Source organism: Halomonas shengliensis, from assembly GCF_900104135.1.
In the GTDB taxonomy this organism is placed as follows: domain Bacteria; phylum Pseudomonadota; class Gammaproteobacteria; order Pseudomonadales; family Halomonadaceae; genus Halomonas; species Halomonas shengliensis.
In genome coordinates, this window is record NZ_FNIV01000002.1 from 226,869 (window position 1) to 340,013 (window position 113,145).

At 67.5% G+C, this 113,145-nt stretch carries 103 protein-coding genes and 1 pseudogene (2 of these 104 running past the window's edge); 66 read left to right on the top strand and 38 right to left on the bottom strand.

What is annotated here, in order from left to right; translation table 11 throughout:
• The 5 genes and pseudogenes from BLP95_RS03640 to BLP95_RS03655 all read left to right on the top strand — a co-directional run.
• Positions 1 to 2,035, top strand: the 3' portion of a protein-coding gene (locus tag BLP95_RS03640) for a putative bifunctional diguanylate cyclase/phosphodiesterase (protein ID WP_089677068.1). 1,109 nt of this gene lie to the left of the window's left edge; the window shows 2,035 of its 3,144 coding nt (coding positions 1,110-3,144); its start codon lies off the left edge, out of view; it ends in the stop codon at positions 2,033 to 2,035.
• Positions 2,032 to 2,286 carry a chemotaxis protein CheB gene (locus BLP95_RS03645; protein WP_089677069.1) on the top strand — a complete coding sequence of 85 codons (255 nt, stop codon included), beginning with the start codon at positions 2,032 to 2,034 and terminating at the stop codon, positions 2,284 to 2,286. Before BLP95_RS03640 ends, BLP95_RS03645 begins: the two co-directional genes overlap by 4 nt.
• A gap of 194 nt (positions 2,287 to 2,480) precedes the next feature.
• A pseudogene (locus tag BLP95_RS16955) lies at positions 2,481 to 3,101 on the top strand (cache domain-containing protein); the annotation flags it as partial.
• 199 nt (positions 3,102 to 3,300) lie between these two features.
• Positions 3,301 to 4,284, top strand: coding sequence for a sensor domain-containing diguanylate cyclase (locus BLP95_RS16960; RefSeq protein ID WP_245678671.1), 984 nt, complete (start codon positions 3,301 to 3,303; stop codon positions 4,282 to 4,284).
• Between the two features lie 194 nt (positions 4,285 to 4,478).
• Positions 4,479 to 6,215 carry a PilZ domain-containing protein gene (locus BLP95_RS03655; protein WP_089677070.1) on the top strand — a complete coding sequence of 579 codons (1,737 nt, stop codon included), beginning with the start codon at positions 4,479 to 4,481 and terminating at the stop codon, positions 6,213 to 6,215.
• A gap of 144 nt (positions 6,216 to 6,359) precedes the next feature.
• Here BLP95_RS03655 and BLP95_RS03660 read toward each other — a convergent pair whose 3' ends face one another.
• Complete coding sequence (locus BLP95_RS03660; RefSeq protein WP_089677071.1) at positions 6,360 to 8,120, bottom strand: methyl-accepting chemotaxis protein; 1,761 nt, start codon at positions 8,118 to 8,120, stop codon at positions 6,360 to 6,362.
• Between the two features lie 262 nt (positions 8,121 to 8,382).
• Here BLP95_RS03660 and BLP95_RS03665 point away from each other — a divergent pair, with 262 nt between their 5' ends.
• Positions 8,383 to 10,119 (top strand): methyl-accepting chemotaxis protein, encoded by a 1,737-nt coding sequence (locus BLP95_RS03665; RefSeq protein WP_089677072.1) that lies wholly within the window; start codon positions 8,383 to 8,385, stop codon positions 10,117 to 10,119.
• A gap of 17 nt (positions 10,120 to 10,136) precedes the next feature.
• Here the strand turns inward: BLP95_RS03665 and BLP95_RS03670 are convergent, their stop codons facing one another.
• Positions 10,137 to 10,817, bottom strand: a complete 681-nt coding sequence (locus BLP95_RS03670; protein ID WP_245678672.1) for a transglycosylase SLT domain-containing protein — start codon at positions 10,815 to 10,817, stop codon at positions 10,137 to 10,139.
• A 201-nt stretch (positions 10,818 to 11,018) separates the two neighbouring features.
• On the opposite strand from BLP95_RS03670, the gene BLP95_RS03675 reads away from it, so the two are divergent.
• The gene (locus tag BLP95_RS03675) at positions 11,019 to 11,993 is read left to right on the top strand and encodes a sensor domain-containing diguanylate cyclase (RefSeq protein ID WP_218118517.1); all 975 of its coding nucleotides are present in this window, start codon (positions 11,019 to 11,021) and stop codon (positions 11,991 to 11,993) included.
• A 6-nt stretch (positions 11,994 to 11,999) separates the two neighbouring features.
• Here BLP95_RS03675 and BLP95_RS03680 read toward each other — a convergent pair whose 3' ends face one another.
• From BLP95_RS03680 to fliD (BLP95_RS03710), 7 genes are all read right to left on the bottom strand, one after another.
• Complete coding sequence (locus BLP95_RS03680) at positions 12,000 to 13,856, bottom strand: Lnb N-terminal periplasmic domain-containing protein (protein WP_089677074.1); 1,857 nt, start codon at positions 13,854 to 13,856, stop codon at positions 12,000 to 12,002.
• Positions 13,857 to 13,956: 100 nt separating this feature from the next.
• Positions 13,957 to 14,454: a DUF3015 family protein gene (locus BLP95_RS03685; RefSeq protein ID WP_089677075.1), complete on the bottom strand. Its 498-nt coding sequence runs from the start codon at positions 14,452 to 14,454 to the stop codon at positions 13,957 to 13,959.
• A gap of 377 nt (positions 14,455 to 14,831) precedes the next feature.
• On the bottom strand, positions 14,832 to 15,446 hold the full coding sequence (locus BLP95_RS03690; protein WP_089677076.1) for a hypothetical protein: 615 nt from the start codon (positions 15,444 to 15,446) through the stop codon (positions 14,832 to 14,834).
• A 125-nt stretch (positions 15,447 to 15,571) separates the two neighbouring features.
• Positions 15,572 to 15,781: a hypothetical protein gene (locus BLP95_RS03695; protein ID WP_089677077.1), complete on the bottom strand. Its 210-nt coding sequence runs from the start codon at positions 15,779 to 15,781 to the stop codon at positions 15,572 to 15,574.
• Between the two features lie 101 nt (positions 15,782 to 15,882).
• Positions 15,883 to 17,406 carry a flagellin N-terminal helical domain-containing protein gene (locus tag BLP95_RS17170; protein WP_089677078.1) on the bottom strand — a complete coding sequence of 508 codons (1,524 nt, stop codon included), beginning with the start codon at positions 17,404 to 17,406 and terminating at the stop codon, positions 15,883 to 15,885.
• Positions 17,407 to 17,679: 273 nt separating this feature from the next.
• Complete coding sequence (gene fliD, locus BLP95_RS03705) at positions 17,680 to 19,077, bottom strand: flagellar filament capping protein FliD (protein ID WP_089677079.1); 1,398 nt, start codon at positions 19,075 to 19,077, stop codon at positions 17,680 to 17,682.
• 90 nt (positions 19,078 to 19,167) lie between these two features.
• Positions 19,168 to 20,571: a flagellar filament capping protein FliD gene (fliD, locus tag BLP95_RS03710; RefSeq protein ID WP_089677080.1), complete on the bottom strand. Its 1,404-nt coding sequence runs from the start codon at positions 20,569 to 20,571 to the stop codon at positions 19,168 to 19,170.
• A 157-nt stretch (positions 20,572 to 20,728) separates the two neighbouring features.
• Between fliD (BLP95_RS03710) and BLP95_RS03715 the strand changes: the two genes are divergently transcribed.
• The 5 genes from BLP95_RS03715 to BLP95_RS03730 all read left to right on the top strand — a co-directional run bounded on the left by BLP95_RS03715 (position 20,729) and on the right by BLP95_RS03730 (position 23,375).
• The gene (locus tag BLP95_RS03715) at positions 20,729 to 21,079 is read left to right on the top strand and encodes a hypothetical protein (protein WP_089677081.1); all 351 of its coding nucleotides are present in this window, start codon (positions 20,729 to 20,731) and stop codon (positions 21,077 to 21,079) included.
• Positions 21,080 to 21,141: 62 nt separating this feature from the next.
• Positions 21,142 to 21,444, top strand: coding sequence for a nucleotidyltransferase domain-containing protein (locus tag BLP95_RS03720; RefSeq protein WP_089677082.1), 303 nt, complete (start codon positions 21,142 to 21,144; stop codon positions 21,442 to 21,444).
• Positions 21,441 to 21,905 carry a hypothetical protein gene (locus BLP95_RS03725; protein WP_089677083.1) on the top strand — a complete coding sequence of 155 codons (465 nt, stop codon included), beginning with the start codon at positions 21,441 to 21,443 and terminating at the stop codon, positions 21,903 to 21,905. Before BLP95_RS03720 ends, BLP95_RS03725 begins: the two co-directional genes overlap by 4 nt.
• Positions 21,906 to 22,046: 141 nt before the next feature.
• Positions 22,047 to 22,235: a hypothetical protein gene (locus BLP95_RS17065; protein ID WP_245678673.1), complete on the top strand. Its 189-nt coding sequence runs from the start codon at positions 22,047 to 22,049 to the stop codon at positions 22,233 to 22,235.
• Positions 22,236 to 23,375, top strand: a complete 1,140-nt coding sequence (locus BLP95_RS03730) for a methyl-accepting chemotaxis protein (RefSeq protein WP_245678674.1) — start codon at positions 22,236 to 22,238, stop codon at positions 23,373 to 23,375.
• Between the two features lie 12 nt (positions 23,376 to 23,387).
• Here the strand turns inward: BLP95_RS03730 and BLP95_RS03735 are convergent, their stop codons facing one another.
• On the bottom strand, positions 23,388 to 25,268 hold the full coding sequence (locus tag BLP95_RS03735; RefSeq protein WP_089677084.1) for a methyl-accepting chemotaxis protein: 1,881 nt from the start codon (positions 25,266 to 25,268) through the stop codon (positions 23,388 to 23,390).
• A gap of 175 nt (positions 25,269 to 25,443) precedes the next feature.
• On the opposite strand from BLP95_RS03735, the gene ftsZ reads away from it, so the two are divergent.
• Both ftsZ and BLP95_RS03745 read left to right on the top strand, forming a co-directional pair.
• The gene (gene ftsZ, locus BLP95_RS03740) at positions 25,444 to 26,556 is read left to right on the top strand and encodes a cell division protein FtsZ (RefSeq protein ID WP_089677085.1); all 1,113 of its coding nucleotides are present in this window, start codon (positions 25,444 to 25,446) and stop codon (positions 26,554 to 26,556) included.
• A 64-nt stretch (positions 26,557 to 26,620) separates the two neighbouring features.
• Complete coding sequence (locus BLP95_RS03745; RefSeq protein ID WP_089677086.1) at positions 26,621 to 28,627, top strand: sensor domain-containing diguanylate cyclase; 2,007 nt, start codon at positions 26,621 to 26,623, stop codon at positions 28,625 to 28,627.
• A 64-nt stretch (positions 28,628 to 28,691) separates the two neighbouring features.
• Here the strand turns inward: BLP95_RS03745 and BLP95_RS03750 are convergent, their stop codons facing one another.
• From BLP95_RS03750 to BLP95_RS03770, 5 genes are all read right to left on the bottom strand, one after another.
• On the bottom strand, positions 28,692 to 31,196 hold the full coding sequence (locus tag BLP95_RS03750; protein WP_089677087.1) for an EAL domain-containing protein: 2,505 nt from the start codon (positions 31,194 to 31,196) through the stop codon (positions 28,692 to 28,694).
• A gap of 99 nt (positions 31,197 to 31,295) precedes the next feature.
• Positions 31,296 to 33,095 carry a bifunctional diguanylate cyclase/phosphodiesterase gene (locus tag BLP95_RS03755; protein ID WP_245678675.1) on the bottom strand — a complete coding sequence of 600 codons (1,800 nt, stop codon included), beginning with the start codon at positions 33,093 to 33,095 and terminating at the stop codon, positions 31,296 to 31,298.
• Positions 33,092 to 34,798, bottom strand: coding sequence for a methyl-accepting chemotaxis protein (locus BLP95_RS03760; protein ID WP_176760220.1), 1,707 nt, complete (start codon positions 34,796 to 34,798; stop codon positions 33,092 to 33,094). Before BLP95_RS03760 ends, BLP95_RS03755 begins: the two co-directional genes overlap by 4 nt.
• 68 nt (positions 34,799 to 34,866) lie before the next feature.
• On the bottom strand, positions 34,867 to 36,594 hold the full coding sequence (locus BLP95_RS03765; RefSeq protein ID WP_089677089.1) for a putative bifunctional diguanylate cyclase/phosphodiesterase: 1,728 nt from the start codon (positions 36,592 to 36,594) through the stop codon (positions 34,867 to 34,869).
• Complete coding sequence (locus BLP95_RS03770; protein WP_089677328.1) at positions 36,579 to 37,886, bottom strand: sensor domain-containing diguanylate cyclase; 1,308 nt, start codon at positions 37,884 to 37,886, stop codon at positions 36,579 to 36,581. Before BLP95_RS03770 ends, BLP95_RS03765 begins: the two co-directional genes overlap by 16 nt.
• A 462-nt stretch (positions 37,887 to 38,348) precedes the next feature.
• On the opposite strand from BLP95_RS03770, the gene BLP95_RS03775 reads away from it, so the two are divergent.
• Complete coding sequence (locus tag BLP95_RS03775) at positions 38,349 to 40,316, top strand: methyl-accepting chemotaxis protein (RefSeq protein WP_245678676.1); 1,968 nt, start codon at positions 38,349 to 38,351, stop codon at positions 40,314 to 40,316.
• Positions 40,317 to 40,383: 67 nt separating this feature from the next.
• Here the strand turns inward: BLP95_RS03775 and BLP95_RS03780 are convergent, their stop codons facing one another.
• On the bottom strand, positions 40,384 to 42,087 hold the full coding sequence (locus tag BLP95_RS03780; RefSeq protein WP_089677091.1) for a methyl-accepting chemotaxis protein: 1,704 nt from the start codon (positions 42,085 to 42,087) through the stop codon (positions 40,384 to 40,386).
• A gap of 397 nt (positions 42,088 to 42,484) precedes the next feature.
• On the opposite strand from BLP95_RS03780, the gene BLP95_RS03785 reads away from it, so the two are divergent.
• A complete protein-coding gene (locus tag BLP95_RS03785; RefSeq protein WP_089677092.1) occupies positions 42,485 to 42,853 on the top strand; it encodes a flagellar protein FlaG in 369 nt (122 codons plus the stop codon).
• Here BLP95_RS03785 and fliE read toward each other — a convergent pair whose 3' ends face one another.
• A complete protein-coding gene (gene fliE, locus BLP95_RS03790) occupies positions 42,854 to 43,183 on the bottom strand; it encodes a flagellar hook-basal body complex protein FliE (protein ID WP_089677093.1) in 330 nt (109 codons plus the stop codon).
• Positions 43,184 to 43,447: 264 nt separating this feature from the next.
• Between fliE and fliF the strand changes: the two genes are divergently transcribed.
• The 13 genes from fliF to fliR all read left to right on the top strand — a co-directional run bounded on the left by fliF (position 43,448) and on the right by fliR (position 54,632).
• Positions 43,448 to 45,178, top strand: coding sequence for a flagellar basal-body MS-ring/collar protein FliF (gene fliF, locus BLP95_RS03795; protein WP_089677094.1), 1,731 nt, complete (start codon positions 43,448 to 43,450; stop codon positions 45,176 to 45,178).
• Positions 45,171 to 46,175 (top strand): flagellar motor switch protein FliG, encoded by a 1,005-nt coding sequence (gene fliG, locus BLP95_RS03800; protein ID WP_089677095.1) that lies wholly within the window; start codon positions 45,171 to 45,173, stop codon positions 46,173 to 46,175. Before fliF ends, fliG begins: the two co-directional genes overlap by 8 nt.
• A complete protein-coding gene (gene fliH / locus BLP95_RS03805; RefSeq protein ID WP_089677096.1) occupies positions 46,168 to 46,959 on the top strand; it encodes a flagellar assembly protein FliH in 792 nt (263 codons plus the stop codon). The genes fliG and fliH overlap by 8 nt, the downstream gene beginning before the upstream one ends.
• Positions 46,956 to 48,347: a flagellar protein export ATPase FliI gene (gene fliI / locus BLP95_RS03810; protein ID WP_089677097.1), complete on the top strand. Its 1,392-nt coding sequence runs from the start codon at positions 46,956 to 46,958 to the stop codon at positions 48,345 to 48,347. Before fliH ends, fliI begins: the two co-directional genes overlap by 4 nt.
• Entirely contained in the window at positions 48,344 to 48,802 is a 459-nt protein-coding gene (gene fliJ, locus BLP95_RS03815) for a flagellar export protein FliJ (RefSeq protein WP_089677098.1), read from the top strand. Before fliI ends, fliJ begins: the two co-directional genes overlap by 4 nt.
• Before the next feature lie 19 nt (positions 48,803 to 48,821).
• Positions 48,822 to 50,156 carry a flagellar hook-length control protein FliK gene (locus BLP95_RS03820; protein ID WP_089677099.1) on the top strand — a complete coding sequence of 445 codons (1,335 nt, stop codon included), beginning with the start codon at positions 48,822 to 48,824 and terminating at the stop codon, positions 50,154 to 50,156.
• Between the two features lie 119 nt (positions 50,157 to 50,275).
• Positions 50,276 to 50,746, top strand: coding sequence for a flagellar basal body-associated protein FliL (fliL, locus tag BLP95_RS03825; RefSeq protein WP_089677100.1), 471 nt, complete (start codon positions 50,276 to 50,278; stop codon positions 50,744 to 50,746).
• 25 nt (positions 50,747 to 50,771) lie between these two features.
• Complete coding sequence (gene fliM / locus BLP95_RS03830; protein WP_089677101.1) at positions 50,772 to 51,830, top strand: flagellar motor switch protein FliM; 1,059 nt, start codon at positions 50,772 to 50,774, stop codon at positions 51,828 to 51,830.
• Complete coding sequence (gene fliN, locus BLP95_RS03835) at positions 51,823 to 52,332, top strand: flagellar motor switch protein FliN (RefSeq protein WP_089677102.1); 510 nt, start codon at positions 51,823 to 51,825, stop codon at positions 52,330 to 52,332. The genes fliM and fliN overlap by 8 nt, the downstream gene beginning before the upstream one ends.
• A complete protein-coding gene (gene fliO / locus BLP95_RS03840; protein ID WP_089677103.1) occupies positions 52,329 to 52,766 on the top strand; it encodes a flagellar biosynthetic protein FliO in 438 nt (145 codons plus the stop codon). The genes fliN and fliO overlap by 4 nt, the downstream gene beginning before the upstream one ends.
• A 41-nt stretch (positions 52,767 to 52,807) precedes the next feature.
• A complete protein-coding gene (gene fliP, locus BLP95_RS03845) occupies positions 52,808 to 53,524 on the top strand; it encodes a flagellar type III secretion system pore protein FliP (RefSeq protein ID WP_281187371.1) in 717 nt (238 codons plus the stop codon).
• 36 nt (positions 53,525 to 53,560) lie between these two features.
• Positions 53,561 to 53,830, top strand: a complete 270-nt coding sequence (gene fliQ, locus BLP95_RS03850) for a flagellar biosynthesis protein FliQ (RefSeq protein ID WP_089677104.1) — start codon at positions 53,561 to 53,563, stop codon at positions 53,828 to 53,830.
• A gap of 4 nt (positions 53,831 to 53,834) precedes the next feature.
• On the top strand, positions 53,835 to 54,632 hold the full coding sequence (gene fliR, locus BLP95_RS03855; protein WP_089677105.1) for a flagellar biosynthetic protein FliR: 798 nt from the start codon (positions 53,835 to 53,837) through the stop codon (positions 54,630 to 54,632).
• A 118-nt stretch (positions 54,633 to 54,750) separates the two neighbouring features.
• On the opposite strand, the gene flgL is transcribed toward fliR, so the two are convergent.
• The 11 genes from flgL to flgB all read right to left on the bottom strand — a co-directional run bounded on the left by flgL (position 54,751) and on the right by flgB (position 65,364).
• Positions 54,751 to 56,031, bottom strand: a complete 1,281-nt coding sequence (gene flgL, locus BLP95_RS03860; RefSeq protein ID WP_089677106.1) for a flagellar hook-associated protein FlgL — start codon at positions 56,029 to 56,031, stop codon at positions 54,751 to 54,753.
• 14 nt (positions 56,032 to 56,045) lie between these two features.
• Positions 56,046 to 57,971 (bottom strand): flagellar hook-associated protein FlgK, encoded by a 1,926-nt coding sequence (gene flgK, locus BLP95_RS03865; RefSeq protein ID WP_089677107.1) that lies wholly within the window; start codon positions 57,969 to 57,971, stop codon positions 56,046 to 56,048.
• Between the two features lie 63 nt (positions 57,972 to 58,034).
• The gene (gene flgJ, locus BLP95_RS03870; RefSeq protein ID WP_089677108.1) at positions 58,035 to 59,135 is read right to left on the bottom strand and encodes a flagellar assembly peptidoglycan hydrolase FlgJ; all 1,101 of its coding nucleotides are present in this window, start codon (positions 59,133 to 59,135) and stop codon (positions 58,035 to 58,037) included.
• A 1-nt stretch (position 59,136) separates the two neighbouring features.
• The gene (locus tag BLP95_RS03875) at positions 59,137 to 60,201 is read right to left on the bottom strand and encodes a flagellar basal body P-ring protein FlgI (protein WP_089677330.1); all 1,065 of its coding nucleotides are present in this window, start codon (positions 60,199 to 60,201) and stop codon (positions 59,137 to 59,139) included.
• A 78-nt stretch (positions 60,202 to 60,279) separates the two neighbouring features.
• Positions 60,280 to 60,960, bottom strand: coding sequence for a flagellar basal body L-ring protein FlgH (locus BLP95_RS03880; protein WP_089677331.1), 681 nt, complete (start codon positions 60,958 to 60,960; stop codon positions 60,280 to 60,282).
• A 26-nt stretch (positions 60,961 to 60,986) separates the two neighbouring features.
• Positions 60,987 to 61,769: a flagellar basal-body rod protein FlgG gene (flgG, locus tag BLP95_RS03885; protein WP_089677109.1), complete on the bottom strand. Its 783-nt coding sequence runs from the start codon at positions 61,767 to 61,769 to the stop codon at positions 60,987 to 60,989.
• 32 nt (positions 61,770 to 61,801) lie between these two features.
• Positions 61,802 to 62,563: a flagellar basal-body rod protein FlgF gene (gene flgF, locus BLP95_RS03890; RefSeq protein ID WP_089677110.1), complete on the bottom strand. Its 762-nt coding sequence runs from the start codon at positions 62,561 to 62,563 to the stop codon at positions 61,802 to 61,804.
• A 16-nt stretch (positions 62,564 to 62,579) separates the two neighbouring features.
• Positions 62,580 to 63,785, bottom strand: a complete 1,206-nt coding sequence (gene flgE / locus BLP95_RS03895; protein ID WP_089677111.1) for a flagellar hook protein FlgE — start codon at positions 63,783 to 63,785, stop codon at positions 62,580 to 62,582.
• A gap of 41 nt (positions 63,786 to 63,826) precedes the next feature.
• Positions 63,827 to 64,531 (bottom strand): flagellar hook assembly protein FlgD, encoded by a 705-nt coding sequence (locus BLP95_RS03900; protein ID WP_089677112.1) that lies wholly within the window; start codon positions 64,529 to 64,531, stop codon positions 63,827 to 63,829.
• A gap of 3 nt (positions 64,532 to 64,534) precedes the next feature.
• On the bottom strand, positions 64,535 to 64,942 hold the full coding sequence (gene flgC, locus BLP95_RS03905) for a flagellar basal body rod protein FlgC (RefSeq protein WP_089677113.1): 408 nt from the start codon (positions 64,940 to 64,942) through the stop codon (positions 64,535 to 64,537).
• Between the two features lie 14 nt (positions 64,943 to 64,956).
• The gene (flgB, locus tag BLP95_RS03910) at positions 64,957 to 65,364 is read right to left on the bottom strand and encodes a flagellar basal body rod protein FlgB (protein WP_089677114.1); all 408 of its coding nucleotides are present in this window, start codon (positions 65,362 to 65,364) and stop codon (positions 64,957 to 64,959) included.
• Positions 65,365 to 65,541: 177 nt separating this feature from the next.
• Here flgB and flgA point away from each other — a divergent pair, with 177 nt between their 5' ends.
• From flgA to BLP95_RS03925, 3 genes are all read left to right on the top strand, one after another.
• Complete coding sequence (gene flgA, locus BLP95_RS03915) at positions 65,542 to 66,231, top strand: flagellar basal body P-ring formation chaperone FlgA (protein ID WP_089677115.1); 690 nt, start codon at positions 65,542 to 65,544, stop codon at positions 66,229 to 66,231.
• 104 nt (positions 66,232 to 66,335) lie between these two features.
• The gene (gene flgM / locus BLP95_RS03920; RefSeq protein ID WP_089677116.1) at positions 66,336 to 66,629 is read left to right on the top strand and encodes a flagellar biosynthesis anti-sigma factor FlgM; all 294 of its coding nucleotides are present in this window, start codon (positions 66,336 to 66,338) and stop codon (positions 66,627 to 66,629) included.
• A 1-nt stretch (position 66,630) separates the two neighbouring features.
• Entirely contained in the window at positions 66,631 to 67,080 is a 450-nt protein-coding gene (locus tag BLP95_RS03925) for a flagella synthesis protein FlgN (protein WP_089677117.1), read from the top strand.
• Here the strand turns inward: BLP95_RS03925 and BLP95_RS03930 are convergent.
• Positions 67,072 to 68,778, bottom strand: a complete 1,707-nt coding sequence (locus tag BLP95_RS03930) for a bifunctional diguanylate cyclase/phosphodiesterase (RefSeq protein ID WP_143004398.1) — start codon at positions 68,776 to 68,778, stop codon at positions 67,072 to 67,074. The genes BLP95_RS03925 and BLP95_RS03930 overlap by 9 nt on opposite strands.
• A gap of 212 nt (positions 68,779 to 68,990) precedes the next feature.
• Here BLP95_RS03930 and BLP95_RS03935 point away from each other — a divergent pair, with 212 nt between their 5' ends.
• The 25 genes from BLP95_RS03935 to BLP95_RS04055 all read left to right on the top strand — a co-directional run bounded on the left by BLP95_RS03935 (position 68,991) and on the right by BLP95_RS04055 (position 96,777).
• Positions 68,991 to 70,673 carry an HD domain-containing phosphohydrolase gene (locus BLP95_RS03935; protein ID WP_089677119.1) on the top strand — a complete coding sequence of 561 codons (1,683 nt, stop codon included), beginning with the start codon at positions 68,991 to 68,993 and terminating at the stop codon, positions 70,671 to 70,673.
• Positions 70,674 to 70,867: 194 nt separating this feature from the next.
• Positions 70,868 to 71,290, top strand: coding sequence for a flagellar export chaperone FliS (gene fliS, locus BLP95_RS03940; protein ID WP_089677120.1), 423 nt, complete (start codon positions 70,868 to 70,870; stop codon positions 71,288 to 71,290).
• 5 nt (positions 71,291 to 71,295) lie between these two features.
• Positions 71,296 to 71,691, top strand: coding sequence for a flagellar protein FliT (locus BLP95_RS03945; RefSeq protein WP_089677121.1), 396 nt, complete (start codon positions 71,296 to 71,298; stop codon positions 71,689 to 71,691).
• The gene (gene fliK, locus BLP95_RS03950) at positions 71,688 to 72,917 is read left to right on the top strand and encodes a flagellar hook-length control protein FliK (RefSeq protein WP_089677122.1); all 1,230 of its coding nucleotides are present in this window, start codon (positions 71,688 to 71,690) and stop codon (positions 72,915 to 72,917) included. The genes BLP95_RS03945 and fliK overlap by 4 nt, the downstream gene beginning before the upstream one ends.
• Positions 72,904 to 73,206 (top strand): EscU/YscU/HrcU family type III secretion system export apparatus switch protein, encoded by a 303-nt coding sequence (locus BLP95_RS03955; RefSeq protein WP_089677123.1) that lies wholly within the window; start codon positions 72,904 to 72,906, stop codon positions 73,204 to 73,206. Before fliK ends, BLP95_RS03955 begins: the two co-directional genes overlap by 14 nt.
• Before the next feature lie 248 nt (positions 73,207 to 73,454).
• Positions 73,455 to 73,787, top strand: coding sequence for a flagellar transcriptional regulator FlhD (gene flhD, locus BLP95_RS03960; RefSeq protein WP_089677124.1), 333 nt, complete (start codon positions 73,455 to 73,457; stop codon positions 73,785 to 73,787).
• On the top strand, positions 73,780 to 74,364 hold the full coding sequence (gene flhC / locus BLP95_RS03965; RefSeq protein ID WP_089677125.1) for a flagellar transcriptional regulator FlhC: 585 nt from the start codon (positions 73,780 to 73,782) through the stop codon (positions 74,362 to 74,364). Before flhD ends, flhC begins: the two co-directional genes overlap by 8 nt.
• 116 nt (positions 74,365 to 74,480) lie before the next feature.
• Positions 74,481 to 75,353 (top strand): flagellar motor stator protein MotA, encoded by an 873-nt coding sequence (motA, locus tag BLP95_RS03970; protein ID WP_089677126.1) that lies wholly within the window; start codon positions 74,481 to 74,483, stop codon positions 75,351 to 75,353.
• Entirely contained in the window at positions 75,350 to 76,291 is a 942-nt protein-coding gene (motB, locus tag BLP95_RS03975; RefSeq protein WP_089677127.1) for a flagellar motor protein MotB, read from the top strand. Before motA ends, motB begins: the two co-directional genes overlap by 4 nt.
• A gap of 42 nt (positions 76,292 to 76,333) precedes the next feature.
• A complete protein-coding gene (gene cheA, locus BLP95_RS03980) occupies positions 76,334 to 78,490 on the top strand; it encodes a chemotaxis protein CheA (RefSeq protein ID WP_089677128.1) in 2,157 nt (718 codons plus the stop codon).
• Positions 78,487 to 78,987, top strand: a complete 501-nt coding sequence (locus BLP95_RS03985; protein WP_089677129.1) for a chemotaxis protein CheW — start codon at positions 78,487 to 78,489, stop codon at positions 78,985 to 78,987. Before cheA ends, BLP95_RS03985 begins: the two co-directional genes overlap by 4 nt.
• Before the next feature lie 16 nt (positions 78,988 to 79,003).
• The gene (locus BLP95_RS03990) at positions 79,004 to 80,656 is read left to right on the top strand and encodes a methyl-accepting chemotaxis protein (RefSeq protein WP_089677130.1); all 1,653 of its coding nucleotides are present in this window, start codon (positions 79,004 to 79,006) and stop codon (positions 80,654 to 80,656) included.
• 17 nt (positions 80,657 to 80,673) lie between these two features.
• The gene (locus tag BLP95_RS03995; RefSeq protein WP_245678677.1) at positions 80,674 to 82,395 is read left to right on the top strand and encodes a methyl-accepting chemotaxis protein; all 1,722 of its coding nucleotides are present in this window, start codon (positions 80,674 to 80,676) and stop codon (positions 82,393 to 82,395) included.
• A 63-nt stretch (positions 82,396 to 82,458) separates the two neighbouring features.
• On the top strand, positions 82,459 to 84,630 hold the full coding sequence (locus tag BLP95_RS04000; protein ID WP_089677132.1) for a methyl-accepting chemotaxis protein: 2,172 nt from the start codon (positions 82,459 to 82,461) through the stop codon (positions 84,628 to 84,630).
• Between the two features lie 23 nt (positions 84,631 to 84,653).
• On the top strand, positions 84,654 to 85,505 hold the full coding sequence (locus BLP95_RS04005) for a CheR family methyltransferase (RefSeq protein WP_089677133.1): 852 nt from the start codon (positions 84,654 to 84,656) through the stop codon (positions 85,503 to 85,505).
• A 95-nt stretch (positions 85,506 to 85,600) separates the two neighbouring features.
• Complete coding sequence (locus BLP95_RS04010) at positions 85,601 to 86,662, top strand: protein-glutamate methylesterase/protein-glutamine glutaminase (RefSeq protein ID WP_089677134.1); 1,062 nt, start codon at positions 85,601 to 85,603, stop codon at positions 86,660 to 86,662.
• A gap of 57 nt (positions 86,663 to 86,719) precedes the next feature.
• On the top strand, positions 86,720 to 88,432 hold the full coding sequence (locus BLP95_RS04015; RefSeq protein WP_089677135.1) for a methyl-accepting chemotaxis protein: 1,713 nt from the start codon (positions 86,720 to 86,722) through the stop codon (positions 88,430 to 88,432).
• 54 nt (positions 88,433 to 88,486) lie between these two features.
• Complete coding sequence (cheY, locus tag BLP95_RS04020; protein WP_089677136.1) at positions 88,487 to 88,876, top strand: chemotaxis response regulator CheY; 390 nt, start codon at positions 88,487 to 88,489, stop codon at positions 88,874 to 88,876.
• 40 nt (positions 88,877 to 88,916) lie between these two features.
• The gene (cheZ, locus tag BLP95_RS04025) at positions 88,917 to 89,603 is read left to right on the top strand and encodes a protein phosphatase CheZ (protein WP_089677137.1); all 687 of its coding nucleotides are present in this window, start codon (positions 88,917 to 88,919) and stop codon (positions 89,601 to 89,603) included.
• Between the two features lie 130 nt (positions 89,604 to 89,733).
• The gene (gene flhB, locus BLP95_RS04030) at positions 89,734 to 90,891 is read left to right on the top strand and encodes a flagellar biosynthesis protein FlhB (RefSeq protein ID WP_089677138.1); all 1,158 of its coding nucleotides are present in this window, start codon (positions 89,734 to 89,736) and stop codon (positions 90,889 to 90,891) included.
• On the top strand, positions 90,888 to 92,969 hold the full coding sequence (gene flhA, locus BLP95_RS04035; RefSeq protein ID WP_089677139.1) for a flagellar biosynthesis protein FlhA: 2,082 nt from the start codon (positions 90,888 to 90,890) through the stop codon (positions 92,967 to 92,969). The genes flhB and flhA overlap by 4 nt, the downstream gene beginning before the upstream one ends.
• 3 nt (positions 92,970 to 92,972) lie before the next feature.
• Positions 92,973 to 95,210, top strand: a complete 2,238-nt coding sequence (gene flhF, locus BLP95_RS04040) for a flagellar biosynthesis GTPase FlhF (protein WP_089677140.1) — start codon at positions 92,973 to 92,975, stop codon at positions 95,208 to 95,210.
• Entirely contained in the window at positions 95,210 to 95,650 is a 441-nt protein-coding gene (locus tag BLP95_RS04045; RefSeq protein WP_089677141.1) for a hypothetical protein, read from the top strand. The genes flhF and BLP95_RS04045 overlap by 1 nt, the downstream gene beginning before the upstream one ends.
• Complete coding sequence (locus BLP95_RS04050; RefSeq protein ID WP_089677142.1) at positions 95,647 to 96,054, top strand: flagellar protein FlhE; 408 nt, start codon at positions 95,647 to 95,649, stop codon at positions 96,052 to 96,054. The genes BLP95_RS04045 and BLP95_RS04050 overlap by 4 nt, the downstream gene beginning before the upstream one ends.
• Positions 96,055 to 96,069: 15 nt before the next feature.
• Positions 96,070 to 96,777, top strand: a complete 708-nt coding sequence (locus tag BLP95_RS04055) for an RNA polymerase sigma factor FliA (RefSeq protein WP_089677143.1) — start codon at positions 96,070 to 96,072, stop codon at positions 96,775 to 96,777.
• 43 nt (positions 96,778 to 96,820) lie between these two features.
• Here the strand turns inward: BLP95_RS04055 and BLP95_RS04060 are convergent, their stop codons facing one another.
• From BLP95_RS04060 to BLP95_RS04070, 3 genes are all read right to left on the bottom strand, one after another.
• On the bottom strand, positions 96,821 to 97,939 hold the full coding sequence (locus BLP95_RS04060; RefSeq protein WP_089677144.1) for a GGDEF domain-containing protein: 1,119 nt from the start codon (positions 97,937 to 97,939) through the stop codon (positions 96,821 to 96,823).
• The gene (locus BLP95_RS04065) at positions 97,939 to 98,379 is read right to left on the bottom strand and encodes a molybdopterin-dependent oxidoreductase (RefSeq protein WP_176760221.1); all 441 of its coding nucleotides are present in this window, start codon (positions 98,377 to 98,379) and stop codon (positions 97,939 to 97,941) included. Before BLP95_RS04065 ends, BLP95_RS04060 begins: the two co-directional genes overlap by 1 nt.
• A gap of 62 nt (positions 98,380 to 98,441) precedes the next feature.
• On the bottom strand, positions 98,442 to 99,647 hold the full coding sequence (locus tag BLP95_RS04070) for an EAL and HDOD domain-containing protein (RefSeq protein ID WP_176760222.1): 1,206 nt from the start codon (positions 99,645 to 99,647) through the stop codon (positions 98,442 to 98,444).
• 223 nt (positions 99,648 to 99,870) lie between these two features.
• On the opposite strand from BLP95_RS04070, the gene BLP95_RS04075 reads away from it, so the two are divergent.
• A complete protein-coding gene (locus BLP95_RS04075; RefSeq protein WP_089677146.1) occupies positions 99,871 to 100,686 on the top strand; it encodes a motility protein A in 816 nt (271 codons plus the stop codon).
• A complete protein-coding gene (locus BLP95_RS04080; protein WP_089677147.1) occupies positions 100,679 to 101,356 on the top strand; it encodes an OmpA/MotB family protein in 678 nt (225 codons plus the stop codon). The genes BLP95_RS04075 and BLP95_RS04080 overlap by 8 nt, the downstream gene beginning before the upstream one ends.
• Here the strand turns inward: BLP95_RS04080 and BLP95_RS04085 are convergent.
• The 4 genes from BLP95_RS04085 to BLP95_RS04100 all read right to left on the bottom strand — a co-directional run bounded on the left by BLP95_RS04085 (position 101,353) and on the right by BLP95_RS04100 (position 107,470).
• Positions 101,353 to 103,104 (bottom strand): putative bifunctional diguanylate cyclase/phosphodiesterase, encoded by a 1,752-nt coding sequence (locus BLP95_RS04085; RefSeq protein ID WP_089677148.1) that lies wholly within the window; start codon positions 103,102 to 103,104, stop codon positions 101,353 to 101,355. The two genes, BLP95_RS04080 and BLP95_RS04085, sit on opposite strands and share 4 nt — an antisense overlap.
• A complete protein-coding gene (locus tag BLP95_RS04090; protein ID WP_089677149.1) occupies positions 103,101 to 105,734 on the bottom strand; it encodes a GAF domain-containing protein in 2,634 nt (877 codons plus the stop codon). The genes BLP95_RS04085 and BLP95_RS04090 overlap by 4 nt, the downstream gene beginning before the upstream one ends.
• Position 105,735: 1 nt before the next feature.
• Positions 105,736 to 106,530, bottom strand: a complete 795-nt coding sequence (locus BLP95_RS04095; RefSeq protein ID WP_089677150.1) for an EAL domain-containing protein — start codon at positions 106,528 to 106,530, stop codon at positions 105,736 to 105,738.
• A gap of 169 nt (positions 106,531 to 106,699) precedes the next feature.
• Entirely contained in the window at positions 106,700 to 107,470 is a 771-nt protein-coding gene (locus BLP95_RS04100) for a DUF3750 domain-containing protein (protein ID WP_089677151.1), read from the bottom strand.
• Between the two features lie 79 nt (positions 107,471 to 107,549).
• Between BLP95_RS04100 and BLP95_RS04105 the strand changes: the two genes are divergently transcribed.
• On the top strand, positions 107,550 to 108,491 hold the full coding sequence (locus BLP95_RS04105) for a tetratricopeptide repeat protein (protein ID WP_089677152.1): 942 nt from the start codon (positions 107,550 to 107,552) through the stop codon (positions 108,489 to 108,491).
• A gap of 58 nt (positions 108,492 to 108,549) precedes the next feature.
• Here BLP95_RS04105 and BLP95_RS04110 read toward each other — a convergent pair whose 3' ends face one another.
• On the bottom strand, positions 108,550 to 109,713 hold the full coding sequence (locus tag BLP95_RS04110; RefSeq protein ID WP_089677153.1) for a MalY/PatB family protein: 1,164 nt from the start codon (positions 109,711 to 109,713) through the stop codon (positions 108,550 to 108,552).
• A gap of 42 nt (positions 109,714 to 109,755) precedes the next feature.
• Between BLP95_RS04110 and BLP95_RS04115 the strand changes: the two genes are divergently transcribed.
• Positions 109,756 to 110,190: a hypothetical protein gene (locus BLP95_RS04115; protein WP_089677333.1), complete on the top strand. Its 435-nt coding sequence runs from the start codon at positions 109,756 to 109,758 to the stop codon at positions 110,188 to 110,190.
• A gap of 46 nt (positions 110,191 to 110,236) precedes the next feature.
• On the opposite strand, the gene BLP95_RS04120 is transcribed toward BLP95_RS04115, so the two are convergent.
• Positions 110,237 to 110,578 carry a hypothetical protein gene (locus tag BLP95_RS04120; protein WP_089677154.1) on the bottom strand — a complete coding sequence of 114 codons (342 nt, stop codon included), beginning with the start codon at positions 110,576 to 110,578 and terminating at the stop codon, positions 110,237 to 110,239.
• Positions 110,579 to 110,640: 62 nt separating this feature from the next.
• On the opposite strand from BLP95_RS04120, the gene BLP95_RS04125 reads away from it, so the two are divergent.
• From BLP95_RS04125 to BLP95_RS04145, 5 genes are all read left to right on the top strand, one after another.
• Positions 110,641 to 111,480: a hypothetical protein gene (locus tag BLP95_RS04125; RefSeq protein ID WP_089677155.1), complete on the top strand. Its 840-nt coding sequence runs from the start codon at positions 110,641 to 110,643 to the stop codon at positions 111,478 to 111,480.
• Positions 111,481 to 111,602: 122 nt separating this feature from the next.
• On the top strand, positions 111,603 to 112,010 hold the full coding sequence (locus tag BLP95_RS04130) for an acyl-CoA thioesterase (RefSeq protein WP_089677156.1): 408 nt from the start codon (positions 111,603 to 111,605) through the stop codon (positions 112,008 to 112,010).
• A complete protein-coding gene (gene ybaK, locus BLP95_RS04135) occupies positions 112,007 to 112,477 on the top strand; it encodes a Cys-tRNA(Pro) deacylase (RefSeq protein ID WP_089677157.1) in 471 nt (156 codons plus the stop codon). The genes BLP95_RS04130 and ybaK overlap by 4 nt, the downstream gene beginning before the upstream one ends.
• Positions 112,478 to 112,549: 72 nt before the next feature.
• Positions 112,550 to 112,867: a hypothetical protein gene (locus BLP95_RS04140; RefSeq protein WP_089677158.1), complete on the top strand. Its 318-nt coding sequence runs from the start codon at positions 112,550 to 112,552 to the stop codon at positions 112,865 to 112,867.
• Positions 112,848 to 113,145, top strand: partial view of a DUF501 domain-containing protein gene (locus BLP95_RS04145; RefSeq protein ID WP_089677159.1) — the 5' portion only. It continues 224 nt past the right edge of the window; only the first 298 of its 522 coding nucleotides appear in the window; it begins with the start codon at positions 112,848 to 112,850; the stop codon falls past the right edge of the window. Before BLP95_RS04140 ends, BLP95_RS04145 begins: the two co-directional genes overlap by 20 nt.

Sequence of the window (113,145 nt, forward strand, 5' to 3'; positions counted from 1 at the left end):
GCAGCTGGTCGCTCGGCTCGACCTCGCCCAGCTGCTGACCCAGGAGCTCGGCGTGCAGCTGCAACACTTCCGGGTCGAGGTGCGCACCTCCCGGCCACTGCTCGAGCTGCGCCAGCCTGGCCGCCTGCCGCCCCCCGAGACGGCACGCCCGCTGCCTCGCCTCGGTACGCGCCAGGTCGGGCTGCCGGGCGGCGCCCGGCTGACCCTCGAGGCCCATCTGGACTCGCTGCCCGCCATGCTGCGCGCCGGCCTGATGCCCGGCGGCTTCGCCATCTCCGGGCTGATCCTGAGCTACCTGCTGGCCCTCAGCCTGGGCCTGGTGCGCCTGGTGCTGGGGCGCTCCCGGGAGCTGCTCGCCGCGCGAAGGCGACTGGAGGCACAGTACGACCTGGAGCAACGCTTCCGCTCGCTCTACCTCTACCACCCGGACGGCGTCTTCTCCCTCGACCGTGAAGGGCGGGTGATCTCCGCCAACGCCGCCTGCCACGAAATCACCGGACGGCAGAACGCGGAGGTGCTGGGCGAACACTTCTCGGTACTGCTGTCGCCGAGGGACATCCCGCGCCTGCAGGCGCTGTTCGGGGCCACCCTGGCCGGCGAGCCGGGCCGGGTCGAGCTCACCCTCACCCATCGCGACGGCGAGCTGCGCGCCCTCGACCTCACTACCCTGCCGATCATCGTCGAGGGCGAGACCCAGGGGGTCTTTGGCATCGCCAAGGACATCACCCGCCAGCGCGAGCACGAGGCCCAGATCGCCTACCAGGCCACCCACGACCTGCTGACCGGCCTGCCCAACCGCTCTCTGCTCGACGAGCGCCTGGCGGCCGCCTTCCACGAGGCGAGGCAGACGTCACAGCCACTGCTGGTGATGCAGCTGGACCTGGACGGCTTCAAGGCGGTCAACGACGGCCTGGGTCACCGCGTGGGCAATGCCCTGCTGGTGGCCGTCGCTGAGCGGCTGCGCGGCCTGGTCGCCCCCGGCGATACCATCGCCCGCCTGGCCGGCGACGAGTTCTGCCTGCTGCTCCCCGGTCGCGGGCGCGAGGCCGGCGACCACCTGGCCGGTCGCCTGCTGGCCGCGCTCAGCCGCCCCTACTACCTGGAGGGGCATGCCGTGCACATCAGCGCCAGCATCGGCATCGGCGCCAGCGAGGGCGAGGCCGGCCATGCCCAGGAACTGCTACAGCAGGCCGATCTCGCCATGAGCGGCGCCAAGCGCCAGGGACGCAACACCTGGCAGTGGTTCCGGGGCGACGGCCAGCGAGTCACCGCCGAGGAGGTCCTGCTGCGTCACGACCTCTATACCGCCCTCAACGACGAGGAGTTCGCGCTCCACTACCAGCCCATCGTCGCCGCCGACGACGGCCGGGTATGCGGCTTCGAGGCACTGATCCGCTGGCATCACCCGGAGCGCGGGGTGATCTCCCCCGGGGTCTTCATCCCGCTCGCCGAACAGACCGGCCAGATCATCCCCCTGGGACGCTGGGTGCTGCGTCGCGCCTGCCGGGATGCCGCGCCGCTGCTGGCCATGGCCGATCCCGCGGCCACCCTGGCGGTCAACATATCCTCGCTGCAGTTCCGCCGCCCCGGCTTCCTGGAGGAGGTCGAACAGGCCCTGGCCGAGAGCGGCCTCGCCCCCGAACGGCTGGAGCTGGAGGTCACCGAGAGCATCCTGCTGGAGGGCGTCACCCACGCCAGCGAGCTGATCCAACGGCTCGGCGAGCTCGGGGTGCGGGTCGCCCTGGACGACTTCGGCACCGGCTTCTCGAGCCTCAGCTACCTGCGCGACCTGCCGATCCACAAGGTCAAGCTGGACCGCGGCTTCATCCATGACATCCTTACCAACGAGCGCAACGCCGCCATCGTCCAGGGGGTGATCACCATGGCGCACCACATGGCGATGGTGGTGGTGGCGGAGGGCATCGAGAGCGACGCCCAGCGCGAGGAGCTGCGCCGGCATGGCTGCGACCTGCTGCAGGGCTTCTACTTCGCGCGCCCGGCGCCGCTCGACGACATCACAGGACACACCCCATGATGACCCGCACCACCTCGCAGGATCATCCGGTGCCGGTGGCCGGCATCGTGCTCTCCAGGGCCGGCTCGGATGGCACCGCCGGGCTGCGCACCATCATGGCTGCCGGCGGTGTGACCCTGGTGCAGGAGCCCGGCTCGGCCAAGTACACCGGCATGCCACCGTCGGCCACCGAAGCCGGGGTGGCGGACGTGGTGCTCACCGCCTGGCGCGGGCGTCACGCCCCGGCTGCCCGTGCCTCGACGCGAGGCTGACCCGACTCGAGGCTCCGCCAGTGATCATCAACCCCCTCTGGGCCCGCCTGACGGTGGCCATCCTGCTGCCGATGGCGCTGGTCACCCTGACACTGACGCCGATCCTCGCCTCGCATCTCGAGGCGAGGATAGACAGTGCGCGCCGGTCGGCCGAGGCGCTGCTGGCCTCGGAGTACGAGATGCTGCTGCAGGGGATGAACGAAAGCTTCAACCAGGTGCTGGCTACCGCGGAGTTTCCCCTGCTGGGCCGCTTCCTGGCCAGGCAGACGGCCGGCCAGACGCCGACCTGGGGGCTGGCGGCACAACGCGATCGCGAGCAGCTGGAGGCGCTGTTCGACACCCTGCTCACCCACTTCGGCCGCTATACCCGCCTGGCGGTGATCGACACCGAGGGTCGCGAGTGGGTGAGCGCGACCACGACGCCCCTGCTGCCACGACCCCCGCTCGTCGATAATGGCGAGATCCCCGCCTTTCGCCAGGCCATGGGCCTCCAGGCCCGCGACCTCTATGTCTCGCCGCCGCGGCCCGGCGCCTCGGGTGATGACCAGGCTCCGGTGACGGCGGTCATCGACATCGCCACGCCGATCATCGGCGCGCGAGGCGAGCGCCTGGGCGTGCTGCTGTTCACCCTTGACTGGTCACGCATCGCCGACTCGCTGCCCCATACCCGCCAGGCCGCCGAGGGCCAGGCGCTGCTGGTGGATGCCCAGGGCCAGTGGCTGCTGCCCGTCGCCGACGGCCAGACAGAGCGCTTCGGTCGCCCGCTCGCGGAGCGCCGCCCCGCCGTCTGGGCGGCCATGTCGGCCCGTAACCAGGGCATCGCCGAACGGGACGACCGCCTGCTCGCCTTTCGCACCCATGACATCCGTACCCAGCACTATCGCAGCCAGGCCGGAAGCATCGTCAGCGACCCGGGCACCCAGCCCTGGCGACTCGGTATCCTGGTCTCGCGCCCCAGCCTGGCGGGACTGCTCGGCGAGAGCCCGGTGCAGCCGCTGGCCATTGCCCTGGTCTATGCGCTGTCGGTGGCCTTCGGGGTGTTGTGGGTGCTCAACGACCATCGCCTGCGCGGGCTACGCCAGCGGGCGCTGGTGTTCTCGCGCGAGGCCCGCCAGTACGCGGGGGGAGGTCCAGGACCTCTACGAGCATGCCCCCTGCGGCTACCACTCCCTGGATGGCGACGGCCGGGTGGTGAGTATGAACCGCACCGAGCTCGACTGGCTGGGCTATCGCGACGACGAGGTGATCGACAAGCGCTTCTACCGGGACTTCGTGACCCCGGAGACCCGCGCTGCCTTCGATGCCGCCTTCCGCCAGGTGCTCGGAGAGGGGCAGGAGGGCAGCGCCGAGTGCGAGCTGCTGTGTCGCGATGGCACTCGCCTGCCGGTGGCGATCCAGGCCACCGCCCAGGTCACCGAGGAGGGCTTCCAGTACTCACGGGCCATGGTGTTCGACCTCCGCGAGCGCAAGGCGCTGGAGGCACGCCTGGAGGAACAGGCGCTTACCGACCCGCTCACCGGCCTGGGCAACCGCCGCTATCTGGAGGATCAGGCGACCATGGAGATCGCCCGCGCCGAGCGCAGTGGGGCGCCGCTGGCACTGATCGCCATCGACCTCGATCACTTCAAGGGCATCAACGACCGCCACGGCCACGACGTGGGCGATGGGGTACTTCAGGCCTTCGCCGAGCTGGCCCGCCGGGTGCTGCGCGATGGGGATGTGCTGTGCCGCATGGGCGGCGAGGAGTTCGCGGTACTGCTACCCGCCACCAACCGCGAACAGGCGCTGCAGGTCGCAGAGCGCCTGCGCCAGGCCATCGAGACGACGCCGGCGCGCCTCGATGCCGCCGAGGACACCCTCGCCTACACCGCCTCGCTCGGCGTGACCCTGGTCGGCGGCGGTGAGGTCACCCTGAAGCCGGCGATCAAGCGCGCCGACCAGGGCCTCTACGCCGCCAAGGAGGCGGGACGCAACCGGATCGAATGGCAGCCTGGTTGAGCAGTCGACGCCGTGGGGAGATGTGTCGGGCGGCTTGGGTTGTCCCGGGGAAGCAGGTTTTCTCGGCGACGGGGTTTCCGTGCACCGATTGCTTTGCTACATAAGAGGTATAGTGTGTGTCTATATAGCAAAAATCGACCTATGCTCTTGATGTAGGTCAATAATTTTGACGCTCGCATGCGCAGGTGACCGACATGGCTCTCCCCACCCTGTACGCCAATCCCTCGGCGGCGGTGATCCGTTCACTGCTTCAGCACACCCACGATGTGTCGGTCTACGCCAAGGAGATGGCCTACCCGCTGCATGCCGAGGTGCATGAACTCGACCTGAGCAACGGCCGCCTGGTGCTGGAGGTAGAGTACGCCGGCAGCGACATCGAGCGCTATGTGGTCAACGGCGGCATCAGCTTCGACCTCGAGGCGGTGAAGGGCCCCCAGGCCCTGGAACGCGAGACCTACAGCCTGAGCAACGTCGCCGTCCGGCTGCACAAGACCGACAGCACCCTCTACCACATGGAGTGCCAGCTGCCGGAGTCGGTGTTCGTCGCCGAACAGCGCGGCGCGATCCGCATCCCCTTCATCCTCGGCATGCAGGCGCGGGTCAGCCTCGACGTCTACCTGCACGAGCTCAACGTACCGGGACGGCTGCGCAACCTCTCCGTGGGGGGCTGCATGGTGGACATCGACCTGTCGGAGAGCGTGGCGGTCAACGTCGACCAGGAGATCCCCGGCATCAGCATCGAGTTTCCCAACGGCGAGAGCTTCTTCGCCGAGGGCAAGATTCGCCATATCCGCCCCTTCGGCAACCACGGCTACGCGGTCGTCGGCGTGCAGTTCCTGCAGCTGACCACCCATCAGAGCGAGGCCCTTTTCCGCTACGTGACGGAATCGGAGCGTGAGGCGGCCTACCGCACGGGGGCCAACGACAAGCTCGACTATCACTCCCCGCTCTTCATCCCCGGGGCCAAGGAGAAGAAGATTCTGCAGCGTGAAGCCCAGGAGCACGACAAGCGCGCCCGCCAGTCGCCCATGGAACGCGGCGTGCTGGATCTCGCCCATCGTCTCCAGGTGGGGCTGATGTACATGAAGACCCGCGACCTCTTCCCCGAGGAGATCTTCTACGACTGCGTCGACACCCTGCGCTACCTGGTGGAACAGGACCGCAAGGCGTTCCTCTTCGCGCTCTCGCTGCTGCGTGACGAGCCGGAGTGGGTCCGCCATGCGGTGCAGGTGGCTGGCCAGCTGGCCGACATGCTGCTGACCCGCGACCCTCACGACCCCAGGGTGCGCGAGGCGGTGCTGGGCGCCCTGCTGCACACCCTGGGCAAGCCGCTGCTGATCGGCCCGCAGCTGCCCTCGCTCAAGGTCAACATGACCCCGCCGCAGAAGGAGCTGCTGCGCGGGCATGTGGCCGCGCTGCGCGACAAGCTGGCGGCGCTCGAGTGGACGCCCAGCCCAGCCTGCCGCGAAGTGATCGAAAACGCCAACGAGCGCCTCGACGGCACCGGCTACCCCGCCGGCCGGCGCGGCAACGAGCTATCTGAGCTGGTGCGTCTGGTGACGGTCATCAAGGCCATCAACAAGCTGATGCATGTGCGCAACGGCATCCCGCCCCGCGCCCCGCTGGATGCCTACCGCATGATCCATGAGGCGGCCACGGCCTACGACAAGACGGTGCTGGTGGAGTACATCCAGGTCTACGGGCTCTACCCGATCGGCAGCCTGGCCAAGTTCTCCGGCGGCTTCCTGGCCTGGGTGGTGGATATCGACGGCAAGGGGATGCCGACCCGGGTCAAGGTGGTCAAGAACCTGCGCTTCCCCGACACCAACATCAGCTGCGAGCTCGGCAGCGGCGACTTCTCCCAGATCGGCAAGCTGGAGGAGATCGTCAACCCCGCCGACTACGGCGTGAAGGTGCACAAGGTCCAGTAGTCGCCGGGACCGGTCACCGCCCGTGCCATCCAGAATCGCCGGTCTCGATCACCGCCGGGTCCCTCCAGACATGCAAAGCCCCGGGGGACCAGGCGGCCTCCCGGGGCGCGCCGGACCACTCGGGCCCGGCCACCAGCGCCTCGCTTAGAACTCCTCCCACTCCGGCTCGCTGGTGCGAACCGCAGGCCGCCTGGCAGCGCCCGCGGCTGTTGCAGCACCTGCGGCTGTTGCAGCGCCTGCGGCTGTTGTAGTGTCCTGCCCCACCGGCTCGCGGCGGGTAGAAGCCGCCGCCGATGGCGCGCGCGGCGCCTCCTCGACGGGCGCGAAGGGCGCACGCGCCTCCCCGGCGCCGTGTCGGGCGGCATCCACCTTGAAGGTGTCGATCAGCGCGGCCAGGCGCTTGGCCTCGTCCTCCAGGTTGGCGGAGGCCGTGGAGGTCTGTTCCACCAGCGAGGCGTTCTGCTGGGTCACGGCGTCCATCTGGGTGACCGCGGCGCCGACCTGGTCGACCCCCGACTGCTGCTCCTTGGCCGAAAGTGCCAACTCATCGACCAGGGTAGCGACCTGACGAATCGCCCCGACCACCTCCCGGATCTTCTCGCCGCTGCGCCCGGCCTGGGTGGAGCCCTCGCTGACTCGCTTGGTCACCTCCTCGATCATGGCGCGGATCTCGCGGGACGAGTCCGCCGTGCGGCTAGCCAGGGTGCGCACCTCGCTGGCCACCACGGCGAAGCCCTTGCCATGCTCGCCGGCACGGGCCGCCTCAACGGAGGCGTTGAGCGCCAGGATATTGGTCTGGAAGGCGATGGAGTCGATTACCTCGATGATCTCGCCGATGCGCCGTGAGCTCTCCTCCATGCCGCGCATCTGGGCCACGGTCTGCTCCACCTCCTGGGCGCCGGATTCGGCCTGCTCCGCCGCCTCACCGGAGAGCTGGTTAGCGCGGCCGGCGGTCTCGGTGTTGTGGCGCACGGTGGAGGCGATCTGCTCCATGCTGGAGGCGGTCTCCTGCAGCGCCGAGGCCTGCTCCTCGGTACGCGAGGCGAGGTCCTGGCTGCCCGCGGCGATATGCGCCGCACCGGTGGCCACGCTGTCGCTGCTCTGCTGCAGGGTGCCCACCAGATGACGCAGTCGGCCCTGCATGTCGCCCAGCGCCGCCAGCAGCTGGCCGATCTCGTTGCGCCCTTCGCTGGGGATCCGCGCGGTCAGGTCGCCCTTGGCGATCCGCCCGCAGTGGGCCACCGCCTCGCGCAGCGGCGCCACCACCCGACGAGTGATCAGCAGGAATACCCCCATGGCGACCAGCAGGGTGAGCACCACCGCCGCGATCTGTAGGCGCTCCAACCAGGTCGCCACCGTCTCCGCCTTGGCGTAGCGCATCTCGGCACGCGCCTCGGAGAAGTGGATGAAGTCACGCACCAGCTCGGCTAGCCGATTGCCGGACTCGGTCACCTGGCCGCGAAAGGCAAAGATCCCATCCATATCGCCGGCGAGCACCGCCTCCTTGAAGCCGGGGCTCATCAGCGCATCGTAGGTGCCGCTGATCTCCTCCACGAAGCGCTCCCGCTCGCTGGAGGCGCCAATGGTCACCGCGCGAAAGTCCTCGATGCGCTCCTCGGCCCGCTGCAGGGCCTCCCCCGCCAGGGCGATCTCGCCGGCGGCATCCGCCGCATTACCGGCACGGGTGTACTCGCCGAAGCGCACGATATGGTTGCGCATCTCGGCGACGTTGATCTCCATGCGGTTGGCCGCATTGGCCTGGGCGAGGTTGATGCGCGCCAGATCGTGCAGCGCCGCGCCGCTGACCCCTTGGGCGTGAAAGCCGAGCGCACTGATCCCCAGGATCAGCGCGATCAGGATACCGAAGGCCGTGAACAGGCCGGCACGAATGGACAGGTTGCGCATCGAGTTCTCCCTTCTGCGGATGCCGTGCGGCACATGCCGCGATCACCAATGCCCGGAATCATCGGCGGGTAATGGGAAAACTTGAGGGATCTCAACGCCCAACGGGCGACCTCGCTCGCCCGCCAGCCAGGGACCCCGGCCAACAACCGACTCAACCTTGACCGAGATCAATCTATTCATCTCAAGCTAATGCAGGATGGGTCGATAACCTGAAGTCATAAGCTGGTAACACCCAAGACGTCGACCACAAGGACCCCGCGCCATGACCTGGACCATCAAGTCGCGCCTGACCTTGCTGATCACCGTGATGCTTGCCCTGCTGGCCGGCACCGGCCTGCTGGGCCTGAACGGCATCACCACCGCCAGCCACAGCGCCGATGCCCTCTACAACGAGAACCTGCAGCGGGCGCAGCGGCTCGGCGAGCTCAACGAGCGGTTGCGCGAATCGATGATGGAGCTGTCGATCTCCGCTCAGCACGACCCGCGACTGCGCGTCAGCCAGCTGCATGACCATGAGGTGGACATGCACCTGGAGAACGTCGCGGGTAACCTGGCGGCGATCGAGGCCCTGTGGGCCGAGATCCGCGGCGCCGGGCTGGAGGGCGAGGCCGGCCGACTGGTCGAGGCGTTCGAGCAGCAGTTCGAGCGCCTGGTGGCCAGCGGCATCCGTCCTGCCATGCCGCTGTATGCCGAGGGCGACTTCAACCAGGCCAACGAGATCGTCTTCGTCGAGGCGATGCCGCCCTTCCGCGAACTGGTGGCCACCCTGCAGGCGCTGATCGAGGTGGAAGACGCCAGCGCCTCGGCCGCCTACCAGGCTGCCGTCACCCAGGCAGAGCAGCAGCGCTGGATCGTGATTGGCGTGTTGGCCTTCGGCCTGATCGCCGGCGTGGTGCTGGGCTGGCTGCTGATGCAGCGCATCCTGCAGCCGCTGGCCCGGGCGCGCCATCACCTGGAGCAGATGGCCGAGGGCAACCTCAGCGATGAGATCGACGCCGGCAGCCGTGATGAGGTCGGCCAGATGCTGCTGGTGCTGGCCGATACCCGCGACCGCATCCGCGACCTGATCATCGATATCCAGCGCTCCGCCGGCGCCATCTCCAGCGCCTCGACCCAGATCGCCGGCGGCAACACCGACCTCTCCCAGCGCACCGAGGAGCAGGCCGCAAGCCTACAGGAGACCGCCGCCAGCATGGACGAGGTGGCCGCCACGGTGAAGCACAACACCGAGCACACCGGCCAGGCCAACCGCCTGGCCCAGCAGGCCAGCCAGTCCGCCAGCCAGGGCGGCGAGCGCGCCCAGCAGGCCCGCGAGACGATGCACGAGATGGCGCGCAGCTCGGAGGAGATCAGCAGCATCATCACCCTGATCGACGGCATCGCCTTCCAGACCAACATCCTGGCCCTCAACGCCTCGGTGGAGGCGGCACGTGCCGGCGAACAGGGCCGAGGATTCGCGGTGGTAGCCGGCGAGGTGCGCAACCTCGCCCAGCGCTCTGCCGAGGCCGCCAAGCAGATCCAGAGCCTGATCGACCGTAACGGCGAGGTGGTGCACCAGGGCACCCAGCTGGTCGAGGGAGTCGGCGACGCCATGCAGGAGATCGTCGAGAACATCAAGCGCGTCTCGACCCTGATGCAGGAGGTAAGCCGCGCCTCGGACGAGCAGACCCAGGCCATCGACCAGGTCAGCATCGCCATCTCCCAGATGGACGAGGTCACCCAGCAGAACGCCGCCCTGGTGGAGCAGACCGCCACCGCCTCGGCCTCGCTGGAGGATCAGGCCCGCGACCTCGACCAGGCGGTACGCATCTTCCGCGTGGGACCGACCCAGGCGCTGGCAGCCAGCGCCGCTGACGACACCACGACCCAAGAGGCAGCCCAATCCCGCCACGAGACAGAGGCCGCCCCGCAGGCAGACAGCCACGGTGACAATCGCGCAATGACACGAAGGGACCGCCGCCAGATGTCGCACACCGAGGACGACTGGGAGAGCTTCTGAGCGGCGGATGCAGCCGCCTACCCGCGGCAGAAGGGCCAGATCTCCAGCAGGCCGTCGCAGCGGAACTCCGCCTCGCAGCTCGCCAGCTGGCCGCGATAGCGCGCCGCGGTGCGGGCCACGTCGCGGGCGGCGCGCCGCACCGCCGGCTTGCCTCGCCAGCTGCCGCGGCGATAGCCGCCCTGCCCCTCGTGGTAGGCCAGGTAGAGGTGCTCCGGGTTGTGCAGCGAGATGCCGGTCATGCGCCGGGTACGGGCGTTGTACCAACCGATGAAGTCGGTGGCGTGCTTCATGTGTGTGCGCCGCGCGAAGAGCCGCCCGGCATCGGCCTCGTACTCGCCCCAGACCGGATCCTGGGCCTGGGCATAGCCGTAGGCCGACGACGGCCGCCGCCAGGGAATGAAACCCAGCAGCTTCTCGCGCGGCGGCTTCACATGGCTGCGAAAGCTCGATTCGCGCTCGATGATCGCCATCTGGGTGGCGATCGGCGTGCCCCACCTCTCCTGGGAGTCGCGGGCGTAGTCGTACCAGTCCGGCTGCTCGCGGAAGATCTCGCAGATGTTCGTCTGGTTCGCCGGCGGCGCCGGCGCCAGCATGGCGCAGCCAGAGACCATCAGCGGCAGCAGCACCGCCACCAGCCCGCGCCACAGCGGCCCGTGGCGCCGCGTCCCGGTCTCGAGGATCGCTCTCTCACACATCATGATGAAGGGTTCCTGGTATCGGCGGTATCCCATTGATCGGCGGCACATGGCGATTCTGAAGCGGAGGGCAGATTTCACTGCCGTAGCGGGCGGCACGCCAGCAAGACCTGTCGCTTCCTCGCGGACCGTGCGTCGGCCTCTTGCGACACCCGCCCCGCCGCACTAGTCTGGCCGCAACGCCCCTCACCTGCGGCTTACCACATGCCTGCTCAGCCCCCGCCCTCGGCCTTTCACGCCATGCTCACCCAGCGTCAGGGGGGTGCCCTGCTCCAGGAGATCTGGGAGCACTTCCCCGAGCACATGTTCCTGATCCGTGTGGAGCCGCCGGAGCGTTTCGTGGTGGAGGCGGTGAATCCCGCCCAGCAGGCTACTATCGGCTATCCCTGCGTGGGGCTGACCATGGAGGAACTGCTCCCCGACCCCGAGCAGGCGCGCAGCGTCACCGGCCACTACCGCGACTGCCTGGCCTGCAACCACCCCATCCGCTACGAGGAGACCGGCCACTTCCACAAGGAGAACGACGTGCTCCTGCACTGGCTGACCCTGCTGGTGCCGCTGCACGACGAGGAGGGCAACATCACCCACCTGTTCGGCATCTCCCAGAACGTCACCGAGCTGCGCCTGGCACGCCAGGCCCTGGAGGAGCATAACGCCCGTCTCGAGGCGCTGGTGGAGGCGCGCACCGCGGAACTCAAAGCGACCAACGCCCGGCTCGAAGCCCTGGCCAGCCGCGACGAGCTCACCGGCATCGCCAACCGCCGCCAGCTGACCGCCCTGACCGAGCACGCCATGCAGCGCGCCCGCCGCCAGCACGCCCTGTTGGCGCTGCTGATCCTGGATATCGACGGCTTCAAGGGGATCAACGACACCCAGGGCCACCTGGCCGGCGATGCCATCCTGCGCGAGGTGGCCCAGACCCTGACCGAGACCCTGCGCGAGAGCGACCTGCTCGGCCGCTTCGGCGGCGACGAGTTCGTGGCCGTGCTGCCCGACACCCACGCCGAAGACGCCCAGCATCTCGCCGAGCGCCTGCGCGCGGCGGTGGCCCAGCGCTGCGGCTGCACCCTGGGCCTGGGTATCGCCGACTTCACGCCCCACGACGACTTCGCCTCGCTGGTGGAGCGCGCCGACCGCGCCCTGCTGCGCGGCAAGCGGGCCCGGGGCGTCAGGCGCTGATAGGTTTCAGAAGTACCACGACATCCCCAGGCTGAGCTCATGGGCGTCGTCATCGCCCTCCACCCCGGCGCGCAGATCGAGGGTCTTGCCAAGGCTGAAGCGGTGCTGGAGCCGCCAGCGGGTGCGGCGGCCCGATTCGCCCTTGAGGGCATCCACATGCGAGAGCTGCACCAGACTGCGCTGGCGGGTGCCCCAGTGGCTGAGCACGCCGAGTTGCGCCATCGGCGCGACGGGGCCGGCCTGGTGACGCTCGCTGCGCAGCCGGCCGCCGATCATCGCGAACGACAGGTGGCGGCCCAGGCGCTGCGACTTGCCGGCCAGCAGGGTGGCGTGGCCCTCCAGACAGCGCTCGCAATCCAGCCGACCACGCTCGATGCCGGCGGAGGCGTGCCAGGCCACGTCGGGCAGCGCCGGCAGCGGCACGCTGCGCGCGTGCAGGTTGGTGACATGGAAAAACGCGAGACGCCGCAGACGCGGGCCCTCGTCGGTGAGGTCGAGCTCGGTGCGCCCGATCTCCAGCGCGGCATTGGGCATGCGGGTGGCGTTGGCGTCGAGCAGATCGTACTGCAGCGGGCGCAGGGTCAGGCGGGCGGCGCCGCCAAACTCATGGTTATAGAGGCCGGCCACGCTGACCCGCGCCGGCGGCGTGGCCTCGTGCAGCGGCACCTGCTCGCCAGGCGCCAAGGGTTCGCTGCCCGGCGGCAGCGCCAGGCGGGCCTGCAGCAGGCGGCGCTCGATCTCCGCGAGGCCCGGCTCGTCGCCGGTCTGCTCGAGGAAGGCGGCATGGCCCAGCAGGGTATCCAGCACCGCGGCGCGGCGCTGAGGTCTAAGCGCCTGGAACACCGGCGCCTCGAGGTTTAGGCGCTCGACCTCCGGCCATACCGCACTTGCGGCGGCCTGCTCCTCGGGCGCGAGCGCCAGGTATCGCCACTCGGTCTGCAGCCGCCGCGAGGGTACGTGGCGGGTCTCCTCCAGCAGCGGGCGGCCGTCGACCTCGGCCTCGCCGATGGCGCGCACCAGGTCCTCCGGCGCCACCCAGGGGGCGTTGCCGGGGGTGAGGTCCGCCTCCACCACCAGCTCCAGGGTGCGGGCGATACGCGAGGCGCAGTTTTGGGTGAGGAAGAGGTAGTCGAAGTCCTGGCCGATCACCTCGTACAGGTGGGCCACCAGCAGCTCGCGGTCGGCCTCGGGCAGCGCCAGGCGGTAGTGCCACAGGTCGCGCATCTCGCGCTCGGAGTAGAGCGCGGTATTGCGATAGAAGGGGGCGCGGGAGTAGCGCGCCTCATAGCCGCCGAACACCCCCTTGGCCATGTAGGGGATCAGGCCGTCCTCCTCCGGCACATCGGCGCCGAAGTTGAGGCTGGTATCCAGCAGCCGCGTCAGCGACTCGCCCTCCCCGTCCGCGGACGGTTCCAGGTGCAGCATCAGGTGGCCGAAGAAGGAGGCGGGGTTGCCGAGATACCCGGAGGCGAACATCAGCCCCGCCTCGGCGCCGGCGTGTTGGTCGCGCCACGCATCCCACTCCGGGCACTCGGCCACGGGCCAGGTCTCGCCGGTCATGCGGGTCAGCCACAGCGCCCGGGCGGGGAAACGACAGCTGGCGTGGGGCTCGCCGTCACGGGGGGCCTGGCGCAGGGCGGCCAGGGTGGCCTCGAGCTCGACGGCGGGATCGAAGGCGCCGTTATCAGCCAGGAAGAAGGCCTCGCTCAGCACCGCGCTGCGCGGCTCGCGGAACATGCCGTCGCGGTCGAAGTGCAGCAGCGACTGCCACTGGGGATGGTCGTGAAGCGTGCGCTCGGCGGCCTGGGCGCCGGCAACAGGCAGGCACAGCAGGGCCATCAGCGTCACCAGGTGGCGTCGCATGGCGAGATCCTTGCGGGAAGTCGGGATGAGGCTTGTATCGATGCGGGGTCGGACGGTGCCCGACCCCGCGAAACGCTAAAGGCGTTGCCTGGGCAAGCGTTTAGCTGGCGCTGCAGTCCACGGCGGCCTGGTTCAGGCTGGTGTAGAAGCCGTAAGCCTTGTCGGCGTGCGCCTGGTCGGCATAGCCGGCGACGGCGCTGGCTTCCTGCAGATCGGCACGCAGCTGGCTAACCACGCCCTGGCGGGCCTCGGCGCCGCAGTTCATCAGGCCGAGTGCCGCGGTGAGGTGCTCGCCCTCGCCCATGGCGGTTTCCATGGCCAGCTGGTCGTAGGTCTGGTCGACGAATTGGGCGACTTCGACTTCCTTGCTGCTGCAGGTCTCGGGGGAGACGGTGGCGGAGGTCACGGCGGTGGTGCCCAGGTCCCAGATCACGTTGGAGATGGCGGCGGCGGTGCCGTTCTCGTCGAAGATGGCCGCGCCGATGCCGCAGTGCTGCCAGGGATTGATATCATCATTGGTGGCAGCAGATGCAGAGGTAGCGCCCAGCAGCATCAGGCTGCCGGCCAGTGCGGCGGCGGAGACGGTTGCGAATTTCATGCGTTTCAGTTCCCTTGTTTCCAGATGCCGGCCTCGTTCTTCTTGCTACCGGGAGGGGCCGACGACTCCCGATATTCGTTGCACTTTTCTGGAGGGCTCGCCATGGAATTGATGGCCACAGATGGTCCATGCGGCGAGTTCAAGCTCCCTTTGAACCGGCTACAATTTTACACATTCGGATACACGGAATAAAGCGGATTAAGCCATTGGGAAGGCGACAATGGTCGAAGGCTCAGGGAGAGGATCAGGCATCCAGCATGGTCAGTTTATGCGCCCGATTTTGGGGCACATCACCTAGTTGATAAAGCCACGCCTGACTGGGCATCAATATGGGGAGCATGGCGCGGAATGCGCGACGCCACCATCCCTCCCCCGGCTCAGAACTTCGCCTTGCCGTCGATGACGGCCTGAAACCCCGCTTCGGTAATCGGTTGGTTCTGTGCGTCGACCACGTTAGCCCCAAGGCGCGACAGATCCCTGGCCAGTGCCACCAGCCGCACGAGCTGCAGCTTGTTGGGTGAAGAGGAGCGACGATCCTTCAGGATACGAATGCTCAGGCCCTTGATCGGCCACTGGCTGCTATGGTCATTGAACGAAGGCAGGGACGCCGGGGGATAGGCATTGGCGACAAGAATCGGGTTTCGCGGTGAGACACCTGCGATGGTGAACGAGCGGGTCTCGCTCTCGAACACCGCACCCGCCGCCGCCAGCACGTTACCGATGTTCAGGTTCAAGCCTGCCGAGGGACTATCGAACACCACCAGCAGCCCCCAGGCTCCCGATTGTTCATCCACCAGCACCGGGGCCTGCGACGCTTCTCTCGCAACGGTGCCCGCGCCGGCGGGTACGCTCGCCCGGCGGCTTTTCCCCATACCGCCCGGCGGCCACAGGCTTTGTCCGCTCCATAAAAGGTAAACCAGCACCAGGCCGCAATTGAGGCTGATCCACATCGCGATGATGGCGACCAGCAGCAACGTCGTCGTTGTATCCATTGGGCTCTCGTCAACAGCTCCATGTCTTTTCGGAAGGCACCTTGGGCCTCGCAAGGCTCCAGGGCGAAACCAAGCAGGCTAAGTGATAAGCTAAACAAGACGAGAAAGCAATGGATTACATCGTTTTATAACGTATCCATCGATCTACCCAGCATGGCCAGAGTATGCGCCCGCTGCTGGTTCACGGCGTCATCGAGAATGGGCAACAGCCTGTCGTACTCCTTCGGCATCTCGGTCTCCATACCGGTGGCCGCGAAATGATCAATAGTTCGCTGGGTATCATCGATGACGGCTTGAAGCTTATCGATCACCCGCTGATGCTCATCCACGGTCATGTTATCTCCAGAAGCAAGAAACCGGCCCCACGATGGGAGCCGGTTCGTTGAAAACCAAGGGGAAGAGCGCCTTCCCCAAGGTCTGGCGCAAGGGCTTCAGATTAACCCAGCAGAGATAGCACGTTCTGCGGGATCTGGTTGGCCTGTGCCAGTACGGAAGTGCCAGCCTGCTGCAGAATCTGCGCACGAGTCATGTTCGCTACTTCTGTCGCATAATCTGCGTCTTCGATGCGCGAACGGGCGGCAGACAGGTTGGTTTCATTCGTTGCCAAGTTGGTAATAGCAGACTCGAAACGGTTCTGGATGGCACCAAGGTCGGAGCGAAGGCTGTCAACCTGATTCAAAGCAGAATCGATAGACTTTAGAGGGTCAACTACTGCTTGCTCGCCAAGTGTCACTACACCAGTTTCCATATCCACAGTGGCATTATGGTAAGTAGTCTCATCGCCATTTTCATTTTTTACGAAGTAAGTACCATCTTCACCTTTCATCAAGGTGTTTGTGCCCTCATCAAGCTCAGAATTAACTGATGAAAGATCGGTAGTCACTTCTGCAGTGCCAGCAACGGTTAACACATTACCGGATGTAGCTTCTGTATAACCAGTACCAACAGCTACTGCACTGCCGTCTTTTGACCCAAGTACCACTTCACCAGTATCATAATCAATCGTATTATTTGTGCCATCAATTGTCCAAGTGCTGGTTCCATCCGAAACTACAACACCTGCACCAGCATCTTGAGTGTAGACACTAAATGTTGGATTAGCACCATCAGAAGAAGAATAATTGTTGGCAATATCCGCTAATTCAATAACATTACCATCGCCATCTACAAAGCTATCAGATGCCGTTGCAGAAGCGCCTGATGCTGTAGCAGTAGTAGAATTATAGCTCACAGTCCCCGCATCAGTATCGAGCGTGGTGTCATATAAATCTGTGCCAATCTGAGCATACAACTCACCATCATCACCCACGACGAACGTGGCCGCGCCAGGTTCGGCACCACTGTAGGACAACTCCACAGTGGTTGCAGCAACTGCTTCTGTCAGCGTACTGCCATCGCTGCCTACCTCTGACAGAGAATCTGAGCTGACTTGGTTTTTAAGATCAAGATTTTTCAGACCTAGGGTGTTAGCATTAATCTCCTGAAGAGCAACTTCAATATCTTCACCGTCGTTGGCGCCAACTTGGATTTTAATATCTTGATCAGCCGCAAGAACTTTAACACCGTTAAAGTTGGTCTCTCCTGAGATACGGTCAATCTCTTCAAGGCGCTGGGCAACTTCGTCTTGGATAGACTGCAGGTCATCCTGAGAGTTGGTGCCGTTTGCAGCCTGAGTAGACAGTTCACGGATTCGCTGCAGGTTATCGTTTACCTGATTCAAGGCACCTTCAGCAGTCTGGGCGACAGAGATACCGTCATTGGCGTTACGCTGAGCCTGAGCCAGACCGGTGATCTGAGCGGTCATGCGGTTGGCGATGGCCTGACCGGCCGCATCATCCTTGGCGCTGTTGATGCGCAGGCCAGAGCTCAGACGCTCCATGGAGGTCTGCAGGCTGTTCTGGGACTTGGACAGGTTCTGCTGTCCGATCATGGAGGTGATGTTGGTATTGATCACTGACATGGTGTGATTCCTTCCAAGCTGTTGAGGGCTCCAATGGCGGGCCCGCTGCGTGTTTTACCCAAAGGCCCAGCGGGCCTGCCACAACGGCGCCGTTGGCCGTTACTCTCTATAACGGCGGCCGGGGGGAGGACTTTAGGGGAAGATCACCATTTTTTTGCCGCCGGGGGTCGAAAACCTTGACACGGCACAACGCCTGGCGGGGCCTAGCAAGTGGCTAGACGGCATCGCCCCGGCCGGGTGGCCGGGGCGATGGGGTGCGGCGGGAAGGAAGGCTTACTTCTTGCGACCGAGCTGGGCGTCCAGGGCGTCGAACTGCTGGGTGAGGTACTCGCTGGTCTGGTTCATCTGGGCGATCATGGCGTCGAGCTGGCCGAACTGCACGCGGTAGCGCTCGATGGTGCGCTCGATGCTCTGCTCCATGCGGCCATAACGCTCGTCCAGGCGCTCCAGGCGGCCCTCGGCGCCCTCGATGGAGCGATTGACCAGGCCGCTGTCGTCCAGCAGCTGAGAGAGGGTGCCGTTCACCTGCCCGGCCAGGCCGCCGGCCTCGTCGGCACCGGCGAAGAACTCGCCCAGAGCGGCCATGTTGCCGCTGACCAGCTCGTCCAGAGCCTCGTCATCGAGCTCCAGGGTGCCGTCGCGCTGCAGGCTGATGCCCACCTCACCGAGCATGCGTAGCTCGCCTTCCCCCACCCCGCCGGAGAGCGCGGCGCGCAGGCGGGATTCGATGGTGCGCACGGTGCGGTCACCGTTGAGCTCGCCGGCCTGTCCGCTCTCGCTGTCGTAACTGGTGAGGGTGCCGATGGTGTCCTTGAGCTCGTTGAATGCCTTGACGAACCCTGAGACCGCCTCGCGCACCTTGAGGGTGTCCTGCTCCACGCGCAGGGTATCGGGCTGGCCTTCGGCGGTGGTGGCGTTGAGCGTCAGCGTCACCCCCTGGATGGCGCCCTCCACGGTATTGGAGGCGCTGGTAATGTCGATGCCGTTGACCTTGAGGGCGGCATCCTGGCCGGTCTGAGTGACAATAGCACCCGGCTCTGTCGCCAGGTTGCCAACAACCAAATCCTCGAAGTTGGTGCTATCGATGGACGCCTCGGCTCCGGTCTCCTTAGAGTTCAGCGCCAGGCGATAACCGCTGCCATCGTGGACGATGGAGGCGGAGACACCGGCATCATCGCGGGCGTTGATGGCGTCGCGGATATCCTCGAGAGTGCTGTTAGCAGTGATATCCACCTTGACCACCGGCACATCACCCCCGACGAAGTTCAGCACCAGCTTGCCGGCGCTAGCGTCAAGCGCAGCCTGATCCACGATGGGCTGGTCAGCAGACGCGACGCGCTGAGTGGCCAGGGTGCCGGCGGTGGCCAGTTTCCCCACCTCCACGCTGAAGCTGCCCGGCTGGGCCTCGCTACCGGCCTTGGCGGTAAAGGCCTCGCCACGCACGTTGGCGGAGAGGCTCTGGTAGAGCGAGGCGTCGTTGAGCTTGTCCACGCTCTCCTGGAAGGTGGTGAGCGCGGACTGGAGCCGACCGAAGGCCGAGATGCGCGCTTCCTGCTGCGCCTGCTGCGCCTTGATCGGCTCGAGCTTGCCGCGCTCGGCATCACGCAGCTGATCCAGCAGCCCGTTCAGGTCCAAGCCGGAGCCGATGCCGAGGGAGGAGATGGTTGCCATGGGAATGTCATCCTGTGTCGAAACCCATCACGGGCCTGACAAGGAGTATCGACCAGGCGGAGGGAAACTTTAACCCCTGCCGCCAGCCGTTCAGTTCCCCTGGTTGAGCTGGGCGTCCAGGTTGGCGAACTGCTGGGTGAGGTAGGTACTGGTCTGGTTCATCTGGGCGATCATGCCGTCGAGCTGACCGAACTGGGTGCGGTAGCGGTCGATGGTGCGCTCCACGCCTTGCTCCATGCGGGCGTAGCGCTCGCCCAGGCGCTCCAGCCGACCCTCGGCGCCCTCGATGGAACGCGAGACCAGGCCACTGTCGTCGAGCATCTGGCCCAGGGCTTCTCCCACGCGCCCGGCCATGCCGGTGGTCGCCTCGCCCCCGGCGAAGAACTCGCCCAGGGCGGCCATGTTGCCGCTGACCTGCTCGGAGAGGGCGTCCTCATCCAGCTCGAGGGTACCGTCGCGCTGCAGGCTGATGCCCACCTCGCTGAGCATGCCGATCTCGCCGCCGGGCACGCCGCCCGAGAGCACGCTGCGCAGCCGTGACTCCACGGTGCGCACGGTGCGATCCCCGTTGAGCTCACCGGCCTGGCCGGTCTCTGCGTCGTAGGCGGTCAGCTCGCCGATGGTGCCCTTGAGCTCGTTGAAGGACGACACAAAGCCGGAAACCGCCTCGCGCACCTTAAGAGTGTCCTGCTCCACGCTCAGGGTGGCGCTGCCTTCGGCCTGCAGGTCCAGGGTGACGCCCTGGATCGCCTCCTCCACCTGGTTGGTGGCGCTGGTGATGGCGATGCCGTTGATGGAGAGCGCGGCATCCTGGCCGCCGTTGTCGATCACGCCTTCGACCGCGTCTGCCGGGTCGCTCACCGTGACGGCGGGATCGGTGACGAAGAAGTCGGTCTCGAAGGTCATGCCGGTGACGGAGGCGGCCTCGCCGGTCTCGCTGGACATCAGCGCCAGCCGCGAGCCCTCGCCGTCGTTGATCACGCTGGCGGTGACGCCGACACCCTCCTTGGCGTTGATGGCATCGCGGATATCGCCGAGGGTGCTGCCGCCGGCCACGGTCACGTCCACCGATGTGGGTTCGCCTTCGGGCGCGTTGGCGAACTCGAGGGTCAGGGTGCGTTCGGCGTCGGTGAGCGCCTGATCGGGCTCGGCGACGATGCGCTGGCTGGCCAGGGTGCCGGCGGTGGCAAGCCCGTTGACCTCGACGTTGTAATTCCCCGGCTGGGCACTGGCATCGACGCTGGTGGAGAGAGTCTCCCCACCGCCGCTGGCCGAGAGACTCTCGTAGAGGGAGGCGTTCTGCAGGTTGGCCACGCTGTCGTCGAACTGAGTCATGGCCGACTGCAGCGAGCCCAGGGCCGAGATGCGCGACTCCTGCTGCTGCTGCTGGGCGGCGATGGGCTCGAGCTTGCCGCGCTCGGCGTCGCGGAGCTGGTCGAGCAGGCCGTTGAGGTCGAGCCCGGAACCGATGCCGAGCGAGGAGATGCTAGCCATGACGCACTGCCTTTGGCGGGTGAATGTGTGTCTTGCCCATGGGCATCGGCTGCCCGAGGCCGAACTTTAACATCGATCGTCCCCGGCTCAAGGCGAGGGGCCGGAGGCCGATAGCCCATTCAGCCGATTTTCCACCGACCCACCGAGGAGCCCGACCTTGCCCAGCAACGAGACCATCACCGCCCATGAGCTGCTCTACGATCTGGTGCCCAAGCTCAAGGCCACCGAGGCCACGGTGAGCGATACCCTGACCGCCCGCCTAATGATGACCACCGACCCCGAGGTGCGCGAGCGCCTCAAGACCTTCAAGGCGGAGTTCGAGCTGGAGCGCACCATGATCCGCATGAACCTGGAGCACCTGCTGCGCCGCCACGCCGAGGCGGTGGAGGCGGAGCGCAGCGGCAACGCCGGCGAGAGCCGCCACACCCTGCCGCTGGATGAGCACGAGGCCACCGCCGTGGCCCGGGTGCGCCAGCTCTACCGCCGCGCCCAGGAGCTGAAGCGCTGAGGCTGGGGCCGGCGTAGTTGGCCCCATGCTAGACTGGCAAGACACACCAAGAGGCCCTTGCCATGCGACTGAGCGAACGGGAGCGAGCCATCATCGTGTCGGCACTGAAGCGCCACTTCGGCGATGACTCGCGGGTCTGGCTGTTCGGCTCCAGAGCGAACGACAGCGCGCGCGGCGGCGACATCGACCTTCTTGTCGAGACAAACCTGGCGCAGGGTGATGACATCGTCGCGGCGAAGCTGAATGCGCTCGCCGAGATCCATTGCCAGATAGGCGAGCAGAAGATCGACCTGGTGATCCAGCGGCCCGGCGGACCGCAACTCCCGATCCATCGTGTCGCGCGAGAAACAGGAGTCAGCCTGTGACGACCGATGCCTTCGACGGGGCACTGACGATCTGCGAGCGCCACGCGGAGCGGCTGCGCTGGGCCATGGCCACGCTCGAACCGCTTTTCCCAATCACCCCAGGGGGCCTGGCCGACCTATCCGATGTCCAACTCGCCGTGGTGGACCAGTTCATCATGCGGTTCTCCAAACTTCAGGATGCCATGGGGGCCAAGCTGCTACCCGGTATCCTGGAGCTGACCAAGGAGCCAGGCAGCTTCCCGACCTTTATCGACAAGCTGAACCGTCTCGAGAAGATCGGCGCGATCCCCTCAGCGTCCGAGTGGCTCCAATTTCGCGAGATGCGTAACCAGTTCTCGTATGACTACCCCGATGATCCTGAGATCCAGGCCAGCCTGCTCAACAAGGCCCTCGAACTCTCACACCACCTACTTGCCACGCTCGAGCATGCTCAGGCGTTTTCCGCCCGCTATCGCGACTGAGCCATGTATCGCATCTGGCCTCTGTGCCGTCTGGCGAAGGCGGGAACCCTATAACGATACAATTCTTGTACAACGCGTAAGCTGCGGCTAAACTTTCGCTCAGCACTGTACAAGAACATTACACTATAAGGGTCGCCGTCCATGCTTAGCTCGTTGGTCTCCCTACTCCCCTCGCCGCTACCCGCGTCACGTTCCGCGACTCAGCGGAACCGCCGCCCGCTGGAGGCGGCCCTGCACCAGCACTCCGCGACGGTCACCTTCACGCCCGAGGGGGTCATCACCGAGGCGAGTCCACTGTTCCTGGCGGCGGTGGGCTATCGGGAGAGCTAGGTGGTAGGGCAGCATCACCGCCTGTTCTGCTCGCCGGAGGAGGCGCAGAGCGAGGCGTACCGTGAATTCTGGGCGGCGCTGGCGCGCGGCGAACATCGCGCCGGCACCTTCCGGCGGCTCGGCAAGACGGGCCGGGAGGTGTGGATCGAGGCGACCTACCTGCCGGTGACCGACCGCGCCGGCAAGCGCGTCACCCATGTGGTCAAGATCGCCAACGACATCACCGAGAAGCACAGGGCGATGCGCTCCCAGGCGGCCATGGTGGAGGCACTGGGGCGCTCCATGGCGGTGATCGAGTTCACCCCGGAGGGCGAGATCCTGACGGCCAACGACAACTTCCTGGCCGCCACCGGCTACACCCTGGAGGAGGTGCAGGGGCGCCACCACCGCCTGTTCTGCCGCGAGGCCTTCTACCGCGATAACCCGGACTTCTGGCAGCGCCTGGCCCAGGGCGAGTTCAGGCGCGGCAAGTTCGAGCGGGTCACCGCCACGGGCGAGCCGCTATGGCTGGAGGCCACCTACAACCCGGTGATGGATGCCGGCGGGAGGGTGGTGAGCGTGGTGAAGTTCGCCGCCGACGTGACCCGCGACGTGCAGGCCGCGGAGGCGACCCGCGCCGCGGTGCTCTCGGCCCAGGAGACCTCCACCCAGACCGAGCAGATCGCCAGCAACGGCATGGCGCGCCTGGAAGACGTAGTGCAGGAGTGCGTGGCCTCGGTGGAGGAGATGGGCCAGGCCCGCGAGATCGTCCAGCGGCTGGTGGCGCAGGCCCAGCATATCAACGGCATCACCGAGGAGATCGCGCGCATCGCCGAGCAGACCAACCTCCTGTCGCTCAACGCCACCATCGAGGCGGCCCATGCCGGCGAGCATGGCCGCGGCTTCGCGGTGGTGGCCGGCGAGGTGCGCCAGCTCGCCCACCGCTCGGGCGAGGCGGTGCGCCAGATCGGCGGCCTGCTCGACACCAACGACACCATGGTGGCCCAGGCCAGCGAGCAGATGCGCTCGGCGGTGGCCAAGAGCGAGCAGATCCAGGGCTATGTGACTGAGATCGAGCACATCGTCAGCGAGATCCAGCTCGGCGCCCGCAACGTCACCGCCTCGGTGGATCGCCTCACCGCCGAGCAGGGCGCGGCGTAGGGCTCACGCCCCTCAGGCAGGCTCCGCCACCCAAGGCCGGTTCGCCGCATGGCTCACTCGCGGCGCCGGCTGGCCTGCCCCGTGATCCGCTGCGCCGATGGTAAAGCTGCCCACCGCCTCGGCCAGCCGGTCGGCCTGCTCCTTGAGCTGCTCGGCGGCGACGGTGGACTCCTCCACCAAGGCGGCGTTCTGCTGGGTCACCCGGTCGAGGTCGGCCACCGCCAGGTTGACCTGGCCGATGCCGTCGCTCTGCTCGCCGGTGGCGGCGCTGATCTCGCCGAGCACCTCGGCGACACGGGCCACCCGCTCCACCAGCGCCCGCAGGGTGTCGCCGGCCTGGCGCACCAGGGCGGTGCCACCCGCCACCTTCTGCTCGGAGCGGTCGATCAGCGCGCGGATCTCGCGGGAGGCGTCGGCGCTGCGGGTGGCCAGCTGGCGGACCTCGCCGGCCACCACCGCGAAGCCGCGGCCCGCCTCTCCGGCGCGGGCGGCCTCCACCGAGGCGTTGAGCGCCAGCAGGTTGGTCTGGAAGGCGATGCCGTCCATCACCTTGACGATGGCGGCGATCTGCCCGGAGGCGTCGCGGATCTCCTCCATGGTGTCGACCACCTGCCGCATCTCCTCGCCGCTTCTACCGGCCACCTCGGCGGCGGACTGGGAGAGGCCATTGGCCTCGCGGGCAGAATCGGCGGTGTGGCCCACGGTGCTGCTGATCTGCTCGATGGAGGCGGAGGACTCCTGCAGGCTGGCGGCGGCGCTCTCGGTGCGCCGCGAGAGGTCCTGGTTGCCGTGGGTGATCTCGCCGGCGGCCAGGCGCACCTGCTGGCTGCTGTCGCGGATGGTGCGCATCACCCCCTCCATGCGCGAGACGAAGCGGTTGAAGGCGGCGGCGATCTGCGCCACCTCGTCGCGCCCCGCCTCGGGCAGGCGACGGGTGAGGTCGGCGTGGCCGCTGGCGATGTCGGCCATGGCGTCGCGGGCGGCCAGCAGCCGACGGAAGGCAAGGCGCAGCAGCGCCCCCAGCAACAGCACTGCTCCCAATGCCACCACCAGCAGGGTGACCAGCGAGCTCGAGAGCACGCCGCGCAGGCCGGCGGTGGCCTCGTGGTCGTCCAGTGCTACCACCAGCTGCCAGTCGGTGCCGGGGATGCCCTCGGCGAAGAGCCGCACGGCCTGCTCGCCGAGGGTTGCTGCCAGGGGTGCCTCGCCAGCGGCGAGCGTGGCCAGGCGCTCGGCGTCGAGCGCCCCACCCAGGCGGGCCACCGGCGCAAGCGCCAGCGACGGATCGGGATGGGCGATCAGAGTGCCGTCGGCCGCGACCAGGAAGGCGAAGCTGGCCGGGGTGGGGGCGATGGCGCCCACCGTTTCGATAATGGTGCCGATGCCGACATCGCCGCCCACCACGCCCAGCAGCCGGCCGCCGCGTTCGACCGGGGCGGCCAGGGTGACCACCAGCTCATCGGTCGCCACATCCATGTACGGCTGGGTGACGATGGGGGCGCCGGCCTCCACGGCGGCGCGGTACCAGGGGCGCTCGCGAGGGTCGAAGTCGGCCGGCGCCTGGAAGCCGTTGGAGAAGGTGGTGTCGCCGTCGGCGGCACGCGCCAGGTAGCTCATCTGGAAGTCGCCGGAGGCGGCCAGCTGCTTGAGCGCAGACAGTGGGTCCTCGCCGGGGCCGGGGGCCGGCACCGCCTCGAGCATGGTGGTGCGGGCCTCGAGCCACTGGCCGATGGCCTGGGCGTTGCCACTGGCCACGGCGGCCAGGTTGCCGGCCACCTGGTCGTCGTTGTGCGACTTCACGGTGAGATAGCTGGCGGCGGTGTTGAGCACCAGGGCGAGGACGATCACCGCCACGCTGGCGATGAGCAGGCGGATTTTCAGGGATGTGAACATGGACGCACTCGTGGGTGGAGCGGAATGGGCCGAACGGCGCGCGGGTGCCACGCGCCAGCAGTCGTTGCTCTATCGACCAGGCGCGGCAAGACTTTAGTCTCACGCCCTTCAGCCCGCGGCGGGCGAGCCGATACATCCAGCAGGAGACACCCATGGTGAACCGACCAGGAGGCGCATGAACGACGTCATATCCCCCGAGGAGTACCCGGCCAGCCTCAAGGTCATGGGCGTGGGCGGCGGCGGCGGCAACGCCATCCGCTACCTGCTCGACAGCCATCTGCCGGGCGTGGACTTCATCGTCGCCAACACCGACCGTCAGGCCCTGGGCGCCCTGCCCCAGGAGGTGGCGCTGCCCATCGGGCGAAACACCACCCGCGGGCTCGGCGCCGGCAGCGACCCGGAGGTGGGCGCCCGGGCCGCCGAGGAGAGCCGCGAGGTGCTGCGCGCGCGCCTGGCCGGTGGCGATATGCTGTTCCTGATGGCCGGCATGGGCGGCGGCACCGGCAGCGGGGCGGCGCCGGTGATCGCCGAGCTGGCCCGCGAGATGGGGCTGCTCACCGTGGCGGTGGTGACCCGCCCCTTCACCTTCGAGGGCGCCCGGCGGCGCCAGGCCGCGGACCAGGCACTGGAGGCCCTGGCTCAGGCGGTGGACTCGCTGGTAGTGGTGCCCAACGACCGGCTGCTGCCGGCGCTGGGCCCCAGCGCCTCGATGATGCGCGCCTTCGCCGAGGTCAACGAGGTGCTGCGCCAGGCGGTCTCCGGCATCGCCGAGGTGATCACCCGGCCGGGGCTGATCAACGTCGACTTCGCCGACGTGGCGGCGGTGATGCGCCACCCCGGGCGGGCGCGCATCGGCACCGGTCACGGCCAGGGCGAGCAGCGCGCCCGCGACGCGGTGATGGCGGCCATCGAGCATCCGCTGCTGGAGGCCACCGACCTGGCCGAGGCCGCCGGGGTGCTGGTCAGCATTACCGCCGGCCCGGACCTGACGCTGGAGGAGTTCAACGAAATCGGCGCGCTGGTGGCGGGGTTCGCCGGCGAGGAGGCGATGGTGATGGCGGGCACCGCCATCGACATGGCGATGAGCGGCGAGCTGCGCCTGACCCTGGTGGCCACGGGGCTTGCGGTGGCACGCGCGGCACCGAGCGAGCCCGCGGCGGGTACCCCTGCCAAGGCCACCGCGCGCCATGGCGCCGACGAGCCCAGGCGCCCGGCATCCGCCTCTCGCGGGCCCGCCGAAGAGGACCTGCTGGATATCACTCGCTTCCTCGACGACCTCAAGCGCTGACGCGGCCTGTGCCTCAGCGCCCCGCCGCGTTGGCGGGGCGCCTGCGGGCTGGCACCATGATCATATGGTCAACTCTTCACAAAGTCGTCCGACCGACCGCCCTCGCCTCCCCCTTGCCCCCCTCTTCAAGACGCTGACCCGCCAGCTGCTCTCGCTGCGCGGACGGCTGCTGCTGGGTGCGGCGCTGCTTTGGACCCTGCTCTGCCTGACGCTGCTGGCCTTCGGCTGGCAGTCCGGCACCCTGCTGGTGGACGAGACCAACCGCATGCACCTGCGTTACGAGGCGGAGCTGATTCGCAACGACATCGCCCAGCAGGTGAACCAGCGGCTGACTGCGCTGGAGCGCCTGGCCGGGCGCATCCCCACCCCGGCAGAGGGCGCCCTGGCCCGCCAGGGCGCCGGGCATCTCGAGGGGCTGTTCGACGGCCTGATCCTGGTGGACACCGACAGCCGCATCCTCGATGACTGGCCAGCCGATGCCGGCCGCCTAGGCAAGAACGTCGGCGACCGCCCCTATGCCCGGTTCATGCACGAGGTGAAGCGCCCCCACGTCAGCGAGCCCTTCGTCGGCCGGGTCAGCGGCTCGCCACGGGTGATGATGCTGGTGCCGCTGCGCGATACCCGCGGACGCTACACCGGCTTCGTGGGCGGACTGGTGGACATCGCCGAAGGCCCCTTCTTCGACGGCTTCGACCATTTGCGCCTGGGTGACGATGGCGTCGTGACCATCACCACTGCCTCGGGGCTGCGCCTCTACCAGCCTCGCCAGCGCCGGTCCATCACCCCGGTGGATCGCCAGGGCAGACCCTGGCTCGACCAGGCGCTGGACGGCTGGGAGGGCGAGGCCCAAGGCGCGATGCCCACCGGCGGCGAGGCCCTCACCGCCTATCGTCAGGTCTGGCCGGCGCGCTGGGTGGTGGGGGTCTACCTGCCGATGGAGCAAGCCTACGGCCCGTTGGCGAGACTCATAGAGCGAGTCGGCGACCGTGCCTTCTTGGCCCTGGGCCTGCTGCTGCCACTGGTAGCCTTGCTGCTGTGGCTAACCCTAAGGTCGTTGACTCGCCTGGGGCATCAGATCGGCGAGCTCAAGCGCGGTCAACGCGAGCAGCTGACAATACCCACCCGCATGGGCGAACTGCGCCAGATCATCGACACCTTCAACGCCGTGGAGGGCGAGCGGCGCGACACCCTCCAGCATCTCCACGAGCAGGAGGCGGTGCTGCGCGGCATCCTGGCCGCCTCGCCCCAGGCAATGTTCGTCACCGACACCGCGGGGAGCATCACCTTCGTCAACCCGGCGCTGGAAGCCCTTCTACACCTGGCGCCGCCTGCCCCGGTGAGTCGCCTGGTCGGCCACCTGCACCCCGACGACCGCGAGCCGGTGATGGCGGCCTGGCGGGAGAGCCTCGCCCACCATCGCGACTTCGAGCGCCAGTTCCGCTACCTGGACGAGCAGGGTGCCGAGCGCTGGCTCGACGTGCACGCCAGCACCATCGAGGTGGCGGACGAAGTCATCGGCCTGGTGGGGGTGGTGCGCGACATCACCCAGCGCCGCCACGACGACGCCCTGCGCCGCTGGGAGGCAGAACACGACCCGCTGACCGGGCTGCTCAACCGTCGCGGCTTCGAGCGCCGGCTGGAGGACGCCTTCGCCGACTGGGAGAAGGCCGGCACCCCGGGGGCGCTGGTGCTGTTCGACCTGGACCGCTTCAAGCCGATCAACGACGAGGGCGGCCACGCCCTGGGCGATATCATGCTGCAACGCGTGGCCGAGGCGATCCGCGAGGTGACCCGCTCCAGCGACCACTCCGCACGCCAGGGCGGCGACGAGTTCGCCCTGCTGCTCAACGGCTGCGGGCTCGACCAGGCGATGACCATCGCCAACGCCCTGCGAGAGCGGATCGCTATCAGGGTAGTCGAGCAGGATGGGCGTGCCTGGCGAGTGACGGCGAGCCTGGGGGTGAGTCGCTTCGCGGCGGGGGATACCAGCGCCGCGGCGGCGATCGCCAGGGCCGACGCTGCCAGCTACCGGGCCAAGTCGGCGGGGCGCGATGGCGTGGCCTCGGGATAGGGATAGAGATAGGCAGAGGCCTGAGCGGGGCCGTGCCCCCTCCAGCAGGCATGGGCCCGAGCCGTCAGGCCCAGGCGCAGCGGGTAAGGTAGCGCTGGGCGAACTGCTCAGCGGGCACGGGGCGGCCGGTGAAGAAGCCCTGAATCAGGTTGACGTGGTAGCGCGACAGCGCATCAAGCTGCTCCTGGGTCTCGACCCCCTCGGCCACCACCCGCAGCCCTAGCTCCTTGGCCATGCCGGTCACCCCGGCGACGATGGCGGCGCTACCGCGGCTCTCCGCCAACCCCTGGATGAAAGAGCGGTCGATCTTGATGGTAGTGACGGGCAGCTCCTGCAGGTAGCTCAGCGAGGAGTAGCCGGTGCCGAAGTCATCGATGGCCAGGCGGCAGCCCAGCTCGCGCAGTCCCTCGAGGATCGCCACCGCCTTCTGCTGCTTGTCCAGCAGCACGCTCTCGGTGAGCTCGAAGCCGATCTGCCCGGCGGGAAGGTCATACTCGCGGTAGAGCCGGCGCACCCGGTTGACCAGGTCGGCCTGCCAGAACTCCCGCGCCGAGAGGTTCACCGCGATGCGCGGCGGCGCCAGGCCCTGGCCGAGCCAGCGACGCAGCTGACCGGCGACCAGATGCAGCAGCCGCTCGCCCAGGGGCAGGATCAGCCCGGAGCGCTCGGCGAGGGGGATGAACTCACCCGGCGACACCGGCCCCAGGCTGGGGTGGTGCCAGCGCAGCAGCGCCTCGGCCCCGTGCACCGCACCGCTGTCGCGGTGGATCAGCGGCTGGAAGTGGACCTCGAGTCCTTCACCGGTCTCGGCGGTGTCGCGCAGCGCGGTCTCCAGGCGCAGGCGGTCGGCGTCCTGCTGGTGCATCTCGGCGCGGAACAGACGGTAGGTGTTGCGCCCCTCCTGCTTGGCCTGATACATCGCCGAATCGGCGCAACGCACCAGGCCCGCCGGGCTGGCGGCGTCGTCCGGGTAGAGGCCGATGCCCAGGCTGCAGCCGACCCGGAATACCTGGCCCTCGATGTCGAAGGGCGCGCTCACCGAGTCGATCAGCCGGCGCGCCACCCGGGTCACCTCGTCGAGCTCCTCGACCTCGTTGAGCAGCACGATGAACTCGTCGCCGCTGAGCCGCGCCAGGGTGTCGTCCTCGCGCAGGTGCGAGCGCAGCCGGCGCGAGACCTTGAGCAGCAGCTCGTCGCCGGCGGCATGGCCCAGGGCGTCGTTGACCTGCTTGAAATGGTCGAGGTCGAGGAAGATCACCGCCAGGCGCTTCTCCTGGCGGTGGGCGTGGCGGATCGCCAGCTCCAGGCGGTCATCCAGCAGGCGCCGGTTGGGCAGGCCGGTGAGCGGGTCGTAGTAGGCCAGCCGCCGCACCCGCTCCTCGTTCTCGCGGATATGGGTGATGTCGTTGAACAGGGCGGCGTAGTTGCAGACCTCGCCGGCGTCGTCATGGATGGCGGTGATGGTGAGCAGCTCCAGGTAGAGCTCGCCGCTCTTGCGCCGGTTCCAGATCTCGCCGCGCCAGTAGCCGTGGGCGCGCAGGGTGTCCCACATCTCGCGGTAGAAGGCGGCGTCCTGGCGCCCGGAGGAGAGCATCGCCGGGGTGCGCCCGGCGGCCTCCTCCAGGGTGTAGCCGGTCATCTGGGTGAACGCCGGATTGACGAATTCGATGCACGCCTGCTCGTCGGTGATGATGATGCCTTCGAGTGAAGAGTCGATCACCCGCTCGGCCAGCTGCAGGTTGTGGCGCGACTGGGCCAGGGCCTGGTCGCGCTGCTCCAGGGCGTGGCGCAGGTCCTCGAGGTAGAGGTGCTCGGCGCCGGCCAGCATGTCGCGGAAACCCAGCAGTCCCACCACCTCGTCCTGCTCGTCGAGCACCCCGAGATGGCGCACGCGGTGATCGATCAACAGGTCACGGGCATGGATCAGCGCATCGCTTTCACGCACGGTCAAAAGCGGCCGACTGGCCAGCTCGCCGATCGGGGTGTCGCCGGGATGGCGGGCGACGAAGCGCACCATGTCGCGCTCGGTGAGGATGCCGAGCTCGCGCCCGCCGCAATCCACCACGGCGGCATCGCAGCCACCGCGCTTCATCTGGCGCACCGCCTGGCCCAGGCTCAGCTCGCAGGCCAGCACCAGCGGCCGCGCCCGCATCGCCCCGCTCACTTCGCGCAGGCGCAGGTAAGGCTCCAACCCCTGGTTCAGGGCCACGTCGGTCTGGGTGATGATGCCCTGGGGCCGGCCGTGGTCATCCACGATAAGGAAGTGGCGCCGCTGCTCGCTGGCGAAGCGCAGCGCCGCCTCGCCCATGGGGGTGCCCTGGCGCAGGCTGGCCACCGGCTGGCTCATCACCTCGCCGATCGGCACGTTCAGGGCGGCGGGGTCGTCGAAGTCGATGCTCAGGCAGTCGTGCTCGGTCCAAATGCCGACCGCCTGCCCCTCCTCCATCACCAGCATGGCGCTGCAGCGCCTATCGGCCATTCGCGCGGCGGCCTCACACAGCGGGGTGTGGCGCCGGCAGGTGAGCAGGCCGGTCTGCATGATGCGGTCTACGGGGAGCTCTTGCGTCATGGGGTCTCGTCTGGAATTGGCTTGAGTTAAATCAAGCTAATATGCATGACGGGCCACTCTAACCGATCCTTCTCCCGTTACAACGTCCTACATGACACTTCAATGACGCCGGTCAATGAACAGGGTACTGCCGGTTCGCTTCTTGGCCTGTGCCTTGAGCTCTGCCAGCACGTTGGAAATGTCCAGAGCACTCCGGTTCACCCCGGGGCTAACCGGGTGCAGCGCCATGGAGAGCGACATCAGCGGGAAAGTCACTCGCTGCCCTTGACGGTTATTGGCCTCGATGCCGCCGCGCCGACGATCCGCTTCAGTGTAAAACATGGGCACAAAGCGATCGAAGCGCTCAAGGATCGCCTCGCAGAGCGGCCGACAGCGACCCAGCTCGCCTTCCAACACCAGCATGAAGTCGTCACCTCCCAGGTGGCCAACGAAGTCACCCTCCCCGGCCTGCTCACTCAGCAAGCGCGCCAAGGCCAGGATCATCTGATCGCCCGCCGCATAGCCATAGGCATCGTTATAGGCCTTGAAGTTGTCCAGGTCGCAGTAGATGGCACAGAAAGGTCGCTGGTCAGCCAGACATTCCGCCAGCACCTGCTGGACCGCCTGGTTGCCAGGTAGGCCGCTTAGCGGGTTGGCCTGTCGTGCGCTACGCACCTGCAGCGCCGTGATCTCGCGAAGCAGATCGATGATATGCCCGATCCCTCGATAGCGGCCCAGGGAGTCGACGATGACAAAGTCCTCGGCCAGACCTTCAGGCGCCTCGGTGACACGAGCACTGAGAAGCTCGAGTGGAAGGCGTTCCTCGACCACCACCATCTGGGTGTCCATCACCTCCTCCAGAGTGCGCCGCGCGTAGAGCGAGTGGCTGAAGGGGTTGGCGAAGAGCCCCAACAGATGGGGCTGACGCAGCACGCCGACCGGCCGCCCCTCGTCATCCAGCACCGCGATACAGCGAAGTGCCGGTGTCTCTCGGAAGCGGCTCAGCGCATCCGGCACCCGAACCTTGCGATGTAGCGGGGCCTCATGGCGGCTCAGCATGCCTGCGGTAAGGTGCAACGTCCCCTGGGTCTGACGCGCAGACGGCTGCGTGTCGTGACTTGCTTGATCAGCGTCTGGCAGATCCAGACGCCGTGGTGGCTCCAAGGCCGGTCGAGCAAAGCGATATCCCTGCAACAGCTCACCTCCCAACTCATCGAGGCAGCGGTGCTCCCCGTGAGTCTCGATTCCCTCGGCGATGACCTGACAGCCCAAGCCCCGTGACACATCCAACAGAGAGGCAAGAAACTGCCGTTTGTTGGGATCCCGGTCGACATCCTGTACGAAGTGCCGATCGATCTTGACGAAGTCGGGGGTCAACTCGGACCAGTGCCGTAGACCGGCATATCCCGCTCCGAGATCGTCGATCGCCACCCGGAATCCCATGCTTCGATAGTGATCCACGGCCTGACGCATCACCTGATAGTCGTGGATCGGTGTGTGCTCTGTTAACTCAATCACCACCCGCTCGCAGGAAAGACCGGCAAGCGCGAGATAGCTGGCGGTGAGCCCCTCTCGAAAATCCTCCTGCACCAGCGACAATGGCATGACGTTGAGAAATAGCAGGCCGTCGAGACCAAGCGCCGAAAAGCGCTGGATGGCCAGGCGTCGGCACAAGAGATCCAGCTCCACCAATCGCCCTGCTCTCCCGGCCGTATCGAACAACGTCATGGGGGAATGCAGCGGGGAATCCGAGGGGCCTCGGATCAGCGCCTCGTAACCGAAGATCTCCATCCGCTGACCATCGACGATCGGCTGGAAGAGCGGCACCAGGCTTTCCGCAGCCAACACTTGCTCCAGCTCCTCGACAAGAGGGTCAACCGCAGCGACGCGCACCTCGCTGGACTCCCACATCACCGTCATGCCGCCAGCGACTCTTTGGGCTCGCGCTCCTCATCCTCAGCGCGGGTCAATTGTGAAGCGTCGGTAGCGACCGACTCAGCATCATCGGTCGTGTTGCGCGGGGTACAGGCAACATCCTCGCTGAGCACGAAGCGACCAGCGAACGCCTGCATGAGTCCGGCCTCCTCTTCCAGCAGCGCCGCTGTCACGGAAGCATGCTCCACCATGCTGGCGTTACGCTGAGTGACATCCTCCATCTGCCCTACTGCCTGATTGATCTGCTCGAGTCCCTGCTGTTGCTCATCAGCGGCCAGTGCGACGTCGCCACTCAGCTGACTGACGCCCTGGATCGCTTCGATGATCGCCGCCATGTCGGACAAGGCCTTGTCCGAGAGTCGGCCACTTCGATTCACGCTATCCTGAACAGACTCACTTAGCTGTCGAATCTCATGGGCAGCATCAGCAGAGCGCGATGCAAGCTCGCGCACCTCGCTGGCCACAACAGAGAACCCTCGTCCAGCTTCACCGGCCCTCGCCGCCTCCACCGAGGCGTTAAGCGCCAGGATGTTGGTCTGAAAGGCGATGCCATCCATCAACCCCAGAATCTCATCGATGCGCTGCGCGCGGCTTCGCACCTCATCAAGGGTGTCGGTGAGCTCCTGGACGCCCTGGCTACCGTGACGCGCCTTGTCGCTGGCAGCGACAGCCAGTGCATCCACCTGGCGAAGATGGTCAGTAGTAGTGCCCACCGTCGCCGTCAGTTGCTCGAGTCCCGTGGCGGTCTCGGAGAGCGATGCCGCCTGCTGCTGTGTTCGTGTGGCAAGCTCCTGGCTGGAACGCGCCATACCATGGGCACCCTCGGCCACCTGGTCACTGCTGGCCCGCAACCGCTCGACGGTGGCGGCCAACGCCCGACGCATGGCATCGAGCTCCGAGAAGAGTTGGCCGATCTCGTTGCGAGCACGAAACACAATCGGCCTGGCGAGGTCGCCCTCTGCCATGGCATGGAAGTGTCCGGCAAGACGGCGAAGTGGGCGCAGCACGTTGACCTGGACGCCCCAGATCACCACCAGCACGTTGGCGAGCGCCAGCAAGAGACCAATCACCAAGGCCCACGCTAACCATGAGGAGAGGGTAGCGAAGCCCTGAGCCTGGGCCTCTCCGGCGGCGGCGCTGCGCGCGAAATAGGCATCGGCCGCCTGCATGAAGTCATCGCGATAGTCAGCGACTCGAGACTGCCCGGAGCCATAGCCGGTGACATCGCCCTCTTCGAGCATCATCAGCTGCAACGCCAAGCCGGTATCCAGCAGGGTACGAAAATGCTGGCTCAGTACCGCCACATCCTCACTTTCTTGAGGCTTCGCTTCCTGTGGCTCACCCACTTGTTCAGGGACAGCCATGGCGCGAAAGGTCTCGAAGGCGGCCTGCGACTCCTCGAGGTGGATCGTGGCCTGCTCGAGCACCGGCCCAGGCCGGTCAAAGGAAGGACTGCGTAACAGCTGGGCGGCGCGGTCCATCGCCACCTGGGCGCGCAGACTCTCGAGGTAGGCGCGGTTCAACGCCTGGTTCTGGGTCACCTGGAAGCGACGCAGTTCATCGAACGCCTGCTGCCCCTGATGGTTGGCGAAAAGGCCCAATGCACCGATCCCCAGGATGAGCATGGCAAAGGCCGCCAACACCAGAAACCAACTGAGTCGCACCGTGAGTCGATCGAGAAGCCGCATGGCCCAATGTCCCTGTCGCAAGATGGTGGCCAGCCATAACCTGCTGGCCATTAGGCAAAAGGGTTATATCAGGCTTTTATGACATTCCCACGACGAGTCGATCTGGCTGGCTTATCCATCGCCAACCCCAACGCCGTCCAATCACGGCGTCGAGGCCAGTCGGAGAGCCAGGTGGGTAGCGACTCGGCAGGCATGGGCCGGGCAATGCCGTAGCCCTGGGCCCGGACACAGCCCAGCGCCAGCAGCGCGCGGGCATGCTCGAGGCTCTCCACCCCCTCGGCCAGCATCGGGCGACGGAAGCGGTTGGCCATGAAGATCACGCTCTCGACGATGGCCATGTCGTCGGGGTCGCTGAGCATGTCACGCACGAAGCTCTGGTCGATCTTGATCAGGTCGACAGGCAACTGGCGTAGGTGAGTCAATGATGAGTAGCCGGTACCGAAGTCGTCGATGGCGAAGTCGATCCCCAGGGTCTGGCAGTCGCGCATGGTGGCCAGCGCCGCCTGCAGGTCGCCCATGGCGGCACTCTCGAGCACCTCGAGCTTGAGCCGGGTGGCGGGCACCTCGGGGTAGCGGTCGAGCAGGCCGGTGAGGCGCTGGACGAAGTGCCCCGAGAGCAGGTGGGCAGGGCTGATGTTGACGTGCACCGGTAAGGTAACCCCGGTGCTCTGCCATACCGAGAGCTGCTTGAGGGCGGCCTCCAGCACCCACTCACCAAGCAAGGTATCGAGGCTCACGCCCTCCACCAGGGGCAGGAAGTGGCCCGGGGCGAGCAGTCCCTCCTCGGGGTGCTGCCAGCGAACCAATGCCTCGACGCCGATCACCCGGCCGTCGAACATGTCCACCTGGGGCTGGTAATACAGGCGTAGCTCGTCCTTCTCGATGGCCTGACGAAAGCGGCGCCGCTGCGCTTCACGCGCCTGGAGTTCGCGATCGAAACGTGGGTCGAAGACGTGGAAGGTGTTGCGGCCGCGCTGCTTGGCACGGTGCATGGCCTGGGTGGCATGGCGCAGCAGCACATCACCATCGGCATCGTCCTGGGGGAAAAAGGTGACCCCCAGACTCACGGTGATCTGCAGCGCCTCGCCGCGCAGGAAGAAGGGGGCCGCTAGCGCGTCGAGCAACCGGGAGAGCACCGCCTCGTCGGCCCCCTGCTGGAGGATCAGGGCAAACTCGTCTCCGGCGATACGCGCCAGGATATCGTCACCATGGACCAGGTGACTGATGCGCTGAGCCAGCAACGCGATCAGGCTGTCGCCCATGTCTTGGCCGTGACGGTCGTTGATCGACTTGAAGTGGTCGACGTCGAGCACACCGAGCGCCACTCGAGCGCCGCGCCGCTTGGCATGCTCCAGCGACTCGTTGAGCAGCTGACTGAGTAGCTCACGGTTGGGCAGCCCGGTGAGGGCATCGAAGTACACCTCACGGCCGGTCTTACGCCCCGAGGCGGCCAGCGCCGCCAGGTCGGAAAGCACCACCAGGTGGTGACTGGGCTGGCCACGGTCGTCACGCAGCCGCGACACAGAGAGGATCGCCGGGGCGCTGCGACCCATACGGTTGCGATAGGTGAACTCCGCCTTAACGTGGTCCCTGGAATGCAGCATCTCCCAGGGGTCCGTGGTCAGACGGCTCTGGTCGAGCAGCTCGCGCACACACCGCCCCTTCAGCCACGAGGGCTCAACGCCGGAGAGCTCGGCGAAGGCAGTGTTCGCAGCCAACACCTTGAGCTCGGCATCGGCGATCAACATTGCCTCCCCGGCCTGATGGAAAGCGGACTTGATCAGACTGGCTGGCATTCGCTGTCCACCACGATGCAGTTTCGACCCGCCTTCTTGGCGCGGTACAGGGCGGCATCGGCCCGCGCCAGCAGGGTGTCGGTACTATCCCCCGCCCGGTACTGAGCAATACCAGTGCTAATGGTCACTGCCAGACCATTCAGACGCGCCTCCTGGATCTGGTGTCGCAGGCGCTCGGCGAAGACGTTGGCCCCCTTGAGCCGGGTATCCGGCAGCAGGATGGTGAACTCCTCACCACCCCAGCGACACAGGATGTCGGTGGTACGCAGGGTATTCGCCACCCGCTCGGCGAGACGCTTGAGGATCGCGTCGCCGACGTCATGGCCGTGGCGGTCGTTGACCTGCTTGAAGTGGTCGATATCGAACAGCAGCAGAGTGAACGGCTCGTCGTCCAGTTCCGCCTGCTCGATGGCGTGACGCAGCGCGGCGTCGAAGGCGCGGCGGTTGAAGGCCCCGGTGAGGTGATCGCGGGTCGCCTGACGCTCCAGCTCGTCCTCCATACGCTTGCGCTCGGTGATGTTGTGGAACACCGCGACGAAGTTGCGGATCTCGCCGTGATCGTCACGCACCGCGGTGATCGACTGCCACAGCGGATAGATCTCGCCGAACTTGTTGCGATTCCAGATCTCGCCCTGCCAATGCCCACGGCTGAGCAGGGAATTCCAGAGCCGCTGGTAAAAGTCAGGACCGTGCCGGCCAGACTTGAAAATCTTCGGCGTTTCGCCCAGCACTTCCTCCTCACGATAACCGGTAATATCGGTGAAGGCCTGGTTAGCGCGCTCGATGCGCATTTCAGCGTCGGTGATCAGAGTCGCCTGGCCAGTCTCGAAAGCCGTGGCAAGCAATTTGAGCTCGCGCTCCTGCCGGCGGCGCTCGGTGATGTCCTCCTTGACCGCCACGAAGTTGACCACCTGCCCCCGATCGTCGCGCACTGGAGTGATTACCTCGGCCTCCCAGTAGCGCTCGCCGTTCTTGCGTCGGTTGAGGAGCTCACCGCGCCACACCTCTCCGGCGTTGAGGGTCTGCCACAGCTGACGATAGACCTCCGGTGCGGTCTCGCCCGACTGGATGATCGCCGGCGTCTTGCCGATAAGCTCTTCGCGGGCGTACCCGGTGACATCCAGGAAGCGCTGGTTCACGTACTCGATGCGTCCCCTGACATCGGTGATCGCGATGGCGACCGGGCTCTGCTCCACGGCGATGGAGAGCTGGTAGAAGCGCTGGCGCAGGGAGGTGATGTCGGTGCATCGGCAGGCGGCGCGGTCCTCCACCGCCTCCTCGACGGATGGCATCTCACTCACAGGGTTCTCCCTAACCACGGCTGATGCCCAGGGCGGTACCGCCAAGTGGTCTCATGAAACGGCATGCTCCCTCCCTCTTGTTGTTTTACCGGGCCTGGATGGCGAAACAGAGTAGCGCAGAGAGACACTTCGCCTCTGCGCTGACAGCCTTCAGTGACATTAACTTGATCTATATCAGGAAATAACGATATCAAGTGTATATCCATGTAGAAGTATTGTCTAGGTTTTAAAGTCGCCTCCTCTCCCTTCATGCACGCTGGTTTTGATGCAGATCAGATCTTGGTTCAGCTCTTCCTTGATTGACTAAAGGCGAAGCCAGCCTTGCCGATAGCCGGGGCAGGCAGGCATCACACGATCCCGACAACAGACGCTAACAACCGGTCGCCACCTCCCCTGCCCCAAACATCCAAACGCACTATCGGTCGGCCCCACACAGGGTCAGGAGATACCGGAATGTCAAAGCTGTTGAATCGAATCCCAATGGGCTGGAAGTTCGTCCTCGCCCTGGCCCTACCCCTGCTGGCGATGATCTGGTTCGCCGCCAATGGCATCCTCGAGCGTCAGCGTATCGCGACCGATATGGCTGAGCTGGAGCAGCTCACCCGTCTCTCCCAGAGTGCCGGCAACCTGGTCCACCAACTGCAGCGAGAGCGTGGCATGTCGGCGGGCTACATCGGCAGCAACGGCGAGACGTTTGGTAACCGCTTGAGCAGCCAACGACCGGCCACCGACCAAGCCCTCTCTGCGTATCAGGCTACCCTGTCCCAGCTCGATCTCGCCGCGCTTGGCCCCGAGCTGGCAGCCATGGTCGAAAATGTCGAAGTGCGCCTGTCAGAGACCCGCACACTACGTCGTCGCATTGATGCACTTGAGGTCGAGGCCCAGGAAGCGGTGACCCACTTCACCGGTCTCAACGACACATTGATCGGCATGGTCGGAAAGACAGCCCACTTCACCGATGACGCCGATATCTCACGTCGACTGGGAGCCTATTTCATGCTTTTGAAGGCCAAGGACCTGGCAGGCATTGAACGTGCCTTGCTCGCCAACGCTTTCAGCACCAACCTCATGCGCACCGCTACCCACCAGCAACTGCTGTCGATGCAAGCCAAGGAAGCGGCTCACCTAGACTCCTTTGAAGCGCTGGCCAATACCGAGATGGCCAAGAGTCTCACCACCATTCTGGAAAGCGAGGTCGTCCAGAGGGTCGCGCCACTGCGTGAAAAGGCCATTACCCTGGGCGTCGCAGGTGGCTACAACATCGACCCACAGCAGTGGTTCGATTGGCAAACAGCCAAGATCGACGCCCTCAAGGGGCTCGAGGACAACGTCTCGGCCGGGATCCTCGCCTCGGCCAGCGAGCTTCGCCGCTCCGCTAACCAGGCCCTGACCGCCTATCTGATCGTCGCCGGCCTGACCGCTGTGCTCGGCATCGCGCTGGCGCTGCTCACCGTGCGCAGCCTGCTGGGGCCGCTCTACCGCAACCTCAAGGATATCCAGACGCGTGGCGGCGACCTGACCCGGCGCCTCGAGGTCCCCGGCAGCGACGAGCTCTCACGCCTCTACGCCGCCTTCAACGATGCCTCCGAGGAAACCGAGTCGCTGGTCGGCAACATCCAGCGCAACGCCCTCTCCGTGGAGGTCGCCAGCGGCGAGATCGCCCAGGGCAACCAGGACCTGGCCCAGCGCACCGAGGAGCAGTCTGCCTCGCTGGTGGAAACCGCCTCCAGCATGGAGCAGATCACCGCCACCGTGCGCAACACCGCCGACAACGCCCGCCAGGCCGAGACGATGACCGCGGAGATGAGCGGCCAGGCCAGCGAGGCCAGCCAGGTCGCCGGCCGCGCCAGCGAGGCGATGCAGCAGATCCACGCCGCCAACCAGGAGGTGACTTCCATCGTCGAGGCGATCGACAACATCGCCTTCCAGACCAACCTGCTGGCACTGAACGCCTCGGTGGAGGCCGCCCGCGCCGGTGAGCATGGCCGCGGCTTCGCGGTCGTGGCTCAGGAGGTACGCAAGCTGGCAAGCCGTAGTGCCGAGGAGGCCGAGCAGATTCGCCGCCTGATCGACAACAACGTGGCGCGCATCAACGAGGGCGAGGCCCTGGTCCAGGGCACCAGCACTACCCTCGAGGCGATCACCCGCAAGGTGGAACAAGTCGCCGACCTGGTGCGCGACATGTCCGCGGCTACCGGCGAGCAGTCCGCCGGCATCGAACAGATCAACCAGGCGGTGGCACAGCTGGAGGAGGTCACCCAGCAGAACGCCGCCCTCGTCGAGCAGGTGGCGTCGGCAAGCCGCTCTCTGGACGACCAGGCCGGCGACATGGCCAAACTGGTCGGCCGCTTCACGGTCTCGGGTGGCGGCGAGATGGTCTGGCAGGCGCCGAGTCAACAGCGCCAGCACGAGCCTGCCTGATACCCGGAAGCATGGAAATGCCCTGCCCCAGGCACACCAGGGGCAGGGCATCGGCGTCAGCGACGGGTCAGAAGCTGGCCCACTCCAGTTCCTCGCGCTCACCGCCGGCAAGCGCCGGGCGAGATGGCCGGTGCGCCTGAGCGGCCGCGGGTTCCCGGGCATGGAGGGCACGGTTCAACATCTGCCCGCTATCCGATAGCTGGAAGGCCGCCATGGCGCTCATCAGCTGCTGGGCATGCTGGCGAAGATTCCCCGCGGAGATGGCACTCTCCTTGACTAGCCCTGCGTTCTGCTGGGTCACCTGATCCATCTCGGCCACCGCGCTTCCCGCCTCCTGGACGCCGGCGCGCTGCTCGGCGCTGGCGTTGCTGATCTCCTGCATGATCTGGCTGACGCGCCCGATCGCCGCCACGATCTCCTCGGTGGCCTGGCTGGCCTCGGCGGCGCGCTGGCTGCCCTGCTGGACCCGCTCGCCATTGCGTTGGATCAGCTCGCTTATCTCGCGGGCGGCGTCGGCGCTGCTCTGGGCCAGCTTGCGCACCTCGGAGGCCACCACCGCGAAGCCGCGGCCATGCTCACCGGCGCGGGCGGCCTCCACCGAGGCGTTCAGCGCCAGGATATTGGTCTGGAAGGCGATGCTGTCGATGGTGGAGATGATGCTGGCGATCTCGGTGGAGCCCTCGTCCAGCTCCCGCATGGTGCGGGTCATATCGTGCACCGCCTCGCCCCCCTGCCTGGCGGTGCCGCTGGCGCTGGCCGCCTCGCGGCTCGCCTGCTCGGCGTTGTCGGAGTTCTGATTGACGGTGCCGTTGAGCTCCTCCATCGCCGCGGCCGTCTGGGTCAGGGCGCTGGCCTGCTGCTCGGTGCGTGAGGCCAGGTCATTGTTGCCCGCGGCGATCTGTTCGCTGTTGCTGGCCACCGACTCCGCGGCGGCGCGAACCTGGGCCACGATGCCCTGCAGCTGGCGCGCCATGCCCACCTGGGCCGCCATGATGCTGCGGGTATCGCCCTTGCGCAGATGCCCCTCGGTGGCGAGCTCGCCACGGCCGATGGCCTCGGCGAAGGCCTTGACCTCATGGGGCTCGGCGCCCAGCTCGCGAAGCAACTGCCGGGACAGCAGATAGGCGATGAGCCCGCCGATCACCAGGGCGGCGAAACACAGGCCCAACATCAGCATCTGGAAGCCGGAGGCGGTATCCCGAGCGCTCGCGGTATCGCTGGCGGTCGCCGACTCCTGGTAATCGATGAAGGCATTGATGTCATCCAGCCACTGGAAGAAGGCCGGACCGGCGGCACTCAGCAGCACCTCTCGCGCCCCTGACACATCCCCCCGATCACGGGCGGCGATGATCTCGCCGGCCAGGGCATTGGTGCGCCCGGCCTGCGCATCGATGGTATCCAGCAGGCGTCGCTCGTCCTGGCTGGCGGCGTTTGCGGCCAGGGAATCGGCCATGCCCTGGCTGGCCGCGCGATAGTTGTCGGCAAGCGCTCGGTAGTCCGCCTGCAGCCGATCCAGCTCGGCTGCCTGGGTGACCAGCGTCATGTCACGCAGCAGGATGGCGCGATCGTGGACACTCCCCCGCCAGTCGATGGCATGGCGCAGCTTGACGCCGTTGACGTCATTGATGGTGGTGAGATTGCGGTCGATCCGGTTGACCTGATCGATGCCGACCACGGTCAGCAGCACCATCAGGGCGAGCACGGCGGAGAAGCCGGAGAGGAGTCGGGCGCGGATGCCCAGGCGAGCCAGGGAGGCGAAAAGCGTGCGCATGGTGGAATTGTCCTTGTTCGGTACGTCGGTGAGGGCTACCCGGGTGGCGGCACCTCCGCTGTCGAGGACAGCGTATGACTTATATAATAATTGTACAATAAATAAATTCTTGTACAGGTGTGCTCGATACCACACGGTCCCCCTTCGCTCGGCCCACACTCCTGGGGCAACACAAGCCCAGGATGGAGAACAAGGACGGAGAACGAGGGCAGGCACCACGCGACATCCCGCTACCACCATCTGGCAGCGGGACTGTAGGGGGAGCAAAGGGGAGGGAAAAAGGAGAGTCAGAGCGCCGGCTCAAGTTACGGCGGCAGCGGCCGATACAATAGACGCAATCCTTGTGCGACACCGCGCCGATCAGGCGTGAACAAGAGAAGAACAAGGGAGTACCACGATGACGTCACCGCTTGCCGATGCCACCGCCGCTGCGCCCTTCGGGGGCGTCCACGAATTGCCACCCCACCAGCGCCTCGACAGCGTGCTGGCGCAGCTACCCAACCCGGGCGGCGCCATCGCCCAGGGCAGTGCCGGCGGAGACGCCATCAGCCAGGAGGCACTGGTCGCCCCGATCGCACGCATCAACGAAGTCATGCGCGCCTTCGGGCTGGAGTTCGAGCTGTCGGAGGCCGCCAACCGGCCGATCACCCGAATCGTGGACCGCGACAGCGGCGAGGTGATCCGACAGATTCCCGCCGAGGAAGTGCTGCGGGTGGCGGAACGGCTGGAGGAGCTGACCGGGCGGTTGATCCACCAGCAGGCGTGATCACACCTGCATGTTCATGATGTCCTTGTAGGCGGTTACCAGGCGGTTGCGTACCTGGGTGCCCATCTCGCTGGCGATGCTCGACTTCTGCATATCGAGCATCACGTCGTTGAGCTCGACCCCGGGGGCACCGGCCTGGAAGGCCCGGGCGGTGTCATCCGCCTTGAGCTTGAGGTCGTTGATACGGTGGATGGCATCCTGAAGCTCGCCAGCGAAGCCACCGGCACCGACGCGGGTGTCCACCTGCTGGCCAGCGCCGGCCTGGCCCGAGGCCTGGACGGCCAGGGACTGCATCTGGGAAAGGGCCGATTCGATTGCGGGCGCGCTCATGGCAACACCTCCAAGCGGGATTCATGAAGTCGAGCGCCAGGCTACCAGCCCACTCCATTCGACCAAGCGGGCAAATGCCCGACAAAAGCGGGGCTTTTCTCCCCTTTGGGCTTGCCCGCCGCCCGGATAATGGCGTCCATCCACAGTACCGCCCGCAGCCCCGGGTGGTCCCATGCGATGAATGGACGCAGCAGATGCCCTCTCTTCCCATTTCATGGGTCGTGATGCGCACCACTTCTGGTGCCACCCCGACCGGAGGCGTGCATGAGTAACGGCGCCTCGGCCACAGACAGCCAGCCCCGCCAGGGCGCGGGAGGCGTCTCGCGCGCGCTGGAGCGGCTGCGCGGCAACCCCATGGTGGCCCTGCTGATCGCCGGGGCGGCCACGGTGGCCATCGTCGTGGCCCTGCTGATGTGGGCAAGCAGCCCCGACTACCGCGTGCTCTACAGCAACCTCAGCGAGGCCGACGGCGGCCGCATCATCAGCGAGCTCGACAGCCGCGGCGTGCCCTACCGTTTCAGCCAGGGTGGCCAGGCGCTACTGGTGCCCGGCCAGCAGGTGCACACCCTGCGCCTGCAGCTCGCCGAGCAGGGGCTGCCCCAGGGCGGCAACGTAGGGCTGGAACTTATGCAGGACCAGGCCTTCGGCATCAGCCAGTTCGCCGAGCAGATCAACTACCAGCGCGGCCTCGAGGGCGAGCTGGCGCGCTCCATGGAGTCGCTGGGCCCGGTGGAACGGGCCCGCGTGCACCTGGCACTGGCCAAGGACTCAGTGTTCGTGCGCGACCGCGAGCCGGCCAAGGCCTCGGTGGTGCTGACCCTGCAGCCCGGGCGCACCATCGGAGAAGGACAGGTCAGCTCCATCGTCCATATGGTATCGAGCAGCGTGCCGGACCTGGCCGCCGATGCCGTGACGGTGGTGGACCAGAACGGCAAGCTGCTGACCCGCAGCGAGGGCAACGGCCTGGGCCTCGACGGCACCCAGCTCGAGTACATCGCCGAGGTGGAGCGCTCCTACCAGCGGCGCATCGAGTCGATCCTGGCACCGATCCTGGGCATGCGTAACGTCAAGGCCCAGGTGACCGCCGACATCGACTTCGCCCAGCGCGAGGAGACCGCCGAGCGCTATGGCCCGAACCAGGCCCCCAACGAGGCGGCGGTGCGCAGCCACCAGTCACGCCTCACCTGGCGGGGCGATGAGGAGCTGGCGGGCGGCATTCCCGGCGCCCTCTCCAATACCCCGCCCGGTATCGCCGCCTCCCCGGTGGAGGCGCCCGCCGATGCCGAGGGCGAGGCGGCTGCCGACGCCGATGATGAGGCGAACGACAATGCCGGCACCGACGCAAGCCTCGACCGCGACCATGTGGTCAACTATGAGGTGGATCGCACCGTCTCCCATGTACAGTACCGCCGCGGTGAGGTGGAGCGCCTCTCGGCGGCCGTGGTGATCAACTACCGCGAGACCACCGACGAGAACGGTGAGTCCCAGGCGGTGCCGCTCAGCGACGAGGAGCTCTCCCAGCTCGAGCGCCTGGTGCGCCAGGCCATGGGCTTCTCCGAGGCACGCGGCGACGAGATCGCCCTGGTCAACAGTCCCTTCGCGGTTGACGAACGCGAGGCGGAGCCGCTGGAGTGGTGGCAGCGCCCCGAGATTCAGCAGCTGGCCTTGAGCGCCGGCCGCTACCTGCTGATCGGCCTGGCGATCCTGCTGCTCTACCTGCTGATCCTGCGGCCCTTCATCAAGCGGGCGACGGCGACGCCGGCCCCCGCGCCGCAGCAGCCGGCGCCCACGGTCAGCGCCCGCGTGGGAGACGACGAGGAACGCGAGGACGAGCGCGAGGAGGAGGACGATGCTGACTCCACCTACGCCAAGCCGCGCCGGCGCCGCAAGGCCACGGCGTATGAACAGAACCTCCACGAACTGCGTGAGATGGCCCAGGAGGACCCCCGCATGGTGGCCATGATCGTACGCGGCTGGATGAACAAGAATGAGTAGGCTCCAGGAAATGGGCGGCGTGCGCCGCAGTGCCATCCTGCTGCTGGCCCTGGACGAGGACAGCGCGGCGGAGGTGTTCAAGTTCCTATCGCCCCAGGAGATCCAGCAGATCAGCATGGAGATGGCCAACCTCGACCAGGTCTCCCATGACGAGATGCGCAAGGTGCTACAGGCCTTCAGCGACGAGACCGAGGAGTTCATCGCCCTGAACCTGAACTCCAGCGACCATATTCGCTCGGTGCTGACCAAGGCGCTGGGCAGCGATCGCGCTAGCAGCCTGATCGAGGACGTGCTGGAGACGCGTGGCAGCGGGTCGGGCATCGACGCCCTCAACCTGATGGAGCCGTCGATGGTCGCCGAGCTGATCCGCGACGAGCACCCCCAGATCATCGCCACGGTGCTGATCCACCTGGAGCGCCACCAGGCCGCCGACGTCATGGCGCTGCTGGACGAGAAGCTGCGCAACGACGTGGTGCTGCGCATCGCCACCTTCAGCGGCGTGCAGCCCGCCGCCCTGCAGGAGCTGACCGAGGTGCTGACCAACATGCTCGACGGCCAGAACCTCAAGCGCAGCAAGATGGGCGGCGCGCGCACCGCCGCCGAGATCCTCAACCTGATGAATACCAATCAGGAAGAGGCGGCCATCGAGACGGTGCGCTCCCACAGCGAGGACCTGGCCCAGAAGATCATCGACGAGATGTTCCTGTTCGAGAACCTCATCGACCTCGACGACCGCAGCATCCAGATCATCCTCAAGGAGATCGATACCAACTCTCTGGTGGTGGCGCTCAAGGGTGCCCCCGAGGCGCTCATGGACAAGTTCATGCGCAACATGTCCCAGCGCGCGGCGGACCTCATGCGCGAGGATATGGAGGCGCGCGGACCGATCCGCGTCTCCCAGGTGGAGGCCGAGCAGAAGACCATCCTGCAGGTGGTGCGACGCCTGGCCGACGCCGGCGAGATCGTGCTGAGCGGCGGAGACGAGACCTATGTCTGACGCCTCCCGTTTCGACCCGGGCGGCCAGCAGGGCCCCTGGCAGCGTTGGGAGATGGGCGAGCTGCGCAGCCCGCGCGCCGCCGCGCGCCATGCCGAGGCGGCAAGCGTCGACCCCGCTGCGGAGGCACAGCGCCGCGAGCAGTCGCGGCGTCAGGCGGAACTCAGGGCGCTGCGCGAGCGCGCCATGGAGGAGGGGCGCCAGGCTGGCTACCGGGAAGGGCTGGAGCAGGGCCACACCGAAGGGCTGGAAAAGGGCCTCGAGGAGGGCCGCCGCCAGGCCCAGGAGGAGCTCGAGGCACGCAAGCGCGAGGTACTGGCCCCGCTGGGCGAGCTGGCGCGTCAGTTCGGTGAAGCGCTGGACACTCTGGATGACACTATCGCCGAGGATCTCGTCGACCTGGCCCTCGAGACCGGCCGTCAGCTCGCGGGGGACGCCCTGAAAAGCCGTCCGCGCCAGGTGCTGGAGCTGGTGCGCACCCTGCTGCACACCGAGCCGCCCTTGTTGGGCCAGCAGCGCCTATGGTTGCACCCCCTCGACCACAAGCTGGTCGACAAGCACCTCGGCGAGGAGCTCGCCGCCGCCGGCTGGAAGCTGCAGCCCGATGACCAGCTCAGTCGCGGCGGCTGCCGGGTCACCAGCGCCAGCGGCGAGCTGGATGCCACCTGGGAGACACGCTGGCAGGCGGTCAAGGCCCAGGTGCGCCGTCGCCAGCCTGCCAACAGCAAGGACAAGACAGAAAGCAGCGAGAACACCGACAAGGATCAGGAGGAGAAGCGCCCGTGAGCGACGCCCTCGCCACCAACCCCCACCAGGCGCACTGGCAGCAGGCGCTGCGCGGCGTGCGCAAGCGTGTCGCCCCGCTGCCGCCCTGCCGCCCCAGCGGGCGGGTGGTACGGGCGACCGGCCTGGTGATCGAGGTGGTGGGGCTGCAGGTGGCGCTGGGCAACGCCTGTCGCATCGAGCTCCCCTCACTGCCCGGCGAGCCCGCCCGCTTCGCCGAGGCCGAGGTGGTGGGCTTCGCCGGCGATCGCCTCTACCTGATGCCGCTGGCGGAGATCAGCGGCCTCTCCCCCGGGGCCCGGGTGTTGCCGCTGGTCGAGGGCAGCCAGAACGCGGCGCGCCGCTTCCCCATCGGCGAGAGCCTGCTGGGCCGCGTGGTGGACGGCAATGGCAATCCGCTGGATGACCATGGACCTCTGCAGGAGGCGCGACGCGCACCACTGGCCACCCCGCCGCTGAATCCGCTCTCCCGCGCCCCCATCAGCGAGCAGATCGATGTCGGCATCCGCGCCATCAACGCCCTGCTCAGTGTCGGCCGCGGGCAGCGCATGGGCCTGTTCGCCGGCTCCGGCGTGGGCAAGTCGGTGCTGCTGGGCATGATGGCGCGCTATACCCGTGCCGACGTCATCGTGGTGGGGCTGATCGGCGAGCGGGGTCGCGAGGTGCAGGACTTCATCGACAACATCCTCGGCGAGGAGGGCCTGGCGCGCTCGGTGGTGGTCGCCGCCCCGGCCGATACCTCACCGCTGCAGCGCCTGCAGGGGGCCGCCTATGCCACCCGCCTGGCCGAGGGCTTCCGCGACCAGGGCAAGAACGTGCTGTTGATCATGGATTCGCTGACCCGTTTCGCCATGGCCCAGCGGGAGATCGCCCTGGCCATCGGCGAGCCCCCCGCCACCAAGGGCTACCCACCCTCGGTATTCGCCAAGCTGCCGAGCCTGGTGGAGCGCGCCGGCAACGCCGCCCCGGGCGGTGGCTCGATCACCGCCTTCTATACGGTGCTCACCGAGGGGGATGACCAGCAGGACCCCATCGCCGACTCGGCCCGGGCGATCCTCGACGGCCACATCGTGCTCTCGCGCACACTGGCGGAGGCGGGCCACTACCCGGCGATCGATATCGAGGCCTCCATCAGCCGCGCCATGACGGCGATCACCGACGGCGAGCAGCAGCGCCTGGCGCAGCGCTTCAAGGGCATGTTCTCGCGCTACCAGCGCAACCGTGACCTGATCAGCGTGGGCGCCTACCATCCCGGCAACGACCCCCAGCTCGACGAGGCCGTGCGCCGTTTTCCCCAGCTCGAGGCCTTCTTGCAGCAGCACATCGACGAGAATGCCGACATGGCGGCCTCCCGCCAGGCACTCACTAGTACGCTCGGAGGTCAGGCATGAGCCGATCCCACACGCCTCTCGACACCCTGCTCGACCTGGCGCGGGATTCCCGCGATCAGGCCGGCCAGGCGCTGGCCGGCGAGCAGCGTACCGCCCAGCAGGTCGCCGAACAGCTGACGGCGCTGAGCGGCTACCGACAGGAGTATGCCGAGAAGCTGAATGCCGCCATGCGTGACGGCATCGACCCGGCCACCATGCGCAACTATCAACAGTTCCTGGCCTCCCTGGACGAGGCCCTGGAGCGAGCGCGCCGTGCCGTGGCCGCCCAGGAGCAGCGGGTGGACCGCACCCGCCAGCAGTGGCAACAGGAACAGCGTCGCCTGAGCTCCTACGATACCCTGGCCGAACGACGCGCCCGAGAGCAGCAGCGCAAGGAGCAGCGCCGCGAACAGAACGTCAGCGACGACCTGGTGACCAGTCGTCTGGCCCGCCGCCCCCAGCAGGGCGAGCATTGAGCCCCGAGGAGAGATTCCGATGGATATCCAGCAGCTCATGACCCTCGCCGCCGCGCCGGCCAAGGCCTCTTCCCGCACTGGAGGAGAAGCCACCGGCGGCAGCGGCGCCTTCGCCAACCAGCTGACCCAGATGGCGCAGGTGGCCACGGCGGCCAAGAGCGCTCCGGGCGCTAACTCAGCTCAGGGCGCCCGTGCCGACGGCGCCGCGGCATTCGACGCTTCCACCCTGGAGTCGCTGCGCCAGGCGCTGGGCCACGGCGATATGCAGGCGCTCGCGCAGTGGCTCGACGACACGGGCATGGCCCAGGGCGACGCCGAGTCGGTATTGCAGGAGCTGCAGGCCCTGCTTCAGCCTGGCGGCCAGGGCCCCGCCTCGCTGCTGCCGACCGAGCTCCAGGCGCGGATCGGTGACAGCGAGACCGCCCCAGCGACCGCCGCTGAAGGCAACGAGGACGACGAGTGGTCTGCCCTGCGCGAGCGCCTCGCGCTGATCGATCAGGCCGGTCGGCTGACCGAGGGCGACCCGGCCGAGCTCGCACAGGCTGCCCTCACGCCCATGATGGCGACCCTCAGCCAGGGCGATGGCAGCCGACCGCTCGACTCCTTCAAGGGCGGCCCCGAGGCGACCTCGAGGGCGCCACTGCAGCACGCCATCCTGGAGGCGATGCAGCGCGCCGGCCAGGCGCAGACTCAGGCCGATGGCGCCGCGGCGCCTCGTCTGACGACTGCCGAGGCGCTGGGTAACGCCCTGGCCCGCCAGGCCGAGGTGCCCCCCGCCGTGACGCCGCCCTCCCAAGGCGAGGGTGGCCGGGCCAGCCTGCTGGAGGGGTTTTCTCCGCTGACCGCTAACCAGAGTGCGAAAGCCATGCCTGCCGCCGCCGGCCAGGCTGGCGCCCCCACGGCGACCGCCAGCCTGAGCGCACCGGTGGGCAGCCAGGCCTGGCCCCAGCAGCTCGGCCAGCAGCTGGTGCGCATGAGCCAGAGTGGCGGCGAGCAACGCCTCGAGCTGCAGCTGCACCCGGCCGAGCTGGGCCCCCTCTCGGTGAGCCTCAAGCTTGGTGAGCAGGGAGCCCAGGCGCAGTTCCTCTCGGCCCACGCCCAGGTCCGCCAGGTGCTCGAGCAGGCACTGCCGCAGTTGCGCGAGGCACTCGCCGAGCAGGGCATCGAGCTGGGTGAGGCCACGGTGGGCGAGCAACGCAGCGGCGGCGACGGTCGCGAGGCCGGCGAAGGTGACGCGCCGATGCTGGCGGGTGGCGCGGCCATCGAGGGCGGCGAGCCCGACCTTGAAGGACTCCCCGATACCGCCGCGGGGCGTGAGCTGCGCCTGGACGGCCGGGTGGACCTCTACGCCTGAGGTCGCGACGCCGCAAACCCTGAAGATGCGCCCGCAAGGCGGGCCTGTTCGATTCATCAGCATGCCGTGATCGGCCACATACTCCGGCCCAGGCATGACACGACACGATAGGTGCACGAATGGCGAAATCTGCCGGCGGATCCCGCAAGCTGTTGTGGGTGATGATCCTGCTGCTGGTCCTCTCCTCCTCGGCCGCCGCGGTGGCCCTGTTCATGGTGTTCGACCAGCGTGATGCCTCGGCACAGGAGACCTCGACCCCCGTGGAACGGGCGGCGCCGATCTTCCTCTCCATCGAGCCCTTCACCGTCAATCTCGCCGACGATGACTACGGCTCGCGACTGCTCTATACCGGCATCACGCTGAAGCTCGGCGACGAAGGGACCCGCGAGCTGCTCGAGGAGTACATGCCCCAGGTGCGTAGCCGTCTGCTCACGCTGTTCTCCGGCCAGCAGGCCAGCAACCTGACCTCCGCGGAGGACAAGCAGCGCCTGGCCGACGAGATCATCGCCGCGCTGGAGACCCCGCTGGAGCCTGAGCAGCCGGCGCTGGCCATCGAGGACGTGCTGTTCACCGAGTTCATCGTCCAGTAGTCGGGCAGGAGACCCCCGAGACGCCATGTCCCAAGACGACCTGCTGTCACAGGAAGAGATCGATGCCCTGCTCAAGGGCGTCAGCGGCGACGACGAGCCCGAGGCCAGTGGCGAGGGTAAGTCGCGCATCCGCCCCTATGATCCGGCCTCCCAGCACCGGATCATCCGCGAGCGCCTGCACGCCCTGGACATCATCAACGAGCGCTTCGCCCGCCACTTCCGCATGGCGCTGTTCAACCTGATCCGCCGCAGTGCGGACATCACCGTGGACGCGGTGCGCTACCAGAGCTACAGCGAGTTCTCGCGCAACGTGCCGGTACCCACCAACATCAACATCATCGCCATGAAGCCGCTGCGTGGCTCGGCGCTGATCGTGTTTCCCCCCAGCCTGGTGTTCATGGTGGTGGACAACCTGTTCGGCGGCGATGGTCGCTTCGTCACCAAGTCCGAGGGGCGCGAGTTCACCAACACCGAACAGCGCATCATCCAGCGCCTGCTACAGCTGGCCATCGACGCCTACAGCGAATCGTGGAAGTCAGTCTACCCGCTGGAGATCTCCTACCTGCGCAGCGAGATGCAGTCGAAGTTCGCCAATATCACCAACTCGCCCAACGAGATCGTGGTCAACACCAGCTTCAACCTCGAGGTGGGCAACCTGGCCAGCAACTTCCAGATCTGCATGCCCTACTCGATGATCGAGCCGCTGCGCGACCTGCTGACCAACCCCCTGAGCGACGGCAGCCATGACCAGGATGGCGCCTGGACCCGCCGCATCGCCGGGGAGATTCGCCACTCCGAGGTGGAGCTGGTGGCCAAGTTCGCCGAGATCCCCAGCCGCATCTCGCATGTGATGTCGATGAAGGCGGGCGACGTGCTGCCGCTGGAGCTCCCCGAGACGGTGACCGCCAGCGTCGACGGCGTGCCGGTGATGGAGTGCGAGTACGGCAGCCAGCATGAACAGCGCGCCCTGCGGGTGCAGCGGATCTTCGACCATGCCGCCGATCACGCACCGGCCGACGCCTTCATCAAGGGATCCTCACCGCGGGGCGCCGCACCGAAAGCCAAGGAACCGAACCATGACTGATCCCAACAAGCCCGATCAGAACATCAGCGACGACGACTGGGCCGCCGCCATGAACGAGCAGGAGGGCGACGCCCAGCCGAGCGAGGAGGATGACCCCTGGGCAGAGGCCCTGGCGGAGCAGCAGGCTGCCGAGGCCGCCGATCAGGAGCCCGAGCCAAGCCACGAACCCGCCCCCGAGGCCCGTGCGGCCAGCGGCAGCGTGTTCCGCCCCCTCGAGCAGGGCTCGGGCACGACCGAGGCCCGCGACCTCGAGATGATCATGGATATCCCGGTGAAGCTCACCGTGGAGCTGGGGCGAACCAAGCTGACCATCAAGCAGCTGCTGGAGCTGGCCCAAGGCTCGGTGATCGAACTCGATGGCCTGGCCGGCGAGCCCATGGACATCCTGATCAACGGCTACCTGATCGCCCAGGGCGAGGTGGTCGTGGTCGAGGACAAGTACGGCATCCGTATCACCGAGATCATCACCCCCTCCGAGCGGGTGCAGAAACTCAACCGATGAACGAGAACGCGGGCGACCAGGCACAGGCCGGCATCGAGGCCGCGGCCGCCGGCGGAGAATCGCTGCTGGGGCTGGCCATGCTGGGCAAGACCGCCGCCGCCCTGGGGCTGATCCTGGCGATCCTGTTCCTCGCCGCCGCGGCACTGCGCCGCTGGGGCCCCTACCAGCGTCGCCGTGGCGGGCAGCTCAGAGTCATCGACAGCACCATGGTCGGCCCCAAGGAGCGGGTCGCGATCGTCCAGGTCAAGGAGACCTGGCTGGTGCTCGGGGTCGGCAACGGGCGAGTAGAGATGCTGCACAGCCTGCCGGCCGACAGCGAGTCCCCCGCCGAGGGTGATCAGGCTCCCCTGTTCGCGGACGGCGACAGCTTCGGCACCCGCTTCGCCAAGGCACTTAAGCGCAATGCCGGGCTCGACCGCAGGAGAGGCTCGTGATCCGGCGCAACCCCATGAGATGGAAGCTGCTCCTGCTGTTGATGGTCGCTGGCCTGCTGCTGCCGACCCTCAGCATCGCCCAGGAGATCCCCGGCATCGTCAGCACCCCCACCGAGGACGGCGGCCAGCGCTGGTCGCTGTCGCTGCAGACGCTGCTGCTGCTCAGCTCGCTGGCCTTCCTGCCGGCCGCGTTGCTGATGATGACGAGCTTCACCCGGATCATCATCGTGCTCAGCCTGCTGCGCACCGCCATGGGCACCCAGGCCACGCCACCCAACCAGATCCTGCTGGGCCTGGCGCTGTTCCTGACCTTCTTCATCATGGCGCCGGTGTTCAACCAGGTCTACGAGATGGCCTGGGTGCCGCTGGCCAACGACGAGATCGGCTTCGACCGCTTCCTGCAGCTGGCCCAAGGCCCCTTCCGCGAGTTCATGCTGGCCCAGACCCGGGAGCCGGACCTGGCGATGTTCGCGCGCCTGGCCGATGTGGGTGAGCTGCAGGGCCCCGAGGATGTGCCGCTGCGCATCCTGGTGCCCTCCTTTGTCACCAGCGAGCTGAAGACCGCCTTCCAGATCGGCTTCACCATCTTCATTCCCTTCTTGATCATCGACCTGGTGGTGGCCAGCACCCTGATGTCGCTGGGCATGATGATGGTGCCGCCGATCACCATCTCGCTGCCGTTCAAGCTGATGCTGTTCGTGCTGGTGGACGGCTGGCAGCTGATCATCGGCTCGCTGGCCGAGAGCTTCTATCTCTAGCCACGCCGTCCTGGCACTGAAACACGGGAGCCGCCCATGACACCGGAAATGGTGATGAACATTGCCTACCAGGGAATGCGTGTGACACTGCTGCTGGCCGCGCCGCTGCTGCTGGCGGCGCTGGCCACCGGCCTGCTGGTCAGCCTCTTCCAGGCGGCGACCCAGATCAACGAGATGACCCTGTCGTTCATCCCCAAGATCCTCGCGGTATTCGCCGTCCTGGTACTGGCCGGCCCCTGGCTGCTCAAGCTGATCACCACCTTCACGCGGGAACTCTTCACCAACATCCCCGCGATGCTGATGTAGCGCCATGGTGGAGGTGACCTTCGACCAGCTCCATGGCTGGCTGGTGGCCTTCTTCTGGCCCTTCGCACGGATCACCGCGCTGATGCTGAGCGCCCCGCTCTGGGGGCACTCCAGCGTGCCTCGCCAGGCCAAGATCGCCGCCGCCGGAGCCATCGCCGTGGTGATCGCCCCGGTGCTGCCACCCATGCCGGAGGTGCCACTGTACTCCTGGGCGGGTCTGGGCATCCTGGTGGAGCAGACACTGATCGGCGCCGCCATCGGCCTCACGGTGCGCATCATCGTCTCGGTGGTACAAGCCTCGGGCGAGTTCATTGGCCTGCAGATGGGCCTGGCCTTCGCCACCTTCTTCGACCCCTCCAGCGGCACCAACATGATGGTGCTCTCCAGGGTGCTCTACATGATCACCCTGCTGATGTTCCTGGCCTTCAACGCCCACCTGGTGGTGCTGGAGATTCTGGTGGCCAGCTTCGAGACGCTGCCCGTGGGTATCGGGCGCTTCAATCCCGAGGCCTTCATCATGCTGGCCCGCTACGGCGGCACCATCTTCACCGCCGGCATGCTGCTGGCCCTGCCGCTGGTCGCCTCGCTGCTGATCATCAACCTGGCGCTGGGCATCCTCAACCGGTCGGCACCCCAACTGACGGTGTTCAACATCGGCTTCCCCGCCTCGCTCACCGTGGGGCTGGCGCTGCTGATGGTGCTGATGACCGACCTCGGCAGCTTCCTGGAGCGCCACTTCGCCAATGGCCTGGGCTTCCTCCAGGGCCTGCTGGAGACCCTGGCACCTCTCCCACCGCCCTGAACGCGAAGCCAAAAAAACCGCTTCGGCCGGGATGCAGCACCGAAGCGGGACAAGGACCATGACAGGGACAGGGGACTGCCATGGCCGGCAGGGAACAGGATCAGAGCGGGGACGGGCCTCAGAGGTAGTTGAACAGCGACATGCCCTTCATGTCGGCGAAGGCCTTCTGGGAGGCCTGCAGGCCAACCTGGCGCAGGCTGTAGTCGCCGATCGCCTCGGCGTAGTCCAGGTCGACGAGGTCGGAGAGGGTCTGCTCGTAGTTGAGCATGCGGTTGCCGCCCACGCTGTCGACCACATCCAGCTCGTTGAGGCGCGCGCCCATCGAAGCGCGCACTGTCAGGACGTTATCCAGGCTATTGTCGAGTTCTCGCATCGTGGACGAGAGGGTGTTGCGGACATGGGCACGGTTTTCGTCAAGGCCCTGCTGGTCCATCTCCAGGACGTCGATGGCGTCCTTCAGCGACTTGAAGAGGTCTTGGTTGGCATCGCTATGGTCCGCAGGTCGTAACTGGATCTGATCGCCATCTGCTGGCAACCCGGATAGCGTGAGGCTTACACCACCGAACTGCAGGGTAGTGGCTTCCCCATCAGTGCCGAGACTTCCCGACACAGGAATGGGGTTACCGTCCTCATCCTCTACAGCAACTGATGGAGTGCCACCAGTGATCGAAAAGGTAAGCGTCATACCCCTGCCATAATCAGGGTCATCCGGATCGACGCGACTGGGACCCTTGAAGGTGACCGAGCCCTGATTGCGGTCGAAACCCGCCTGGGTACCGATGCTGTCACCTCCAGTGCGCTCGGCACGGGCCACATAGCCGGCACCACTGGGCACGCTCTGGAAGATGGTCTCCCCGTTATCCGCCACCGGCATCAGCCGTGAGGCATCGATACGCTGGGCGCGAGTATTATCGTCACCCTTGTAGGTAACGCCAGAAACACCCTCACCGCTGGTACGGGCGAAGGGGGGGGAGTCGTCCTGGTAACCACCGAACAGATAGCGGCCATTGCCGTCGGTGGCATTGGCCTGGCCGACCAGCGTCTCGTAGATTCCACGCAATTCCGAGGCCACCGACTGGCGATCCACGTCGCTCAAGGTATCGCTGGAGGCCTGCACCAGCAGCGTCTTGGCGCTGGTGATGGCATCACCCACGCTGTTGAGAACGCTCTCGCCCTGAGCCAAGGAATTGCGCGCCGAGACCCGCGCATCGGCAAACTGCTGGGTCACCGCGCGAGCCTGGTCGACGCCCACCGCCCGCGAGGCGGCCTGGGGATCGTCGGAGGGATTGACTACCCGGCGCCCGCTGGCGATCTGCTGGCTGACCTTGAGAAAGTCGTTCTGCTGACGATTCATGGACGCAATACCCTGATCGTACATGGTAGCTGTACTGATGCGCATAGTACTCTCCCGAATCAGTTACGCAGGCCGAGGATGGTGTCGAGGACGGTGGTGCCGGTATCGATGACGCGGGCGTTGGCCTGGTAGAACTGCTGGTAGCGAATCAGGTTGGCCGCCTCCTCGTCCAGGTTGACGCCGGACTCCGACTGCTGCACCGCTTCCAGCTGCCTGGTCAGCCCCTGCTGGGCATCGAGGTTGGCCTGGACGATATTGGTGCGGTTGCCTACATCGCTGACCATGGCGCCATAGGCACCGCTGAAGGAGGCGCTCCCGCCCACCGTCAGCTTGTCCTGCAGAGCCTGCATTGCCAGGGCGTTCTCGTTATTGCCGGTGCCGAAATCTCCACGGCTCAAGGTCAGCGAGGCTTCGTTTCCGCTGGCCGGCAGCTCACCCAAGGTGAAACTGACACCGTCAATTGTCAGTCTATCACCTGCCGCAAGGGGATCACTGCCCGCAGTTAACTCTGCACCATCGCGAAATACTTTAGTTACGGAATCATCAGCGACGCTAAAGGTGCCATTGCTTTCAACAGACAGCGTGTGTCCGGCAACTCCAGCATTCGGAAGAGGGTTATTACCAGCCAAGACACTGCTGACTTCGAGATCCCCGTCCTGTTCTACCAAAGAGGACGCGGCCAGCTTGTCGAGGTCATCGATGGCGGTTTCCATATTGGCCGCCGCACGGCGCACGGGCTGGACTTCGAAGCGATCCCCCTCCTGCGCACTGGTCAGGTTATCGAACTCGAGGGTGATGCCACCGAAGCTCAAGGTGTTGGTATCGCTATCGAAGGTGGCATCCACGACCTCACCGCTACCCTTACTGACCACTTCGAAGTGATCGGCATCGGTGGGATCAGCGGTGTTTACCCTCACCTCATAATCGGTAGCCCTGACGTCATCCAAGCGGGTTTCATAGAAGCTGGCGGTCGCCGTGGCACCAGGGTCGGAGTTGCCGTCATCCGAATACACCTGTGGCTCGCCGATAAGGAAGAGGTCACCGCCCTGAGCGCCATCAAGATCGGCCCCCAGGGCATGCTGGGCATTGAGCCCGCTGGCAAGGGAAACCGCCAGTTGGCCGATCTGGTTCTGAGTCTTGTCCAGGGTCTCGCTGCGGAAGTCCATCAGGCCGCCCAGGGTGCCGCCGGTCACGGTATCCTCATCCAGCGCCACCAGGTCACCGTTGGAGCCACGATAGCCCAGCACGGTGCGCTGGGGATCATTCGGCGAGTCCATCGCCTCCAGGCGGTAGTGCTGGGTGCCGGCCACCAGCGGCTGACCATTGGGCAGGCTGATGTTGTAGGTCTTGCCGTCCTGGATATTCAGCCGCACGTCCATGCGCTCGCTGAGCTCATGCACCATCTGGTCACGCTGGTTGAGCAGGCTGTTGGGCGCCTCGCCGCTGCGCGCCCGGGCCAGGGCGATCTCGCGGTTGATATCGGCCAGCTGCTCGGTGGCGTTGTTGATCTGGGTGACCTCGTCGGCGATCTGGCCGTTGATCCCTTCCTGCATGTCCTGCAGGTAGCCGTCGAAGGAGCGGAACTGGGCGGTCAGGGTATCAGCGGCGCCCAGCACGCCCTGGCGGGCGGCGGGGTCGGAGGGGGCACTGGCCAGGTCCTCCATGGCGGAGAAGAAGTTCTGCATCAGCGGTGCCAGGCCGGCCTCACGGTCGGCCAGCAGGCTGTCGATCTGCTCGACCTGCTGGTTGTAGGCCTCCAGTGCGCTGGACTTGCTGGTGGCCGCGTTGAGCTGGGAGGCCACGTACTGGTTGAACTGGCGCTGGATGTCGTTGACCTGCACGCCGCCACCCGCACGGCTCTCGCCGAGCACGGTCACTTCGCGGTTGTACCCCGGTGTATAAACGTTGCTGATGTTGTTGCTGGTGCTGTTCAGGGCATTCTGGGCGGCGTTAAGGCCGCTCAGCCCTGTCGAGAAGATACTCATGAGGCGTTTCCCTTGGCCGTTACCCTAGTGATCGGCAGCGAGCCGAGAATCTTGAGGCCCAATTCAGCGCAGCGCACCGGTGCCGATGGAACCAGCGCTGGCTAGCTGCCGCCCCGTATCCAGCGGCCCCATGCCCTGCATGATCGCGATCAGCTTGTCGGCATAGGCCGGATCGGTGGCATAGCCGCCCTGCTGCAGGGCGCGGGCCGCCTCGGCCGGGCTTCCGGCCGTGGTCACTGCCTGGTAGCGGGGATTGTTGCCGATCAGGTTGGCGTAGTCGGTGAACGCCTCCTCGAAGGAGCCGTAGACCCGGAAGTCGTCGCGAATCCGCTGGCGCCTGCCGTCATAGACCTCGTGGGTCACGATCTCGGTGGTCTCGCCACGCCAGCTGCTGCCGGCCTTGATGCCGAAGAGATTGTGACTGTTGCCGCCGTCACGGGTGGATATCTCGTGGCGCCCCCAGCCGGTCTCGAGGGCCGCCTGGGCCAGGATCAGCTCGGCCGGCACCCCCGTGGCACGGCTGGCGGCCTGGGCGGGTACCGCGAGGCGGTCGAGGAAGGTCCGCACGTGTTCCGGCATATCGGCACGCTCCTGCGCCGATGTGGTGGAGGTGCTCTCGGCCTGCTGAGCGCTCATGCCAGGAGATGCGTCGGACGTCATGGCATCAACCCTGAGCTGAACATCTAGCTCCGCCATAAAGCCACTCATTCCAGAATCAGCGTCGTCCACTGAGGACACTGGTTCTGCATCAGCTGGCGTCTCAGGCTGGATGGCATCACGCAGCGGTTGTGGCGTCCCTCGCGGGATGCCGGCGATCAGCTCATGCTCGGCACGCGGTGCCGGCTGCCCCACCAGGCCACGGTTCTCGAGCTCCGCCACTAGCTTGTCGGCCAGGCCGATACCGCGACTCGCCATGGTCTGGGACCACTGCTGGTCGAGCAGGGTCTGGAAGAACTCGCTCTGCTTGTTGTCGAGCAGGCCGGTGGCCGGCACCGCGTCGCGCATGCTCTTTACCATCATCTGAACGAACAGCGCCTCGAACTGCTTCGCCGCCGTATCGGCGCCGCTGGACGGGTCCTGACGCGCGCTGTGCTTGAGCCGCTGCAGCCCCTTCAGCTCCAGGGCGAACTGCCCCTCCATGCCTCGGCCGGTGTCCAGCGCCATATCAGATGATCTCCAGTTCCGCGCGCAGCGAGCCCGAGGCCTTCAGTGCCTCGAGGATCGACATCAGGTCGGCCGGAGTGGCGCCCAGCGTATTCAGCGCGTCCACCAACTCGGTGAGGTCGGCACCTTCCACCACCTTCAGGGTGCCGGGCTGCTGCTCGATGCTGACTTCGGTGTCCTGAACCACCACGGTCTGGCCGCCACCGAAAGGGTTGGGCTGACTGACGCCGACATCGGTGTCGATAGTGATGGCGAGGTTGCCGTGGGCCACGGCGGCCTGGCGCAGGGTCACGCGACCGTTCATGGCGATGGCCCCGGTCCGTGAGTTGAGCACCACCCGCGCCGGTGCCTGGGTCGGCATGACATCGAGCTGTTCGATGCGCGCCATGAAGTTGACCCGCGCGTTGGCATCCTGAGGGCCATCGAGAGCGATCACCCGGCCGTTCTGGGCCGCGGCGACCGGCCGCCCGAACTCGCGGTTGATGACCGAGACGACCCGTTGCGCCGTGCCGAAGTCGGCACGGTTGAGCTCCAACTCCAGCAGCCCGCCGCGCGCGCCCAGGTCCAGCGGCACCTCCCGCTCGACCATGGCGCCGCCAGAAATGCGCCCGCCGGCCTGCTGGTTGATCTGCACGCTGCTGCCACCGCCCTGGGCGCTGGCCCCGCTGACCAGCAGGTTGCCCTGGGCGATGGCGTAGGTGGCGCCGTCGGCGCCCTTGAGCGGCGTCATCAGCAGGGTGCCGCCACGCAGGCTGCGGGCGTTGCCCACCGAGGAGACATTGACATCGAGGCGCTGGCCGGGGCGCGAAAACGGCGGCAGGTCCGCCGTGACCATCACCGCGGCCACGTTACGCAGCTGCATGTTGGTGCCTTCCGGCACCGTCACCCCGAGCTGGTTGAGCATGTTGGTCAGGCTCTGCCCGGTGAACGGGGCCTGGGTGGTCTGGTCGCCGGTGTTGTCGAGCCCCACCACCAGGCCGTAGCCAACCAGGGCGTTGTCGCGCACGCCGGCGAAGCGAGCCAGCTCGCGGATCTGCTCGGCCCGGGCCGGCACGGCGGCAAGCATCAGCACCAGCAAGGTAAGGAGAGCGAAAAAGCACCCGTTGAGGCGCGCTTGGGGGGAAGGCTTCACGATGACCTCCTGCTAGAAGGGCGAGACGTTGAGGAAGAATCGCTGCAGCCAGCCCATGTGCTGCGCCTCGCTGATGTAGCCGTCTCCCACGTACTCGATGCGAGCATCGGCCACCTGGGTCGACATCACGGCGCCCTGGCCGGTGATGGTGCGCGGGTCGACGACCCCAGAGAAACGGATGAACTCGGTGCCCTGGTTGATGGCGATCTGCTTCTCGCCACGCACGCGGAGATAGCCGTTGTTGAGCACCTCCAGCACGGAGACGGTGATGGTCCCGGTAAAGGAGTTGTTGGCCTCGGAGCCACCGCCGCCGCTGAAGTCGCTGTTGCCCTCGATGTCGAAGCCATACTCGGCGAGGGTTTCCAGGGCATCGGGCAGCTCGCCCAGCTCGAGGCTTGAGGAGCCGTTGCGATCGGCGCTGGACTGGCTGTTCTTGCTGGCGCTGACCTCCTCGTCGAGCACGATGGTCAGGATGTCGCCGACCATGGTGGGGCGGCGATCCTCGAACAGCGGGCGATAGCCACGCTCGGCCTGGTAGATGGAGCCGTTGGCCCGCGGCGGCTGTGGCTGCGGGATCTCGATGCGCTCCTGCTCGCCGACCACCGAAGCCCGCGGAATCTGGGCACAGCCGCCCATCACCAGCATCAGCGCTGCCACCAGCCACCGGCCCGGTATGCCCAGCCGCCCGATCATCATGCCGTCTCTCCTGACATCATCGCTTACAGCTGGCTGAGGCGCGCCAGCATCTCGTCGCTGGTCTGCACCGCCTTGCTGTTGATCTCGTAGGCACGCTGGGTCTGGATCATGCTCACCATCTCCTCCACCACGTTGACGTTGGAGGTCTCGACGTAGCCCTGGAAGAGGCGACCCGCGCCGTTCATGCCCGGCATGCTCTCGTTGCGTGGCCCGGAGGAGGCGGTCTCCATGTAGAGGTTACCGCCGACGCTCTCGAGCCCGGTGGGGTTGACGAAGGTGGAGAGGGTGATCTGTCCCACTTCGTTGGGCTGGCTGGTGCCCGGCTCGGTCACGCTGACCACGCCATCCTCGCCGATGGAGATCGACAGGGCGTTATCGGGGATGATGATCGCCGGCTCCAGGGGGTAGCCGTTAGCGGTGACCATCTGGCCGTTCTCGTTGAGCTGGAAGCTGCCGTCACGGGTATAGGCGGTGCTGCCATCGGGCATCAGCACCTGGAAGAACCCCTGGCCATTGATGGCAAGATCACGGGAGTTCTCGGTGTTCTCCAGCCCGCCCTGGGTGTGCAGGCGCTCGGTGGCCACGGGGCGCACTCCGGTACCCACCTGCATGCCGGAGGGGAGCCGATCCTGGATGTTGTTCTGGGCACCCGGCTGGCGCATGTTCTGGTAGAGCAGGTCCTCGAACACCGCACGGGAGCGCTTGAACCCATTGGTGCTGACGTTGGCCAGGTTGTTGGAGATGACGTCCAGGTTGACCTGCTGGGATTCCAGGCCGGTCTTGGCCGTCCAGAGAGACTTGATCATGTCGGGTTCCTCGCGAATAAGCGTGTGGCGGCCTAGCCCTGTATCGACAGCAGGCTGTTAGCGCGCTGGGCGTTCTCGTCGGCGGTGCTGATGCCCTTCATCTGCATCTCATAGCGGCGCGCCACGTCGATCATCGACACCATCGCCTCCACGGCGCTGACGTTGCTGCCCTCCAGGGCGCCGCTGACCAGGGAGACCTCCTCATCCAGCGGCAGTACCGCCGGGGCTTCGCCCTCGACTCCGGCGGCCGGTCGGAAGAGGCCGTCGTCGCCACGCAGTAGGCCCTGTTCCGGCGCCGAGACCAGCTTGAGCCGGTCCACCGGCACCAGGGCGTCGGGATCCTCGCCGGCACCGATGGTGCTGAGGGTGCCGTCCGCGCCGATGGAGACCTGGGCGCCCAGCGGGATCTGGATCGGGCCGCCCTCGCCCATCACCGGCCGGCCGTTGGCGGTCATCAGGAAACCGTCGCCGTCGACCTGCAGGTCACCACGGCGGGTGTAGGCCTCGCCGTCGGCCGTCTGCACGGTCAGCCAGCCGTTCCCTTCCACCGCGACGTCCAGCGCTCGGCCGGTGCGATTGATGGCGCCACTGGAGAAGTCCGACCCCGGCGTGGAGGCGGCCACCGAGACGCGGGTGTCCAGCGGGCCATCGCCCTGCACCGGCACGGCACGCATGGCATGAAGCTGGGCACGAAAGCCGGTGGTGCTGACGTTGGCCAAGTTGTTGCTGACCACCGCCTGCTGTTCCATGCTCTGCCGCGCGCCGCTCATAGCGGTATAGAGGATGCGATCCATGGCTCAGTCTCCGCTGTTACCGCAGGTTGATAGCGGTCTGCAGGACCTCGTCCTGGGTCTTGATGGTCTGGGAGTTGGCCTGGTAGGCGCGCTGGGTGACGATCATGTCCACCAGCTCCCGTGCCATATCCACGTTGGAGGTCTCGATGGCACCGGACTCGATGCTGCCCAGCAGGCCACTCCCCGGAGCACCGACCAGCTCCTGGCCGGAGGCCTGGGTCGCCGACCAGGCGTTATCCCCCTCCGGACTCAGCCCCTCGGGATTGCGGAAGCTGGCCATGGCGATCTGGCCGGCCGGTCGTGATTGCTCGTTGGAATAGTTGCGCACCACGGTGCCGTTATCCTCGATGCTGATGCCCACGAAAGCGCCGGAGGTGTAGCCGTTCTGGGACAGATCTGTGGTACGCGAAGTGTTGCCGAACTGCGTAAAGCCGGCGATATCGATATCGAATGTGAGGGGCTCTGCACCGTTACCCAGATCGAAATTCGCCACACTGATGTTTTCCGGTGTCGACAGTTGACCGTTGGTATCAAATTCAATGGAGGTACCGGCAGCAGGGTCAGCAAGCTCGCCGTCAATAGCCACCTTGGCCAGCCACTGGTTATCGGCGGCTTGTTTCTCATAGTAAACAGTGGTGTTCTGAGGATTGCCCAGCGAGTCGTAGACGGTGAAGTTGCTCGAGAAGTGGTAGTCGACTTCCGTGCCATCAACATCTGCCGTATTGAGCCCCTCGCCAGCAACCTGGCGTGCATCCAGGTTGGCTGTAGCACTGACCTGAGTCGTTGCACTTGCCGCCATCTCCTCGCTGCTGACCTGGATAACCTCCGGCTGGCCACCGGCCTGGACCTCGCCATTGGCGTTTGGCAAAAACCCCATGATCCGAGCGCCCTGGGCGTTCTGAAGATAGCCATCGGCGGTCATGGAGAGCTGGCCGTTGCGGGAGTAGACCACCTGGTCGTTCTGGCTGAAGCGGAAGAAGCCCTCGCCGCTGATGCCGAGATCCAGATTGCGGCCGGTGCTTTCCAGATTACCCTCGCCGAAGTCCTGCAGCACTGTCGACATACGCGTTCCCAGGCCAATCTTCGAGTTGGCGAAGACGTCGGCAAACTGAGCGCTGGAGCTCTTGAAGCCCACGGTCTGGGAGTTGGCGATGTTATTGCCCTGGACGTCCAGGCTGGAGGCGGCGGCATTCAGTCCGCTTAGCGCTTGTGAAAAACCCATGGTGATGTTCCCTCTGCGTATTCGTAACTGGTGGTTGTTCGTTAGAGAATCTGCTTGATGGCGGACAGGCCTACCTGTCCCTGCACGGCCCCCAGGTCCAGGGCGAAGCCGCCCTGCTCGCCGTTGGGCGTCACAGCGTTGACCATGGCGTAGTTCAGGGCATCGACGGAGAGTGACTCGCCACCCTGGGTCGCCTCGAGTCGGATGTTGTAGGCGCCGTCGGGAGCGAAGCTGCCCTGGTCGGTCTCGCCATCCCACTGAAAGGAGGAGACGCCGGCATCCACGGCGCCGATGTCATAGCGCCGCACCACTTGGCCTGCGCCGTCGGTGATGGTGACCTTGACGTTCTCCGCCGGCTCGCTGAGCTCCATGCCGAACGGCGTGGCGTTCACGTTACCCTCGCTGTCACGCCCCACCAGCACCCGGTCGCCCGGCACCAGCACGCCCTGGCCGATCAGGCCGGCGGCCTCCAGGGCACGCCCGGCATCGATCTGGCTGCCGATGCCCTGCAGGGTCTCGTTGAGGTCCTCGATGCCGTTGAGCGTGTTGATCTGGGCCAGCTGGGAGACCATCTCGCTGTTGTTCATCGGCTTCAGCGGGTCCTGGTTCTTCAGCTGGGCGACCATCATGGTCATGAAGTTGTCGTTCAGCGCCTGGGAATCGTTGGCGCGCGCGCTGGACGTCCCGCGGTTGGCGCCGACCCCGTTGATGCCGTTAAGCACGCTGTTATCGATGGTGGCCGCCATGGCTTAGCCCTCCCCCAGCGTCAGCGTCTTGAGCATCAGCTGCTTGTTGGTGTTCATCACCTCGACATTGGCCTGGTAGGAGCGCGAGGCGGAGATCATGTTGACCATCTCCCCTACCGGATCGACGTTGGGCATGGTGACGTACCCCTCCTCGTCGGCCAGGGGGTGCTCGGGGCGATACTCAAGGCGCATGGGCGAGGGATCCTCCACCACCTCACGCACGCCGACGCCACCGATGCCCTCCCGGGACTGGGCGCGTGTCTCGAACATCACCTGGCGGGCGCGGTAGGCCTCGCCGTCGGGACCGGCCACGCTGTCGGCATTGGCCAGGTTGCTGGCGGTCACGTTCATGCGCTGCGACTGGGCGCTCATGGCCGAGCCGGAAATCTCGAAGATGGAGAACATCGACATGCGCTCGCTCCTGGTTATTCGGGCTGCATGGCCTTCTTGAGGCCCTGAATGCGGCTGTTGAGGATGGTCAGCGCGGACTGATAGCGCACCGAGTTGTCGGCGAATTGAGCCCGCTCCACGTCCATGTCCACGGTGTTGCCATCGAGGCTCGGCTGCGCCGGGACGCGGTAGAGCAGATCGCGTGAGCCGAGCGCCGAGCCGCTGCCCTCGAGGTGGCGCGAGGAGGTTCGCGACAGCGACAGGCCGTCCCGGTCGGTGCGGGAGACGGCGTGCTCGAGGGCACTGGCGAAATCCATGTCCCGCGCCTTGTAGCCGGGGGTGTCGGCATTGGCGATGTTGCTGGACAGCACCTTCTGGCGCTCCTGACGGAGCCCCAGCGCCTGCTGATGGAAGTTCAATGAGGCTTCGAGCCGGTCGATCATCCCCGCACTCTCCGAAAAGGGGTTTTGTCGATGCTGAAGACTAGTGCGCCTGGGGTCATCACAAAGGCATGAACAGCCGTCTTCGGCGGGCCTATTTCGGAGGATGCCTTCCCCGCCCGCGTTCTAAAATCGGACACAGCCCTTTACCCCCACTCCCCTGCGACCCGGTGGTGACCCATGCCCGGCGCCCGATGGCCATGCCTTCCCTGGCTGCTTCTCCTGCTGACCGGCTTCGCCCTGCCCGGCGTCGCCGATGAGCGCCTGATGCTGGAGCGCGTGCAGGCGCTGCTCTACGAGCGCGCCAGCGCCCTCGGTGACGAGGTGGTCATCGAGGTCTCACCGCCCAGCGCCCGCCTGGGCGAGTGCGTGAACCCCACCCCCTTCCTGCCCAACCCGGAGGCCGAGCTGCGCAGTCGGGTCTCCGTGGGGGTGCGTTGTGGCGAGGAGGGCCGTCAGGTGCGCTACCTGCAGGCCAGCGTCGAGGTGATCGGTCGCTACGTCGAGGTGGTCACACGCGTGGAGCGAGGCCAGCCGCTGCGCGAGGATGACCTGAGGCTGGTCAGTGGCAATCTCGGGCGCCTGCCGGGTGGCGCTGTGATGACGCTCGATGAGGCCATCGGCCAGCATGCCACTCGCCCGCTGGCCCCGGGGCAAACCCTACAGGCGCACCATATGCAGTCGCCGCGCCTGGTCTATCGCGGCGACAGCGTGCAGGTAGAGGCCGCCGGCAGCGGCTTTCGCGTCCAGCGCGAGGGCGAGGCCATCGATGAGGGCGGCATGGGCGAAAGCGTCAGGGTGCGGCTGCCCGACCGCCTTATCCTCGAAGGAAGGGTCGTGGGCCCGGGCAGGGTCGCCGTGGACTTCTGACCCCAGCCCCCTCACACTTGAGGCAAGGTGATCGCCGACTGGCTAAAGTTCTCGCCAGGTCGGCCGATAGCCTGTGTAACGCATTGCTCACGAGGCTAACCACCGTGAAAATTGACAACCAGCACCCCAACCTGACCCGCCAGGCGCAGGTCGAGTCGCGCCAGGAGGCCCAGAAGGTAAAGGGCCCTCAGGGAGGCAAGCAGCAGGACGCCGGCCCCGCCAGCATGACGCACCTAAGCCAGGCGGCCGCCGACACCAGCCAGGACATCGACAGTGCTCGCGTCGAGGAAGTCCGCGAGGCGATCCGCGAGGGCAAGCTGGATATCCGCGCCGAGCGCATCGCCGACGGCCTGATCGCCAGCGTCCAGGACCTGCTCGACCAGGAAGGTGGCCGCTGACATGAGCCTCACTCGCCTTCTTGAGACCCAAACCTCGCGACTGGAAGCTCTCTCGCGACTGCTGTCCCAAGAGCAGGAGCTGCTGCTCGCCGGTCAGGTGGAGGGTCGGGTTCTTGAGCAGGTGGCCGGTGACAAGCAGGCCCTGCTGGAGTCGCTGGAGGCCACCGAGAAGAGCCGCCTTTCCGTGCAGCGCCGGCTGGGCTATGCCGCAGATGCCGAGGGCTCGCGCCAGGCCGCCGTGGATGCGGGCTGCCTCGAGGCATGGCAGAAGTTGCTGGAGCTGGCGCAGCAAACCGCACAACAGAACCAGCGCAACGGCCGGCTGATCAGCGTGCGCAGCCAGCACAACCGGCAGATGCTCGACTACCTGCAGAGCATCGTCGAAGCCCGCCCCTACACCGCCAAAGGCCGTCCACGCGGCGCCAGCGGCCAGCTCAACGCCTCAGCCTGATACCGTCGTCGCCAGCCAGCCACCCAGCGCCTTGGCGGTCATCGGCTCGGCGATGCGGTGCCCCTGGATCCGGGGCACGCCATAGCGCTCCACTACCGCCTGCTGCGTCGCCCCCTCGACCCCCACCGCCGTGGTCTCGATGCCCAGCGCCTCCAGCGCCGCTGCCAGCGCCGCCAACACGGCATCGGCCTGCGGTGTGCCGAGGGTAGCCACCAGCCCCCTGTCCACCTTGCCGCCCGAGATGGGCAGGCGTGACAGATAAGGCAACGCCAGCACATCGCCATCCAGATTGTCGGCCACCAGCCTCACGCCAGCCCTCACCAGCCGACGCAGCATCAGGGCATGGGAGTCGTCCAGTCCGGCGAGCACCTGGCCATCGATCTCCAGCACGATACCCACGAGGTCCTCGTTCATCTCGCGCAGGAATCGATCCAGAGTGCGGCCGTCGAATGCCTCCTGAGAGAGCAGCGAGGCGTCGACATTGACGGAGAGTTCCAGCCTCGCCAGTGGACACGCCCGTGCCGCACAGCGTTGGCGCTGGGCAATCACCTGCTCGAGCACCCAGCGATTGAGGCGTACCATCTGCCCCATCTCGCGCACCTCAGGCAGGAAGTCGCCGGGCAGCAACCAGCCGCGGCGCGGATGGCGCCAGCGCACCAGGCACTCGACTCCGGTGCAGCGAGCCTCCGCCAGGCTCCACTGGGGCTGGTAGACCAGACCGAAATGGCGAGCCGGCGCCATCAGGGCCTCCTGCAGCGCCTCACGGAAGGCCGCCCGCTCGGCGAGCTGACGCTTGAGGGCGCGATCCACGAAGGCGTAGCTGTCCGGCCCAGCGTGACGCAGCGCCTGCTCGGCCGCGGTCAACAGCATGGCAGGCGACTCGCCGTCCTCGGGATAGAAGACGATGCCGATGGAGAGCGTCATCAATAGCGGGGCAGCATCCAGGGCGAAGGGCGCCTCCATCGCCTCCAGGCAGCGCAGCGCCGCCGCCTGCAGGCTCTCGGGCGCCACCGGATGCTCGACCAGCACCCCCCAGCGATAGCGGCCCAGGTAGGTAATGCTGTCCTCCACCCGCAGCGTCCCCGCCAGGCGGCGACTGACCTGATGCAGCAGCCGCTGCACCAGCGCCTCGCCATGCTCTCGCAACACCTGCCCGGCGCGGTCGAGGCGGATCAGCATCACCGCCAGGCCCTGCTCGAGTCGATCGGCACGATCCATGGCGTGCTGAAGGCGGTCCTCGAAGATCCAGGTGCTGGGCAACCCGGTGACCGGATCGGCGAAGGGCGGCACCCGCGCCTCACCTTCCGCCTGCAGGCCGATGAAGGAGAGCATCCGCGCGCCCGGCAGGCCATCACCGACGGGACAGGTCTCCGCCATCAGGAAGGGCCGCGGGCTACCCTGCCCGAAGGCACTCAGCCACACCCGCCGCCACGGCCCCTCGGGCCCCAGGTCGCCCCCCTGGTGGAGCCAGTTGGTCAGGGTCAACACATCGGCGAGGCGGGTACCGGCGGAAGGCATCGGCTGTTGCCCCAGCAGCCGACCGAACATCAGGTTGGCCCACAGGATCCGACTGGCGGCGTCCAGCAGCACATGGGCCACCGGCTCCGCCTCGCCCACCGCCCTGGCCATCGCCGCGGGATGCAGGGCGACGCCCGCAGGCCCGGGCTCGCTCGTCGGTTCACTGGGTATGTCAGCCATGTCGCCGCTCGGGTTGCCTCTGTCACTTGAGTCTAGGCGCCCTGGCGCCGCCGGAGGCGAAGAAAACGCCATATTCGCCATATTGCAATGCCATATCGACCGCGATACCCCGGACTTGAGCGCTTCGCTCGCTCCCGCACAAGGGACTAAAGAATGCTGAGCCATGGCCGATAGACAAGCGAGATCATGACGATAACCACCAAGAGGCAAGGATGTCGCAGACCGACGATGGCTACACCCGGGTCGAACGCCCCAACGAGGTGGAGGAGCTACTGGAGGCGCTGATGGAGCCGGGTGGCGCCTCGCTGCAGATGCTGGAGGCCGGGGGCAAGCCCGAGCCGGTGCTGCTGGTGGCGCAGGCTTCCGGCGACTCCCTGACGCTGGACATCAGCGCGATCCGCGAACTCGCCATCCCCCTGCGCCAGCAGCATCCCTTCCGGATCCTGGGCCAGGTCAACGGCAAGATGGTGCGCACCCCGGCCCTCGCCGCCAGCGCCTGCCAGGAAGATGACGACCGCCTGCTGTGCATCAGCGACTACCCGTTCCACCTGGAGGTACTGCAGCGCCGCACCTCGTTTCGCGCACGGCTGCGCCTGGGCATGGAGGTCGGCGGCATCCTGCGCGACGATCATGGCCACTCCGCCCAGGGCGATCTCAGGGACCTCTCCCTGGAGGGATGCCAGCTCGAGCTGCCGCTCTCCGCGGGCGGAGTGCTGGCGGAAGCCGGCCAGCCGCTCGAGGTGGAACTCTGCTTCCCCGACGGTACGCGCTTCCTGGCCCGTGCCGAGCCTCGTCACCGCCAGGTCGACACCGAACGCCAGAGCCTCCAGGTGGGGTTCCAGTTCAAGGGAGGCAGCCCCGACCAGGAGCGTCAGCTCTGGCACCTGGTCCGCGAGATCGAACGTGAGGCGGCGCGCTACGACGAGGGCAGCGAGGCCTCACGCCTGCCCTCGCTGCTGTTCCAGGCCACCACCAGCGCCCCTCCCGGGATCGGCCGGCGCAATACCCAGGAGTACGCCACACCGATGGCCAAGCGGCTGGCCCGCATCGCCGGCTACCTGGATGCTCAGATGCTGGAGCTGCAGCAGGGTGGCGCCGTCGACTCGGTGCAGCTTTCCCGCCACGCCGATCGCCTGCTGCTGCTGCATGACGAGGACCGCGAAGCCCTGCTGTTCGCCACCCGCTGCCTGCCCCACGAACCCCGCCTGGTACGCCACTGCCTGGCGGTCGCCGTCCAGCTCCTGAACCTCGCCGGCCTCGACGCGATCCCGCGTGAGCTCTGCAAGGCCATGGTCGCCTGCGCCATGATTCACGACCTCGGCAAGGCACTGCTGCCCGCCGAGCTGCTCGAGACCGGGACGCTGGATGCGGAGCAGTACACACGCCTGCAGCAGCATGTTCCCCTGCTTCTGGCACGCACCACGCGTTGCCACTGGCTCTCGCGCAGCGTGCTCGCCTCGGTGGTCGAGAACATCAACGAGCGCCTCGACGGCAGCGGCTACCCGCGCGGCCTCGCGGACACGGCGCTGCACGAGCTGGCCCGCGCCGCCGCCGTGGTGGATGCGATCGAAGCGATGCGGCGCGATCGCCCTGACCGCCCGGCCCACCCGGTAGGCGAGGCCTACCGCCAGTTGCTCTCCCAACCCGAGCGCTTCGACCAGAAGTGGGTCAAGCGCTATATCCGGCGCTTCGGAGTCTACCCCGTGGGCTCACTGGTGATGTTCGCATCCGGCGACATGGGCTGGGTGCAAGGCCTCGACGCCCAGGGCCGCCCCAACCGTATCCAGCGGACCGAAGCGGCCGAGCCCCCCGGGCGCCGCCTCGGCGAGGTCATCCAGGGGGACGTCACCCGCCGCCTGGGCAGCATAACTCGCGAGATCCCCATCTCCACCTGAGGCCCTCGGCGAGATCACGCGGGACGCAAGAACGCTAAAGTCCGTCTCCGTGGCGCCGATAGACCAAAATAGTGGTGCAGGACGGACGTGTTCGAGCCACCGCCCGTGGCAGGACCTGACAGACTGCCCCCACTGGCCACCCCGAGTTATCCGCCATGGCCCCGGGGCCATGACCGAACAGGAGCGACAAGACCATGTCAGCCATGCGAGGAGCCGCCGCGTACGGACGCGGCGCCAGTGCTTACGCCCGCGTCGGCGTCGAAAGCGGCGTGATGTCCGCCAGCCCCCACCAGCTGATCGTCATGCTGTTTGACGGCGCCATCGCCTCGATCCGCACCGCTCGCATCCACCTCGAGGCGGGCAATACCGCCGAGAAGGGCAAGGCGATCTCCAAGGCCATGGACATCATCAACAACGGGCTGATGGCCGCGCTGGATGCCGAGAAGGGGGGCGAGATCGCCGGGCGCCTGGCCTCGCTGTACGACTACACGGTTCGCCTGCTGCTGGCCGCCAACCTGCGCAACGACGTCGAGAGCCTCGACCAGGCCGAGACGATCCTTGCAGATATCGCCGGCGCCTGGAAAGAGATCGGCGGACAGACGGCGGCCCAGGGTTGATTCTCATGACCGCCGACGCCCCTTCGCCCCAGGACGTGGTCGCCGGCTACGAGGCTCTGCTGCTGCAGACCCGCCGCATGCTGGAGGCGACCGACCGCCAGGAGTGGGAGACCCTGGTCTCCTACGAGTCAGACTACGTGCTGCAGACTCGACGGCTTCGTCGACTGGACGAAACGGTGCCGCTGACGGACGCCCATCGGCGACGCAAGGCTGAGCTGATCGAGCATATCCTGGAGAACAACCTGCGCGTGCGCGACCGCCTGGTGGTGCGCCGGGACGAGCTCGGCGAGCTGATCGGCACCACCCGGCGGCAACGAAACCTGAGCCGCGCCTACGGCGTCCAACCAGTGAGCACCGCCCATCTTCACACCCCGACATCGGACGACACGAGCCACACGTGAGCGGCATCGCCCCGCTGCTTGACACGCTGCTTCACCAGGTCCTGGGCAAACGGGTGGACACCCCGCCGCCCCAGGACCTGAACCAGCCGGTCAAGCCCACCTCACCGGCAGACGCCCCGCGCGCCCTGCACAGCGACTCGCGACTGGACGCCCGCCCCGGCACCGCGCAGGCCCAGGGAACCCGGCGCGCGGCGGCGCAGGTCGGCGAGGGCGCGACACCGGCGCCACGCCAGGAGGGGGCACCCCCGAGCTCCTCCCAGACCCACCTGAGCAGCGCCGGGCGCACCATCGCCGACCTGCTGATGCGCTTTCCCGCCCCGCCGTCGATCCTGACCACGCGCACGCCGCTGGTGCCGGCAGGCCAGGTGGCCGATCCCGCCCAGGTGGCGACCCGGCTGGAGAGTAGCGTGCGTGACAGCGGCCTCTTCTACGAATCTCACCTGGGTCGCTGGTACAAGGGGGAGCTGCCGCGACAGCAGCTGGAGCGGGAGCCGCAGATGTGGCGTACCCTGCGCTTCTCGCCGCAGGCAGCTACCGCAGCCACCTTCTCGCAGCAAGATACGCGGCTGATGGCTCCGACTGACATGCGGTCCCATCCAGCGGCAAGTGGCCAGGCACAGGCCGCACCTTCAGCCACCCCATCGCCCGGCGCGAGCCCATCCGCCACGCCCCAGCCGTTGTCCTCATCGACCACGCCCCTGGCACCGAATACAGCGCCCCTCTCGTCGGGGGATACCCCCCAGCAGGCGCGCGCCACCGCCAACGAGGCCATGGCCCTAAGACCGCCCGCCCTGACGCTCCAGGAACCGGTGCATGAGAGCCTACAGGGCGTGGTGCGCCATCAGCTCGAGATGCTGGTCACCCCGACCCTGCGCTGGGAGGGTGATGTCTGGAGTGGGCTCTTCATGGCGCTGCTGGTCCAGCCCCCCGTCGGCGAACGGCTGCCACGCGAGGGGGATCAGGAGGAGCCTGCCGGCGAGGATGCCCGGCGCACCTGGCGCTCCGATATCGACCTGGAGGTCCAGGGCGCCGGCCGGGTCACCGCCTCGCTGTGGATGCAGGCCGCCCGGCTCGAGATCGACATGTGGGTCGCCGACCCGGATGCCCTGGCGCGCCTCCAGGAGGGGCTCGATGCCCTCAGATCACGGCTGGGCGCCCATGGCTTCGAGGAGGTAGGCGTCACCCTCGGGCGTCTGACCGCGGAGGGCGACGATGCCGACCCATGATTCCCATCAGCAACGCCGCCAGGCCGTCGCCCTGGCCTACCAGGGCAGCGATGATGCCCCCCGCGTCATCGCCCAGGGATACGGCGAACTTGCCGAGCGCATCATCGCCGAGGCACATCGCCAGGGCATCCACGTCCACGACGCCCCGGAGCTCGTCGGCCTGCTGATGCAACTCGACCTCGACGAACAGATCCCTCCCCGCCTCTACCAGGTGATCGCCGAGCTGCTGGTCTGGGTATACGAGCGCGCTCCACGGGAAGGGAATCCGGGAGAGACTCCAGCCATGTAAAGAAATGTAAAAATCTAATTTTGCTTAGCCTCGCCCGGCAACATATTAGCTATTTGATTATGCTCACCTTTTGAGCATGAGAAACGTCATCCGTGGCGTCCACGCCATACCCCTACCCCTTTAGGAAGATTGCATCGCCATGATTGGCGATGACAATGGCTCCCACGACAGGCCGCCGGCACGCCCCGCGGACTCAAAATATCATCCGGCCGACCGACGGCCGGACAAGAAGACGTCGACAGGGAACCATGCACTGCACCTCACTCAGCGAAGAGATTCAGGAACTCAACCTCGCCTACCTGCTGCTCGCCCAGCGCCTGATCGGCGCCGACCGCGAGGAGGCGATGTTCCGCCTGAAGATCGATGACGCCACCGCCGACCTGCTCGAAGGCCTCAACGCCCGCCAACTCACGCGGCTGTCACGCACCAACCAGCTGCTCTGCCATTTCGGCCACGCCGGCGCCGAACAGCTGCGCCAGGTCACCGACAATCCCCGGGAGCAGGGACTTGCCTCGCTACATGCCTCGCTGCTGATGGCCTCCACAGGCAATGCCGAGTCACTAGGGGAGCGCCATGTCTGAAAAGAGCCTTCTCAAGGAGCTGCAGCAGGTGCAGCTGGCGATCGACCTCATCGAGCTCGGCGCCAGGCTGCAGGTGCTGGAGACGGAGACCGAGTTGAGCCGGGCACGGCTGGTGAGGCTGTTCAAGGAGATTCGCGGCATGTCCCCGCCTAAAGGGATGCTGCCCTTCTCCACCGACTGGTTCATCACCTGGATGCCCAATATCCACTCGTCGCTGTTCTACAACATCTATACCCGGCTGCGGGAGGATCATGGCTGCGAGCGCATGAGCGCCTTCATCAAGGCCTACCGCCTCTATGTAGAGCAGGTCGAAAGCAACGATGCCGAGGCCGTGCTGGGCCTGACCCGCGCCTGGACGCTCATCCGCTTCTTCGAGAGCGACCTGCTGCAGCTCTCCACCTGCACGCGCTGCACCGGGCGCTTTGTGGCTCACGCCCACAGCCCGAGCCACGACTACGTGTGCGGCATCTGCCAGCCCCCGTCGCGGGCCGGCAAGACCCGTCGCCGTCGCGACGCCGAGACCACCGAGGCCCTGGCATGCCAGCCCTCGCCACCGCCCGCACGCCGACGCGCCTGACCCTACGCCCCGCCGCGCGGGGCGTAACTTTTCCTCCCACGCCCTCAAGTCTGACCCCGCCGCGCCGATAACCGAGAAAGACGATTCACCCACGCCTCGGTTAAGGGATAGCGGCAGTGCTGATACCCATCGGTTACCTTGTGGTCCTGCTTTCCGTCTTCGGCGGCTTCGTGCTGGCGGGCGGACATCTCGGCCCCCTCTTCCAGCCCACGGAGTTCCTGATGATCGGGGGCGCCGGCATCGGCGCCTTCATCGCCGCCAACAACGGCAAGGCCATCAAGGCTACCTTCCGCATCTTCGGCCGCCTTCGCCGCTCCAAGCGCTACGACAAGGCGCTCTACATGGAGCTGATGGCGGTGCAGTACAAGCTGCTGACCAAGATCCGCCGCGACGGCATGCTGGGCATCGAGCGCGACATCGATAACCCCCAGGAGAGTGCGCTCTTCAACGAGCACCCGCGGGTACTTGCCGACCCCACCATCATGGCCTTCCTCACCGACTACCTGCGCCTGATGGTCAGCGGCACCATGGAGCCCATGGAGATCGACGAGCTGATGCTCCACGAGATCGAGGCGTTCGAGCAGGAGGCGCATATTCCTGTCGACGCCATCGCCAAGGTAGGCGACGCCATGCCGGCCTTCGGCATCGTCGCCGCGGTCATGGGTGTGGTGAAGGCGCTTAGCGCGGCCGATGCGGCCCCCGACCAGATGGGCCAGATGATCGCCCACGCCCTGGTAGGCACCTTCCTCGGCATCCTTGCCGGCTACGGCTTCGTCAATCCGCTGGCCAGTCGCGTGGAGCGTCAGGTCAAGGAGGTCGAGAAGGTGCTGCAGTGCATGCGCGTCACCCTGATGGCCAGCCTGCATGGCTACGCGCCGCAGCTGGCGGTGGAGTTCGGCCGCAAGGCGCTGCACAGCGAGGAGCGCCCGGGCTTCACCGAACTCGAGGAGTACGTCCGTAACGCCAAGGCGGGCGAAGGCAGCGCATGAGTCAGGACCGTCGCCCCATCATCATCCGCCGCAAGAAGGTGGTGCATCAGCACCACGGCGGCAGCTGGAAGATCGCCCTGGCAGACTTCATGACCGCCCTGATGGCGCTCTTTCTGGTGATGTGGATCCTCTCGCAGTCGACGCCGACCCAGCGCGAGGCGGTGGGTGAGTACTTCCGTACCCCGCTGGTCACCGCGATCACCGGTGGCGACGGCCAGGCCCAGAGCGCCAACGTGATCCCCGGCGGCGGACCCGACCCGGCCCATGCCGAGGGCGAGCGGGCACGCATCGACCTGCGCCAGCAGACCCGCCCCAGCGACACCCAGCGGCGCGCCTTCCGCGATCTCCAGCAGCGCATCGAGACCGCCATCAATGCTGACCCGGATCTGCGTCAGCTGCGCCAGCAGATGCGCTTCGAGATGACACCCGAAGGACTGCGCATCCAGCTGCTGGATACCGATCAGCGCCCGATGTTCGACCTGGGTCGTGATCAGGTGGCGCCCTATATGCGCGACCTGCTGCGCACCATGGCGCCGCTGCTCAACGAGCTCGACAACGACCTCAGCATCAGCGGCCACACCGACAGCCTGGCCTACCTGAGCGGCTATCGCGGCTACAGCAACTGGGAGCTCTCCAGCGACCGCGCCAACGCCTCGCGTCGTGAGCTGGTCGCCGGCGGCCTGGAGCCGAGCAAGCTGTTACGGGTCTCCGGCTTCGCCGACCGGGTGCCGATGCCGAACACCGAGGCCAGCGACCCGATCAACCGCCGCATCGAGCTACTGGTGCTCTTCGACGAGGTGGCCGAGCGCATACGCCGCCCGGGCATTCTCAATGGCGCGGGCGCACCGTCGCCGCTCAGCCGGCGCACGCCACAGGTGGATACCGCACCCGTGGAGAAATTCACCGAGAGCCTGAGGAGCGCCCTCGGCACGGACTAGGCCCGACACAGGGCATCTCATCATCAGGGCAGGGGTTAGCGCATGGATATCACCGATTTCTATGACACGTTTTTCGAGGAGGCCGAGGAGCTCCTCGCCGACATGGAGCGCCACCTCCTCGAGCTGGACATCGACGCGCCGGACAGCGAGCAGCTCAACGCCATCTTCCGCGCGGCCCACTCCATCAAGGGGGGCGCCGGCACCTTCGGCTTCGATGTCCTGCAGAAGACCACCCACCTCTTCGAGAACCTCCTCGACCATGCCCGCCGCGGCGAAATGACGCTGCGCCGTGACATCATCGACACCTTCCTGGAAACCAAGGATATGCTGCACGACCAGCTCGACGCCTATCGCAACGACGAGGAACCCGATCAGGAGGCCTTCGCCCGCATCTGCCAGACCCTGCAGCAGCTGGCCCTGGAGGAGATCGGTCAGGGACTCGAGGGCGCTGAGGACGTGCCCACGCCCGGTGACGCGGACTCACCTGGGCAGCAACCCGCGACGCCCGAGCCGCCTCAGGCGGGGGCGCCAGCCGCAGAGGAGGCCGGCGATGGTGGCGACCAGCGCCTGGTGGTTGCCCTGATCGATGTCGGCGACAAGGACCGTGCGCTGCTGATCGAGGAGCTCGAGCAGCTGGGCGAGATCCAGGCCCAGCAGGGCAACCAGGCGTGCTACGAGGTTACCCTGATCACCGCGGTGAGCCGCGACGACATCGAGGCGGTGATGTGCTTCATCACCGAGCCCGAGCAGGTACAGATCCGCGTCGACGAGAGCGAGGAGGCGATCACTGCCCCCGCGGCCGAGCCCGCACCCGAGGCGACTCTGCCCGGCGAGAACACAGAGGCGCCGCAGCCGGCGCCCCCGTCGGCGACTCCCGCCGCCTCCAGGCCCGACACCAATAAGAACGACGCCAGCAAGACCAAGGCGAGCGACGCCAAGCCGAAGAAGGCCAAGGGTAGCGAGTCCAGCTCGATCCGCGTCTCGGTGGAGAAGGTCGACCAGATCATCAATCTGGTCGGCGAGCTGATCATCACCCAGTCGATGCTCGACCAGACCGTCAGCGAGCTGGACGGCGTGAACAACGGAAACCTGCTCAACGGCATGAACCTGCTGCAGCGCAACGCGCGGGACCTGCAGGAAGCGGTGATGTCGGTGCGCATGATCCCCATGGACTTCGTGTTCAGCCGCTTCCCCCGGGTGGTCCGCGAGACCTCCGGCAAGCTCGGCAAGGAGATCGAGCTGGTCACCGAGGGCGAGTCCACCGAGCTGGACAAGAGCCTGACCGAGCGCATCATCGACCCCCTCACCCACCTGGTACGCAACAGCCTGGACCACGGCATCGAGCCGCCGGAGGTGCGCGAGGCGAACGGCAAGCCGCGCACCGGCAAGCTCACCCTCTCCGCCCGCCACCAGGGCGGTAACATCATCATCGAGGTGAGCGACGACGGCGCCGGCCTGGATCGCGACAAGCTGCTGGCCAAGGCCCAGGAGAGTGGTCTGTCGGTCACCGACACCATGAGCGACGACGAGGTCTGGCAGCTAATCTTCGCCCCGGGCTTCTCCACCGCCAAGGAGGTCACCGACGTCTCCGGGCGCGGCGTGGGCATGGACGTGGTGAAGCGCAACATCCAGGGCATGGGGGGCCAGGTGCAGATCATGTCGGCGCGCGGCAAGGGCACCACCATCCGCATCGTGCTGCCGCTGACCCTGGCCATCCTCGACGGCATGTCGATCAAGGTGGGCGAGGAGGTGTTCATCCTGCCGCTCTCCACCGTTCTCGAGTCGCTGCAACCCTCCCGGGATGACCTCTACCCCATGGCCGGTGACGACGTAGTGCTCAAGGTGCGCGACGAATACCTGCCGGTGGTCGCGGTTCACGAGGCGCTGGATGTCACCGGCGCCAAGACCGAGCTCAACGAGACCATCGCGGTGATCGTGCAGGGCGAAGGACGCCGCTACGCCCTGCTGGTGGACGACCTCATCGGCCAGCAGCAGGTGGTGGTCAAGAACCTCGAGACCAACTACCGCAAGGTGCCGGGCGTTTCCGCCGCCACCATCCTGGGTGACGGCAGCGTCGCCCTGATCCTCGACATCGCCGGCCTGCATCGCCTCAACCGCGCCAAGAAGGAGGCGCGGCATCAGCAACGTCCTCATCACGACCTGGAGCGTCGTCTCCACACCGAAGGAGAAGCCTCATGACCAACCTGACCAACCCCAGCCTCGACGCCGCCGCCCTGGAGGCGCAGAGCCGTGAGTTCCTGGTCTTCTCGCTCGGCGAGGAGGAGTACGCCATCGATATCCTCAAGGTGCAGGAGATTCGCGGCTACGAGAACGTCACCCGCATCGCCAACGCCCCGGATTTCATCAAGGGGGTGACCAACCTGCGCGGCGTGATCGTGCCCATCGTCGACCTGCGCATCAAGTTCCATCTCGACAAGGTCGAGTACGGTGGTCAGACCGTGGTGATCGTGGTCAATGTCGCCGACCGCGTGGTGGGAATCGTGGTGGATGGCGTCTCCGACGTCATGACCCTGACGCCCGAGCAGATCAAGCCGGCGCCGGAGTTCGGCGTCACCCTCTCCTCGGACTTCCTGAGCGGGCTGGGCAGCCTGGAAGACCGCATGCTGGTTCTGGTGGACATCGACAAGCTGCTGACCAGCGACGAGATGGCCCTGGTGGAACAGGCCAGCGAGTAAGCCGGGGACGACATCCATGAAACAACTGACAACGACAAAGAAACTGTGGGGTTCGCTGGGGATCATCTGGATCGGCATGATCTGCCTGATGGCCTGGGGAGCCTGGGAGAACCGCCAGACGATGCTCGAGGAGCGCCGCACGGCACTCGGCGACTACGTCGACATGGCCATGAACGTGGTCAATGACCACGCCGAGCGGGCCGAGGCGGGCGAGCTGACTCTGGAGGAGGCCCAGACCCGTGCCGCCGACGCCGTGCGCGAGATGACCTACGACGAGGGGCGCGGCTACGTCTACATCTTCAACGGCGACTACGAACTGCTCGCCCACCCTCGCCTGCCTGTCGGCACCTCGGTGCGCGACTTCCAGAACGACGAGGGGCGCTACCTGTTCCGCGAGTTCGTGGCGGACGTGCAGCGCGACGACGGCGTGGTCGACTACCTCTGGGCCCACGCCTCCGAGGAGGACGAGCTTGCCGAGAAGTCCTCACTTAACGCCCTGTTCGAGCCCTGGGGCTGGTACATCGGTACCGGGGTCTATATCGATGATATCGACGCCGCCTTCGTCGCCGGCCTGACCCGCAGCCTGCTGGCGCTGCTTGGCGTCGGCATCCCGCTGACCCTGCTGATGGGGCTGGTGATTCGCAACGTCACCCGGCGCCTGGGCGGTGACCCCGCCTATGCCGCCCAGGTGGTCCGTCGGATCGCCGAGGGCAGCCTCGACCGACCGGTGAGCCTGCGCAAGGGCGACCAGGCCAGCCTGCTCGCCGATATCGAACGCATGCGCCGCAACCTGGAAGCGACCATCGGCCATATCCACCGCAGCAGCGATGAGGTCAACGGCGTGGTCGAGGAGATCGGCGCCGGCAACGACGAGCTGGCCACCCGCACCGAGCAACAGGCCGCCTCCCTGGCCGAGACTGCTTCGAGCATGGAGCAGTTGACCGCCACCGTACGCCAGAACGCCGACCATGCCGGCAAGGCCAGCAGCCTGGCGCGGGAGACCGCCGACAACGCCGAGCAGGGTCACGACGCCATGGACCGCGTCGCCGCCTCGATGAACGACATCAACGACAGCGCGACGCAGATGTCGACCATCGTCGACACCATCGATGCCATCGCCTTCCAGACCAACATCCTGGCGCTCAACGCCTCGGTAGAGGCCGCCCGTGCCGGTGAGCACGGCCGTGGCTTCGCCGTGGTCGCCGAGGAAGTGCGCAAGCTGGCCAGCCGCAGCTCCGAGGCCGCCGGTGAGATCAAGGCGCTGATCGATGGCTCGGATGCCAAGGTCACCGAAGGCACCCGCCTGGTGGAGGAGACCGGCGAGATCATCACCGGCATGGTGCGCGATATCCAGCAGCTCACCACGCTGATCGGCGAGATCTCCGCCGCCTCGGAGGAGCAGACCCACGGCATCGAGCAGGTCAACCTGGCGGTCACCCAGATGGACCAGATGACCCAGCAGAACTCGAGCCTGGTCGAGGAGCATACCCAGGCCTCCCAGCGCCTGACGCTTCAGACCCAGCGTCTACGCGACCAAGTGGCGCACTTTCATCTGAGCGCCCGCCAGGGGGAAGCCAACCACGATGATGCCCCGGCGCGGCCGAACGCCCACGACACGGCCGATCGGGATCGCGGCGTGACATCACGCGAACCCGCCACCATCGACTGACGCCCAGGGACGAGAACGTGAAATTACTCGACAACATGACCGTACGCCTGAGCTGGAGCATGGTGCTGGCGGTGTTCTCCGCCCTGATCCTGGCACTTGGCGGCCTGGGCCTGTACGCCGCACGCCACAGCGAGTCGGCGCTCCAGACCCTCAACCGGGTCAACGTCGATCAGCAGTCCGCGCTCAACCGCACCAACACCCAGATGCTCTTCGCCCAGCTCGAGCTGCGCGATCTGCAGACGCGCCTGCTCGCCGACGAGACACCCCAGGTCCGTCAGGCGGTACAGGCCGAGGCGGAGGCGCTCGCCGAGACCTTCTTCGAGGTGGAGTCGACCTTCCAGGAGTTCCTGGCGCTGCCCGGTGGCGAGGCCAGGGCGGCGATGATCGACACCCTGGCGGCGAGCTTCGAGCGACTGATGGCCGAGGGCCTGTGGCCCCAGCAGCAGGCTTTGGCGGCCGGGGATGCGGAGCGCTTCCTGACCCTGGCACCGAGAGTGGAGGCGCTCACCACGACCTTCTACGACGATGCGGTGACCTTCTTCGTGGATGCCGAGCAGAGCGGCGCCAGCCTCTACGCCAGCTTCCTCGAGCTGGTGAAGGGACTAGAGTGGCTGATAATCGCCGGCCTGGTGATCGCCGCCGGCACCGTGGTGGTGGTGCTGTGGGGGGTGACGGTAAACGTCATCCGCCCACTGGGCCAGCTGGTCGGCTACTTCGAGGCGATGCAGCAGGGTAACCTGGCCCAGCGCATCCCGGAGCGTGGCGATAACGAGATCGGACGCCTCTACGCCGCCCTGGCGGCGATGCAGCGCGGCCTGGCCGAGACGGTGATGACCGTGCGCGACAGCAGTGAGGCCATCTACCAGGGCACCCAGAGCATCGCCCACGGCAATAACGACCTCTCCTCGCGCACCGAGCAGCAGGCCTCCTCTCTGCAGGAGACCGCCTCGAGCATGGAGGAGCTCTCTTCCACCGTCACCCAGAACGCCGACAACGCCGGCCAGGCCAGCCAGCTGGCCGCCGACGCCTCACGAACCGCCCAGGAAGGCGGCGAGGTGGTCAACGACGTGGTCAGCACCATGCACGAGATCAGCCAGGGCTCTCACCGGGTCGCGGAAATCATCGGCACCATCGACAGCATCGCCTTCCAGACCAATATCCTGGCGCTCAACGCCTCGGTGGAGGCGGCACGCGCCGGCGAGCACGGCAAGGGCTTCGCTGTGGTGGCCCAGGAGGTACGCAACCTCGCGAGCCGCTCCGGCGATGCCGCCAGCGAGATTCGCGGGCTGATCGAGGCATCGGTCAACCAGGTGGATCGTGGTACCGCGAGGGCCGATCAGGCTGGCAAGACCATGGGTGAGATCGTCGCCTCCGTGCAGCGCGTCAGCGACATCATGGACGAGATCGCCTCCGCCTCGCACGAGCAGAGCAGCGGCATCGGCCAGGTCAACGACGCCATCACCCAGATGGACCAGGTCACCCAGCAGAACGCCGACCTGGTGCAGCATGCGGCCAGCGCCGCCAATCAGCTGGAGGCCGAGGCCAGCCGCCTCAAGGCGGCGGTCAATCGTTTCCAGCTGGAAACCTCAGGGTCGGCGACGAAGGGCCAGCGGGACGACAGCAATGACGACCTGTCGCGCTGGATGCCCTCCTTGATGACACGCCGCACCCAGGAGGCGGCGCCCGCCGCTACCCAGGCGCGGACCACCCGGAGCGACGATGACTGGGAGGCGTTCTAGCCGCCACTACGCATCGTCCAGGACACAACAACGAAATCGACTTTTCCTCAGCAGGGGATCGCCATGCGCAACAACCAGCCAGTGACTCAGCAGGAATACCTGCTCCACGATGACCACTTCCTTATCTCCCGCACCGACCTGAAGGGCAGGATCACCTACGCCAACCCGGCCTTCGTGGAGGTCAGCGGGTTCAGTCACGAGGAGCTGCTGGGGTCGGCCCACAACATCGTGCGCCATCCCGACATGCCTGAGGCGGCCTACCAGAACCTGTGGGACACCCTGAAGGCCGGAGAGAGCTGGAAGGGGCTGGTCAAGAACCGGCGCAAGAACGGCGACCACTACTGGGTAGAGGCCAACGTCTCGCCGATCATCGAAGAGGGTGAGGTCAAGGGCTACGCCTCGGTTCGGGTCAAGCCCTCGCGCGAGGAGGTCGAGCGCGCCGAGGCCGCCTACGCCCGTATCCGAGAGGGCAAGGGCCGTGGCCTGACCCTGGACAAGGGCGAGCTCAAGCGCCGGGGCGTCGCCGGCTGGCTGGCCCGCGCCAGCCTCTCCAGCCTGCGCGCGCGCATCGTCTCCATGGTACTGGTGGCCGGTGTGCTGCTGCTCGCCAGCGGTGCCCTGGGGCTGTTCGGCCTGCAGAGCGCCGGGGAGCGTCTGCGCACCCTCGACCGCGATGGCCTCCAGGACGTGGCGCGTCTGCAACAGATCGACCAGCTGACCACCCAGGCGCACCAGTTGCTATCGCGCAGCGATCGCTTCGAGCTGGTCGACCAGAAGGTGGCCTATACCGAGCAGCTGGCCGAGATCGAGAGTGAACTCGACCGCCTGTGGTCGGCCTTCCGCGCGCGGGAGACCAACCAGGGCGGCATCGCCGACAGCTTCGATGCCGAGCTCAGCGCCTACCGCCAGGAGGGCATCGGCCATGCGATCAGCCTGCTGCAGAGCGAAGAGAACTTCGACATCTTCACCAACATGCCGGAACACATCGGGACGATGCAGGGCGAGGGTGAGGCGCTGGCGGAGAGCGTCAACGCGATGATTGCCAGCAAGCAGGAAGCCGCCGGCCTGCTTGCCCAGCAGGCCCGCCAGGGACAGCGCCAGATGCTGATCGCGCTGGCCGCCCTGCTGGGAGCCGGCCTGTTGCTGCTGGTCATCATCGGTGCCATGACCCTGCGTGGTGTGATCCGCCCGGTGCGCGAATCCCGCGCCTTCACCCTGCAGATCGCCTCGGGCAACCTGGCGGCGGACGCCCCGGCTCGCCGGCGCGACGAGCTGGGTCAGCTGGTGGACGCCCTGGACATCATGCGCAAGAGCCTTGGCAGCATCGTCAACGACGTCAACGGCGGCATCGGCATCGTTACCCCCGCGGCCCGCGACATCGCCCGTGGCAACGAGGACCTGTCGGCGCGTACCGAGCAGCAGGCCGCGTCCCTGCAGCAGACCGCCTCCAGCATGGAGGAGATGACCACCACGGTACAGCACAACTCGGACAACGCCCGTCAGGCCAGCGGCCTGGCCGAGGAGAACGCCACCGAGTCGCGCGCCTCCGGTGAGCTGATGCAGCGTGCCGTCTCCACCATGGACGAGATCACCGCCGGTTCGCGCAAGATGACCGAGATCATCGACGTCATCGACTCCATCGCCTTCCAGACCAACATCCTGGCGCTCAACGCCTCGGTAGAGGCCGCGCGTGCCGGCGAGCAGGGGCGCGGCTTCGCCGTGGTGGCCCAGGAGGTGCGCAACCTGGCCAGCCGCTCCGCGGATGCCGCCAGCGAGATCCGTGAGCTGATCGACGGCTCCGCCCGCCAGATCGGCAGCGGTGCCGAGCTGATCCACCAGGCCGAGGGCGCCATCGCCAGGGTCATGGAGGCCTCCACCCGGGTCAACGACATCCTCGGCGAGATCACCGCGGCCTCCGAGGAACAGAGCAACGGCATCGCCCAGATCAACTCGGCGGTGGCCGAGATGGACCAGGTGACCCAGCAGAATGCCACGCGGGTACAGAGCTCCGCGCGCGCCGCCGGCGAGCTGGAGCACCAGGCCATGATGCTCAACCACGCCGTCTCGGCCTTCCGCCTGCGCGGCAGCGGCATGGAACAGGCGCCCAGTCGTCAGCGTCGCCCCGCCGAGGTGGAGAAGCAGCCGCCGCGTGATGCCGAGGCGCCGGCCGCACGCCGTGATGACACCCGCAGACATAAGGCGACCGAAAGCGTCGAGGAGTGGGAAGAGTTTTGAACGCCCCCAGGGAAGGTGAAGAGATGACGGCTGCCGGGTCGGGATGGTCGACCGGGCGGCTGGAGCGCGACCTGGAGCTGACGGATGCGGACTTCGCCCGCATCCGCCAGCTGATCTATCAGCGCGCCGGCATCGTGCTCGCCGAGCACAAGCGCGAGATGGTCTATAGTCGTCTTGCCAAGCGCCTGCGCCACCACGGCCTGACGCGCTTCTCCGACTACCTCGCCCGCCTCGAGCGCCAGCCCGAGGCCCGGGAGTGGGAGGCCTTCACCAACGCCCTGACCACCAACCTCACCGCCTTCTTCCGCGAGGCCCACCACTTCCCGCTGCTGGCCGACCATGTCCGCGGCCGCGCCGGCCGCATCCGGGTGTGGAGCGCGGCGGCCTCCAGCGGCGAGGAGCCCTACTCCATCGCCATGACGCTGATGGAGACACTGGGTCAGCAGGCCGCCCAGCGCGCCGAGGTCATCGCCACCGACATCGATACCGATGCCCTCGGCAAGGCGCGTGCCGGCGTCTATCCGCTTGAACAGGTCAGCAAGCTGGAGGAAGCGCGGGTCAAGCGCTTCTTCCAGCGCGGCCGTGGCACCCACCAGGGCCTGGCCCGGGTGCGCCCGGAGGTGGCCGCCATGGTGGAGTTCGACGCGCTCAACCTGCTGGCGCCCAGCTGGGCGGTGCAGGGGCCCTTCGATGCCATCTTCTGTCGCAATATCATGATCTACTTCGACAAGGCGACCCAGACGCGTATCCTCGAGCGCTTCGCCCCCCTGCTCAAGCCGGACGGGCTGCTGTTCGCCGGTCACTCCGAGAACTTCTCCTACATCACCGACCGCTTCCGCCTGCGTGGACAGACCGTCTACGTGCGCAAGCCATGACCTCGACCGCGGCTAAAGTTCTCGCCATCGGCGCCGATAACAGAGGCACGACCTGACCGGACAGCGATCGCTGTCAGAACCACGGGAGACGCCTCTTGAGCACCAGCAGAATCAAGGTGCTGTGTGTCGATGATTCGGCGCTGATACGCGACCTGCTTACCGAGATCATCAACAGCCAGCCGGACATGGAAGTGGTGGCCGTAGCCCCCGACCCCATCGCCGCCCGCGACCTGATCAAGCGCCATAATCCCGACGTGCTGACACTCGACGTCGAGATGCCGCGCATGGACGGGCTGGACTTCCTGGAACGGCTGATGCGCCTGCGCCCCATGCCGGTGCTGATGGTCTCCTCGCTGACCCAGGCGGGCTCGGAGGTGACCCTGCGCGCCCTGGAGCTCGGCGCCCTGGATTTCGTCGCCAAGCCCTCCCTGGGCATCCGCAGCGGGATGCTGGAGTACGCCAACGAGATCGCCGAGAAGCTGCGTGCCGCCGCACGCTCGCGCCCGCATCGCGCGCGGCGCCGCAACGAGCCGCCGCCCGAGCGGCTCAAGGCGCCGCTGATCTCCAGCGAGAAGCTGATCATCATCGGCGCCTCCACCGGCGGCACCGAGGCGATTCGCCGGGTACTCGAACCGCTGCCGGCCAACAGCCCCGCCATTCTTGTCACCCAGCACATGCCGGGTGGCTTCACTCGCTCCTTCGCCGAACGCCTGGACCGCCTGTGCCAGATCCGGGTCAAGGAGGCGAGCGACGGCGAGCGCATCCTGCCCGGCCACGCCTACATCGCCCCGGGAGACGCCCACCTCAAGCTGGCCCGCAGCGGCGCCAACTACGTGGCGCGGCTGGACGAGGGACCGCCGGTCAACCGCCATCGCCCCTCGGTGGATGTCCTCTTCCACTCCGCGGCCACCCAGGCCGGCCGTAATGCCATCGGCGTACTGCTGACCGGGATGGGCAAGGACGGTGCGGCGGGCCTGGTGGAGATGCGCCAGGCCGGCGCCCCCACCATCGCCCAGGACGAGGCAAGCTGCGTGGTGTTCGGCATGCCGCGGGAGGCCATCGCCCTGGGCGGCGCCGCCGAGGTGTTGCCGCTGGAGGAAATCGCCCCGCGGCTTCTCTCCCTGGTCACCGCCTCGGGACGCGCCCAGCGGGTCTGAGGCCACCCACGCGCTACCCGCATCGCGAGATCACAACGCCAACGAAGGAAGCCCGGCATGACACGATTACTCCGTAACATCAGCATCCACGCCGCGATGATCACGGTGCTGGCCTGCTTCGCCATCGCCATCTCGGCCGTCGCCGGCATGAGCTTCCTGGCCTCCAAGCAGGCCAACGAGACCATGGGCACCCTGGAGCAGATCAACATCAGCCAGCTCAACGAGATCAACCGCGCCGACGCCCTGCTCAGCGGCGCCCTGGTCGATCTCGAGACCGCCTCCAATCACTTCATGATGGGTCGACGTGGCGAGGCGGATGCCCGCCTGGCCTCGGCCATGGACCAGATCGAGCGCGCCGAGGACCGCTACGAGGCCTTCGCCGCGGTACCCCGTACCGAGGCCGGCGAGGAACTGGGTGCCCGGGTGGAGTCGAGCTTCGTGGCGGTACTCGACCTGGCTCGCCAGCAGCATCAGGCACTGGACCAGATGAACTCCACCGGCTTCAACGTGCTGCGTGAGGAGATGGCCGGCCCGGCCCAGGTTCAAGAAGATACTCTGACCGAATTTGTGCGTTACGCCGACGAGCGTGGCAACGAGCTACAGGCCGACTACGACAGCGTGACGCAGTTCTACAAGCAGCTGGAAGTCGGCATTCTGGTCGCCATCGCCGTGCTGATCGTGCTGATCTATCTCGGCCTGCGCCGCGTGGTGATCCAGCCACTCAATCATGCGGTGGAGACGCTGGAAACCATCGCCCAGGCCGATCTCTCCCGGGAGATCAAGGTGCTCAGCCGCAATGAGATCGGCAAGCTGTTCTCCGCCATGCGCGACATGCAGCAGAGCCTGACGCGTATCGTCGGCGACGTGCGCGACAGCAGCGCCTCGATCCATCTGGGTACCCGCGAGATCGCCAGTGGCAACGCCGACCTCTCCTCGCGCACCGAGCAGCAGGCCGCCTCGCTGGAAGAGACCGCCTCGAGCATGGAGCAGATTACCGCGACGGTGAAGCAGAATGCCGACAACGCCCGGCAGGCCAGCGGTCTGGCCCTGGATGCGTCAAACACCGCGGAGCGCGGCGGCGAGGTGGTCCAGCGGGTGGTCAGCACCATGCACGGCATCTCCGGCAGCTCCCAGAAGATCGCCGACATCACCGGCGTGATCGACTCCATCGCCTTCCAGACCAATATCCTGGCCCTCAACGCCTCCGTGGAGGCGGCCCGCGCCGGCGAGCAGGGCCGCGGCTTCGCCGTGGTGGCCGGCGAGGTGCGCCAGCTGGCGAGCCGCAGCGCCGACGCCGCCAAGGAGATCAAGGGCCTGATCGAGAGCTCCGTCAGCCAGGTCGCCGAGGGCTCCACCCTGGTGGAGCAGGCCGGCGACACCATGCAGGAGGTGGTCGCCGCCGTGCGCCGCGTCACCGACATCATGGATGAGATCTCCGCTGCCTCCCAGGAGCAGAGCGACGGCATCGAGCAGGTCAGCACCGCCGTCGGCCAGATGGATCAGGTGACCCAGCAGAACGCCTCCCTGGTCCAGGAGGCCTCGGCCGCCGCCGCCTCGCTGGAGGAGCAGGCCAGCCGCCTGGAGGCCGCGGTGGCGGTATTCCGGCTCGCCGGCCATGCCGCCCCGGAGACGGCCAACGCTACGCCCCGGACCAAGCCGGGAGAAGCCAGCAGCGAGCCCCGTGACGCGCCCCCTGCCCCGTCACGCCCCAGCCGCCAGACGGCGGCTCGCAAGGAGACCCCCGCCGAGGCCGAGTGGGAAGAATTCTGACTCACGCCGGCGTACGCGCCGGCCCAACTTGCCAGCACGACACGAGGAAATCCGATGGCAGACAAGAACATGAGCATCCTGGTGGTGGATGACTTCCCGACCATGCGCCGGATCGTCCGCAGCCTGCTCAAGGAGCTGGGCTTCACCAACGTCGAGGAGGCCGAGGACGGCCAGGACGCCCTCAACAAGCTGAAGGCCGGTGGCTTCGAGTTCGTGGTCTCGGACTGGAACATGCCCAACCTGGACGGCCTGGAGATGCTCAAGCAGATCCGCGCCGACGATGCCCTCAAGGACCTGCCGGTGCTGATGGTCACCGCCGAGGCCAAGAAGGAGAACATCATCGCCGCCGCCCAGGCGGGCGCCAACGGCTATGTGGTCAAACCGTTCACCTCGGCCACCCTGGAAGAGAAGCTCAACAAGATCTTCGAGAAACTGGGCATGTAAGACCGAGGGGCTCAAGGCCCCTCGGCCAGGAGATGACACCATGAGCAACGACATCACCCGGGGCAGCCAGCCAGGCAGCAGCGACGACCTGGTACAGCGGATCGGCCAGCTGACCCGGATGCTGCGCGAGAGCATGCGCGAGCTGGGTCTCGACAAGGAGATCGAGCGTGCGGCGGAGGCCATCCCCGACGCCCGTGATCGCCTGAGCTACGTCGCCACCATGACCGAGCAGGCGGCGGAGCGCGCCCTCAACGCCATCGACCGCGCGCAGCCGCTGCAGGACAGCCTGAGCGAACAGGCCGAAGCGCTGGACCGGCGCTGGGCGGAGTGGTTCGCCGAGCCCAAGGAACTCGACGAGGCGCGCGAACTGGTCACCGAGACCCGTCAATACCTGGCGGCGGTACCCGAGAAGACCCAGGCGACCCACCAGGAGCTCCTCGAGATCATGATGGCCCAGGACTTCCAGGACCTGACCGGCCAGGTGATCAAGAAGATGATGGACGTGATCCGCGAGATCGAGCATCAGCTGGTGCAGGTGCTGATCGATACCGTCCCAGAGGGTCAGGCGCGCGACGACCTCCAGAAGAAGGCCAGCGGCCAGTGGGAGTCCGATGACCGCCGCCGCGAGGAGGGGCTGCTCAACGGTCCCCAGGTGAAGCCGGACGGCGAGGACATCGTCACTGGTCAGGACCAGGTCGACGACCTGCTCGACCAGCTGGGGTTCTGAGCCCCCACCGCACCCCGAATTGGCCGTGTGTCGCGGATAAGACCGCGATAACCGGCCCTTTTTGACGCATCACCCCTTCCCCGCCGACGTCACAATGGCCAGGGTGCAGACGAGTGCCCGGTAGACGACCATGGCGGATCAGGACAGCGATCAGGAGAAGACCGAAGAGGCCACGCCCCGACGCCTGGAGAAGGCGCGCGAGGAGGGCCAGGTCGCCCGTTCCCGAGAGCTGGCCACCTTCATGCTGCTGCTGGGCGGAGTGGTCGGCCTCTGGACCATGGGCGAGCTGCTCTACGGGCAGCTCGGCCTGGTCATGGAGCAGGCCTTCCTGTTCGAGCGCCGCCACGCCATGGAGACCACGCCGATGCTGGCCCATGCGCTGGACCTGGGTAGCCGCACCCTCTACGCCATGCTGCCGCTGTTCCTGCTGCTGACCGTGGTGGCCCTGGTGGCTCCGGCCCTGCTCGGCGGCTGGCTGATCTCGGCCAAGTCGCTCAAGCCTCAAGCCTCCAAGCTCAACCCCTTCAAGGGGCTGAAGCGGATCTTCGGCGTGCAGGCCCTGGTGGAGCTGGCCAAGGCGATCGCCAAGTCGCTGCTGGTGGGCAGCGTGGGCATCGCCTTCCTCTACCTGAACCGCGGCGCCTTCATGGACCTGATGGACCAGCCGGTGCGCCAGGCGCTGGCCCAGGCGCTCTGGATGGCGGCCAAGGCCAGCGGCCTGATGGTGCTGACCCTGCTGGTGGTGATCCTGATCGACGTGCCCTACCAGATCTGGAGCCACGCCAAGAAGCTGCGCATGAGCAAGGACGAGGTGAAGCGTGAACACAAGGAGTCCGAGGGGGATCCCCAGGTCAAGGCGCGGATCCGCCAGCAGCAGCAGGCGATGGCGCGCGGCCGGATGATGAGCAAGGTGCCCGAGGCGGATGTGATCATCACCAACCCGACGCACTACGCGGTGGCACTGGAGTATCGCGAACAGGGCATGCAGGCCCCGCGGGTCATCGCCAAGGGCGCCGACGCGGTGGCCGCTCGCATCCGCGACCTCGGTGACGAGCACGGCGTGCCGCGGCTCGAGGCCGCGCCGCTGGCACGCGCCCTCTATCACCATGTGGACCTCGACCAGGAGGTCCCGGTGACCCTGTACACCGCCGTGGCCGAGGTCATGGCGTGGGCCTTCGGCCTCAGGCGCGCCGGCGGCGAGGCGCCCCCGACACCCCATGACCTGCCGGTGCCCGACGAGCTCAGCGTCGCGGCGCCCGGCGGAGAGAGCGACGAGACACGCCCATGAAGGCCTTGCGCCACTACCTGGAACAGCGCGACTGGCTGGCGAGGGTGCCCGTGAAGGTGCTCGCCGGGCCGCTGCTGATCATCATGATCCTGTCGATGATGATCCTGCCGCTGCCCCCCTTCGCCCTGGACCTGCTCTTCACCTTCAACATCGCCCTGGCGGTGATGGTGCTGCTGGTGAGCATGTTCACCGAAAAGCCCCTGGACTTCGCCGCCTTTCCCGCGGTGCTGCTCTTCACCACCCTGCTGCGTCTGTCGCTGAACGTCGCCTCCACCCGGGTGGTCCTGATGGAGGGACACGAGGGCGGCGACGCCGCCGGCAAGGTGATCGAGGCCTTCGGCCAGTTCCTGGTCGGCGGTAACTTCGCCGTGGGCCTGGTGGTCTTCATGATCCTGGTGATCATCAACTTCATGGTCATCACCAAGGGCGCCGGTCGCATCGCCGAGGTCGGCGCCCGCTTCATGCTGGACGCCATGCCCGGCAAGCAGATGGCTATCGACGCCGACCTCAATGCCGGCCTGATCGGCGAGGAAGACGCCAAAAAGCGCCGCAGCGAGGTGGCCCAGGAGGCCGACTTCTACGGTTCCATGGACGGCGCCAGCAAGTTCGTGCGCGGCGACGCCATGGCCGGCCTGGTGATCATGGTGGTCAACATCCTCGGCGGCCTGCTGATCGGCATGCTCCAGCATGACATGGCGTTCGCCGATGCCGGGCGAACCTATGTTCTGTTGACCATCGGCGATGGCCTGGTGGCACAGATTCCTGCGCTGGTGATCTCCACCGCCGCTGGCGTGACGGTCTCCCGGGTCAACACCGACCAGGACGTCGGCCAGCAGATGATGAGCCAGCTATTCGTCAATCCGCAGGTGATGATCCTCGCCGCGGCGGTCATGGGCCTGCTCGGCCTGGTGCCCGGCATGCCCAACCTGGTGTTCCTGATCTTCACCGCCCTGCTGGGCGGATTGGCCTGGTGGCTGCTGCGCGAGCGCGAGCGCAAGCTGGTGGAGGAGGAGATAAGCGCCGCACCGGCTCCGGTGCAGGAGGCGCCCGAGGCGAGCTGGGAAGACGTGCAACTGGTGGACACCCTGGGCCTCGAGGTCGGCCACCGCCTGATCCCGCTGGTAGACTCGCGCCAGCAGGGCGAGCTGCTCGGCCGCATCAAGAGCGTGCGCAAGAAGTTCGCCCAAGAGGTGGGCTTCCTGCCGCCGGTGGTGCATATCCGCGACAACCTCGAACTCGGCGCCAACAGCTACGTGTTGAGCCTCAAGGGGGCCGAGATCGGTCATGCCGAGGCCTATCCCGGCCAGTGGCTGGCCATCGACCCCGGCCAGGTGACCGGCGAGCTCAAGGGCACCCCGACGCAAGAACCCGCCTTCGGCCTGCCGGCGGTGTGGGTGGATGGCGACCAGCGCGAGCATGCCCAGGTCTATGGCTACACGGTGGTGGACGCCAGCACGGTGATCGCCACCCACCTCAATCACCTGATGCACCGCCATGCCGCCGAGATGCTGGGCCGCACCGAGGTGCAGAAGCTGCTCGACAAGCTCGGCGAGGAGAACAAGTCGCTGGTCGAGGAGGTGGTTCCCAAGGCCATCTCGCTGACGGTGTTCCAGCGCATCCTGCAGAACCTGCTCGACGAGGATGTCTCGATCCGCGACTTGCGCACCCTCATGGATACCCTGGCCGAACACGCCACCCAGGTGCAGGATGTCAACGAACTCACCGCGCTGGTGCGCATCTCGCTGGGGCGTGCCATCACCCAGCAGTGGTTCGGTGGCCAGGAGCAGCTCAACGTGATCGGCCTGGACGGCCAGCTGGAACAGGTGCTGAACCAGGCCATGAACGGCAACGGCTCGCTGGAGCCGGGCCTCGCCGAGACGCTGATGAGCCAGGCCGAACAGGCGCTGGAGCGCCATGAGGCCAGCGGCGAGCCGCCGGTGCTGGTGGTCCAGCACAACTTGCGCGCCCTGCTCTCACGCTTCCTGCGGCGGCGGCTACGTCATCTGGTGGTGATGTCCCAGGCCGAGATCCCGGATGACCGCCACCTGCGCATCACCACCCTGATCGGAGGTCGCTGATAGATGAGCGTCATGCGTTTCACCGGAGTCAACAGCCGCGAAGCGATGCGCCAGGTTCGCGCGGTGCTCGGCGACGACGCCCTCATCCTGGCCAACCGCCCCACCGAGGAGGGGGTGGAGATCCTGGCCATGGCCGACGACGCCGTAGGGAGCCTGAGCGACGCCGCCCAGCTGCCCTCGAAGGCGTCCAATAGCACGCCGCAGGAACCGCCGACGCCTACCCAGGAGGCGCAGGTCGCCGCCGGAACGGCTGAGCCCACCGCGGACCTGCAGGCCATGAGCGCCCAGCTACTCAGCGAGATGCAGGACATGCGCGCCCTGCTGGCCCGCGAGCAGGCCCGCCGTCAGCCCGAGACCGACTGCGCCGGCCGGTTGCGCCGCATCCTGCGCGAGGCCGGCTTTACCCACGACTTCGCCCGGGCGCTGGTCACCGGCCTGCCCCACGAGCTCGAGCGTGCCACCGCCGAGGACGAGCGTCCCCTGGCCTGGCTGCAGCGACGGTTGGCCTCGCGGCTGCGGGTGGGCGAGGAAGAGGCGGCCTTCTTCGAGGCGCCGGGCATCCTCGCCCTGGTCGGCCCCACCGGGGTGGGCAAGACCACCACCACGGCCAAGCTGGCGGCCCGCTACGTCGAGCAGCACGGCGCCGATCGGGTGGCGCTGGTCACCACCGACAGCTTCCGCATCGGCGCCCACGAGCAGCTGAGAATCTATGCCGAGCTGCTCGGCATCCCCATGGTGGCCCTGGACAGCGACCAGCCGGTGGACTCCCTGGCGACCCGCCTGATGGGGCGGCGCTGGGTGATCATCGACACCGTGGGGATGAGTCAGCGTGACCAGCGGGTGGTCGAGCAGATCGCCCAGCTGCAGGACGGCCGCGTCAGGGTCCAGATGGTGCTGCTGCTCAACGCCGCCAGCCAGCCGGAGACCCTCGACGAGGTGGTGCGACGCTACCGGAACGCCGCCGAGGCCGCCGGTGCCCGACTCGATCGCTGCCTGCTGACCAAGCAGGACGAAGCCTGCCGCCTGGCGCCGGCGCTGGAGACGGTGATTCGCCACGACCTGACGCTGTGCTTCGTCTCCCACGGCCAGCGGGTGCCCGAGGACCTGAGCCTGCCCGATGCCGCCTCGCTGTCGGCGCGCGCCCTGGCCACACGTTCCCCGCTGGCCGAGGAAGCGAACGCGAAGTCCCCTGACTCGCCACCGGCGGGCACCCCGCTGCTGGGCCAGGGCCGACGACTCGCCGCATCGCTCACCCGCCTGCGCCGGCGCCTGCCGGGGTTCGGTGCCCTGGAGGCGATGTGGGACCTGACGGCGGCTTCCGCCGACACCCAGTCTCAGCAGCTCCTGTCGCTGCTTGAGCCGCCGGCGTCCGCCACGCGCGCGGCGGGTCTGCTGTGGGCTCCGAGACGCACCGGTGGTGGTACCGACTGGCGCCTGCCCCACGCGCCCCTGGACGCCGAAGGGCTGCCCGGGCTGCCGCTGCTGCTTCAGCACCACCAGCCCGCGGATGAGCTGGCGTGTCTCGAGCGGCACCTTCTCCCCCTGGGGGGAGCCACGGCCCCGTTCCAGCTGTTCCCGACGCTACCCACGGCGGCCATCCGCGAACGACTGGCCAGCCGCGGCGCCCCCTGGCTGGCGAAGGCGCAGCCCGCCAGCCGGGTGGTGCACCAGGGGGAGCCGTATCCGCTGAACCGGCTGGCGCCCCTCGCCCGCCGCGCCGGGACGCTCAGCGCCCGCCTGCGCGGCCGCCCGGTTGCGCTGTCGCTGTCCTGCCTGTCGGTCACCCTGCCCCCTGCGAAGCGGGCCGAGGCATCACGCGAGGAACCTCTCGAGGCCTGGCACGCGCGCCTGCACGACGAGGAGAGCGGCCGCCCGCTGGGCCAGCGTTTCTGGCTGGCCCCCGCCGGTAAGGCCGACGCGCTGCCGAGCCTACTGCTGGCCGCGCTTCAGGGGGAAGGGCTCACCCCCCTGACCCGTCAGGCCATGAGCCAGCTGGCCGAGTGGCTGCCAAGCGGTACCCGTGCCGAGCTGACGCTGTCGCTGGGGGCGGGCATCGCCGCGCTGGCGACGCACCTGGAGCATGCCCGGGACGAGGAAGCCATGGACCTGCGCGCCGAGCTGCTGGGTCTGCTGGGCAGTCGCCGGCGCCGACGTGACACCGCCCTGCTCCAGGCCCTGTTGCAGCTGTTCGCCACCCGGGAGGCGATCCGTCATATCCAGGCGAGCGGAGGGATGGCGTGATGGACCAGGCGGCAGGACTGCGCGCCAGGGTGGCCGCGGAGATGCGATCATGCCCCTCACCGGCGCCCGCCACGCCGCTGATGGTGGTGGGCCCCGAACGCTGCGTCAACACGGTGCGCGAGCTGCTCGCCCACTGGCAGGCGAGCGGCTATCGCTGGGTGGGCGACCCCGACAGCTGGCGGCTGGCGGTGGTTTCGCCGGAGAGCCCCTACCTGACCTCGCTGATCGCCGAGCAGTCACGCTGGGCGCTGTGGGTCGACCGTGACGCCGAGGCGTTCCGGCGCGGCCTGGCGACGCTGACGCGCCTGCACCGCCACGGCGGCCCCAGGCGGCTGCTGGCGGTGCATCACCCCGACCTGCCCCGCCGCGGGCTGCTCGACAACCTGCGCCAGGCGGCCACCAGCCGCCTGGGCATCGACCTGCTGGTGCTGGCACGATGAGATCACGCCGCTACGCCGCCCTGGCGCTCGCGCTCTGCCTGATGACGCCTGCCTGGCCCAGCCTCGGCGCCGGCAGCTGGGTCGCGAGCCACACGGGCCCCAGGGTGGCCCTGGCCGACGCCACGACGCGATCGCAGCCCCTCGTGCCGCCGACACGACTGGCGGCAGGTAGCCGGATCACCCGGGTGAGCTGGCGTTTCGAGCTGCCCGAGGCGGGGCAGGTGACGGGGCGGCTCTGCCATCCGTTGCGCTGCATCCCCCTATCCAGCCAGCGGGGGAGCACCGAGGGCCTGGCCGGGCTGGACGCCGACGCGCCGCTGACGTTCCACTTTCGTCTGGCACGCCCCGGCCCCGCCGTAGAGACACGCGGACTGCAGGTCATCGTCAACTATCGTGAGGGTTAGCCGCGAGGCATACGCATGTACACAGCACAAGGGAAGATCGACCAGACCCAGCTGATCGAACAGTACCTGCCCCTGGTACGCCGGCAGGCACTGGCGCTGCAGGTGCGGCTGCCCGCCAGCATCGAGCTGGACGACATGATCCAGGCCGGCACGGTGGGCCTGCTGGAGGCGCTCAACCGCTACAAGGCAGGTCAGGGGGCCAGCTTCGCCACCTTCGCCAGCCAGCGCATCCGCGGCGCCATGCTCGACGAGCTGCGCACCCGCGATTGGCTGCCACGCAGCGTGCGGCGCGGTGCCCGCGCCATGGACGAGGCGATCCGTCAGCTCGAGCAGCAGCACGGCCGCCCCCCGGAAGAGCACGAGATCGCCCTGGCACTGGAGATGCCCCTGGAGGAGTATCGACAGCTGCTGACCGATACCAACAACGGCCAGCTGCTGCCCTTCGAGGAGCTGATGGAAGAGGGCGGCGAGGGCCGACTGCCCATCGGCGACGGCCAGGCCACGCCCTTCGCCCGGCTGCTCGACCAGGAGCAACGCGGGCGACTTGTCGCGGCCATCGAGGCCCTGCCGGAGCGCGAGAAGCTGCTGATGGCCCTCTACTATCAGGAAGAGCTCAACCTCAAGGAGATCGGCGCCGTGCTGGGCGTGACAGAGTCCCGCGTGTGCCAGCTCCACAGCCAGGCGGTGAGCCGGCTGCGCACCCGCCTGGCCGAGCCGGGCTGATCCCGGGCCCCGTCAGCGGTCCGCGGCTCGACTGCTGGCCGAGCTACCCCTCGGCGCGATCACGCCCCTGCGCCTTGGCACGATAGAGGCGCCGATCCGCCTGGGCGTAGAGCCGCTCGAAGTCACCGTTCTCCCCCGCCTCGGCAACGCCGATACTCACCGTCAACCCGGCAGCGTGGGCCCGGCTGGGCAGCGGCATGTCGCGCACCGCGTGCAGGATGCGCTCGGCGAGCCGTCGCGCGGCGGCGATATCGCTGTCCGGCATCAGGATGGCAAACTCCTCGCCGCCCATGCGGGCGACCACGTCCATGCGCCGCGCGCAGGCTTCCAACAGGCGCGCGAAGCGGATCAGCACTTCGTCACCCAGCGGATGGCCATAGGCATCGTTGATCTGCTTGAAGTGGTCCAGGTCCAGCAGCAACAACGCCAGCGGCGTTCCCTGTCGCTCACCGCGCACGAACGCCTGACCCGCCTCCTGGAGCAGGCGGCGGCGATTGTTGAGTCCGGTCAGCTGGTCCGTCAGGCTGAGGTGGCGCATGGTCTCGCGCTGATCATGCAGGCGATGCAGCATCAGCAACACGCCGCCGATGGCGACCAGCAGCATCAGCAGCAGCACGGCGACCGCCAGGGTCAGGCGTCCCATGAAACGCCGCTGGTCGGCCGAGGCTCGATGCAGCAGCTCGTTGAGCTCGCTGTAGGACCAGGCCAGGGCCTCTTCGAGCTCCATGCCCAGCTCACGCAACTGGCGCCCCTCCTCCGGCGTCAACTGGTTATCGATGCCCACCCGAGCGATCACCTGTTCCAGTGTCGGCAGGCGACTCTCGACATAGGTCAGCTCCTCCAGATAGGGGGTATAGCGAGCCGGTGCCAGGTCGCTGCGCAGCAGGTGATTCCTGAGTCCCTGGATCCTGAGGGGGATTCGCCAGATCAGCTCGTTGAGCTGGGCGAGGTGGATGCGGTCAGGACTGTCAAGCAGGCTGTCCAGGACCAGCCGCAGGCGGTCAGGGTCCTCCTGGGCGCGCACCAGGTCGGTGACCATGGCGGTATAGTTCGCCCCCACCAGCCGCCTCGCCTCGGTGAGGTAGAAGCCGAAGGCCGCCAGGCAGACACCCACCATCAACAGGTAGCCCACCCACAGGCCGCGGGAGCGCACTCGGCGCATCACCGGGCGCTAACCTCGGCGATCGCCCAGATCCAGCGCGTCATGGGCTCGGTGCCCTCATGAACCGCCTCGACATCCTTCGGCACCACCAACATGTAGGGACCATAGTCCTCGACGGCGATGGGCTCGCCGTCGAGGCGTGTGACCAGCAGGTAGTCCTTCTGCCGGCGCTGCTCGGGGGTCAGGAAGGTGGTGTAGCCATCATGGGCAATGAAGCGTACCCGGCGCGCCTGTGCCAGGCCTTGAGCCTCCAGAAAGTCATCCAGCCAGACACCGGTGAAGCGTCCTGCGAAGCCTTCCGGATGGCGCATCTCGAGGTGGGTCACCCCGGCCGACTCCACGTCATTGAGGGTCAGGGTACGCGTCTCGGCACCCTGGTTGAGGGAGAGCTCGGCGGCTAGGGCACCACCGCCACTTCCGATCAGCAGCAGCCCTGTCATACCGAGACTAAAGAGAAAACGTCGCATGCTGGGCAATCTCGCTGGGATGGGGATGTGCGGGCCTATGCCAGGCTCATCAGGCTATCGGTCTCGGCCAGCGCCTGCAGGTAGCACGCCTGCAGACGATCGGCGCCATGTTCGGGCGGCCGCTCGGCCAGCTGGTGCTCATGCTCCTCGCAGAGCTTCAGCAAGGCGCCCAGTGGGCCTTCCCGCCGCTGCAGCGCCAAGCGGATCGGCTCGGCCAGCGGCACCTGCGCCAGCAGCGTCTCCTGGTCCTCCTCGAGCAGCGCATCCATCAGCGAAAAAAGGCCGGTGGTGAAGGCGTCCTCCGGGTCGATGCCGGAGAACGGTGCCGCCAGCTTCTGGCACATGAAGGCGCGGATCAGCGCCAGACGGACCGTCAGTCGCGAGGAAGGCAGCTCACTGGCCAGCGAGAGTGTCATCACCAAGCGGCGGATCTCGAGCAGCCCCAGCATCGACAGTGCCCGCTTGAGCTCGGTGGGAGGCTTATTACCGCGGGCGTAGAAGCTGGAACCGGCCCGCCTCAGGATCGCCATGTGCAGTGCCGGCATCTGGATCAGCAGGTCGTGAAGCTTCTGCAAGTCGGCATCGTCGCGATAGAGCTCGTTGACCAGTCGCAGCTGCGCGGCCCGGTTACCGTGACGGGTCCGGGGGCGGGTGGCATGGAAGCCGGGCTCGCCGAGGTAGCGGCCGTTGAACCAGGTGAACCCCGCCTCCTGGCAGGCCGTCAGCCGTTGATGGTCGACGATGCCCTCGGCCATGAGCCGGTAGCCGGCGGCCTTCAGCGCCTCGAGGTCGATGTTTTCGAACCCCTCGGCGACATCCACCACCGCCACATCGGCCAGTGCCTTGAGCGCGTCCTTCTCCAGCGCCGGTTCATGCACCGCGAGCCGGTAACCGGCATCCTTGATCTCGGCGAGACTGGCGGCCACCTCGGGCGTCAGCTCAAGCGCCGCCGGCAGCCCGATGATGATCTGTGTCGGCGGCGTCGGCAGTAGCTCGGTGCGCACCAGCCACTCCTGGGGAAGCTCGATGAAGAGTTCGCGCTCACCGAGGGGGTGTCCCCCCTCGCCCTCGTAGATCACCCCAGCGAGGGCCTGCGCCATCTGGCTGACCGGGTCGTCGGCGCCGGCTTCCGCCTCGCCGTGACGGCGATAGACCAGGCGGTCCGCCACATGGCGGAAGCGGTCGTCGTGGATGGGCTGCAGGGCGATGGTCACCCCGGCCACGGCCTGCTGACGGCTCATGTGTGTCTCTCCCTGTGTCCCTGCGGCAAGCCCCTCGACACCCGACAAGGCGGGCGGGGAGCCGTCTGTTGCTTTTCGTAACCGCAAGCGTATCACGCCAACCGGGGCACGGCGCCTATCCGCAGGGCTCCTCGCGGCCCTCAAGTCATGGCCATTTCCGCCGATACTGCCTTCTGGGTATGCTGTTGCCCTCTCACTCGCCTGCACCAACACCGGAGCCCCCATGAACCCTTCGACGCTGATCGGCATCCTGGCCAGCTGCGTGCTGCTCGCCAGCGTCCTGTTCTTCACCGCCGAGTCTCCGCAGAGCTTCATCAACCTGCCGGGGCTCGGCATCGTCGTCGCCGGCACCCTGGCGGCCACCTTCATCAGCTACCCGTTGAAGGAAGTGCTGCGGGTGGTGCGCCTGGTGGGCATCGTCTTTCGCCGGGAGAACACCTATATCCGCGACGATATCAAGGAACTCGTCGACCTCTCCCGGCTGTGGCTCAAGGGTGATGTGCGCGCCGTGGAGAACGCCCTGGAGAAGACCCGCAATCCCTTCCTGCGCAACGGCATCCAGCTGGTGATCGCCAACACCAAGGAGGAGGAGATCTACGACCTGCTGCGCTGGCGCATCGCCCGCCTCAAGGCACGCGAGCACGCCGAGGCCCAGATCTTCCGTACCATGGCCACCTATGCCCCGGCCTTCGGCATGATCGGTACCCTGGTGGGGCTGGTGAACATGCTGGAGGTGATGGAGGCCGGCGACCTGCACGTTATCGGTCCGCGCATGGCCGTCGCGCTGCTCACCACCTTCTACGGCATCCTGCTGGCCAACCTGGTGTTCAAGCCCATCGCCGTGAAGCTCGAGCGCCGCACCGAGGAGCGTCTGATCGCCATGAACATGGTGCTCGAGGGCATCTCGCTGATCACCAAGCGCCGCCTGCCCTCCTTCATCGAGGAAACCCTCCACTCCTTCGTGGCCAACTACCACGACGAGATCCGCGACCCGGAGCCACCCAGCCGCCGAGGTGACGAGGCCTCCGCGAATGCTTGATCGCAGCACCCGCGAGGCCCTCACCCCGACGAGCCAGGGAGATGGTGACGGCGAGAGCTGGCTGATGAGCTATCTGGACGTGCTGACCCTGCTCATCACCCTCTTCGTCCTGCTGCTCTCCATGGCCGGCAACGGCATGGCACCGGCGGGCAGCCAGTATGCCGGCACCGCGGCCAGCGCGATCTCCCCGGCGGCTCAAGCCGCCGCCATCGCCGTCGGTTCGGGCCTGAGGCCGCGACACGAGGGCCTCCAGCCACGCTTCAAGGGACTCGAGATGGAAGGGGTCAGCGTGGCCGAGGGGGCGGGCGGCATCACCCTGCGCATCGACAACAACCTGCTCTTCTCCAGCGGCCAAGCCCGGCTGACGGCCCGCGGCCGGGAGGTGATCACGGGCCTGGCAGGCACCCTGGCCGACTTCGAGGGCACCATCTCGGTGGAGGGCCACACCGACAACGTGCCTATCAATACCGCCCGCTTCCCCTCGAACTGGGAGCTCTCCACCGGACGCGCCATCTCGGTGCTGCGCTACCTGGTGCGGTCCGGCGTCCCCGAGGGGCGGCTGCGCGCCATCGGCTATGCCGACACCCAGCCGCTGGAGAGCAACACCACCCCCGAGGGGCGCGCCGCCAACCGCCGGGTCGAGCTGCTGCTCAAGCAGCCCGGCGGTTAGCCTGCTGGTAGCATACTAAGCGGACGCGCCTGCGCCCACGCCAGGAAGTCGTCTTCTGCCATCGGCCGGGCATACCAGTAGCCCTGGCCGAGCTCGCAGCCCAGCCGGGTCAGCAGGTCGGCCTGATGGAGACTCTCGATCCCCTCGGCCACCACCCGGCAGCCGAGCCCGTGGGCCATGGCGACGATCGATTCCACCAGCCGCCGATCCCGCTCGCGCTCCACCATGCCGGCGAGGAAGCTGCGATCCACCTTCAGGGTGGTCACCGGCAGGCGCTTCAGGTAGGCGAGCGACGAGTGGCCAGTGCCGAAGTCATCGATGGCGATGCCGACTCCTGCCGCCGCGAGGCGCTCCAGCTGGCCCAGGGCGCCCTCGGGGTCCGCCATCAACCCGGTTTCCGTCACCTCGACCTCCAGGCTTCGAGGCGCCAGGTCGTGTAACTCCAGCCTGGCCAGCACCTGCCGAGCGAAATCGGGCTCACACAGCTGCTGGGGGGCCACGTTTAGGGCCAGACAGAAGTCATCCTCCACCTGCCCTCGGCGGCGCCAGTCGGCCAAGTGGGAGAGGCCGGTCTCGAGCACCCACGCGCCGATGGCGACGATGTCACCGCTCGCTTCGGCCAGGGGGATGAATTCTCCCGGCGACACATCACCATGCACCGGCGACGCCCAGCGCACCAGGGCCTCGGCGCCCACCAACCGGCCCGAGGCCAGGTCGACCTTGGGCTGGAAATGCAGGTCCGTCTCACCCCGGTCACAGGCGCCACGCAGTCGCTGACGCAGGCTTAGCCGACGCTGCTCGGCCTGTTCGTGGGCGCGGGAATATCGCCCCACGGCATCCTGCCCAAAGGGCAGCGCCAGGGCCGCCATGTGGACCAGGCGCGCCGCGTCGAGGCCCTTGCCAGAGGCGATGCCAATGCGCGCCGCGGTGTGCAGCGTCAGGCTGTCATGGGGCACCGGGGTAGTCAGCACCGCGAGGAACCGATGCGCCAGCACCTCCAGGCCGCCGACTTCGGCATCTGGCATCACCGCCAGCAGCTCATGACTGCCCCAGATGCCCAGGGTGGCCTGCCCGGGCAGCACCTCCCCGAGACGCCGGGCGGCGCCGTGGAGGAAGGCATCGCTGACCCGGTGCCCCTGCAGGCGCATGATGTCGTGGATGTCATCGAGGGCGACGAACAGCACGCCCACCTCGCGGCCACCCTGCTGCCAGCGCTGCAGGAGTTCTGCCAGGCCGCGACGATTGAGCAGCTGGGTCACCGGGTCGGTGACCGACAGGCGTTCGAGCTCCCGTGTGCGCTCGGCGACCAGGCGTTCCAGGTGGCTGGCCTGCGAGCGGCGCTGCCGATAGCGGCTCTCGACACGCAGGGCGTTGCGGATGCGCTGCAGCACCTCACGCTGGTCGAAGGGCTTGGTGATGAAGTCACGCACCCCCAGGGAGAGTGCCCTCTCGCGGGTGGCGTCATCCACCTGGGCGGTCAACACGATAACCGCCGGCCCCTCGTCACCGAAGGCCTCCTGCAGCTGGCCCAATACCCCATAGCCGTCCAGGTGCGGCATGCGGATATCCAGCAGCACCAGGTCCGGCGGGGACGCCTGACAGTACCCCAGTACCTCTCGTGGGTCGCACAGCCCCGCCACCCGCCGGAAGCCATGATCCTCGAGTAGGTCCTGGAGCAGCTCGACGTTCACCGGGTTGTCGTCCACCACCAGCACGGCGTGGTGGCAAGGCGACTCGGACTCGTTCATGGCCTCCCCTCCAGTGGAATGAAACGGTGCAGGGTGGTCATGAAGGCCTCGAGATCCAGGGGTTTGGTCAGGTACTCGTCGAAGCCCGCCGCCAGCCCGCGACGGATATCCGACGGCATGGCGTTGGCCGACAGGGCGATCACCGGCAGGCGCGTCAGGCTCGGGATGGCCCGCAGGCGCGACAGCGCCTCGCTGCCGCTCATACCGGGCAGGTGCAGGTCCATCACCACCGCATCCGGCGGCTCGGCGGCAATGGCCGGCAGGGCGATCTCGGCGCTAGGGAAGAGTCGCAGCTCGCAGCCCGGCAGGCCATCGAAGATGTCCTGCATCAGGCGCTGGTTGGCCGGGTTGTCCTCTACATAGGCAACCCGGGCCGCCAGGGCCTCTCGAGCCGCCTGCGGCAGTGCCTCGGCCCGCTGCGTGAGACCGGTGGGCGAGGCGGGCGCGAGGACCATCCGGCAGGTAAAGCGGCTGCCGACGCCGAACTCGCTCTCGGCCTCGATGCTTGCGCCCATGGCCTCCAGCAGCTGGCGGGTGATGGCAAGGCCGATCCCGGTTCCCTCGATGGCCTCCTGATCACCGCCCAGCCGCTGGAAGGGCTGGAACAATAGCGGCTGCTCCTCCATGGCGATGCCGTGCCCGCCGTCGACGACGCTAAGGTAAAGCGCGTCGCCCTCCACCCGTGCCTCGATACGGGCCCAGCCGCCGGGGACGTTGTACTTGATCGCGTTGCTGAGCAGGTTGAGCAGCACCTGCTTGAGGCGGGTGTAGTCGGCGCGTACCGCCGGCAAGACAAGGTCCGCCACCCCATCCTCGAGGGTGACCCCGGCCGCCTCCGCGGTGGCCGCCAGCGTCGACAGCGCATCCTGCACCACCTCGGCGACCGAGATGGCCTCCAGGGAGAGCGCCAGATGACCCGCCTCGACCCTGGCCAGGTCGAGGATCTGGTTGATGAGCTGCAGCAGGTGCTGCCCGCTCTTCTCGATCTGGGCGACCTGCCTCGCCTGGCGCTCGCCCAGAGGGTGGCGCCGACCGCTGGCCAGCAGCTGGGCGAAGCCGAGGATGGCGTTGAGCGGCGTACGCAGCTCGTGGCTCATCGCCGACAGGAACTCGCTCTTGGCCCGGTTGGCACGATCCGCGGCGTCGCGAGCCTCGGCCAGCGCCTCGATATCGTGCTCACGCTCCGACATCTTCCGGTAGAGGTTGATCAACAGTGCACAGGTGGCGGTGAAGGGCTCCAGCCACTCCAGCAGCGAGCGGTCATAGGGCCGGACCCCGTTGGCGATGGCGTACATGCCAATCAGCCGCTCGCCGTCATGGATCGGCACCCCCAGGTAGTTGTGCAGTGGCGGATGTCCAGGCGGGAAGCCCGCCCGATGCGGGTGACTGCCGAGGTCGTCGGTCATCACCACCTCGCCATAGGCGAAGACCCGGCCGAGCAAGCTGTCCGGGCGCGACAGGGTCATGTCGCCACTGCGCAACCGCTCCATCAGGCGTCGGGACGCCGCGTCCCAAGAGAGGTCGGTGATGGCGTGCAGCTTCAGCGCCGGCTTGCCCTCCTGCTCGATCACCTCGCCGATCAGGGCGTAGTCGCTGTCGGTGAGTTCCCTGAGGGCCTCCATCAGGAAATCCCACAGGCGGCGACCCGACATCAGCGCCTGGTAGTCGGTGATGCCCTGGTGAAGCACCCGGATCAGGGAGGACTGCCTCACGATCTCGGTGGTGTCCCGGGCCACCCCCACCACGCCTCTCGCCACCGTCTCTCCCGTCGAGTCGACCAGCGGTGCCAGCTGCAGATCCAGGTAGCGACCACGATGCCTGAGCATCGGCACCTGGCGTGGCTGACCGGTCGCCAATACGCGCTCTTCGGCCTCTTCGACCGATGTCCTCAAGGCCTCTGGAAGCGCACTGGGAAAGCGGTCTTCCTCGGGCGCATCGACCCCGGATGACATCAGCATCTCCCGGCAGGCCTGGTTGGCCGCCAGGTAGCGGCCCGAACGGCTGCGCGCATAGATGGGGTCGGGGCTGGCGTCGAGGATGGCACGCAACAGCTGACGCTCCTTGTGCAGCCGGCCATGGGCCTCCTCGAGCCGGCTGCGGGCCTGCTCCAGCTCATGGCGTTGACTGGCCTGGTCATGCAGCAGGCGCTGCTTGCGCAGCAGGACCTCGGCCTGGGCGGCAAGCTTGCCCAACAGCCGCAGCTCGCGCGGCGAGAAGTCTCGCGGTGCCGTATCGAGCAGGCAGAGGGTCCCCACGACATGCTCGCCCAGCGGACGGAGCGGGTAGCCGGCATAGAAGCGAATATCAGGGGCGCCCGTGACCAGGGGATTGTCACGGAAACGCGGGTCGCGGCTGGCGTCGGCCACCACCAGGGGCTTGCCGTCGGCGACGGCATGGGCACAGAAAGAGATGTCCCGGGGCGTCTCGCAGACCTCGATGCCGCGACGCGCCTTGAACCACTGGCGCTCCCGGTCGACCAGCGACACCAGGGCCATGGGCGTCTCGAAGAGGTCACAGGCCAGGTCGACCAACTGCTCGAAGGCCGGCGTGGCGGGGGTGTCCAGCACGGCCAGAGAGGCCAGAGCCTCCAGCCGTGCCGCCTCACGATCGTGCTCGCTCGCGGAGGTCATCTCAGCTCGCCGTCTCGGCATGCAGCTCAGTCTGTAGCGCCGCCAACATCGGGGCCAGATCCTCTCCCAGGGACTCCACCTGGGGCCTGGCGTAGAAGAAACCCTGCTGGCGGGTCAGTCCGGCCCGTCCCAGCCACAGCGCCTCCTCGCGCGTCTCGACCCCCTCGGCGATCACCTCAAGCTCCAATTCCCTGGCCAACCCCTTGATGGACCTCAGCAGCGCCTGGCGGCGAGGATCCTCGTCACAGCCCATGATCAGCTTACGGTCCACCTTGATCTTGTCGGGCTCCAGCACCGTGAGCAGATCCAGGTTGGCATATCCATTGCCGAAGTCATCCAGGGCGGTGGTGAAACCCATCCGACGGTAGCTGCCGATGATGTGCTTGAGGTGGGCCTGGTCGGTGACACGTTCGGTCTCGGTGAACTCGAAGACGATGCGCTCGGTGGGCCACCCCACCCGATGCGACGCCTCGAGGGTCGCCTGGATGCAGGCCTCCGGCTCGTAGACCGCATTGGGCAGGAAGTTGATGGAGAGCCGCTCCTGCATCCCCAGCCGGCTGGCGATCTCGATGGCGCGAACTCGGCAGGCCTGGTCGAAGCGGTATAACAGATCATCGGTGACCTGGGAGATCACGCTCCAGGCGGACTCGCCCCCCGGGCCACGCACCAGCGCCTCGAAGGTGGTCACCCTGGCCTGGGCCAGGTCGACGATGGGCTGAAACGCCATGGTGAAGTCGAAGGGCAGTGGCGCATCGCAACGGCCGCAGCCGCGAGGCCCCCTGACGCACTGATTCATTCGTTGCTCCTCGTGCACGGTTGGGTCTGCACGCACGCAAGCCTGACCGCGCCAGGTAGGTGCCGTAGTAAAAGCGTCATAAGATAATATCGGCACCGCAAGGAGTGGCTTTAACCATTGAAGCTTAGGGGGCGAGCGATGGAGCCGCCAGACACGCTCGGGGCAGGCGCTACTCTCCATCCTGCCCCATGACCTGCGCCGGCATTCCCAATCGGCCGAGCCCCGGCAGCTTGAGCGCCGGGCGGCGCGGGTCGACCCCCACCCCCAGGCCCAGCAGGTTGAGCTCCAGGCCATCGACGCGCCCCAAGGTGAGGCCCAGCACGCCGCCCAGGGAGGCGGTGAACCCGGCCCCGCCTGGCGCCGGGGCGAGGGAGCCGTCGAGCAGGTAGTCCTTGCCCACCGCGGTGGCCGGCAGCACGGCATCGAGCCCCTCCACCTCGCGCAGCAGCCAGGCGATGAAGGTGTTGCTGTTGGGGCCGGGCCAGGCGCGATAGGCGTTCGGTACGGGATAGGCGGCCACCGCCGCCTCGATGGCCGGGATCAGCGCCGCGGCCCGCGCGCCGCGGTAGTCGGCCAGCAGCCGGGGCGGGCTGCCGTACCAGGCGCGGTCCGGGGTGGTCGTGGCGGTGCTCACCAGCGCCGGGGTGCGCCAGCTCAGCACATGATGCAGCCGCCACTCGGCGGCACCCGCCTCCCGGGTGGCCAACCAGGTATGCACACCGAAGGCGCCCCGCCAGCCCCAGGCACGCGCGGCATAGACCTGCACCAGCGCCTCGGGCGCCGCCTCGGGAGCGGGCGCCAGCCCCGCCGGCGCGCGGCTGGCCGCGCCCCAGTGCCCCTCCATCTCCACCCCGCCGGAGGCCAGCATCCACAGCGGCCCCGCCAGCAGCAATGCCAGCGCCAGGCTGATGCCCGCCATCCACCGCCCGAGTCTCGCCATCGCCTCTCCTCCCCTTGAAGTCGCCCGCCTTCACCCGCATCTTCCGGGGTAAATCCACACCACCCCGGGAATCCCCATCATGTCCATCGTCGACCCGCGTACCGGTGAGCCGCTCACCGCCGACACCAGCGAGCCCCAGGCCGGGCAGCCGACCCAGCCCGAAGCGGGCGAAGCCCCCGAGGTGATCATCGACGTCGACGCGAGCAATATCCAGCAGGTGCTGGAGCTCTCCATGCGTGTGCCGGTGCTGCTCGACTGCTGGGCCCCCTGGTGCCAGCCCTGCAAGACCCTGATGCCGGTGCTGGAGAAGCTGGCCCGCGAGTATCAGGGCGCCTTCCTGCTGGCCAAGCTCAACATCGAGGAGAACCAGGAGATCGCCGCCCAGCTCGGCGTGCGTTCGGTGCCCGACGTCAAGCTGGTCAGCCAGGGCGGCCTGGTCGACCACTTCCAGGGCGCGCTGCCCGAGAAGGAGATCCGCGAGTGGCTGGGCCGCTACTTCCCGGCCCCGGAGGACGTTCCGGCGAGCCCCGAGGAGCAGGCCGCCGAGGCGCTGGCCGCCGGCGACGCCGCCACCGCCCGCGCCATCTACCAGGAGCTCGCCCAACAGTATCCCGACCATGCCCCCTACCAGGTGGAGCTGGCCCGCGCCCTGGTGGCCGAGGGCCGCGCCGAGGAGGCGCGCTCCGTGCTCGACAACCTGCCGCCGGAGGAGCGCGACGCCGCCCCGGCCCGCGGCGTGCGCGCCAGCATCGAGTTCGGCGAGGAGGCCCCCTCGGCCGAGGAGCTCGCCGCCCTGGGTGATCGCGACGACAGCGAGGCGCACTACCTGCGCGCCCTGCGCCGGGTCGCCGACGGCGACTACGAGACCGGCCTGGAGGGGCTGCTGGCGCTGATGAAGCGCGACCGCGCCTACGGCGACGACGCCGCCCGCAAGACCCTGCTGCGGGTCTTCGACGCCCTTGGCGCCGACCACCCCCTCACCGTCACCTACCGCCGCAAGCTCTTCGCCATGCTCTACTGAGCCCCCGGGATGACGCCCTCGCCACTCACACGGCCGCCTTCGGGCGGCCGTGTCGTCTTCAGCCGGCCAACACCCTATCCAGGCGCACCAGCGCGGCCTCGAGCTGGGTGGCGGTGGTGCCGAAGTTGAGCCGCGCGAAGCCCGGGTGGCCGAAGTCGGCGCCGTCGGAGAGCGCCACCCCGGCACCTTCCAACAGGGCGCGCTGGGGCGACTCGCCGAGCCCCGCCTCGCGCAGGTCGAGCCAGGCCAGGTAGGTGGACTCGGGCGCGCTCATGGACACCCCGGGCCAGCGCGCCACCCGCTCCACCAGCGTCGCCCGCTGGCTGCGTAGCACCGCCAGCAGCGCCTGGCGCCAGGGATCGCCGTGGGCGTAGGCGGCCTCGGCCGCCACTAGCCCCATGACGTTGCCGTCCGGCATCAGCCCCTTGGCCGCCGCGGCGAAGCGCCGGCGCAGGGCGGGGTCGGGGATCACCGCGCAGGCGGCGGTCAGCCCCGCCAGGTTGAAGGTCTTGGAGGGCGCCCAGAGCGTGATGGTCCGGGCGGCGAGCTCGGGGAAGGCCGCCGCCAGCGGCACATGGCGCGCCCCCTCCTCCAGTAGCAGGTCGCAGTGCAGCTCGTCGGAGACCACGTGGAGACCGTGGCGGGTCACCAGCTCGGCCAGGCCGGCGAGCTCGTCGCGGGACCAGACACGCCCGGTGGGGTTATGGGGCTGGCACCACAGCAGCAGTCGCGTCTCGGGGGTGACCGCCGCCGCAAGCGCGTCGAGGTCGAGCCGCCAGGGCTGCCCCGGCGCCGTCGGCGCCGCGAGCGCCGCCCGCTGGGCCAGGCGCCCGGTGCGCTCGGCGACATGCAGGAAGGGCGGGTAGATCGGCGTCACGGTCAGCACGCCGTCGCCCGGCTCGGTGAGCGCCAGGCTCGCCAGGTGCAGCGCCGGCACCACCCCGGGCAGCCAGTGCTGCCACTCCGGGGCGATCGCCCAGCCGTAGTGTTCGCGGCTCCAGGCGCACAGCGTCTCGCGCAGCGAGTCCGGCACCAAGCCGTAGCCGAACACCCCATGGTCGACCCGCGCCCGCAGCGCCTCGAGCACCGCGGGGGGCGAGGCGAAGTCCATGTCGGCCACCCACAAGGGCAGCACCTCATCACCGTAGCGGTGCCACTTCTGGGAGGGCCAGCCCCCCGCCGGATGCCGCCGCTCGATCGGCGTGGCAAAATCGAACGCCATGCGCTCACTCCTCACTTCAAGGCTCGCAACATGACCTCGACCATGCCCCAGGACGACTTCTATGCCAAGGTGCGCCGCGGCATGCCGCGGCTGGTGGCCCAGTGGCGCGACCTGGGCCGCGACTCCCCCGAGCGCCTCGCCCTGCTGCTCGCCGAGACCGCCCGGGTGGCACGCATCGGCCTGCCGGAGGCCACCCCCGACGCCGCCACCCTGGCGGCCTGGAGCGAGGCGGAGGCGGGCGACGAGATCCCGCTGTGGGCCGCCCGCACCGCCACCTTCCTGCTCGTGCAGATGCCTGCCCGGCCGACGCCCCGCGACGCCGACGAGGCGTGCGCCTGGGCCTACTGCTGGCTGCGCAACCGCGACTTCGCCAGCCTCGAGGCGGCCCAGGCGGCCCTGCCCGCACACCTGCAGGCGACGCTGGGCGCGGCACTACCCGCGGCCTGGCGCGACCGCGAGGGGCTGCGGCTGGTGTGACGCCCGCCTTGACGCCGGCGGGACGGCCGCTAGCATCGAGAGGCCGTCAGCGGCGCCGGCGACGTGGCCGCTTGGGCTTGAAGCCGGCCGGCTTGGTGGCCAGCCAGTCGACGAAGGCGCGGATCTCCGGGTGGCCCAGCAGCGCCTCGCGGCTGCGGTAGTGGTCGGCCAGCTCGCGCTCCGAGAGCACCGCATGCAGGTGCCGGTGGCAGGGGTGGCACACCCAGAGGATGGCGGTGAGCCGCTCGGCACGCGCGAAGCGTCGGCGATAGCGCGCCTTGCCGTGCAGCGAGCGCGGGATCAGGTGGTGCTTGGTCAGGGGCGCCGCCCGCCCGCACAGCTCGCAAGCGTCCGGGCGCGGCGGGGGCGAGAGCTCATGGCCGGCCATGCGGGCCTCCGGTATGACGGGATCCACGACACGCGACGTTCCAAAAGGATAAGGAAAACGAGATGGAAGTTCCCCTGAGCTGGCAGCTGGCCAAGCTGGCGGTATCGATCGGCATGGTGCTGGGCCTCGGCGCCATCGCCGTGCGCGTCAGCCCGCGGGTGGCCGGGCTGCTGGCGGGCTACCCGCTGGGCACCGCCATCGCCCTGTTCTTCATCGGCCTGGAGCTCTCGCCGGGCTTCGCCGCCGAGAGCGCGGTGCACACCCTGGCCGGCTTCACCGCCACCCTAGCGCTGGGCGGCGGCTACCTGCTGGCCGGCCGCCGCCCGGGGCTGCCGGGGGTGCTGGCCGGCACCGCCGCGGGGCTGGTCGCCTTCCTGGCGGTCAGCCTGGTGCTGACCCGGGTGGAGTTCGACCGCCTCACCGGCACCCTCACCACCCTGGTCGCCATCGCGCTGTTCACCTGGCTCTATCGCCGGGTTCCGGAGAGCGTCGCGCGCCCGGGCGGGCGCTTCTCCTGGACGGCGCTCACGGTGCGCGCGCTGCTCGCCGCCGTCATCATCTTCGTGATCACCGGCCTGGCCCACGTGCTACCGGCCGCCTGGGCCGGGGTGATGGCCGCCTTCCCGGTCACCATGTACCCCTTCCTGGTGATCCTGCACCTGACCCACGGCCCCGACCCGGTGGCCACGGTGATCAAGCACTACCCCATGGGGCTCGGCGCGCTGCTCTGCTATGCGCTGTGCGTCTCCTTCACCTACCCCACCCTGGGGCTGGCGCTGGGCACCCTGGCCGGCTTCGCCGTGGCCACCCTGTGGCTTCTCGCCTGGACCCGCCTCCAGGCTTGGCAGGGCAGCAGAAGGGCCAGGAATGCCTCGACGAGGGGCGCCAGTGGCAGGACCTAGGGGAAGCACTACGGCCTGCCGCCGGTTATGCCCCACCGAGACTCGATACCTTATGACTTGACCGAGCGCTTGCTCGGGGCAAAGCTAGTCGAGCTGGAGCGATAACCACAAGGAAACGCCAGATGTTCGTTCGCACCGTCGAGCCCGCCTTCTACGACACCGACGCCCTGGGCCACGTCAACAACACCCGCCTGCCGGCCTGGTTCGAGCTGGCCCGCAACGACCTCTTCCGGCTCTTCACCCCGGACCTGGACCCGCGCAAGTGGCGGCTGATCATGGCCCGCATGGAGGTCGACTACCGCGCCGAGCTGCAGTACGGCGAGGAGATCGAGATCCGCACCTACGTCTCGCGGCTCGGCAACAGCTCCTTCACCGTCAGCCAGGAGGCACGCCAGGGCGGCAAGCTCACCAACCTGGGCCACACGGTGATGGTGCACTTCGACCACGACGCCAAGCAGGCCATCCCCATCACCGGCGAGCTGCGCCAGGCGCTGGAGGCGCACTTCCACGAGGAGCCCGCCGAGGCATGACCCCCGCCGTCAAGCAGCTGGAGGCCGCCGGGGTCGACTTCACCCTGGCCGAGTACGCCCACGACCCGAAGAGCCCCGCCTACGGCGAGGAGGCCGCCCGCGTGCTGGGGCTCTCCCCCGACGAGGTGTTCAAGACGCTGCTCGCCCGGCTCGACGACGACCGCCTGGCGGTGGCCATCGTGCCGGTGTCGCACCAGCTCGACCTCAAGGCCCTGGCGCGCGCCGCCGGCGCCCGCAAGGCGCGCATGGCCGAAGCCCAGGAGGCCGAGCGTGCCACCGGCTACGTGGTGGGGGGCATCAGCCCGCTGGGCCAGAGGCGCCGCCTGGCCACCTTCCTCGACGCCAGCGCCGAGGGGCTGGCGGCGATCCACGTCAGCGGCGGCCGCCGCGGCCTGGAGATCCGCCTGGCGCCGGCCGACCTGCTGGCCCTCACCCGGGGTCGGCTGGCGCCGCTGGCCCGCGACTGAGCCGAACGCCGGCCGACGCTGTCCCATCCCCACCGGGCGCGCCCGGGCCATCCATCGCCACAGGAGCCCGCCATGGCCATCCGCTACACCCTCTGGCTGGACCCGGAGGACACCGAGCGCCACCGCGCCATGGAGGCGCAGCTGCGCCGCTACTTCGTCGAGCGCTTCGCCGACTATCCCCATATCCGCTTGTTCGGCGCCGACCCCTACGATTATGATGCGCCGTTCAATCGCCTCTACGACGCCCTGCTGGCCCGCGCCGCCGAGTACTGCGAGCGGGAGTGGCGCTACGTGCCCACCCCGGAGCAGCTCAACCGCGCCTTCTTCCTGGCCGTCGGCGAATCCAACAAGTTCCTGCGAGACCGTGACGATGGTGACCCGCCCCGATAGCCCGCCCGACGCCCGCCAGCTGGAGATCATCGCCCGCCAGCTCGGCCGTACCCCCCGCGGCATCGAGACGGTGGCCGCCGTGGACGGCGAAGGCACCCCGCTGGTGCTGCGCATGGCGCCCATCGTCGATGGCCGCCCCTTCCCGACCCTCTACTGGCTGAGCTGCGACCGCCTCAAGGTGGTGATCTCGCGCATCGAGGCCGACGGCGCCATCAAGCGGCTCGAGGCGCGCCTGCAGGAGGACCCCGAGCTGCTCGCCGCCTACCACGAAAGCCACC

Excerpts from the sequence above, each read along its gene's own strand:
- BLP95_RS03645 (WP_089677069.1), top strand. The coding sequence starts at position 2,032 with ATGATGACCCGCACCACCTCGCAGGATCATCCGGTGCCGGTGGCCGGC.
- BLP95_RS16960 (WP_245678671.1), top strand. The coding sequence starts at position 3,301 with ATGCGCTGTCGGTGGCCTTCGGGGTGTTGTGGGTGCTCAACGACCATC.
- BLP95_RS03655 (WP_089677070.1), top strand. The coding sequence starts at position 4,479 with ATGGCTCTCCCCACCCTGTACGCCAATCCCTCGGCGGCGGTGATCCGT.
- BLP95_RS03660 (WP_089677071.1), bottom strand. The coding sequence starts at position 8,120 with ATGCGCAACCTGTCCATTCGTGCCGGCCTGTTCACGGCCTTCGGTATC.
- BLP95_RS03665 (WP_089677072.1), top strand. The coding sequence starts at position 8,383 with ATGACCTGGACCATCAAGTCGCGCCTGACCTTGCTGATCACCGTGATG.
- BLP95_RS03670 (WP_245678672.1), bottom strand. The coding sequence starts at position 10,817 with ATGATGTGTGAGAGAGCGATCCTCGAGACCGGGACGCGGCGCCACGGG.
- BLP95_RS03675 (WP_218118517.1), top strand. The coding sequence starts at position 11,019 with ATGCCTGCTCAGCCCCCGCCCTCGGCCTTTCACGCCATGCTCACCCAG.
- BLP95_RS03680 (WP_089677074.1), bottom strand. The coding sequence starts at position 13,856 with ATGCGACGCCACCTGGTGACGCTGATGGCCCTGCTGTGCCTGCCTGTT.
- BLP95_RS03685 (WP_089677075.1), bottom strand. The coding sequence starts at position 14,454 with ATGAAATTCGCAACCGTCTCCGCCGCCGCACTGGCCGGCAGCCTGATG.
- BLP95_RS03690 (WP_089677076.1), bottom strand. The coding sequence starts at position 15,446 with ATGGATACAACGACGACGTTGCTGCTGGTCGCCATCATCGCGATGTGG.
- BLP95_RS03695 (WP_089677077.1), bottom strand. The coding sequence starts at position 15,781 with ATGACCGTGGATGAGCATCAGCGGGTGATCGATAAGCTTCAAGCCGTC.
- BLP95_RS17170 (WP_089677078.1), bottom strand. The coding sequence starts at position 17,406 with ATGTCAGTGATCAATACCAACATCACCTCCATGATCGGACAGCAGAAC.
- fliD (WP_089677079.1), bottom strand. The coding sequence starts at position 19,077 with ATGGCAACCATCTCCTCCCTCGGCATCGGCTCCGGCTTGGACCTGAAC.
- fliD (WP_089677080.1), bottom strand. The coding sequence starts at position 20,571 with ATGGCTAGCATCTCCTCGCTCGGCATCGGTTCCGGGCTCGACCTCAAC.
- BLP95_RS03720 (WP_089677082.1), top strand. The coding sequence starts at position 21,142 with ATGCGACTGAGCGAACGGGAGCGAGCCATCATCGTGTCGGCACTGAAG.
- BLP95_RS17065 (WP_245678673.1), top strand. The coding sequence starts at position 22,047 with ATGCTTAGCTCGTTGGTCTCCCTACTCCCCTCGCCGCTACCCGCGTCA.
- BLP95_RS03735 (WP_089677084.1), bottom strand. The coding sequence starts at position 25,268 with ATGTTCACATCCCTGAAAATCCGCCTGCTCATCGCCAGCGTGGCGGTG.
- ftsZ (WP_089677085.1), top strand. The coding sequence starts at position 25,444 with ATGAACGACGTCATATCCCCCGAGGAGTACCCGGCCAGCCTCAAGGTC.
- BLP95_RS03745 (WP_089677086.1), top strand. The coding sequence starts at position 26,621 with ATGGTCAACTCTTCACAAAGTCGTCCGACCGACCGCCCTCGCCTCCCC.
- BLP95_RS03750 (WP_089677087.1), bottom strand. The coding sequence starts at position 31,196 with ATGACGCAAGAGCTCCCCGTAGACCGCATCATGCAGACCGGCCTGCTC.
- BLP95_RS03755 (WP_245678675.1), bottom strand. The coding sequence starts at position 33,095 with ATGACGGTGATGTGGGAGTCCAGCGAGGTGCGCGTCGCTGCGGTTGAC.
- BLP95_RS03760 (WP_176760220.1), bottom strand. The coding sequence starts at position 34,798 with ATGCGGCTTCTCGATCGACTCACGGTGCGACTCAGTTGGTTTCTGGTG.
- BLP95_RS03765 (WP_089677089.1), bottom strand. The coding sequence starts at position 36,594 with ATGCCAGCCAGTCTGATCAAGTCCGCTTTCCATCAGGCCGGGGAGGCA.
- BLP95_RS03770 (WP_089677328.1), bottom strand. The coding sequence starts at position 37,886 with ATGCCATCCGTCGAGGAGGCGGTGGAGGACCGCGCCGCCTGCCGATGC.
- BLP95_RS03775 (WP_245678676.1), top strand. The coding sequence starts at position 38,349 with ATGTCAAAGCTGTTGAATCGAATCCCAATGGGCTGGAAGTTCGTCCTC.
- BLP95_RS03780 (WP_089677091.1), bottom strand. The coding sequence starts at position 42,087 with ATGCGCACGCTTTTCGCCTCCCTGGCTCGCCTGGGCATCCGCGCCCGA.
- BLP95_RS03785 (WP_089677092.1), top strand. The coding sequence starts at position 42,485 with ATGACGTCACCGCTTGCCGATGCCACCGCCGCTGCGCCCTTCGGGGGC.
- fliE (WP_089677093.1), bottom strand. The coding sequence starts at position 43,183 with ATGAGCGCGCCCGCAATCGAATCGGCCCTTTCCCAGATGCAGTCCCTG.
- fliF (WP_089677094.1), top strand. The coding sequence starts at position 43,448 with ATGAGTAACGGCGCCTCGGCCACAGACAGCCAGCCCCGCCAGGGCGCG.
- fliG (WP_089677095.1), top strand. The coding sequence starts at position 45,171 with ATGAGTAGGCTCCAGGAAATGGGCGGCGTGCGCCGCAGTGCCATCCTG.
- fliH (WP_089677096.1), top strand. The coding sequence starts at position 46,168 with ATGTCTGACGCCTCCCGTTTCGACCCGGGCGGCCAGCAGGGCCCCTGG.
- fliJ (WP_089677098.1), top strand. The coding sequence starts at position 48,344 with ATGAGCCGATCCCACACGCCTCTCGACACCCTGCTCGACCTGGCGCGG.
- BLP95_RS03820 (WP_089677099.1), top strand. The coding sequence starts at position 48,822 with ATGGATATCCAGCAGCTCATGACCCTCGCCGCCGCGCCGGCCAAGGCC.
- fliL (WP_089677100.1), top strand. The coding sequence starts at position 50,276 with ATGGCGAAATCTGCCGGCGGATCCCGCAAGCTGTTGTGGGTGATGATC.
- fliM (WP_089677101.1), top strand. The coding sequence starts at position 50,772 with ATGTCCCAAGACGACCTGCTGTCACAGGAAGAGATCGATGCCCTGCTC.
- fliN (WP_089677102.1), top strand. The coding sequence starts at position 51,823 with ATGACTGATCCCAACAAGCCCGATCAGAACATCAGCGACGACGACTGG.
- fliO (WP_089677103.1), top strand. The coding sequence starts at position 52,329 with ATGAACGAGAACGCGGGCGACCAGGCACAGGCCGGCATCGAGGCCGCG.
- fliP (WP_281187371.1), top strand. The coding sequence starts at position 52,808 with ATGGTCGCTGGCCTGCTGCTGCCGACCCTCAGCATCGCCCAGGAGATC.
- fliQ (WP_089677104.1), top strand. The coding sequence starts at position 53,561 with ATGACACCGGAAATGGTGATGAACATTGCCTACCAGGGAATGCGTGTG.
- fliR (WP_089677105.1), top strand. The coding sequence starts at position 53,835 with ATGGTGGAGGTGACCTTCGACCAGCTCCATGGCTGGCTGGTGGCCTTC.
- flgL (WP_089677106.1), bottom strand. The coding sequence starts at position 56,031 with ATGCGCATCAGTACAGCTACCATGTACGATCAGGGTATTGCGTCCATG.
- flgK (WP_089677107.1), bottom strand. The coding sequence starts at position 57,971 with ATGAGTATCTTCTCGACAGGGCTGAGCGGCCTTAACGCCGCCCAGAAT.
- flgJ (WP_089677108.1), bottom strand. The coding sequence starts at position 59,135 with ATGGCGCTGGACACCGGCCGAGGCATGGAGGGGCAGTTCGCCCTGGAG.
- BLP95_RS03875 (WP_089677330.1), bottom strand. The coding sequence starts at position 60,201 with ATGCTTGCCGCCGTGCCGGCCCGGGCCGAGCAGATCCGCGAGCTGGCT.
- BLP95_RS03880 (WP_089677331.1), bottom strand. The coding sequence starts at position 60,960 with ATGATCGGGCGGCTGGGCATACCGGGCCGGTGGCTGGTGGCAGCGCTG.
- flgG (WP_089677109.1), bottom strand. The coding sequence starts at position 61,769 with ATGATCAAGTCTCTCTGGACGGCCAAGACCGGCCTGGAATCCCAGCAG.
- flgF (WP_089677110.1), bottom strand. The coding sequence starts at position 62,563 with ATGGATCGCATCCTCTATACCGCTATGAGCGGCGCGCGGCAGAGCATG.
- flgE (WP_089677111.1), bottom strand. The coding sequence starts at position 63,785 with ATGGGTTTTTCACAAGCGCTAAGCGGACTGAATGCCGCCGCCTCCAGC.
- BLP95_RS03900 (WP_089677112.1), bottom strand. The coding sequence starts at position 64,531 with ATGGCGGCCACCATCGATAACAGCGTGCTTAACGGCATCAACGGGGTC.
- flgC (WP_089677113.1), bottom strand. The coding sequence starts at position 64,942 with ATGTCGATGTTCTCCATCTTCGAGATTTCCGGCTCGGCCATGAGCGCC.
- flgB (WP_089677114.1), bottom strand. The coding sequence starts at position 65,364 with ATGATCGACCGGCTCGAAGCCTCATTGAACTTCCATCAGCAGGCGCTG.
- flgA (WP_089677115.1), top strand. The coding sequence starts at position 65,542 with ATGCCCGGCGCCCGATGGCCATGCCTTCCCTGGCTGCTTCTCCTGCTG.
- BLP95_RS03925 (WP_089677117.1), top strand. The coding sequence starts at position 66,631 with ATGAGCCTCACTCGCCTTCTTGAGACCCAAACCTCGCGACTGGAAGCT.
- BLP95_RS03930 (WP_143004398.1), bottom strand. The coding sequence starts at position 68,778 with ATGGCTGACATACCCAGTGAACCGACGAGCGAGCCCGGGCCTGCGGGC.
- BLP95_RS03935 (WP_089677119.1), top strand. The coding sequence starts at position 68,991 with ATGTCGCAGACCGACGATGGCTACACCCGGGTCGAACGCCCCAACGAG.
- fliS (WP_089677120.1), top strand. The coding sequence starts at position 70,868 with ATGTCAGCCATGCGAGGAGCCGCCGCGTACGGACGCGGCGCCAGTGCT.
- BLP95_RS03945 (WP_089677121.1), top strand. The coding sequence starts at position 71,296 with ATGACCGCCGACGCCCCTTCGCCCCAGGACGTGGTCGCCGGCTACGAG.
- BLP95_RS03955 (WP_089677123.1), top strand. The coding sequence starts at position 72,904 with ATGCCGACCCATGATTCCCATCAGCAACGCCGCCAGGCCGTCGCCCTG.
- flhD (WP_089677124.1), top strand. The coding sequence starts at position 73,455 with ATGCACTGCACCTCACTCAGCGAAGAGATTCAGGAACTCAACCTCGCC.
- flhC (WP_089677125.1), top strand. The coding sequence starts at position 73,780 with ATGTCTGAAAAGAGCCTTCTCAAGGAGCTGCAGCAGGTGCAGCTGGCG.
- motB (WP_089677127.1), top strand. The coding sequence starts at position 75,350 with ATGAGTCAGGACCGTCGCCCCATCATCATCCGCCGCAAGAAGGTGGTG.
- cheA (WP_089677128.1), top strand. The coding sequence starts at position 76,334 with ATGGATATCACCGATTTCTATGACACGTTTTTCGAGGAGGCCGAGGAG.
- BLP95_RS03985 (WP_089677129.1), top strand. The coding sequence starts at position 78,487 with ATGACCAACCTGACCAACCCCAGCCTCGACGCCGCCGCCCTGGAGGCG.
- BLP95_RS03990 (WP_089677130.1), top strand. The coding sequence starts at position 79,004 with ATGAAACAACTGACAACGACAAAGAAACTGTGGGGTTCGCTGGGGATC.
- BLP95_RS04000 (WP_089677132.1), top strand. The coding sequence starts at position 82,459 with ATGCGCAACAACCAGCCAGTGACTCAGCAGGAATACCTGCTCCACGAT.
- BLP95_RS04005 (WP_089677133.1), top strand. The coding sequence starts at position 84,654 with ATGACGGCTGCCGGGTCGGGATGGTCGACCGGGCGGCTGGAGCGCGAC.
- BLP95_RS04015 (WP_089677135.1), top strand. The coding sequence starts at position 86,720 with ATGACACGATTACTCCGTAACATCAGCATCCACGCCGCGATGATCACG.
- cheY (WP_089677136.1), top strand. The coding sequence starts at position 88,487 with ATGGCAGACAAGAACATGAGCATCCTGGTGGTGGATGACTTCCCGACC.
- cheZ (WP_089677137.1), top strand. The coding sequence starts at position 88,917 with ATGAGCAACGACATCACCCGGGGCAGCCAGCCAGGCAGCAGCGACGAC.
- flhB (WP_089677138.1), top strand. The coding sequence starts at position 89,734 with ATGGCGGATCAGGACAGCGATCAGGAGAAGACCGAAGAGGCCACGCCC.
- flhA (WP_089677139.1), top strand. The coding sequence starts at position 90,888 with ATGAAGGCCTTGCGCCACTACCTGGAACAGCGCGACTGGCTGGCGAGG.
- flhF (WP_089677140.1), top strand. The coding sequence starts at position 92,973 with ATGAGCGTCATGCGTTTCACCGGAGTCAACAGCCGCGAAGCGATGCGC.
- BLP95_RS04045 (WP_089677141.1), top strand. The coding sequence starts at position 95,210 with ATGGACCAGGCGGCAGGACTGCGCGCCAGGGTGGCCGCGGAGATGCGA.
- BLP95_RS04050 (WP_089677142.1), top strand. The coding sequence starts at position 95,647 with ATGAGATCACGCCGCTACGCCGCCCTGGCGCTCGCGCTCTGCCTGATG.
- BLP95_RS04055 (WP_089677143.1), top strand. The coding sequence starts at position 96,070 with ATGTACACAGCACAAGGGAAGATCGACCAGACCCAGCTGATCGAACAG.
- BLP95_RS04060 (WP_089677144.1), bottom strand. The coding sequence starts at position 97,939 with ATGCGCCGAGTGCGCTCCCGCGGCCTGTGGGTGGGCTACCTGTTGATG.
- BLP95_RS04065 (WP_176760221.1), bottom strand. The coding sequence starts at position 98,379 with ATGACAGGGCTGCTGCTGATCGGAAGTGGCGGTGGTGCCCTAGCCGCC.
- BLP95_RS04070 (WP_176760222.1), bottom strand. The coding sequence starts at position 99,647 with ATGAGCCGTCAGCAGGCCGTGGCCGGGGTGACCATCGCCCTGCAGCCC.
- BLP95_RS04075 (WP_089677146.1), top strand. The coding sequence starts at position 99,871 with ATGAACCCTTCGACGCTGATCGGCATCCTGGCCAGCTGCGTGCTGCTC.
- BLP95_RS04080 (WP_089677147.1), top strand. The coding sequence starts at position 100,679 with ATGCTTGATCGCAGCACCCGCGAGGCCCTCACCCCGACGAGCCAGGGA.
- BLP95_RS04085 (WP_089677148.1), bottom strand. The coding sequence starts at position 103,104 with ATGAACGAGTCCGAGTCGCCTTGCCACCACGCCGTGCTGGTGGTGGAC.
- BLP95_RS04090 (WP_089677149.1), bottom strand. The coding sequence starts at position 105,734 with ATGACCTCCGCGAGCGAGCACGATCGTGAGGCGGCACGGCTGGAGGCT.
- BLP95_RS04095 (WP_089677150.1), bottom strand. The coding sequence starts at position 106,530 with ATGAATCAGTGCGTCAGGGGGCCTCGCGGCTGCGGCCGTTGCGATGCG.
- BLP95_RS04100 (WP_089677151.1), bottom strand. The coding sequence starts at position 107,470 with ATGGCGAGACTCGGGCGGTGGATGGCGGGCATCAGCCTGGCGCTGGCA.
- BLP95_RS04105 (WP_089677152.1), top strand. The coding sequence starts at position 107,550 with ATGTCCATCGTCGACCCGCGTACCGGTGAGCCGCTCACCGCCGACACC.
- BLP95_RS04110 (WP_089677153.1), bottom strand. The coding sequence starts at position 109,713 with ATGGCGTTCGATTTTGCCACGCCGATCGAGCGGCGGCATCCGGCGGGG.
- BLP95_RS04115 (WP_089677333.1), top strand. The coding sequence starts at position 109,756 with ATGCCCCAGGACGACTTCTATGCCAAGGTGCGCCGCGGCATGCCGCGG.
- BLP95_RS04120 (WP_089677154.1), bottom strand. The coding sequence starts at position 110,578 with ATGGCCGGCCATGAGCTCTCGCCCCCGCCGCGCCCGGACGCTTGCGAG.
- BLP95_RS04125 (WP_089677155.1), top strand. The coding sequence starts at position 110,641 with ATGGAAGTTCCCCTGAGCTGGCAGCTGGCCAAGCTGGCGGTATCGATC.
- BLP95_RS04130 (WP_089677156.1), top strand. The coding sequence starts at position 111,603 with ATGTTCGTTCGCACCGTCGAGCCCGCCTTCTACGACACCGACGCCCTG.
- ybaK (WP_089677157.1), top strand. The coding sequence starts at position 112,007 with ATGACCCCCGCCGTCAAGCAGCTGGAGGCCGCCGGGGTCGACTTCACC.
- BLP95_RS04140 (WP_089677158.1), top strand. The coding sequence starts at position 112,550 with ATGGCCATCCGCTACACCCTCTGGCTGGACCCGGAGGACACCGAGCGC.